This window comes from Bradyrhizobium arachidis (assembly GCF_024758505.1).
GTDB classification, from domain to species: Bacteria; Pseudomonadota; Alphaproteobacteria; order Rhizobiales; family Xanthobacteraceae; genus Bradyrhizobium; species Bradyrhizobium manausense_C.
Genome location: NZ_CP077970.1, coordinates 5,734,236 through 5,845,095 on the forward strand (window position 1 = coordinate 5,734,236; position 110,860 = coordinate 5,845,095).

Genomic DNA, 110,860 nt, shown 5'->3' on the forward strand with positions numbered 1-110,860 from the left:
GCGCTCTATGGCGCCTGGCTGTGCGGCGTCTGCCTCGGCACTGTCGGCATGGCCCTGCATCACAAGCTCTGCCACACGCTCGGCGGCACGTTCGATCTGCCGCATGCGGAGACCCACACCATCGTGCTGCCACACGCGCTCGCCTACAACGCAACAGCCGTGCCCGACGCGATGAAGCGGATCTCGCGCGCGATCGGTGGCGGCGATGCAGCGCAGGGTCTTTACGATCTGGCGCGGCGACTGAATGCAAAGCTGGCGCTGCGCGACATCGGCATGCCCGAGAGCGGTATCGACAAGGCGGCCGATCTTGCGGTGACCAATGCCTACTGGAATCCGCGCCCGCTCGAGCGCAACGCCATCCGCGACCTGATCGCGCGCGCCTGGGCCGGCGAGCCGCCGGTCGCGACGGGAGTTGCGGCGTGAACGGCATGCGGCGCACGCTGATCAGATTCGCAACGGTCCTGAGCATGGACGATCGCATCGGCGATCTCCGTGACGGCGATGTGCTGGTCGAAGGCGGCAAGATCGCCGACGTGCGCCCCAACATCGATCTCGGCAGCGGCGCGGCAGAGACCGAGATCGTCGACGGCCGTGGCCGCATCGTCATCCCCGGCCTGATCAACGCGCACATGCACACCTGGCAGACGGGCCTGCGCGGCTTTGCCGCGAACTGGACGCTGCTGGAATATTTTCGCCGCATGCATGCTGGGCTGGCAACCGTGTTCCGGCCCGAGGACATCCATATCGCCACCCTGGTCGGCGCGCTGAACCAGATCAATTGCGGCACCACGACGCTGGTCGACTGGTGCCACAACAATCCGACGCCTGCCCATACCGATGCCGGCGTGCGCGGTTTGATCGAGAGCGGCATCCGCGCCGCCTTCTTCCACGGCTCGCCAAAACCTGAGCCCAAGCCGGGCGAGCCGCATTTCTCGGAAGTGCCGCATCCGCGCCGCGAGGTCGAACGGCTGCTCAAGGGCCCCCTCGCCGACCGCAACGGCCTCGTCACGCTTGGGCTTGCCATTCTCGGCCCGCATTATTCGACGCTCGATGTCGCCATGCACGATTTCCGCCTGGCGCGGGAGTTGGGCCTGATCGCCTCGATGCACCAGGGCGGCGGTCCGGCGAAGACGCCCGGCGGCTGGGAGAAGCTGATCGAGGCCGGCCTGGTCGGGCCCAACGTCAATATCGTCCACGGCAACGATCTCTCCGACGACCTCCTGCAGCGCCTCGTCGATCTCGGCGTCTCGTTCTCGGTCACGCCGGAGAACGAGATGATCCAGGGCCATGGTTTTCCCATCACCGGCCGGCTCCTGAAGCGCGGCGTGCGACCGACGATCGGCGTCGACCTCGAATCCATTCTGCCCGGCGACGTCTTCTCCGCCGTACGTGTCGCGCTGTCGATGCAGCGAGCGCTAGACAATACGGAGTCGCGCAAGGTTCAAGGCACGATTCCGGAGACGACCACGATTCCTGTGCGCGAGGCGCTGCACTGGGTCACCACCGACGGCGCGCGCATGCTGGGGCGTGAGAGCGAGATCGGCTCGCTCACCCCGGGCAAGCTCGCCGACCTCGTCGTCATCAGCGCCGACGACCTCAACCTCTTTCCGGTGCACGACCCCGCCGCGACCGTGGTGATGCAGACGAGCCTTGCCAATATCGAGGCCGTGATGATCGGCGGTGTCTGGAAGAAGCGGAACGGTCGGCTGCTGATCGACGGTCTCGATCGGAAAAAGGAGTTGCTCGTGCAATCCGGCCGGCGGCTGGTGCAGGACATCGAAAAGCAGGGGCGCGCCGCCTGAGACGGCAAACGGACAAGAACAATGACAGACGCTTCCAAGAACATCGGGTGGATCGGCATCGGCAAGATGGGCTTGCCGATGTCGGCCCTCGTCGCCAAGGCCGGCTATGCCGTCACGGCGTTCGACCAGAGTGCGGCCCGGATCGCGGCCGCACAGGCACAGGGCATATCGATTGCTGGATCTGCCGCCGAAGCCGTCAGGAACCGCACGGCCGTTATCACCTCGCTGCCAGACGATGCGGCGCTGCATACGGTCATGCTCGGCGCCGGCGGCATCATTGGCGCGATGGCCCCGAACTCGGTTCTCATCGAGACCAGCACGGTGAGCGCAGAAGCCTCCGCCGAGGTCGACGCCGCCGCAAAAGCGCGCGGCATCGCCTATCTCCGTGCGCCGGTGTCCGGCAATGCTAGCATCGTGCATACGGGCGCGCTGACCTGCTTCGTCTCGGGGCCGAAGGAGGCGTTCGAGAGCGCAAAGCCCCTGTTCGCGAGTTTTACCCGCGCGCAGACCTATCTCGGCCCGGGCGAGGAAGCGCGTTACGCCAAGCTCGCGGTCAATTTGATGATCGCGGTGTCGGCGGCGATGATGGCGGAGAGCCTGGCGCTGGCGCGCAAGGGCGGCATCGGCTGGCAGGACATCTTGAAGGTGCTCGACGACAGTGCCGTCGCCTCCCCCATGGTCAAGTACAAGACCACGCCGCTCCGAGCTCGCGACTTCGAATCGACCTTCTCTTGCAAGCAGATGGCAAAGGATCTCGACCTCATCCTCGGCGCCGGCCACGCGGTCGGCGTGCCGCTCCAGCTAGCAGCGCAGGTGCGCGAGACCTATGGCGCGATCGTCGCGCAAGGCGACGGCGAGACCGACTTCATCGCCACCGTCCGCCATCTCGAAAAACTGTCCGGGCTTGGTGAGCCGAACCTTGGCGAACCCAACCTTGGCGAACCAAAGCTCTGATCAACGGAGGCACCCTTTGCGCAACTTCAACGAAAACACGATCACGGACGCCGTGCTGGAGCGGATCGAGGGCGCGACCGACCCGCGCATCAAGCAGGTGAGCGAAGCGCTGGTCCGGCACCTCCACGCCTTTGTCCGCGAGGTGCGCCCGACCCAGAAGGAGTGGGAGTTTGGCATCGACTTCCTGACCCGAACCGGCCACATGTGCGACGACAAGCGCCAGGAGTTCATCCTGCTGTCCGACACACTCGGCGTCTCCATGCTGGTCGACGCGATCAACCATCCCGTGCCGGAAGGCGCGACCGAAACGACGGTGCTCGGGCCCTTCTTCGTGCAGGCCGCGCCGGAGAAGAACAGCGGCGACGACATCTCCGGTAAGATGGAAGGCGACCCGATGCTGGTCACCGGCTCGGTCTCCACCGTCGACGGACGGCCGCTCGCGAACGCCGTGGTCGATGTCTGGCATTCCGATGATGACGGCTATTACGACGTGCAGCAGCTCGACAAGATCGGCGACCTCGCAATGCGTGCGCGGTTCCACGCCGATGCCGACGGCCGCTTCCATTTCTGGTCGATCAAGCCAGCGCCCTACCCGATTCCGCACGACGGACCGGTGGGCGACATGTTGGAGGCGCAGGGCCGGCATCCCTGGCGCCCCGCGCATGTGCATTTCATGATCTCGGCGCCCGGCTTCGAACAGCTCGTGACGCATGTGTTCGTCGCCGGCGACAAATATCTCGACTCCGACGTGGTGTTCGGCGTCAAGGACAGCCTGATCCGCGAATTCGTGCGCTGCCCGCCCGGCCGTGCGCCAGATGGTCGCACGATGGACGCAGAGTACTTCCATTTGAATTATGATTTCGGCCTGAAGCAGCTTGCGAGCAACGCGCAAGCCGCCTAGGCCGGACCAGCCGCAACGGACCAAAAGAGTCCGCCAGCATCGAGGGAGCAGACGGGGAGGAATGATGGGACCGCGGGTCAGCACAGCAGCATTGGCCGATCGCCTGACGGGGCTGATCGGTCCGCGCGCCAGCACCGCGCGCGGCGTGCTCGATCAGCACGGCCAAAGCGAGTCCTATTATCGCGCACTGCCGCCCGACATCGTCGTATTTCCTGAGACGACGGCGGAGGTCGCCGAGATCGTAAAACTGTGTGCCGGTGCAGGCACGCCCATCGTGCCGTTCGGCGCGGGCACCTCGCTCGAAGGCAATGCCGCCTCGGTCGCGGGCGGCGTTTGCTTCGATTTCGCGCGCATGAACAAGGTGCTCGCGGTACACGACAGCGACATGGACGTCGCGGTACAGCCCGGCATCACCCGCAAGCAGCTCAATGCGGAGCTGCGTAACACCGGCCTGTTCTTCCCGATTGATCCCGGCGCGGACGCCTCGATCGGCGGCATGACCTCGACCCGCGCCTCCGGAACCATGGCCGTGCGTTACGGCACCATGAAGGACAATGTCATGGCGCTGGAGGTCGTGCTGGCCGATGGCCGCGTGATCCGCACGTCCAAGCGCGCGCGCAAGTCGGCGGCGGGCTACGATCTGACCCGGCTGTTCGTCGGTGCTGAAGGCACGCTCGGAATCATCACCGAGATCACGCTCAAGCTGCATCCCGTGCCGCAGGCGATCTCGGCCGCGGTCTGCAGCTTCGACACGCTGCATAGTGCCGTCGACACCGCAATTGCGATCATCCAATCTGCCATTCCCGTCGCACGCATCGAGCTGCTCGATGACGTCATGATGCGCGGCATCAATGCCTATGCAAAGCTCGGCTACCGCGAGGCCCCCACCCTGTTCTTCGAATTCCACGGATCGGAGGGCGCCGTCGCCGAGCAGGCCGAGGCGGCGCAGGCGATTGCCGCCGACCATGACGGCCGCGGCTTTGAATGGGCCAAGGCGCAAGAGGACCGCAGCCGGCTTTGGCACGCCCGCGACAACACGCTCTATGCCGGCCTGGGCCTGCGGCCAGGCGCACGTGCCGTCATCACCGACGTCTGCGTGCCGATCTCGCGACTGGCAGAATGCCTGACCGAGACGAGGCGCGATGCGGACGAGAGCGGCTTCACCGCACCGATCGTCGGCCACGTTGGCGACGGCAATTTCCACATGCTGATCCTGGTCGATCCTGCAAATACCGACGAACTCGAAGGCGCAAAGGCACTCCAGGCCCGCATGGTCGCCCGCGCCATCGCCATGGATGGCACCTGCACTGGCGAGCACGGCATCGGCCTCGGCAAGATCGATTATCTCGCGGATGAGCTCGGAGACGCCGTCGACGTTATGCGGTCGATCAAGACGGCGCTCGATCCGAACGGCCTGATGAACCCAGGCAAGATCTTCGCCGGCGGAGCAAAAGCATGAGCGACGCACTCCCGATCGAGGTCACCTCGCCCGTGCCGCTGCTCGAGCTGCGCGGCATCAGCAAGGAGTTCCCCGGCGTCAAGGCGCTGGATGACGTGTCCTTCGCGGTCTATCCCGGCGAAGTCCACATGCTGCTCGGCGAGAACGGCGCCGGCAAGTCGAGCCTGATGAAGGTGCTATGCGGCGCCTACAGCGCCGACGCGGGCGAATTCTTCTACAAGGGCGAGAAGGTCGCCATCACATCGACCGCCGATGCTCAAAAGCTCGGCATCGCCGTGATCTTCCAGGAATTCTCCCTCGTCCCCCATCTCGACATCGCCCAAAACATCTTCCTCGGCCGCGAGCCCAAAGGCCGGATTCCCGGCACCATCGACCGCCGCAAGATTCTTACGGATGCCAAGCGCGTTCTCGACACGATCGGCTTCGAGATCGATCCCAGCGTCACCGTCGACAAGCTCGGCGTGGCGCAGCAACAGATGGTCGAGATTGCGAAAGCGATCAGCCAGAATGCTCGCATCCTGGTCATGGACGAACCCACGGCCGCCCTCTCCGACCGCGAGACCGAATTGCTGTTCGCGCTGATCGGCCGGCTGAAGGCCGACGGCGTCGCCATCGTCTACATTTCGCATCGCATGGCCGAGGTGTTTGCGCTCGGCGACCGCATCACCGTGCTGCGCGACGGCCGCCGCATCGACGGCGTGCGTCCCGCCGAAGTGACGCCCGACCAGCTCGTTCGCATGATGGTCGGCCGCAACGTCGACATGACCTATCCGCGCAATTTTGCCGACAAGCCCGGCGAGGTTTTGCTGCGGGTGAAGGGCCTCACCTCGCCCACCGGCATCTCCGACATCGAAATCGAGGTACGCCGCGGCGAGATCGTAGGCCTGTGCGGCCTGGTCGGCTCCGGCCGCAGCGAGGTCGCGCGCGCCATCTTTGGTGCCGATCCCGTCACGTCAGGCGAGATCATTTTCGACGGCAAGACGATTTCCGGCGAGCCTGACATTGCGGCCCGCCGCGGCATCGCGCTGATCCCCGAGAGCCGCAAGAGCGAGGGCCTCGCGCTGCTGCGCTCGGTCAGCGACAATCTGGTGGTCTCGGCGCTTCGAAAGCTGTTCCCGAGCGGATTGTTCGATCAACGCCGGGCTCTGCGGACCGCCGACGGCCTGATCCGGCAGCTTCGCATCGCCACCCCCGGCGCGCGCCAGACCGTCGGACTGCTCTCCGGCGGCAATCAGCAGAAGGTCGTGATCGGCAAGTGGCTGGCGGCCGGCGCAAAGCTCTTCATCTTCGACGAGCCGACACGCGGCATCGACATCGGCGCCAAGTCCGAGATTTTTGCCCTAATCGACCGTCTGGTCGCCGAAGGCGCCGCGGCGCTGATGATCTCGTCCGAGCAGGTCGAGATCTGCCATGTCTGCGACCGCGCCTATGTGATGCGCGAGGGACGCATCGCCGGGCATTTGTCACGCAGCGAATTGACCGAGGAGAACATCGTGCGACTGGGGATGCACCATGCGTGAGGCCGCCGTCATTTCGCAATCCAATCCGCTGCAGCGCATCCCCGGCGTCGCCATGGTGCTGGTACTGCTGATCGCGCTGTTCGGCGCCATCGCGCCGGGCTTCCTGTCCGTTGCCAACCTCTCTAATGTGCTGGTGCAGTCGACCATCCTGACCATGCTGGCGCTGCCAATGACGCTCATCATCATGACCGAGGGCCTCGACCTCTCGATGGGCGCGGTGCTGACGCTGACCTCGCTCTGCGTCGCCATCGTTTCGCTCGCGACCAAATCGATGCTGCTCGGCTTAGGTGCCGCCGTGCTCGTGGGTGCCGCCTTCGGAACCGTCAACGGCTGGCTGGTCGCAATCGTCGGCATTCCGCCGTTCGTGGCAACGCTGGGCACGCTCGGCATGGCGCAGGGACTGTCGCTGATTGTCAGCGACGGCCAGAGCGTGGTCGGCATCCCCCACTCCGTCCGCGACATCTATTCGGCGACATTGCTTGGCGTGCCCGTCCCGATCGTGATGGCGCTCGTCACCTATGCTGCGTTTCACGGCTTGCTCTACCACACCCGCTTTGGCACCTATATTTTTGCACTCGGCGGTAACCGCGAGGCGCTGAAATATGCTGGCCTCTCGCCCAACCGGCTGTTGATCGCGGTCTATGCGATTGGCGGTACCATGGCCGGCATCGCGGGCCTCTTGATGACCGCACGCATGAACTCGGGCCATCCGACCGCCGGCCTCGGCCTCGAATTTGATGCCATCGCGGCGGTCGCGGTCGGCGGCACCTCGTTCGAGCGCGGCAATGGCTGGTTGCTCGGTACCCTCCTCGGCGTGATCGCCGTCGGCGTGCTGCGCAACGGCCTCAACCTGATCTCGCTGCCATCCTCGGTGCAGGTCGCAAGCGTCGGCGTGCTCGTCATCGTCGCCCTGTTCCTCGATGGCCTCCGGAGCCGGTCATGACCGACATCACCAAAGAGGCGCTCTCGCCGCCCCGCTCCTTCCTGTCGCAGGACGCGATTCAGCTGTTCTACCGGCTGCTCGCGGCACTGCTGATCTGCGCCACGCTGTCATTCCTGACGGACTCGTTCCTCAGCCTCGGCAACATCCTCAACGTCCTGAGACAGGCGAGCCTGACCTTCTTCATCGCCTCGGGCCTGACGCTGGTGGTGCTGACCGCCGGCCTCGACCTCTCGGTCGGCGCCAACGTTGCGCTGTCGGCCTGCCTTGCTGGCACGGTGATCCACCATACCGGCTCGCCGATGCTCGGCATTTTGACGGGCCTCGCCTGTGGCGGCACCGTCGGTCTGCTCAACGGCATCATGGTCACCGCGCTGCGGATCCCCTCCTTCATCGCTACCTATGGCATGCTCTGGGTGCTGAACGGACTCAGCTATTGGTACATGGCGGGCGAAACCATTCACGGTTTCCCCGCGGGCTTCCGCCAGATCGGCAGCGGCTATCTGTTCGGCCTGCCGATCCCGGTCTACCTGCTGCTGATCTTCCTCGCGATCGGCACACTGTTCGCGCAGCGCACGATCTGGGGCCAGGAGATCTACGCGATCGGCGCCAACCCGGTGGCGGCGCGGCTGTCGGGCATTCCCGTCGTACGACGCCTGCTGCTGGTCTATGCCGTCTCCGGCACGATGGCGGGCCTCGCCTCGATCATCTTCCTGTCGCGGCTGAATTCCGCGGAAGCTGATATCGGCGAGAGCCTGACGCTGCCGGCGATTGCCGCCGTCCTGATCGGCGGCACCTCGCTGTTCGGCGGCGTCGGCACGGTGTTCGGCACTTTCATCGGCGCGCTGATCCTGACACTGGTGCTCAACGGCATGAACCTGCTGTCGGTCAGCGCCAACTGGCAGCCGCTCGTCACCGGCGTCATCGTCATTCTCGCCGTCTGGCTCGACATGAAGACCCGCCGCCGCGCGCAATGAGTTCGTCTGAAGCAATCCAACAAACCAAAATGAGGGATGGAGACCACATGAGACAGAGACTGGGCTATTTTGCATTGCCGCTCCTGATGGCGGCATTCACGACGCAGGCGTGCGCCGACGGCGAGACCATTGCCGTCTTCACCAAGAACCAGACCAACCCGTTCTTCCAGACGGTGCGCGTCGGTGCCGACAACATGGCCAAGACGCTGAACGCGAAGACGCTGCAGTATATCCCGACCAAGCCTGACTCCATCCCTGAGCAGCTCAGCCAGATCGAAGACGTCGTGGTGAAGAAGCCCAGCGCGATCGTCTTCACGCCGGTCGACTACAAGGCGATGGTGCCGGGGGTCGAGAAGATCAACGACGCCAAAATTCCCGTCATCAACATCACCGACCGGTCGGCCGGCGGCAAGTTCCTCTCGTTCATCGGCGCCGACGATTACAGCCTCGGTCTCGAGACCGGCCGCTTCCTGCTCAAGACGTTGGGCGGCAAGGGCAACATCGTGATCATCGAAGGCGTCAAGGGCTCCTTGACCAATGTCGACCGCGTCCGCGGCTTCAACGATGCGCTGAAGGAGACCCCCGGCGCAAAACTGCTGGCTTCGCAGCCCGGCAACTATCAGCGTCTCCAGGCGCTCCAGGTGATGGAGAACCTGATGCAGTCGAACTCGCAGATCGACGGCGTGCTCGCCGCCAACGACGCCATGGCGGTCGGTGCGATCGAGGCGCTCGACGGTGCTAACCGCAAGGCCCAGGTGATCGGCATCAACGGCACCAAGGAAGCCATCGACGCCATCAAGTCGGGCAAGCTGCTTGCGAGCGGCGACTATAATGGTTTTGCGCAGGGCTGCCTCGGCACCATGATGGCGATCCGCTCGCTGCGCAACGAGCCCGTGATCTCCGAGATCGTGCTGAAGCCGACCGTCATCACCAAGGACAATTACAAGCCGTTCGACGTGCCGCTGGAGCAGCGGACCTGCCCGACCTGGGACGAAGCCAGCAAGCTCGGCGGCAAGTAAGCCCACTCGATAAACGGGACGGCCGTGCGCGGCCGTCCCAAATTCAATGCGGAGACATCATGCTGTTTGCCATCCACGCCCTCGACAGATCAGGCGCTTTGCCGACCCGCCTCGCCCATTACGACGCGCACAAGGCGTTCCTGAGCGACACCTCGCGCTTCGGCGTCAAGATCGTGATGTCCGGTCCGCTGGTGTCCGACGACGGAGAGAAAATGATCGGCAGCCTGTTCCTGATCGAGGCGCCCGGACGGGCCGAGGTCGAAGCCTTCAACCGCGCCGATCCGTTTGCCGCGGCCGGCATCTGGGAGAAAGTCACGATATCAGGCTTCCTGCGCCGGCAGGGATGAGGTGTTCGTCTGGCGCCGGCTAGGCGTCGATGCCGCGCTGGACCAGAATGCGTTCGGCGCTGTCGTTCCAGACGTCCATCTTCACGATCTGCCCGCCCTTCACGACGAAGCGATCGACATATCGGTTGCCTTCGAAGGTCGTGCCATCCTTCCATTCGCCGTAGAGCGTCCCGATGCTGTAGACGACGGTCTCGTCCTGGCCCGGGCAAACGTCGAAGCGATCCATCTTCTTCTTGACCCAGCGGTACCGCTTGGCGTTGAAGCCGGTCGGCCCGCGGGGATGGTCGAACTCGCGCCCGCCCGTAAACGTGATCACGGTACCCGGCGCCATGTAGACCGCAGCGGCGTCGGGGTCAGGGATCATTGAGGCCGTAAGATAGGCTTCCACGATCTCGGCATCGGATTGCGGCTTGGCTTCGACTTTTGCGGTGGCTGACATGTGCGGGTTTCTCCGGGAACGGCCAAATTCTACAAAGCCGCCCTCTGGATTGCATGCATATTTTCGAACAATTTGATGGCACAAGTGCATACATTCTGGAGCTGCCTGGAAACACTCCTTCCGCTAACCTGCCTCACCTGAACCTGACACCATGATCGCCCGCACCGCCTTCGACCTGATCGTGCGCAACGCCATGTTGCGATCATCCGCCGTAACAGTCGATATCGGCGTGGCTGGCGGCCGGATTGCCGCGATCGAGCCACATCTTGCCTGCGAGGCGTTGGAGGTCGACGCCGGCGGCAGGCTCGCCCTGCCCGGCTTCGTCGACACCCACATCCATCTCGACAAGGCCTGCCTGCTCAGCCGCTGCGGCCATGATCATGGCAGTCTCGGTGACGCCATTCGCGCCGTCTCGGCTATGAAGCGGGAGTTTACCGTCGAGGACGTCTACGCGCGCGGCGCCAAGGTGATCGAGCGCGCGATCGTCCACGGCACAACGCGCATGCGGACCCATGTCGAGATCGACCCGCGCATCGGGCTACGCGGCTTCGAGGCGGTGAAGGCGCTGAAGCGCGACTACGCCTGGGCGCTCGACCTCTCACTCTGCGTCTTTCCGCAGGAAGGCCTGACCAACGATCCCGGCAGCGAGGAACTGCTGGTGCAGGCGCTGCGCGACGGCGGCGAGGTGATCGGCGGCTGTCCCTATACGGACACCGACCCCAACGCCCATCTCGAACGCATCTTCAATCTCGCGCAGGAATTCGACGTCGACGTCGATCTCCATCTCGACTTCGACCTCGATCCGTCCTGGTGGCACCTGGAAGAGGTCTGCCGGCAGACCGAGCGGCGCAACTATCAGAGGCGCGTCGCGATCGGTCATGCCACAAAGCTCTCGGCGCTGCCGCCCGCGCGCCTGAAGGCGGCCACGGGACGGCTGGCGAAATCCGGCGTCGCCGTCACCGTGCTGCCGGCGACGGATCTCTATCTGATGGGGCGCGACGCCACCCACAATGCGCCGCGCGGGCTGACGCTCGCCCACAAGCTCGTTGCAGACGGCGTCTTGTGCTCGGTTGCCACCAACAACGTGCTCAACCCCTTCACGCCCTTCGGCGATGCGTCCTTGCTGCGCATGGCGAATTTTTACGCCAATGTCGCTCACGTTGCCGTTGGCGATTTCGACACCTGCCTCGACCTCGTCACCGACCTGCCGGCGCGGCTGATGAATCTGAGGGATTACGGCATTGCCGTCGGCAACCCGGCCGATCTTGTCGTGCTCGATACCGCCGACAGCCGAAACGCGATCGCGGAGTTACCGGACGTTCTGATGGGCTTCAAGAATGGCCGGCAGGTGTTCGAGCGGCACCGACCGGTGCTGTTTTCACCGGCTTGAAGAAGCCGCGCGTCATCACCCCTCGCGCTTGATTTTTGTCAGGATCCGATCAGCTTCGGTGCGCCAATTCGCGCTGCGGGCAAATTCCTTGGTGCCTTTCGTGCCGAACAGCCCTTCGTCCGCGAGATCGGCCATCCAGGCCTGGCGTTCGGCGGTGCCTTGCGCCGACCATGGCGTGAGGCCGGCTTCGCGCACGGTCTCGGCGACTTCGCGTACCTCTTCGCTCCGGCGGCGGCCGTGCTCGATCACGCGCTGGAAGAAATAAGCGCCCTGCTTCTCCCAGTCGATGCCGGGGAACGTCTCCGCGAGCGAGGCCAGCACCGCATCCTCGACGCCATAGGCGCGCGCGGTGGTAAAGCTCTCGATGACCATGGCCTCCATGCCCTTGATCATGATGCTGCGGCACATCTTCACCGCCGAGGATACGCCGAGCTGATCGCTCGCGACCTTGGCCGCAAAGCCGATGGCGTTGAGCAGCGGCGCGAGCTCGCGCGCGCCGGGGCCGCCGAGCAACAGCGGCACCTTGATGCGATAAGGCGGTACCGAGGTCATCACGGCGCCTTCGACGTAACGCCCGCCGGCATCGTCGATCAGCGCCGCGGCGCGCTGCTTGGCGCCGGGCGATGCCGAGTTGAAGTCGAGAAACCACGTGCCCTGGTTGATCGCGGCCGCGCAGGCCTTTGCCACCGGCACAGCCTGGCTTGCAGTCACGGCTGAAACGACGAAGTCGGACTTTGCAGTGAGATCGGCATGCGAGGTGGCCAGCACCACGCCGAATTTTGCGGCGTGATCGCGCAGCGGTGCGGCCTGCTCGCCATCGAGCTTGATGTCGTAGGCGGCGACCTTGATGTCCTGCTGACGCAAATCCTCAGCGAGAATGCGGCCGACTTCGCCATAGCCGACGAGACCTATCTGCCATCGTTTGGGATCGGACATTCTTTGTCTTCTGGTTGTCAGGTTTTGATGCTTGCCGCGCGCTTCGGGGCCGGCTCGGCCTGGTCCACCGCCCGCGCCTGGAGTGAGGCGACGGTCGCCTGCACCAATTGCTCGATCGCGATCGCCGCATCGCCGCCGTCGGTCTCGCCCCGCGCCAGGCGCGTCACGCGCTCCGGCGTCACCAGCGAATAATAGAGCGCGCCGAGCAGGAAATGGCTGCGCCAGACGATATCGGTGCGCGGGATATGCGGCAGGCTGTCATGGATCGCATCGATGAAGGCGTGGCTGGTGTCGTCAAAGGTCTGCGCGATGATGCGACGCGCGACCTCGTTGCCTTCCGCCGACATCACGGCCCGCAGCCGCGAGAAGCGCGCGCCGCCGCCGGCGAGATCGCTGCCCGAGGTGAAGGCCGGCACCACGTAGGCGCGCACGATCGCCTCGAGCCGGTCCTGCAGATCGCGCACCCGCTTGGCAGCCTCTAACAGCTCGGAGCGGCGAAGATTCATCGGACCGCAGTGCCGGCGATAGATCTCCAGCAGCAGGCCGTCCTTGGTCTTGAAGTGGTAGGTCACGCTGCCGGGATTGGCGCCGGCGGCCTGCGCGATGTCACGAACGGAAACAGCATTGAAACCGTTGGTCGCAAACAGCTCCTCCGCCGCGGCGAGAATCGCCTCGCGCATATTGGGCTTGCGCGCCGGTTCTTTGCTGGTGGGCTTGCGGACCATGTGATTTGTACTATCGTACAAATGAACAAGTTTCGTCAACAAGAAGACGGCGCGCGGACGCCGATGGGAGTGCTGGAAATGCCGGGTTTGAAGACAGGAATCGGTCGGCTCGCGGTTGCGGCAGCCATGCTGCTGACCAGTGCCGCAGCGCAGGCCGAAAGCTTCCCGAGCAAGCCGGTCCACATCCTCGTTCCCTATGCGGCGGGCGGTGCGGTCGACGTGCTGGCCCGTACGCTCGGTGCCGCACTTGCCAAGAGCTGGGGCCAGCAGCCCGTGATCGACAACCGTCCCGGCGCCGGCGGCATCATCGCTTCGCAGGCGCTGACGCAGGCCGCGCCCGACGGCTACACGCTGATCCTGGTCGCGAGCGGCCATCCGCTCAACCAGTTCATCTATCCGAGCGTGCCCTACGACACGTTCAAGGATTTCACCGCAATCACCGAGGTAGCCTCGTCGCCGCTTGCGATCGTGGTGCAGAAGGACAGTCCGTACAAGACGCTGCAGGACCTGTTGGCCGCGGCGAAGAAGGATCCGGACAAGCTCTCCTATGGCATGTCCGGCAACGGCACGTCGGCACATCTGGCCGGCGAGCTCCTGAAACACATGGCCGGCGTCAAGATCGTCTCGATCCCCTACAAGGGCGGCGCACCGGCGCTGACTGCCGTGATCGCAGGCGAGATACCGCTGAGCATCAATCCGCTTGCGGAGGCGATCGGCCAGCTCGAAGGCGGCCCGGTGCGCGCGCTCGCGGTGACCTCGGCGCAGCGTGCAAAAGCGCTGCCGAACGTCCCAACCGTCGCGGAATCAGGCGTGCCCGGCTACGACGTCTCGGTCTGGTGGGGTTTTCTCGGACCGGCAAGGATGCCGCCGGAGATCGTGGCGAAGCTCGAGGCCGACCTGAAGACGGCGCTGACCGATCCGACCGTGATCTCGACGCTCGACAAGATCGGTGCCACGCCGCTCGGCTCGTCCTCGAAGGACTTTGACGCCTATATGCGTGCCGAAGCGACCAAATGGGAGCCGGTGCTGAAGGCCGCCAACATCCGCGCGCAATAGCGCCGCGATTGGAGCCATGACCATGCTCATCTCCACCCTCGCGCGGGTCATCGTCGCGCTCGCTTTGCTCAGTGCACCCGCGCTCGCCGATGGCGAAAAAAAGCAGGTGCTTGCGCCCAGCGGCTCCTTGCGCGTCGGCATCTATCCGGGCAGTCCGACCTCGATGGTGACAGATGCCGCCGGCAAGCCGCACGGCCTGAGCTACGATCTCGGCGGCGAGCTTGCAAAACAGCTCGGCGTGTCCGTGGACTATGTCCGGTTTCAGCGTGTCGCCGACATCGTCACCGCGATCAAGAACGGCGAGGTCGATTTCACCGTCACCAACGCGACGCCTGCCCGCGCCAACGACGTCAGCTTCAGCCAGCCCGTGCTGTCGATCGAGCTCGGCTTTCTGGTGCCGGCCAACTCGACCATCGCCAAGGCCGACGAGATCGACCGTGCCGGCGTGCGGATCGGCGTCACCAAGGGCTCGACCTCGGAGCGCACGCTGCCGCAGACGTACAAGAACGCGACCATCGTTCCTGCCGAGAGCGTGAAGGCGGTGATCGAGATGTTCTCGCGCGGCGAGATCGATCTCTACGCCACCAACAAGCCGACGCTGTTCGAGATGTCCGACCAGATGCCGGGCGCGCGAATCCTGGACGGCAATTGGGGTCTGGAGCACATGGCCGTCGCCATTCCCAAGGGGCGCGAGAACGCCCTGCCCTTCGTCAACCATTTCGTGCAGGAGGCGAAGGCCGGCGGCACGCTGGACACGATCCAGCAGCAGGCGGGCCTGCGGGGCGCCGTCAAGGCGACGGGCAACTAAAGCCCCAGGGAAATCAAGGGTGGGGCCCGGAATTTCCGTGACCGTCCAACAAAGCGTCGAAACAACCCCATGCACAGTAGCCGTTGACGGCCGGCGCGAAGACCTTCGGCTTTTACGAAATCATTTGACACGTCGGGCAAATCGGGGGTATATTACTATCCTCGCACAGCCCTCAAATTCAGCGTGTCGCTTCCTCCGCCGCCTGCCAGACGATCTCGGGCGGCGCGCGGAAAGCAAAGCGAACGAGATGGCGTGCGATGATGTCCTGAAGCTGCGCAAGGCGCTCGGCATCCTCGGCCTCGGCGCGCATCGTCAGGATGTTATTGGCGGCCTCCAGCCGGCAGGTTCCGACCGAGAACGGGATCACGCCTCGCTCCGGGGTGAACTCCACCGCCATCTTGTGCGCAAAATGCTTGCAGAGCTGTTGCAGGTAGATGCTGGCACGCTCGCTTTCGACCTGCGCCGTTGAATGTTTCATGGTTGTCCTCTTGGGGTCATCGAGCGAAGTGCGCCCGGTCAAATGGCGGTAACGCGCCGAAATAGACCCCGCTCATCTCTCCAGCAAGCTATCTGCCGCTAACGATGCCGTGAGGAGCGGAGGGCCTTGCCAAGGCGAACGCCTGACGCAACTGCTTCGCAAACTCATCGTGACGCTGGAGCCGGCGGGCGACTCCGGAAACATTCTTCCGGTTGCTCAGGATCAACGCGCAAATATGGACAAAGCGTCATTTGTGTTTCGCGCATCGCTTCCGCACACAGCACGAAGCGCTCGTTCGGAGACCCAAATGATCAAGCCGCTTCTGCTCAGACTTCACCGCTGGATCAGTCTGGTCTTCGCCCTGCCCTTGCTCGCGATCATCGCGACCGGCCTGATCCTATCGTTCGAGCCAATGGTGCAGGTCAGCGGCACGAATGGCCCGGCGATCGATGCAACCCGCGTCATCGCGGCGATCAAGCGCTACGATCCGGACAACAAGGCCCGCGGCATCGCCATCAACGCCAGCGCGCAGCGCCTGACATTGCAGGGCATCAACGCACCGGCCGTCGATCTCGCAACCGGCGAAGCCTTCGCAGCGGGTTCGACCCTATCCGATTTCTTCCTGTGGGCGCGCTTCAGCCATGAGCGGCTGCTCGGCCAGGCCTGGCTGGTCACGGCATCGACCATCGCGATGGTCGTCGTGATGCTGCTGGGAACGCTGATGGGCCTGCCGCGGCTGCGCAACACGCTGTCCGGCTGGCACAAGGCGACGGCATGGTTCGCGCTGCCCTTGATCCTGCTCAGCCCGCTGACCGGCCTATGCCTGGCGTTCGGCCTGACTTTTCAGACCGCATCTGCGCCGCCCAGCGGCCGCGTCGCATTGACCGAGGCCGTCCGCATGGTCGCAGCCGAGCACGATCTGTCGCACGTGATCTCCATCGGCGCCCGCGGCGGGAGGATGATGGCGCGCATCTACGAGGACAGCGAGCTGCGCGCGTACGGTATCGGTCCGGCAGGCGTCACGGCTTTGCCGCGCAACTGGCCGCGCCTGATCCACGAGGGCAACTGGTCGGCGATGGTCGCTTCCTCCCTGAACGTGATCGTTTCGCTTGCGCTGCTGACCCTGCTCTGCACGGGCGTGCTGATCTGGGCACGACGCAGGCTGCGCAAGGCCACGCCGCGATCGAACCAGCCACGCGGTGTCTCGTCGCTGAGCACGGCCGGCTAAAACCTCAATTGGGCGCCCTCGCCCGCTCCTCTTCCTGCGGGACGATTCTCCGCACGATCTCCGCATCGTCATCGGCAGAGGCCAGCAGGATGGCGCGTTCGCGCGGCAGCGCTTCGGGCAATTCGTCACGGATGAAGGCGACGAGCTTTTCACGGATTTCGCAGCGCAGGTCCCAGGATTGCGGCGCATTGCGCGCGCTGACCAGCGCTCGAAGCTGGATGGTGCGGGCATCCGCATCGATGACCTGGAGATTGACCACCGCGCCGTCCCACAGTTTCGACTCCTTGACGGCCTCCTCCAGCCTGCGGCGAATGCGCGGCACGTCGGCCCGGTAGTCGACGTGGAGCGCGATCGCGCCGATCAGCGAGGCCGCATCGCGCGTCCAGTTCTGAAACGGCTTTTCAATGAAGTAGGACAATGGCACCACCATGCGGCGCCAGTCCCACAGGCGAACCACGACATAGGTCGAGGCAATATCCTCGACCCAGCCCCACTCGTTCTCGATGATGACGGCGTCCTCGATGCGGATCGGCTGCGTGATCGCGATCTGCACGCCCGCGATCAGATTGCTGAGCAGCGGCCGCGCGGCGAGACCGACGATGATACCGGCGGCACCGGCGGAGGCGAACAGGCTGACGCCGTATTGCTTGACCGAGTCGAAGGTCATCAGGGCCGTCGACACCGTGATGATGACAATGATGGTATCGGTCACGCGCTTGAACACGCGCACCTGGGTGACGTGCTTGCGCGCGATGAAATTCTCGGTGACGTCGCGAAAGTTCTGCAAATACCGCGCCGCGCTCATGTCGACGACGCGAATCGAAATCCATCCGATCAAGGCGATGACGGCGACGACGAACAAACGCATCAGGGGGTTGCGGATCGTGTCGTCGAGCGGCGCAAGCGGCAACACCAGCGCGACCGCGGCAAGACACACGGCCAGGCGCGCCGGCCCTGCGGTGCGGTCGATGAATACGGCGAGCAGCGGGAGGCGGGTGCCGAAGGCCCGATCGAGCAGCCACACCGCGACACGATAGAGAGACAGCAGGATCAGGATGGCGCCGGCGATCAGGCTGAGACCGACGAACCACGAGGGGATCCAGCCGAACATCTCGTCGATGTCGGCGACAAGGGTTTGCAGATTCATGCTGTTCCCTGCACTTGCATTTCCACGTTCCGCGCCAACGCATTGATGGCGCCTTCGCTCCCGCCGCCAGCGCAATGTAGCATTCGTCGCGTGCAACCGTCGGCGAACTGCGCTATTTCTGGGCAGTCATGACTCGACGCACCGGCAGTGCCGACCTTCCTCTCCACAGCGGACGCGTTCCGCCGTGGCTTGCGAACCGCATGGCGTCGCTCGGCACCATCATCACGCAGGCGATCGTTCATCATTACGGCCGCGATGCGTTCCTGCAGCGCCTGTCGCACCCGTTCTGGTTCCAGTCGTTCGGCGCCGTGATGGGAATGGACTGGCACTCCTCGGGCATCACCACCTCCGTGATCGGCGCGCTGAAACGCGGATTGGCGCCGATGCAGGACGAGCTCGGCATCTATGTCTGCGGCGGCCGCGGCCAGCATTCGCGCAAGACGCCGGACGAGCTGATGCTGCTCGGCGACCGCGTCGGCCTCGACGGCGCATTGCTGACGCGGGCGAGCCGCCTGGTCGCAAAGGTCGACAGCGCCGCGGTGCAGGACGGGTTTGATCTCTATCTGCATGGCTTCTTCGTCACCGCGGATAGCAAATGGACTGTCGTGCAGCAGGGCATGAACGGCGACAAGCGCCAGGCGCGCCGCTATCACTGGCATTCCGAGACGCTGAAGAGTTTTGTCGACGCGCCGCACAGCGCGATCGACGGCCCCGAGCAGGGCCAGATCGTCAATCTCACCGACCACCGCGCCGACGTCTCGCGCAGCGCGCAGCTCGATCTGCTCACCGAGCTCGGCCCGGACCGGATCGTCTCCGAATTCGAACGGCTCAGCGGCACCGAGCCGGCGCAAGCGCTGTTGCCGCACCTCATCATGCCCGCGCATCATGACGTGCGGCCGAAGGATGTGTTCGCGCGCCGCCTGCACGGCACCCTCGCGGCCGCCGCCGAGTGCGGGCCGGTCGACTTTCCGGAGCTGCTGCTGACACCCGGCGTCGGCGCGCGCACCGTGCGCTCGCTCGCCATGGTCGCCGAGGTCGTGCACGGTGCGCCCTATCGTTTCAGGGATCCCGCGCGCTTCTCGCTCGCCCATGGCGGCAAGGACCGGCACCCCTATCCCGTGCCGATCAAGGTCTATGACGAGACCATCCGTGTGCTGAAGGACGCGGTCCAGCAAGCGAAGCTCGGACGCGAAGAGGAAATGCAGGCGATCAAGCGGCTGGACGATCAGGCGCGGCGGCTGGAGCGCACCGCGCAGGGGCCATCGGTCGATGCCTACATTGCCGGCGAACGCGCTGTTTCCCCCGAGCTCGACGGCCGTTCCGTGTTCGGCTGGGAACGGGATCTGGCAGCGACAAAAAAGCGGACCGGGTGAGCACCGGTCCGCGACGTCAGTTGGCACTCGTCGTCAGGTTTCGTCGGGTTCCTCGTCCGCGAGACGATTGGCCGAATGGTCCTGATACTGTTCCGTCTGGTGAACTTGCCGTCCATGCCGCGGATCTCGGTGTGCTGGGCCTTGGGCCTTGTCGCGGTTGGACAGGACCATATTGTCTCCGATCATGTCCTTCGGAATGTCGGAGAGCGCGCCGGTGCCGTCGCCCTTCCCCTGCATGCCCGATCTGAAATGCGTCTTGCTTCCGCGTCCGCCTGGCATCGATTTCTCCTTTGCGGCTGGACTCCTGGTTTCGACGACAACAGACACCTTGGCAGGCCGTTCCGAACCAAAGGCGCGCGCTTCGCATTTGTAAGGAAGGGAACGATCAGCCCGCCCGCAGCAGCGAACGATCTGCCTCAGTGCGTGCCGGTTCGGCCGGCTGTGTTCCAACCTGCACCGCGACGACGGGAAGCTTTTCGATGGCGCGGATACCGGGTCGTTTCCGCCAACGAATCTGCGACGGATCGATTGCGAGGCCGAGTTTTGGCCAGCGCGTCAACAGCGCCTGAAGCGCGCATGCCGCCTCGATCCGCGCGAGCTGGTGGCCGAGGCAGAAATGGATGCCGGTGCCGAAGGAGATGTGACGGTTCGGCTTGCGCGCGAGATCGAGCCGTTCAACCTCCTCGTGCTCGCCGGGATCCATGTTCGCCGCAGCGAGCATCACCATGACGCGGTCGCCCTTTTTCAGGCGCACGCCGGCGAGCTCGACGTCGCGCCGCACATAGCGCGGCTTTGAGAATTGCACCGGCGAGACGAAGCGCAAGAACTCCTCGACGGCGAGGCCGACGCGGCTCCAGTCCTCCTCCAGCCAATCGCGCAGGCGCGGAGATTTCAGCAGCTCATAGACCGAGCCGCTGATCAGATGCGTCGTGGTCTCGGAGCCCGCGGCCAGCAGCAAAAACACCATCGAGACCATTTCACTCGGCGTGATGCGGCCGCCTTCCCGCTCGACCTGGACCAGTTCGGCAATCAGGCCCTCACCGCCTTGCGCCCGCGCCACCCGCAACTGCTCCTCGAGATAACGCCGCATCCTGCTGAAGGCGAACAGCATGCGGAAGAAGCCGAAGACGTTGGTCAGCCCCGCCATCGAATTGGCCCAGGCGATGAACCGGGGACGGTCGGCCGCCGGAAGGCCAAGAAGCTCGCAAATCACGGACAGTGGCAAAATGCGCGCATAGCGCTGCACAAGATCGGCAGGGCTGCCACCGGCAAAGAGGTCTGCCGCCAGGTCGTCGGCGATGGCGCGGATGCGCGGCTCCATCGCCACGATGGCGCGGCGGCGAAAGGCTTCATCCACGATGCTGCGCAGCCTGGTGTGATCAGGCTCATCCATGGTCAGCATGTTGTTGGCGATGGTCGTGACGAGCTTCGGCATCCACCAGCGCAGGCCTGCGACCTCGCCGTCTTCCTTGCGCAGCGTGAAGGTGGTGCCGTCCTTCAGCACCTGCGCCGTCGTCTCATAGGTCGTGGTGACCCAGACATCGCCGACGAGCGGAAACCGGGTCGCGACCACAGGGGCAAAAGCCCTCAGCGTCGCGATGCCTTTCGACGGATCGCGAAAGAAGGCGTCGCTGGTGAAATCGATGCGCGGCGTCATGGATCACCGGCCCTGTTGATGGCGCCTCATCCAGATGGTGGGGGCGCTGGCCGATGCAAGGGTGGGAACTGTCCACGCGTCGCACGTGACTTTCGTGTGGACGGCTTCCACATCGTCATGGCCGGGCTTGTCCCGGCCATCCACGACCTTCCCGCGGCACGAAGAACGTGGATACCCGGGACAAGCCCGGGCATGACGAGTCTGCGGTTGGGTCGAAACCTAGCCTCGCCCCGGTGAGCGCGGGCCGGATTTGCGCTGGCTGGTGTAGGAGTCCCAATTGCTCCAGCTTCCATTGCTGAGGCTTTGCAGGTCGGTTGCGAGCGGCCGGCGCGTGCGCTTCTCGTAGTCGGCGATCGAACGTTCCGACTGCACGATCTTGCGCTTCAGCTCCGCGATCGCCTTCTCGGTCTCTCCGTTCCGCTTCGAGGACGCGATCTCGCCGATCGTGAAGCGCGCGGTCTCTAGCGCCTTCAACTCGGCGCGGTTCTTCTTCAACTGGACCCGGTGCCAGGCGATATTGCTGTCGCTGTCCGCAACCATGTGGAACTCCGCTGATTCGGCTTTCCCATAGTATCGTCTGCCGAATCGACCGGGCAACGGTGCCGCGGCGGCGAAAATGCGGCTTTGTTGCCCGGCAAATTCTGCCCTACCGCTCGGCAAAGGCCTTTTCGACCACGAACTGGGCCGGTTCGCCGTGGTTACCCTCGACAAAACCGCGCTCACCCAAGAGCACGCGGGTGTCGGCCACCAGCGCCGGGCTGCCGCAGATCATGACGCGGTCATGGGCAGCCTCGATCGGCGGCAGGCCGATGTCGGAAAACAGCTTGCCGGTGGTAATGAGGTCGGTGATGCGTCCGCGGTTGCGGAAGGGGTCGCGGGTCACGGTCGGGTAGTAGATGAGCTGATTGCGGATGTAGTCGCCGAGCAGTTCGTCCTGCGGCAGCGTCTCGGTGATCATCTCGCCATAGGCGAGCTCCTTGACGTGCCGGCAGCCGTGCAGCAGCACGACCTTCTCGAAACGCTCATAGGTTTCAGGGTCCTTGATCACGCTGAGGAACGGGGCGAGGCCCGTGCCGGTGCCGATCAGATAGAGATTGCGGCCCGCTTCGAGGTTGTCGATGACGAGCGTGCCGGTCGCCTTGCGGCTGACGATGATCTCGTCGCCCTGCTTCAGGTGCTGGAGGCGCGAGGTCAGCGGGCCGTCCGGCACCTTGATCGAGAAGAACTCGAGCGTGTCCTCGTAATTGGCGCTGGCGACGCTGTAAGCCCGCAGCAGCGGTTTTTCGCCGACCTTGAGCCCGATCATGGTGAATTCGCCGTTGCGGAAGCGGAAGGTGGGGCTGCGGGTGGTCTTGAAGGAGAACAGCGTGTCGGTCCAGTGGTGAACGCTGAGGACGCTTTCCTGGTTGAAATTGCTCATCTCACCCTGCCCTTGCTTCGGTCGGTCGTTGTCTAGACAATATCATTCGTGTACTATCGTTCGTATACAAACGAATAATCCGGCTTGATCGATTGGTCAAGGCGGGATCAGATCGCAAGCGTTGCAGGTAGGGATAAGGAACCATCTCCATGGCGCATGACGCACCCCAGGCCACCGGGCCTTCCAAGCTCGTGATCCGCAACATCGGCCTGATCCTGTCCGGCGCCCTGGAAAAACCGATCCTGGATGGCGACACCATCGTCGCTGAGAACGGAAAAATCACCGCGATCGGCCGCTTCAAGGACGTGGACATTGAAGGCGCCACCACGATCGTGGACGCCAACGGCACCACGGTGGCGCCGGGCCTGATCGACAGCCACGTCCACCCTGTCGCGGGCGACTGGACGCCGCGACAGAACCAGATCAACTGGATCGACAGCTACCTCCATGGCGGCGTCACCACCATGATCTCGGCCGGCGAGGTGCACATGCCGGGCCGGCCCCGCGACGTCGTCGGCCTGAAGGCAATGGCGATCTTCGCCCAACGCGCCTTCTGGACGCTGCGTCCCGGCGGCGTGAAGGTTCATGCCGGCGCGCCCGTCATCGAATGCGAGATGGTCGAGGAGGACTTCAAGGAAATGGCCGCCGCCGGCGTCAAGCTGCTCGGCGAAGTCGGCCTCGGCGGCGTCAAGGACGGCCCGACCGCGCGGAAGATGGTGGGCTGGGCGCGCAAATACGGCATCCAGAGCACGATCCACACCGGCGGGCCCTCGATCCCCGGCTCCGGCCTGATCGACAAGGACGTCGTGCTGGAAGCCGACACCGACGTCGTCGGCCACATCAATGGCGGTCACACCGCGCTGCCCGACGACCAGATCCGCTGCATCTGCGAGGGCTGCAAGCGCGGGCTCGAGCTGGTTCACAACGGCAATGAGCGCTCGGCGCTGTTCACGCTGCGCATCGCGCGCGAGATGGGCGACCTCCACCGCGTCATCCTCGGCACCGATGCGCCGGCCGGCTCCGGCGTGCAACCGCTCGGCATTTTGCGCATGGTCTCGATGCTGTCCTCGCTCGGCGAACTGCCGGCCGAGCTCGCCTTCTGTCTTGCGACCGGCAACACCGCGCGGATGCGCGAGCTCGATTGCGGCCTCATTGAAGTGGGCCGTTCCGCCGATTTCGTGCTGATGGACAAGGCGCAGCATTCGCCTGGAAAGAACATCCTCGAGAGCGTGCAGCTCGGCGACCTCCCCGGCATCGGCATGACCATCATCGACGGCATCGTGCGGACGCAACGCAGCCGCAATACGCCGCCGGCGGGCAAGGTGCCGGAGATCGTGGCGAAGTAACAGGGCCCGAGCGCCCGCCCCGTCATCCTGAGGCGCTCGCACACGGCGCAAATGCGCCGTGTGCGAGCCTCGAAGGATGAACGGCCGGGACGCAGCCGGGCCGTCGCCCTTCGAAGGCCGCTGAAGAAGCGGCCACCTCAGGGTGACGGAGAAAGAGCTGCCGTAGGGTGGGCAAAACGACTTGTCTGCCGTAGCTCGCAGAGCGAGGGCGGAAGCGTACCCCCTCTTCCATCGAATTCGCGGAGAGATGGTGGGCACGGCGCAAACGCGCCTTTGCCCACCCTACGGCACCGAATTCTGCGCGGCTTATTCAACAACGCATCGACGCCTGGCGCACATTCGCGTCGCGCGGAGCGAGGCCCTCGCCGCGTGACGGGCAAAGCCAATTGCGTCGGGCCGGTTTCTAGCTAAAGTTGCGCTCACGCCCGGAATCCCATCCGGACCTCCTGGGGAGCCCCTTTTGAGTGAACAGGTCATCGATCTCCCGCTTCCGGTTCAAAGCCAATGGACCGTGGTTCGCGGCTGCTTCTGGCGAGTGCTTGCAGCCCTGGCAAGCGGCGTCCCGGTCACCTTCGTCATCGCCTTCGTCGTGAGCTTCGTCGGAGCGGCAACCCGTTCTGCCTCCTTGCTCCGCGCGACCAAGGAGTTCTGGTACCTGGAATCGCTCACAATTCTGTCGATCTTCATGGTGAGCGCAACATATCTGTACTTCGCCCGCGACGGGTTGAAGGAGAGGCTCCGACAATTTCCTCCCGAACTGATCAACGGACTCCGCCGCCCGGTATCGCTCCTGATCCTGGTTTGCGTGCCGCTGGGCCTGCTCGGCACGGTTCAATGGGCCATGACGACAACCCAGCTGACGAAGAATTTCCTGCACGATATGCCGCCGATCTTTTGGCTGACCATTGCGGTCCTTCTCGTCATCGTAGCCCCCGTGGCGGAGGAGATATTTTACCGCGGATACGTATGGGACCGTCTGTCCAGTATCATGCCACCCTGGAAGGCAGCCACGATCTCCGCTGCTCTCTTCCTCGGCTCGCATCTCCCCAACGGCATTCTCACGCCCCTGCTCGTGCTGCCACTGACGATCGTTCTGACCGTCCTGCGACTACGGGGCGTTGGAGTGGGCGTGTGCGTACTCGCACATGGCGTCTACAACGGGACGATCATTCTCGGTAACGTCGTCCAGACCTACGTTGCACCGCTCCCCATCCCTTCATGAGGATCATGGAATCCACGACTGACACTCACCGCAGCTTGTTAAGCAGCGCCATCAGCGTCTCGCACTCCCTGGGCTCAAGTGGCGCGAGCGTTTCGCGGGTGATCGCGAGCGCGCTGGGCGCGACCTTTTCGGCGAGTTGCTGACCGGCGCGGGTCCCGAGCAATCCGGGACGTTCCTTGACTTCGGCCGGCCCGTGCCGGAGGTATCTTCACCGATCTCTGCTTCAATTTCCGGTCACTGCGTGTTCGACAAATTTGCAGACTGGTTGCGTCGGACGGTCCTGTTCTCGGCCGCTATCGACATTGCGCGCCAGACCTTGCCGACGCCGGTGCTGATCTGGCTGCGCACGCAGATGGTGCGCAATCTGCACGGCACGCCGGGCGACGTGTTCGGCGAAATCTATCGGCGCAACATCTGGGGTTACAAGGAAACCGCGTCCGGCGGCGGATCCACCCTGCACAACACCCAAAGGGTGCGAGAAGGCCTGCCCGGCCTGGTCGGTGACCTCGAGATCCACACTCTGCTCGACCTGCCCTGCGGCGATTTTCACTGGATGTCGAAGATCGAACTTCCGGTGTCGCACTACATCGGCGGTGACATCGTCCCGGAGTTGGTCGAGCGCACGGCAAACCAGTACGGCCGGCCCGACCGCACGTTCCGCAGGATCGACCTCTGCAACGATCCGCTTCCGGAAGCCGACCTGCTGCTCTGCCGCGACTGCTTCATCCATCTGTCCGAGGACATGATATTTCTCGCGATCGACAACATCCTCCGCTCCAACATCAGATATCTTCTGACCACGACCTATCCGGATGGCCGAAACCGCGCGATTCGCACCGGCGACTTCTTCACCATCGATCTGTGCGCGCCGCCCTATAACTTCCCGCCGCCGATCAAGGTGCTCGACGACTGGGTGCCGCCGTTCGACCGGCGGCAGCTCGCGCTGTGGGAAGTCGAAAGCCTGCGGAAGATTTTGCGCAAGGGCGCGTCGGGGCGAGAACCGGCCGTGTAACCAGCGTCACGAGACCTTCGCATCCAGCCGGCACTGCGCGTTCCCGACGCGCACAAGCGCCGCCATGAACGGATAGGTGCGGCGCCAGGGCTCGAACTTGTCTCCGCTTTGGCCCTTCAACGTCATGCGAAGGCCCTGCTGACCCTGATGAAGATCGGCCGACACGGAATAGGGTTGCGTTTCCGCCGCCAGTTCAAGGCGGCCAACCAAACGGCCGCCACGCGACGGACGCTCCTCAATGCGCAGGGCGGCACGGCCACAGGTGTTTTCGCCGGTCACTTCCACACCGCACCATCCGCCGGCACACTTCGATATGTCGAGCACCAGATTCCTGCTGTCGTCCTTCCAGCGCCCCTCGAAATCGGCTACGGAAGCGCCAGCACCGGCGGCGGGCGCCATATGGCTGACGATCGCGGCTGCGATCAAAACCTTGATCGGCACGAGGAGCGCTGATTTGGAGCGAGCCGAACCGCAAGCAATTGCGCAATTGTCCGGATTGCGGCCGCGCGCGGTCGGCCTTGCCAAGGTGGTCGCCTTCATCATCGTATCCTCTGTGATCCTTCCGGCGGGAATGATGGCGATCGCCCTCGGGTCCGGATCGATGCCGCTGCCTCATCCCTTGTATCTGGTCCTTCAGCGACTTCCCATCGTGTTTCCCCTGCACATGATCGCGTCGGGACTGGCCCTCATCCTCATTCCCTGTGCGCTGCTCCTGCGCCATCGCCCGCCTCTGCACCGTCTGATCGGCCGTTTCGCCTCCTGTTGCATCCTGGTCGGCGCGCTAAGCGCTCTTCCGGTCGCCCTGTGCAGCGAAGCCAGTGCCATGGCGCGGGCAGGCCTGTTCGTCCAAGGCATCACCTGGCTAGCATTCGCTGTGGCCGCGGTTCATGCCATCCGGTCCGGCGACGTCGCAAGCCATGCGCGGCGGATGCTTGCCGTGGCCGCGATCGCCTCGGCCGCCATCTGGTTGCGGCTGGTGACATCAGCGGCAACTGTCCTCATGTTGCCGTTCGACGAGGTCTACGCCGTCGCGGCCTGGATGTGCTGGATCGTGCCGCTGGCCATCGTGCAGGGGTGGGCGAAGCGGCCCACTGCCGCCTACAGGACCGAGTTCACCGCAGCTTGTTCAGCAGCGCCATCAGCGTCTCGCGCTCCCTAGGCTCGAGCGGCGCGAGCGTCTCGCGCGTGATCGCGAGTGCGCTGGGCGCGACCTTCTCGGCGAGCTGCTGACCGGCGCGGGTCAGGCTGACCTGCAAGCGCCGTCCGTCCTCGGGATCGGGGCTCGTCTCGGTCAACCCGCGCGCCGTCAGGCGGTCGATCACGCCCTTGATGGTCGCAACGTCCATCGCGGTGAGCCGGCCGAGCTGGTTCTGCGAGCACGGCCCGGTCTCGGCGAGTTTTGACAGCGCCGCCCATTGCGTCGGCGTGAGGTTGGTGCCGATGTCGCGGGCAAAGATCGCGCTGTGGCGCTGCCAGACCTGGCGCAGGATGAAGCCGACCTGCTCGTCGAGCACGTAGGGCGGCTTGGCCGGCTTGACACTCTTCTTGACTGCGACACTCCTCGCCATCAGCCCCTGCCCTTCCCTTAGCCCCTCACAACGAGAGATGCGCGTCGCGGATGTCCGGGCGCGCGTCGAGCTCGGCCATCGTACCACCGAAACAGATTCGGCCACGCTCGATGATATAGGCGCGATCGGAAATCAGCCGCGCGAAATGCAGATTCTGCTCGGAGACGACGATGCTGACGCCTTCCTTCTTCATGGTCAGGATCGCGTCGACCATCTGTTCGACGATCTTCGGCGACAGGCCCTCAGACGGCTCGTCGAGCAGCACCAGCGACGGATTGCCCATCAGCGTGCGGGCGATGGTCAGCATCTGCTGCTCGCCGCCGCTCATCCGCCCGCCGGGCCGGTTGCGCATCTCGCTCAGGTTCGGAAACAGCGCGAACAGCTTTTCGCGGGTCCAGTGCGGCGCGTTTGGCCGCTTCGGCTGGCGGCCGACCTCGAGATTTTCCTCGACGGTCAGATCGGTGAAGATGCGGCGTTCTTCCGGCACGTAACCGAGCCCGCCGCGCACGATCTCGTGGGTCGGGCGCGCCGAGACGTCCCTGCCCTCGAACTCGATGCGGCCGGTGCGCTGCGCGACGAGGCCGACGATGGAGCGGAACGTCGTCGATTTTCCGGCGCCGTTGCGCCCGAGTAGCGCGACGACCTCGCCCTCGCCCACCTCGAGCGCGATGTCGAACAGAATATGCGCGGGGCCGTAATAGCTGTTGAGGTCCTGAACTGCGAGCTTCATGCCGGCGATCCCTCGCGATGGCGGGCGTCGTAGACCAGGCCCTCGCCGAGATAGACCGCTTGCACCTGCGGATTGCCGCGCACGGCTTCGGGCGAGCCTTCCGCGATCAGCGTGCCGCGGTTGAGCACGATGATGCGGTCGGCGTGCTCGAACACGACGTCCATGTCGTGCTCGGTGAAGAGCACGCCGATCGACTTTTCGCGCGCGATGGTCGCGGTGAGCCGCATCAGATCGATGCGCTCGCGCGGCGCCATGCCGGCGGTCGGCTCGTCCATCAACAAAAGTTTTGGCTGGTTGGCGAGCGCGACCGCGAGCTCCAGCCGCTTGAGATCGCCATAGGCGAGCTCGCCGCAGGGACGGTCGGCATAGCCGCCCATGCCGACGAGCTCGAGGAGGCGACCGGCCTCCTCGCGCGCGACTTTTGCCGCCGAGCCCGCGAGATTGAACAGGCGCTGCTCATGCGAGATCAGCGCGACCTGCACGTTCTCGCGCACGGTCATGGTGGCGAACGTCGCCGTGATCTGGAAGGTGCGCCCCACACCCAGCCGCCAGATCTCGCGCGGCTTGCGGCCCGTGATCTCCTCGCCGAGCAGGCGGACATGGCCGGAATCGGGCCGGTTCTGGCCGTTGAGCATGTCGAAGCAGGTGCTCTTGCCCGCGCCGTTCGGGCCGATCAGCGCCAGGATTTCGCCGGCGCGAAGCTCGAACGACACGCCGCGCACGGCATGAATGCCGCCGTAGGATTTTGTCAGCCCTTCGACCGACAGCAATGTGGGTGCGACGCTCATTCGGCGGACTCGATCGGCTTGGCCAGCAAGGTTGAACCCGGTGGCGAGACGGAACGGCGCCGTTGCATCAGCATCTCCAGCGTGCCGACGATGCCCTTGGGGAAGACGACCACGATCAGCACGATGAAGCCGCCGAGCACGAGTTTTGACAGATCGGTCTGGCTGACCAGCCAGATGTTGAGCGCCTTGTAGACGATGGCGCCGATCACCGCGCCCGACACGGTTTCCACGCCGCCGAGCAGCACCATGACCAGCGCATCGACCGAGAGCGAGATGCCGAGATTATCGGGGAAGACGCTGCCCTTCAGATAGGCGAACAGCGCGCCGCCGATGCCGGCCGTCGTTCCCGCGATCACGAAGGCGGTCCACTGCATGCGCTTGGCATTGATGCCGATGGCCTCGCTGCGCAGCAGCGAGTCGCGCGTGGCGCGCAGCGCGTAGCCGAACGGCGAGAACACCGCGACGCGCAGTGCGATTGTCACCAGCGCGGCAACGCCGAGCGCCAGCCAGTAGAAGTGTGAGGGGCTCGCCGCCCACTTCTCGGGCCACAAGCCCAAGATGCCGTTGTCGCCGCCGGTGACGCTGACCCACTGGAACGCGATTGACCAGACAATCTGCGCAAAGGCCAAGGTCAGCATCGCAAAATAGACGCCGGAGAGCTGCACGGCGAAGAAACCGAACACGGCCGCGCCCGCAAGGCCCATGAGCGGCCCGAGCAACAGGCAGACGATCATCGGCAATCCCGCCATTTTGGCGAGGAACGCGATGCCGTAGGCGCCCAGGCCGAAGTAAGCGGCATGACCGAAGGATGCGAGCCCGCCGACCGACATGAGGAAGTGCAGGCTGACGGCGAAGATGACGAAGATCGCGATCTCCGAGCCGACGGTCAGCGCGTAGTTGCCGGCAAACAGCGGCAGCGCCGCCGCGACGACGAGCGCCGCGAGCGCGGCCAGGCGCTCGTTTTGCGTCAGCGGACGCCACGGGTTGACGGTGAGACCGGGTGTACGGCGTGCAGCCGCCTCGGGCTTGCCGAACAGGCCCCAGGGCCGCACGATCAGCACAACCGCCATCACCAGGAAGACCAGGATGATGGAGATTTTTGGGAAGATCAAAATGCCGAAGGCGTTGAGCTCCGACACCAGTACGGCCGCGACGAAGGCGCCGACGATGCTGCCGAGCCCGCCGATGACGACCACGACGAACACTTCGACGATGATGCGCAGGTCCATGGCGTGATGCACGGCGTCGCGCGGAATCTGCAACGCGCCGCCGAGCGCGGCAAGGAACACGCCGACCGCAAACACCGAGGTGAACAGCCATTTCTGGTTCACGCCGAGGGCTGCAACCATGTCGCGGTCCTGCGTCGCCGCGCGCACCAGCACGCCCCAGCGCGTGCGCTGGAACAGCAGCCAGAGGATTCCGAGCACGGCGGGCCCGAGCACGATCAGGAACAAATCGTAGCTCGGGATGGCCTGGCCGAAGAAATCGACCGCGCCCTTGAAACCCGGCGCACGGCGGCCGACGAGATCGTCGGGCCCCCAGATCAGGACGACGAGGTCCTGCACCATCAACGTAAGGCCGAACGTTGCGAGCAACTGGAACAGTTCGGGCACGTGATAGATGCGCCGGAGCAGCACCATCTCGACGAGGACACCGATCACGGCCACCGCGAGCGCCGCGACGACGATGCCGCCCCAGAAGCCGAACGCGCCGGAGAAGCGGTCGGTCAGCGTGAAGGCGATATAGGCGCCGATCATGTAGAAGGCGCCGTGCGCAAAGTTCACGATGCGCGTCACGCCGAAGATGATCGACAGGCCCGAGGCCACCAGGAACAGCGACGCTGCGCTGGCAAGTCCCGTGAGAAACTGTACGACGTAAAAGGCCATCTTCGGTCCGGGTTAGTGTTGCATCACCTCTCCCCGCCTGCGGGGAGAGGTCTTCGTAGGGCTTCGTAGGGTGGGTTAGCCTTGCGATTGCGCGAAGCGCAATTCGCTGGGCGTAACCCACCTCTTCTGGTTCCGCGGATGCGGACAGTGGTGGGTTACGCCTTCGGCTAACCCACCCTACGAAGAAGGAGATCAATCCTTCGGACGCATCTTCTCGACTTCGGCATCACCAGGCAGATAGTCCGACCCCTTCTTGTAAGAAGAATCCACCATCACGCCCTTGCCGTCCTTCAGCGCGGTCTTGCCGACGTAAGCACCGAGGGTCGACTGGTGGTCGATCTTGCGGAAGGTGATCTCGCCGAGCGGCGACGGCACCGAGAGGCCTTCGGCCGCGGCGATCAGCTTCTCCGGATCGGTCGAGTTGGCCTTGGCGAGGATCGCGGCGGCCGACTTGATGGTCTGGTAGCCGACGATCGAGCCGAGGCGCGGATAGTCATTGTACTTGGCCTGGTAGGCCTTGAGGAACGCATCATGCTCCGGCGTCTTGATCGAGTACCAGGGATAGCCGGTGACGATCCAGCCCTCCGGCGTCTCGTCCTTGAGCGGGTCGAGATATTCGGGCTCGCCGGTCAGGAAGGAGACGACCTCGCGTCCCTTGAACAGGCCGCGGGTGTTGCCTTCGCGCACGAGTTTGACGAGATCGGCGCCGAAGGTGACGTTGAGGATGGCCTCCGGATTGGCGGCGGCAACCGCCTGCACCACCGGACCCGCGTCGATCTTGCCCTGCGGCGGCCATTGCTCGTCGACCCACTGGATGTCCGGACGCTTCTCCGACATCAGCTTCTTGAACACGGCAACGGCGGACTGGCCGTATTCATAGTTCGGCGCGATCGTCGCCCAGCGTTTTGCCGGCAGCTTGCTGGCGGCTTCCACCAGCATCGCGGCCTGCATGTAGTTGGAGGGGCGCAGGCGGAAGGTGTATTTGTTGCCCTTCGACCAGGTGATGGCGTCCGTCAGCGGCTCGGCTGCGAGGAAGAACACTTTCTTCTGGTTGGCGAAGTCGCTGACGGCGAGGCCGATGTTGGAGAGGAACGTGCCCGCGAGCATGGCGACGCCTTCACTCGAGACCAGCTCATTCGCGGCGGTCTGTGCATCGGCCGGCTTGCCGCTGTCGTCCTTGGAGACGACGACGAGCTTCTTGCCGTTGATGCCGCCGGCAGCGTTGATCTCCTCGACCGCGAGTTGCCAGCCCTTGCGATAGGGTTCAGTGAAGGCCGGCAACAGCGAGTAGCTGTTGATCTCACCGATCTTGATCTCCTGCGCCATGGCCGACTGCGCCATGCCGCCGGCCAGAAGCGCGAACGCCGCGCCGACAAAATAGTTTCTTGCTCGCATCCCAACCTCCACTTTCAAATGATTATCGTAGACCGTCGTCGCCTTTGACTTCCGCAACCGTCAATCCGCCGACACGCGGCAGCGGACGGCCGCTGTCGGTAACGGCAACCGCGACCATGATCTCATTGGCCCGCGGCGCATCGTTGATCTGCACTTCCATTCCGTCAAAATGGCTGCGCACGAAGGCCGCGTCCTTGTGCCCCAAGGGAATGTCGAGCGTCGTGCCGGGTCCGCTGCGCTTTTTCGAGGACGGAATCAGCGCCGCACCCTTGCTCAAAACCTTGCGCACCGGCGCACCCATCTTGGGATGCAGGATTGCGGCTGCATGCTCCAGCTCGCCGTTCTCGCCGACGGCTGCGGCTTTGCCATAGCTCTGCACCTTTGCGCCATCGATGCCGAGCGCGGCCACCGCGCGCTTCGACAGGAGATCGCCGAGCTCCTCGCCGATCGCGATCAGCGGGGAAAGGTCTTCGACATATTTTCCGGCAAAGGGATTTTCGATTACGGCAATCGCAGCCGCGCGCCGCGTCGGCGGCGAAACCTGGCGGCCCATCTCCATCTGCGTCTCTTCGACGACGGTGACGATCTTGCGGATGATCGCGCTCATGGCTGCTGTCCCTGTTCAGGCATGGATCGCGTTCTCCGCGATGCGTCGATACGAGCGTTTCGGCTCAATATCCTTGGTTCCGATGACGAGCATATCACCACAAAGCTGCAGGACGGCACCCTCGATCAATCCGCGATCGAACAATTGTCGTGCACGTTCCGCGCCAGAATCCAGCGCGTCGCGAACCTCGTCCCGCGACAATGCGCCGACGTCGCGGGTGACGAGACGCGCGCCGAGATCGCTGTCGGGCTGGATGTCATTGGCGGGACACCGGCTGATGGCGGGATGTCCGGGCAGGTCGACGGTATTGGCGATGACGGTGGCCGCGGCATCCGCCTGCGACGCCGTTCGCGCCAGCACCGTCACGGCATCGGCAATGCCGAGCGAAAAGCTGCGGCCATGGCGGCCGCTCGTCGCAACCCCGCGCGCGGGATCGTCGGCATCGACGATCATTTTCCGCATCACCCCATCACGGTCCGGCCGGTCCATCAAGCCGACGGTGAACTGCTCGCCGGCTGAAAGGTGAATGGCGATATCGCCGCCATTGTTGACATAGGCCTGATCGAGCATCGCGGCATTCAGCATTGCGCCCAGGATTTCCTCGGCGACGCTGCCGGCAACGGCGGCCATCGGCGTGATGAAACAATCCGCGGCAAAAGGCGCGACCGCGGCGTGCATCCGCCGCGCCACGACGCCCGTCAGCCGGCAAATCCCCGACGTCGCCGGCTTGCGCAATTCGGTCAGTTCCGCACAGAGCGCGTCGAGCAGTCCGGCGAAGCGGCCGGCCGCGGCCTCATAGGCCGCGCGCACCTCGCCTCCGCGTCCCCTCGCCTCAACGATCAGATCGATCGGACCATCCTGCAAATGCAGCCGCCGGCCATCAGACAGCAACGCGATTTGCGGGAGCCGCTTCATGCGCGGCGCCCCGGAAGCGGCTGCTGCCACGGGACCTGGCGGACGTCGTCGCCGGCCTGCACCTCCGAGAGCGGCCGCACATAGTCCATGTGCCCGCCGAGCGCGGCGTAGTCGGACAGCGTCATCGTGAACTCGATCGGCGCGACCAGCGCCGGTGTCGGCACATAACCGAATGCGCCCGTCGGCATCTGCGTGACGTCGACCATGTAGGTAATGCCGCCGCCCGGCCAGACATAGACCGGCGCGCCGCCGCTGGTGACGCGCGTCAGCGCGTCCTTCACCGAACGCGTCAGCCGCACCGGATTGTCGGTGACGCCGGCACGCAGCGAACCGCCAGCGCCGGCCATGAACAGCACCGTGCAGAGTGCGGGCTCGCAATTCTCCTGGATACGCTCGACCGAGAATTTCAGATCGGCAGGCATCTCCGTCTCGACCGGCTTCAGGGCGTCGTCGAGCACGTAATAAGACGCATGCTCGCCAGTCGTGGAGACCATCAGCATGGTCAGCCCGGCCTTGGCTTCCTTGGCGTCGAACGGACCCAAAATCGCCAGCGGATCGGAAATGTTGGTGCCGCCCCATCCCGTGCCGGGATCGGCGACCTGGAAATAGCGGCCAGGCGTCGAACGCCGGCCCTTCATCTTGATGCCGGTATCGGCGATGTCCAGGAGCTTGCCGGCCTGGTGCTCGCTGAGCACGCCGGTGATGTGGTCATCGACCACGACGACCTCGTCGACCTTGCCATGCCACTGCTTGGCGAACATGCCGATCGTGGCCGAGCCGCAGCCGACCCGCATGCGCTCTTCCTTCACGCCGTTGACGATCGGCGACTGCCCCGCCTGCACCACCACGGTCGCGCCGCCGTCGATCGTGAGCTCGACCGCCTTGCAGTTGGAGAGGTCCATCAGCGTGTCGCAGGTGACGCGGCCCTCCTTCTTGGAGCCGCCGGTCAGATGATGCACGCCGCCAAGCGACAGCATCTGCGAGCCGTATTCGCTGGTGGTGACGTGGCCGACCGCCTCACCCTGCGCACGAACGGTCGCCGTCTCCGGGCCGAGATAGCGGTCGGTGTCGATTTTCACCTTGACGCCGCAATAGGAGAAGATGCCCTCGGTGACCACAGTGACCATGTCGACGCCATCGACCTCGGACGAGACGATGAACGGCGCAGGCTTATAGTCGGGATAGGTGGTGCCCGCGCCAATTGCAGTGACGAAGGTCGAGGGACCCTGGACGAGCTTGCCGTCCCAATCCTCGCTGCGGCTGAATGGCACCAGCTTGCCGCCCTGCGAGACCGTGCGTTCGAGAACGATGTGCGGATCGACGCGGACGAGCTTGCCGTCCTGATTGGCGTAGCGGTCGCAAGCTCCCGCCGCGCCCGGCTTGATGTAGCACATCACCGGACAGGCATCGCAGCGGATCTTGTCGGTGACGGCGCTCGTCGTCTCGCTCATGTGCAGGCGGCCCAGCAGATCACGGGGGCTTATCATTCGTATACGAACGATGTTGCGCGCGATGCCGGAGGCTGTCAAGCGGCGCTGCGGCCGAAAAACGCGCGCTGCCGAATAAAACCTCATTTGCCTCCCGTCCCTGTCCACAAAGCGGGCATCCACGTTGCAGTGCGGCATGCGCCGCTTGCACGTTTGTGTACAAACGGTATCGTCACCATCGCGAATTCAGAGCGCGTGACGCGCTTGCGGCTGGGAGCAAGGATGACGCAGACACCGATCCGCCTCACCGTGAACGGCAGGATCCACGACGTCTCGGCCGCTGCCGATACGCCGCTGCTTTACGTGCTGCGCAACGACCTCGCGCTCAACGGTCCGAAATATGGATGCGGCCTCGGCGAATGCGGCACCTGTACTGTCCTGATCGACGGCAGCGCAGCGCGCGCCTGCGTCATTCCGCTCAGTGGCTGCGCCGGGCGCGACATCGTGACGCTCGAAGGCCTCGGCACGCGCGAAAAACCCGATCCCGTGCAGCAGGCTTTTATCGACGAGCAGGCCGCGCAATGCGGCTACTGCCTCAACGGCATGATCATGACGACCAAGGCGCTACTCGCGATCAACGCGCGACCGACCGAGCGCGAGGCGCTTGAGGCGCTGCGCTACAATCTCTGCCGCTGCGGCACCCATGTCGAAATCTTGCGCGCGGTGATGCGCGCTTCGGGTCAGCTTGTCGAGGCCAGCGATTGATGGCCTCCGATCCGCAGCAGGACACCGGGCGGCGATCCGGCTCGCTCGTCGTCATCCGCACGCTGGATGACGGCACGTCGGAGACGTTCATCCGCATCACCGCCGACGGTTCGGTCAGCGCCTATAACGGCCATGTCGATCTCGGCACCGGCATCCGCACCGCGCTCGGCCAGATCGTCGCCGAAGAGTTGGATGTGTCCTTTGCACGCGTCGTGGTCGTGCTCGGAGATACCGCCGTGGTGCCGAACCAGGGCGCAACGATAGCAAGCGAAACCATCCAGATCACCGCCGTGCCGCTCCGCAAGGCGGCGGCGCAGGCGCGACATTTCCTGATCGGACACGCCGCCGCGCGGCTCGACCTGCCGCTCGAAGATCTCATCATCGAGGACGGGCTGGTTCGCGGCAACGACAATCGCAGCGTCAGCTACGGCGAGCTGATCGGCGACGACACCATCCGGCTCGAACTTGCCGACGACGTCAGGCTCAAGGCTGTCGGCGACTATGCGATCGTCGGCCAGTCAGTGCCACGCGTCGACCTGCCCGCCAAGGCAACCGGCGAACTCACCTTCGTCCACGACATCCGCGTGCCCGGCATGCTGCATGGCCGCGTGGTGCGCCCGCCCTATGCCGGCGTCGATGCCGGGCCGTTCGTCGGCACCAGCCTGATCGCGGTCGACGAATCCTCGGTGCGCGACATTCCGGGCCTCGTTGCGGTCGTGCGCATCGGCGACTTCGTCGGCGTCGTTGCCGAGCGCGAGGAAAACGCGGTCCAGGCGGCCGAGCAGCTCAAGGTGAGCTGGAAGCCGACACCCACCCTGCCCGATCTCGCCGATCTCCAGAAAGCGTTGCGCGCGCATCCATCGACGCCGCGAACGCTGATCGACAAAGGCGATGTCGAGGCCGCGATCGGCGGTGCGGCGAAGCCGATGCAGCGCACTTACGTGTGGCCCTACCAGATGCACGCCTCGATCGGGCCGTCCTGCTCGGTGGCCGACTTCGCGGACGGTCGCATCCGCGTCTGGTCCGGCACGCAAAACCCGCACGTCCTGCGCACTGATCTTGCGACGCTGATCGAGCGGCCGGAGAGCGAGATCGAGGTCATCAGGCTCGAAGCGGCCGGATGTTACGGGCGCAACTGCGCCGACGACGTGAGCGCGGACGCGCTGCTGCTGTCGCGCGCGGTCGGCCGTCCCGTGCGCGTGCAGCTGACACGCGAGCAGGAGCATCTTTGGGAACCGAAGGGCACCGCCCAGCTCATCGACGTCAATGGCGGCCTGAACGCGGACGGCAGCGTCGCCGGCTACGACCTTGCGACGCGTTATCCCTCGAACGCCGCGCCGACGCTGGCGCTGCTGCTGACGGGACGGATTTCACCCAATCCTGAAGTGCTCCAGATGGGCGACCGCACAGCGATCCCTCCTTACGACTACGATCACATGCGCGTCGTCGCGCATGACATGCCGCCGATCGTGCGCGCCTCCTGGTTTCGCGGCGTCTCGTCGCTGCCGAACACCTTTGCACATGAATCCTACATCGATGAGCTCGCCTCCGAGGCCGGTATCGATCCGATCGAATATCGCCTGCGCTATTTGAAGGACCAGCGCGCGATCGACCTCGTCAATGCCGTTGCCGAGCGCGCCGGCTGGACGCCGCGCCCGGAGCGGCAGGAGAAGGACGGCGACGTCGTGCAAGGCCGCGGCTTTGCCTATGCGCTCTATGTCCACAGCAAGTTTCCCGGCTACGGCGCGGCGTGGTCGGCCTGGATCGCCGACGTCGCGGTGAACAAGTCCACTGGCGATGTCAGCGTCACCCGCGTCGTCGCAGGGCAAGATTCCGGATTGATGATCAATCCCGATGGCGTGCGGCACCAGATCCAGGGCAACGTCATCCAGTCGACCAGCCGTGCCCTGATGGAAGAGGTGTCCTTTGAACGCGGCGCGGTGACGGCGCGCGAATGGGGCGCCTACCCGATCATCCCCTTCCCCGACGTGCCCAAAATCGACGTCCTGATGCTGCCGCGTCAGGATCAGCCGCCGCTCGGCGTCGGCGAGTCCGCCTCCGTGCCCAGCGCGGCAGCGATCGCGAACGCGATTTTTGACGCGACCGGCGTTCGCTTCCGCGAACCGCCGTTTACGCCCGAACGCATCTTGAAGGGATTGCGCGGGGACGTGCCGGCCCAACCGCAAGCCTTGGCGGCGCCGGCTGCCACGCGACCACCGCGCATCTGGCAAAATCCCTTCGCCAAGCGCACCAGCTTGTTCGCAACCATCGCCGCGCTTTGCACCGCCGCGATCGGGATCGGCGCCGCGATGCTGCCGGGACGTGCGATCGCGCCGATCGCGCGGCCGGATGCGTCGGTCTATTCCGCTGCGACGATCGCGCGCGGCGCGCAACTGGCCGCGCTCGGCAATTGCGCGGAATGTCATACCGGTCTCGGCGGCGCCGTGAATGCGGGCGGCCGTGCGCTGGAAACGCCGTTCGGCACGATCTACGCGACCAATATCACGCCCGATGTCGAGACCGGCATCGGCGCGTGGTCCTATCCCGCCTTCGAGCGCGCGATGCGCGAGGGGTTGCACCGTGATGGCCGGCAGCTCTATCCCGCCTTTCCCTACCCGCACTTCGCGAAAACGAGCGATGCCGACCTGCAATCGCTCTACGCCTATCTGATGGCGCAGCCCGCGGTGCGCGCGACAACGCCTGCGAACACGCTTCAATTCCCGTTCAATCTGCGTCCGCTGCTGGCGGGCTGGAATGCGCTGTTCCTCCGCACCGGCGAGCTCAAGCCTGATCCGACCAAATCGGAGCTGTGGAATCGCGGCGCCTATCTGGTCGAAGGCCTCGGCCATTGCAGCGCCTGTCACTCGCCGCGCAATGCGCTCGGCGCCGAGCAGCGCAACGCTTATCTCGCCGGCGGCTTTGCGGAAGGCTGGGAGGCGCCAGCACTGACCTCGCTGTCGCAGGCGCCGATCCCCTGGAGCGAGGACGAGCTTTTCGCTTACCTGCGCACCGGCCAATCGCGATACCACGGCGTGGCGGCAGGCCCCATGGCGCCGATCGTGCGCGATCTCGCGGCGCTGCCCGATCAGGACATCCGCGCCATGGCCGTGTATCTCGGCTCGTACAACGACACCGCGGTCGACGCCTCCGCAGCGAGCGCGCTCGCCACCAGGCTGGAGTCTGCAACGCAAGTCACCACCGCCTCCTTGCCCGGCGCGCGGCTCTATCAGGGCGCCTGCGCCGTCTGCCACGAGGTCGGCGGTCTGCCGCTGTTCGGCAGCCGTCCCTCGCTTGCGCTCAACAGCAATCTGCACAGCGCGACATCGGACAATCTGGTGCAGATCATCCTGCACGGCATCTCCGAGCCTGTTACGAGCGACCTCGGCTACATGCCCGCGTTCAAGAACAGCATGAGCGACGCGCAGCTCGAGGAACTCGTCACCTTCCTGCGCAAGCAGTTCGCGCCGGACAAGCCGGCGTGGACGGGTGTGAGGGAGACCATCGCGCGCATCCGGGGAGCACACGAGGCTGCTAGATCGACCCGCTGAAATGGGCTTCGGCCTCAAGCCTCAGCCGGTCCGGCGTGTCGATGTAGCGCGGTGAATAATGAAAGGTGGTGAGCCGCTTGACGCCCGCCTTGCGCGCGAGCCTGCCCGCTTGCGCAGCCGTGAGATGGCAGCGGCGCGCCGCGATCTCGGCGTCCGCCTCGGCGAATGCGGCTTCGATGTGCAGATGATCGGCCTCTCGAGCCAAGGTGAGGATGGCCTCGACATTGGCCGCCGTGAAGCGGACATCTGTGACATAGACAATTCGTTCGCCAGGCGCGACTTTCAGCGCGTGCTGCTTCAATTCGCCGAGCGGAACCGCGCGGTCTGCTCCGACCTCGATCGGCGTATCATCATCAGCCCCGCGTCGTACTGCCTGTTTGGCGGCATTAAGCCAAGGACCGACCGGCACACCGAGATGCTCGAGCCCGCTCGTCCAGACATTGACCCGTACCTGCTCCTGGAGCGCGAAGGCCAGACAGGGAATGCCGTGATCCAGGGTGCATGCCTCGATCGAAACATCGGCATCGGCGAATACTCTTCCGTGGAGCTGCGGCTGTCCATCGGCACGCGCGGACTGAAACCCGCGCTGCGCAGCGAAGCTGGTCCATTCGCCGAGCAGGCCGTCCCGGAATTCGGCGGCCAGGATCGTGAAATCGGCCGAGCTCTCATCGAGCAGGTTCCAGCTATAACCCGCGAGCTTTGCACCGATACCTTCGATCAGACCCGGCGGTCCGACGATCCGCAATGTGCCTGACTGGTGCAGCTTGAAGCGCAACAGCTGGTCGAAACCTGAAAAATGATCCATGTGGCGGTGACTGACGAAGACGTCCGTCACGCGCAACAACTCGCGCGTCGACAAACTGGAGAGATCGCCGAGGTCGAACAGCATTGCGCGGCGGCCGAACTGGAAATCGATGAACAGTCCGGGATCGCCAAAAGGTTCGTTGATCAGCCGAGGTTGGACAAGTCTAGTCACGGCCTCATGCTAGACCAATCTCGCTATTTCTTCACCTCCGTCAACGAGAGCCTATCTGGCATTGGCCGCCGCATGAACCGGCCACAGATCCGCCCGCCAATGCAGCGTGATCGCCAGCATCAGGACGAGGCCGCTCAGCGCATAGAGCGTTCCCGTCGTGGCGAAGCCGAACAGGTCGATCAGGCTGCCGGCCGCGAGCAGGCCCAGCGGCATGCCGTAGATCACCATCATGCGCACGCCCATGACGCGCCCGCGCAAATGCTCGCTGACCGAGCGCATCAGGATTACGGCGACCGAGATCATGGAGAGACTTTGCGAAAAACCCGCGAGGAACAGGCAGACCATCGCGATTGGAACGCTCTTGAGCTGCACGAAGACGAGCAGCGCCGCATACCAGGCGGCGGTCGCGCCGATCATCAGGCGCGCCACGCGCAGGCCCGTGACGAAGCTGAGCGCCATCGATCCCGCAAGCGAACCGGTCGCAAAGCTCGCCGAGAGATAGCCGAGCCCGGTCTGGTCCGTGGCGTAGATCTCCCGCGCGACATAGGCCAACAGGCCGCCGGTGAGCGGAAAGGCCGTCAGGTTGACCAGGAAGGCGACCAGCATCGCCGCACGCACTTGCGGCGTGGTCCAGACATGGGCGAGCCCTTCCTTCAGGTCAGCGAACGGCGAGCGCAGCGCAAACGCCTCACCCACCACCGCCGCGCGCACCTTCTTTGGAAGCTTGATGCACAGCGTCAGGAAAGTGCCGACGAGGTAGAGGCTCATGATCGCGACATAGACCGGGCCGATGCCGAGTGCGGCGAACAGCCCTGCTCCGCTCAGCGCACCGGCAATGCGCGCCGTATCCTGCGTGGTACGCGAGGTGCTGATCGCGCCGATCAGAAGCTCCGGCGGCATCACATCGGCAACCAGCGCACCGCGCACGCCGAGGTCCGAGGGGCGGATCATGCCCATGATCGACACGATGATCATGACATAGGCCGGCGTCAGGTGCCCCGTCAGGGCCAGCGTCATCAACGTCCCCGAGAGCACGGCGTAGGCCGCGCGCATCATCGCCAGCAGATCGCGATGACCGATGCGGTCACCGATCACACCGAACATCGGCGCAATCAGGGTGCCTACGAAGTTGAGCGACGCAAGCACGGTGAGCAGCAGCACCGAGCCGGTCTCGACCAGGATGTACCAGCCGAGAACGAGCGTCTCCATCTCGAACGCCCAGGAGGTGAGCAGATCGGCGGGCCACTGAAAACGGTAATTGCGGATGCGGAAGGGCCGCGCAAATCCACTCAATGCGCAACAACGCTCGTCATGGCGTCCATCCTTCCCCGGCTTCTTGTTAAGACTCGATTTACCGGTTTACGCCTGCCCTGACCAGCCCTTGAGAACATCCTTGCCATGCGCCGCCGACGGTCCCGGCATCTCCGATTGCTCGCCGCCGGCCGGACGCCGATTCGAGGCTCCGTTCAGGGCCTCCATCGAGATTTCCATGGACGCCGGCAGGCGCCGGATTCGACCTGTTCTTGGATTGGTAAACGAGAGCTTAACGAGGCCGCGGCGCGAGCATCTGCCGGCGCCGAAAGGCCGGCTTTCATGCATGTTTTTCCTGTGCATGCAGCCCGACGGCGTTCTGTCTCGTGAAATTGTCGCAGATTTAACGAACCGCCCACCCGGGTCGCTTAACCGTTTGTCCAGTGACCGCCGCGCATAGTCGGGGTCAAACCCTCGCTCGTGTCAGGTTCATTCATCGTGTCATCCTTTGGACGTGTGATTTCGGTACGCGGATCGCTCGCCCGGGTCGGGCTTCTGGCGGAAAGCCGGATGGCGGTCTCGGAAGTTCGGGCCACCGTCGGGCGCTTCGTCAGCATCCGCTCCGCAAGCTCGATCATCGTAGCCATGATCACCGAGGTCTCGTGCGAGAACCTCGCCACCTCCGACAACTTCATCGCCATCGCCTCCGTCGATCTGCTCGGCGAAATCCTCAACGCGAACGACAAGCCGAAATTCCAGCGTGGCGTCACCAACTACCCGACCATCGGCGACGCCGTCGACCTGATCACCAGCCAGGAGCTGCGTACCATCTACGCGCCGACCGGCTCCGACCAGATCAATGTCGGCTTCCTGCAGCAGGACCGTTCGGTCGTCGCCTATGTCGACATCGAGGAGATGCTCTCCAAGCATTTTGCGGTGCTGGGATCGACCGGCGTCGGCAAATCGACCGGCGTGTCGCTCCTCCTCAACGAGATCCTCAAGGCGCGGCCGAACCTGCGCATCTTCCTGCTCGACGTCCACAACGAATACGGCCGCTGCTTCGGTGACCGCGCGCTGGTGCTCAACCCGCGAAACCTGAAGCTGCCGTTCTGGCTGTTCAACTTCGAGGAAATCGTCGACGTGCTGTTCGGCGGCCGCGCCGGCGTGCCCGAAGAGCTCGACATCCTCGCCGAAGTGATCCCGCTTGCGAAGGGCGTCTACACCCAGTACCAGAACGCCGACCGCATCGGTTTGAAGCGCATCGATCCCAAGCAGATCGGCTACACCGTCGACACGCCGGTGCCGTATCGCCTGGTCGACCTGTTGTCGCTGATCGACGAGCGCATGGGCAAGCTGGAAAACCGCTCCTCGCGCATCATCTATCACAAGCTGATCTCGCGCATCGAGGCCGTGCGCAACGATCCGCGCTACGCCTTCATGTTCGACAACGCCAATGTCGGCGGCGACACCATGGCCGAGGTGATCAGCCATCTGTTCCGCCTGCCCGCCAACGGCAAGCCGATGACCGTGATGCAGCTCGCCGGCTTCCCGGCTGAAGTCATCGATTCCGTCGTCTCGGTCCTCTGCCGCATGGCCTTCGATTTCGGCCTGTGGAGCGACGGCGTCTCGCCGCTGCTGTTCGTCTGCGAGGAAGCGCACCGCTACGCCTCCGCCGACCGCAATATCGGCTTCGGCCCGACCCGCAAGGCGGTGTCGCGCATCGCCAAGGAAGGCCGCAAATACGGCGTCTACCTCGGGCTCATCACCCAGCGCCCGGCCGAGCTCGACGCCACCATCATCTCCCAGTGCAACACGCTGTTCACGATGCGTCTTGCCAACGACCGCGACCAGGCGCTGCTGCGCGCCGCGGTGTCGGATGCGGCCGCGAACCTGTTGTCCTTCGTGCCCTCGCTCGGCACCCGTGAGGTGTTGGCGTTCGGCGAAGGCGTCGCCCTTCCAACGCGGCTGCGCTTCAAGGAGGTGCCGCCGCACCAACTGCCGCGCGGCGAGGCCACCATCAGCAGCGTTCCCTCGATGACCGCCGGTCACGACATGCATTTCGTCAGTGCCGTGCTCGAGCGCTGGCGCGGCGCCACCTCGCAGCGCGACGTGCCGAACGACCCGGTCTTCTCGGCACCGCCCGCAAAGACGCTCTCGCCCGTCGAAGCGCCGATGCTGCAGCCCTCGATGGGGCTGGACCCCGACCGCTTCTCGCTCTTGAAGAAGCCGCTGCGGTAAGGCCTGCGACGACTCCAGGCGATGTCGCCATCGCGAAAGCGTTCGCAGAGGCTTTCGTGGGCTTGACTTCGCAACGAGCTGTTTGCTCACGCGTCCTGGGTTGCGACTTTGCCCTCTCCCGGCCCGGCACCGGTCGACGCCGCGGGGCTGTTACGGTGCGCCACCGCGAAGATCTCCAACGTCCCGTCATAACCCTTGATCCGTTGTTCTCCGAGCGACACGAGCGGGATACTGTCCGCTACGCTTTCGGCAACAATCGAATCAGCCAAAATCTGCGCGTCCTTGGCGAGGCTGCACAGCCGGGACGCCAAATTGACGACACTCCCCACGGCGGTGTAGTCGAGCCGACCCTCGTAGCCAACGGTTCCGACCGTCGCCGGCCCCATCGCAATGCCGATGCCGAAACCGAGGGCGTGGCCGGCGGCGCACCATCTGCCGGCGATGGACTGCACCGCCGCCTGGAGATCGATGGCGAGCTGAACGGCCTGGTTCGCAGGCTTCTGGCAGGCAACCGGTGCATTGACGAGAAGCATGAAGCCGTCTCCCGCAAACTTGGTCAGCGTCGCCTCATGGCGGGTCGTGACGGCCCCGACCGCCTCATAGTATTCGCGCAGCACGGCCATGATGACATCCGGTCCGGCCCGCGTGGAGAAAGCGGTAAAGCCGCGCAGATCACCAAAGACCGCGACGATTTCACGTCGCTGGCCTTCGAGCAATCCGTCGGAGTGCTCGACCAGCTCGGCGACTTGTGGCGCAAGGAATTGCTTCAATCTGTCGATCCTCGCAGATTTTTGCTGCGAGATCGTCAACTCGGATGCCATCTCATTGAAGCGGACGGCCAACTGCTCCAGTTCATCGCCGCTGGAGAGCTTGATCCGATGGTCGAATTGTCCGCTCCCAATTCGCTCAACGCCCTCCTCCAGTTGCGTGATGGGCCCGGACATCCGGTGCGCACGCCAGTAGGCGAGCGCGAGCGCGATCAGCACGCCGAGCACGATGAGGACCGCCGAACGCCATAGCGCCGCGCGAATTGATGCGAACGCTTCCGTGACCGGCTGCATTGCAATCACGGTCCAGCCGACGTCGGCGGCTTGCACCGAGAGGGCGACAATCGGACTGCCTCTGAATGTAGTCAGAACCGCACCCCCGCTCGTGCTGCCGAGCAAGTGCTTGATTCGACCGAAATCTGCGGAGCCGGCCCGCCCCCGCAGAACCATGCTGATGTCTGGATGAGCAATCAGGTGACCGGAATCGTCGACCACGATGGCATAGCCGGTCTTTCCGATTCTAATGGCGGCAATGACATCCCAGATCAGCTTGAGATTCACCTCGGCCACGGCAAATCCGGCAGCGGGAAGGTTTCCAGCAACAGCGATCCTCATGTAAGGCTCGGAATCGTGCTGATATTCGAGAGGGCCGTACCAGACCTTGTTGGCACGCGCGCCTATGACGGCCGGATCAGCGGACATATCGATGCCGCGGCTCATCCTGTTGAGACGCAACCTCGAGACGAAGACCCGTTCCGAACCGGTCTCGTCAAGCAACGAAACAGAAGCGATCGCGGGCACCTGCTGGAGCAGACGCTGCGCGTCCATCTTGTGACGGCCATCATCGTCTTGCCCCCATGGAAACTGGACCGTCCATCCGAGCTGATCGCGAAGTCCATCGGTGAACGCCTCTATCCTGTCCGCCGCCGAACGGGCCTCGACCCGAAGGACCTCGCTGATCTGCCGGCGCTGGTCTCGATAGCCGAACGACGCCTCCACGACCGCGCCGAGCAAGAGAGGCACGACCGCCGCAACGAACAGGGTCGCGAAGTACTTGCAAAACAGCGACCGGCGCGGGCGCGTCTCCCTACCTCCAGCCGGCAGAAAAGATTGTGGTTTGACCTCCGACATCTCGAACTCAGGCGATCACCTTGTTGGCACGGAACAGGATGGAGGACGTATCCAGTTGAACGCCGAGGCGCCTCGCTGTCTTCAGATTGATTGCCAGCTCGAATTTTTCGGGCCGCATCACCGGTAGAGTGGCAGGATCTTCCCCACGCAGGATCCGGTCGGCATAGCTGGCAAGCCAATAATAGGTCGCTCGCTGGTTGGCGCCGTAGCTCAAGAGGCCGCCGGCTTCACAATATTCGCACCAACCAAACATCGAAGGCAGCCGATGCGCGAGCGCAAGCGCGGCAATGCTCGCCCGATGCACCATCGTCACGGCATCAGGAAACACAAGCATCGCGTCAGCAACCACACCGGCCGCTGTCCGAAGCGCGCTGTCCAGCTCGCGTGCGCCGAAGAAGGGAATATAGACCGGATCAATCCCCAGCCCATTGCACGCCTGCATTGTCGCACGCCACTCCGATGGCTCCCCAGGGTGATCAGTGTTAGAGAGGACTGCGAGCTTGCGAACCTTCGGGTAAATGTCCTTCAGCAGTTCGACGCGCTTGCCCGCCAGTTCCAGCGAGAGAAATGTAGCACCGGTGAAGTTGGTGCCGGGTTGCGCGAGGCTCTTGACCACGCCCAGCGCGACCGGGTCGCCGCTCAAGGCAAACAGAACGGGAACCTCAGTGACCGCAGTCATCGCGCGCGTCGCAGGCCCACTGGACACGACGAGGTCTGCGTCGCCGCGCCTCAATTCTGAAATGAATTCGCGCAAGGCTTGCGGATTTCCGGGTGAACAGCACGTCTCGAAGATGACGTTCTTGCCTTCGACATATCCGGTCGCGCGCAACCCTTCCCGGAAGCCATCCAGGAATGGGTCCGGTTCTGTCGCCGTGGAGACCCACAAGATGCGAAAGACCTTCCGCGCCTCCTGCGCTTGCGCTACGAGTGGCCACGCCACCGCTCCGCCGGCCAGGCGGATGAAATCCCGTCGTCTCATGTGTGCACCACTTGATGTACGGGCGGCCCGCTGAACGGTTAATTGTCGGCCGCTTTGAATGTCCCATGCCCGTCAGACATTGCCGACAGCGGAACAAACCTTTGATCCCGGCGCTCTCGCTCAACTGGCTCCGCCGCAATCGCCCGGTCCATTATTGGTCAACGGGAGCGGCCTTCAGGACGTCATGGGCGAGCAGATTTTGCCTTGAGAACAGCTTGATTTTTTCTTGAGATAAACAGCAATCGCGATGGGTACGTCAGGAACGATGACCCACCATTGGCTTACGCCGTGCGGGCTGCATGTTGGCTGACAGCCAGACAGCCAACCGCCCGCGTGAGATTAGTCCTCTCGGGACAAGATTGGTTCAGTGACGGAGATGTCTAAGCCGGCAGGAGCGGACTGCTCATTCGGGTCTGGCGCATAGCACCACTTTACATCTCATTCAAGCGGTTGAATTAATCCGCCTTTAGACCCCAGGACTTCACCCTGTAGCCGTGAGCCGAGGAACACGGCTATCCGGGAGGCGCGTTTCGCGATGGATGACAAGGTCAGGATCCGCTGTCCCAACTGCACCCGCCTGTTCAGGGACCGCGCGCAACGCATCAGGGACGGTTACCAGGTCAATTGCGAGCACTGCGCGCGTCTCATCACCTTCACCCGCGACACCGAAGACCCGTTCATGCGGCGGACGATGAAGCTCGCGCGGGAGACGCGGCTGGCGCTCGAGGCCAAGGTGACCGCCGAGCGCGCGGCGTCGGCTGCGGCGGCACGAAGCCAGCGCGAATATTGAACGAGGACACGGGCCGGCGGCGTTCGCCCATCTGCCGGACAGGCGATACCTCGGCCGCGGAAGAGCCGTCGGTGAGACATCCTTAACCGAGATTCCCCGGAAGCCGCGACAACGCGCCGTCGGTCGCCGTCTATTGGTCAGTTTCTTAGGGCTCGACGTGTTGGCTCGTCGAATCCGGCTTCGGCATTTGCCTGGTGTCGCCACCGATCGCTTTCGAAGCTGCCTATTGCGAAGTCAACGCCATGGACGACCAGGTTCAAGTCCGCTGCAAACGCTGCAAGAACGTCTTTCGCGAGCGTGCCCGGCGCATGCAGAACGGCTATTCGCGGCAATGTCCGAGCTGCGAGGTCGTGCTGTTCTTCGAGGAGGACTCCCCCGACCAGGACATCAAGCGCGCCATGAAGTCGGCGCGGAAGATGCGCAAGGATTTGAGAGAAGCCGAAGCGGTCCAGATGACGACCACATCGTCGGCGCGGCGCCGCGCGCGCAGCTATGGCGGCCGACAGGAGGCTGCCGAGGAAGAAGACAGCTAACAAGGCTTCCGCGCAACGCTTTGCGCGGGCTTGCGCGTTCGATTATGGTTCCGGGATCGTTTTACGCCTGATCCGGAACTTTCAGCATGTCCCAGCCATCGTCAAAACGTTTTCCCGCGCCCGCCCTCAATGCGTTGCCGGAGGATATCCGCACGCGGCTCGTCGCCGTGCAGGAGAAGAGCGGTTTTGTGCCGAACGTGTTCCTGTCGCTGGCCTATCGCCCGGACGAGTTCCGCGCCTTCTTCGCCTATCACGACACGCTGATGGAGAAGGACTCCGGGCTCAGCAAGGCCGAGCGCGAGATGATCGTGGTGGCGACCTCGGCCGCCAACCAGTGCCAGTATTGCGTGATCGCGCATGGCGCGATCCTGCGCATCCGCGCCAAGAACCCGCTGATCGCGGACCAGGTCGCCGTCAACTACCGCAAGGCCGACATCACGCCGCGGCAGAAGGCGATGCTCGACTTTGCCATGAAGGTCTCGGCCGACGCGCAACGCATATCCGAGGAGGATTTTGCGGCACTCGCCCCGCACGGGTTCAGCGACGACGACATCTGGGACATCGCCGCAATCTCGGCCTTCTTCGCGCTGTCGAACCGGATGGCGAATTTTACGGGCATGCGGCCGAACGACGAATTCTATCTGATGGGGCGCCTGCCGAAGCAGTGAGCCGTTCGCGGCAACGACAATGCAGCGCCCCCATGAGCAAGTCTGTTCCTGAACGCTATCAGCACCTCCGCACTTTCGCATTCGGCGACAGCCCGGCGCTGGCCGACGAACTGCTCGAGCTCGTGATCAAGGGCATGAAGACGGCGACGTGCAGCACGGAAGACGAGCCGAACACATCGTCCCCCGGCGAGCAGTGGGTCGTGCTCGATGGTCGCGGCGAACCCCGCTGCGTGATCGAGACCCTTGAGGTGACGTATCGGCGCTACAACGAGGTCGATGCCGGCTTCGCATACGATGAGGGCGAAGGCGACCGCAGCCTTGTCCATTGGCGCGCGGCGCACCAAAGATATTTCGGCCGTCTCGGGCGCTTCAGCGAGGACATGATGCTGATGTGCGAACGCTTTCGCCTGGTCGAGGTTTTTGGCGATCTCCCGACCCCGCAACGCTGATGCTCACCATGCTGACAGGGTGCTGGCAGCAGGCCCCGCCTACAGTTCAGCATTCGCGCCGGCGAGACGACACTGCAGCGAAACAGGGGAAGTGTGGCCATGACGAACCGAAGCGGCGGATGCGCCTGTGGCGCGATCCGATTCACGATCAACGCCCCACTGATGAACGTCGGCGTCTGCCACTGCACCGATTGCCAAAAGGCGTCGGGCGGCGGACCGAACTATGTCGCGCTTGCGCCGAAGACGTCCCTCTCGGTCACCAAAGGCGAGGCCAAGACCTATTTCAGCAAGGGCGACAGCGGCGAAGATGTGGGGCGCGCCTTCTGTCCGGACTGCGGGACTCCGTTATGGAGCCTGCCTCCCCATGCGCCGTTCCTGACCGTCAAGCTGGGTGCGCTCGATCATAATGCCGACCTGACGCCGGCGCTGCATCTCTACACGGCCTCCGCGCCGCCGTGGCATCTCATGCACGAGGGGCGGCCGACCTTCCCCAAGATGCCGCCGTTTCCACCTCCCGGCGCATGAGCGACTGCCGCTGAGGCCTGTTCCGGACGTACCGCTGCTGCGCTGCTTGCGGCGGCGGTCGACTGCGTTAGTGCTTCTCCATCAACGGGAGCACCGGGGCAAAACGTTCGGAGAACGTCGCTGCCTTGGCGTCGCGAGCTGCGGCAAGCGAGGCCGAAATGAAAGTGTGAAACCCTAGTGCGGCGACCGCGAGCAAGGCGGCGGCGAAGACCAGATGGCGCATTCCTCCCTCCTTCTGAGGCTCGACTACCGCAAAGGATGGAACGGCTTTGTTTCAGGACCTTTTCGTGCGGCCGGAAAATGATTTCGCTCAAGAGACTGTGATGAGGTCCGGTTCGTGCAGCCGCGTGCGGCAACGAGGTCGGCATACCTCCGTATAGCCCGCTCATCACTTGTTATGCCCTGCGCATAGGCTCGTACAATTGAGCGGCGGCGAGAGGCTCTTATGCTCGAAGACTAGTCCAAAGTGACGCATGAACGGCGCGAACGCCACTCTCGAACAGCGCGACCAACAATGCAGGGTCTCTAAGGAACACTCAAATGAACGTCGTCATTCAGAAGCACAATGGCCTCTGGCACCTCATGGTCGGGTCATGTCAGATCCGCACGCCTTTCCTGGAAACACAGGATCGCGAGCTGGTCGTGAATTACGCCCGGCGCGCCTACCCCGGCGCCAGGATCTTCCAGCGCGACTGATGTGAGCGCTGCGCCTAATCTTCAGCCGGGCCGCACCAACCGGGCAGATAGATCGCATCCTTACTCTTGGCAGCAGAAAGCCCCCTTTCAACCGCCTTGTCGAAATCGGCGTCGACCGCCTTGCGCGACAGCTTGCGGCGCAGGAAGTCGGCCCACAGGAATTCGGAGAACGGCGTGGTATCCTTGGCGAAGCCACCCATGCGGCGCAGTTCGCCGGCGAGGCTGCGGAACGGATCGTCCTTGAGATCGGCGACCGATTTCGGCAGGTCCTTGAAATGCCGCCGCTCGCCCTTGGCGTCGTAAGGATAGACCCAGCGCTTGTTGTCCATCACGCCCCAGAAGGCGTCGCGTTCGACCATGGTGAGATCGCCGACCAGCGTCACCAGCACGTCCTTGACGCCTTCGTCGTGCAGCGCGCGGGCGAGATGATGATGATCGATCACGTAGTAGCGTTCGTCGGGGCCGCGCACGACGGGAATCATGTGCTTGCCGAGCAGATCGGCCTGCTTCTTCCTGTCGTGCTCGCGCCAGCGCTTGCGCTTCTCCTTCACCTCGCGCATGCCGACCGTCATCTGCGTCGGACGCAGCGACAGGATCGACACCGGATGAACTCTTGGCTCGCGCATGTTGGTCATGGTCGGATGGCCCCTCGCCTGGTTGCATTGGTCGCTGTCGCGTCGTTTCGATTATGCCATGGCTGAAACGGTTGAGACGAGCCTGGACGGCGTTTTTGCGCCGCAACTCTCCGGCATTTTCGCCCGCCGTCACACGCCAATGTTGCGCAGAATTTTCTGCAACGCGCGGGCGCCGTGTGCTATCTAAAATTTGCTGCTTCGGAGCTGATCTTCGCGCATGAAAACCGAGCGCCCCACAATTCCGGATAGCGAGCACCGGGTGCTCCAGTTCAGGCCCCGCACCTCGCCCCAGCCGCGGGCCCTGCGGGGTATCGGGACGGTGCAGCCGATGCGCGCCGAGGTCCAGGCGGAACCGCTCGACCTGTCGCGTTACGAGCAGCCGCGCGAACAGCCCGACGACTTCCGCCACCGCATGCTTGCCAATATCGCGGCACTCGCCTTCACGATCGCGCTGACCGCGATCGGGATTTGGCTCGCGGTCAGCATCGCCGACCTGCGCCGGACCCAGGATTGCGTCCTGATGGGCCGCCGCGACTGCGTGAAGATCACGACGCCGCATCTTTAGGCGTTCTGGCGGCCCCGGGCGGCCGCCCAATACCCCCGGCCGGAGGCCGATTCTTGTTTTGACGCGTTTTCTTCACGCGAACCGGGGGTCCACTTCGCTGGAAAACGCTTTGGCCCTAGCCTTCCCCAGCCCTGTCCGGCTCCATTGAACTCAGGGCGGCGCTCCGATATACGGGCACACGACCCGGCCAGAGGGACTCTCAGGGCATCACTCGGGGCGCGATGCCCGCCCACCGTACCACTCTGGAAAATCTGAAAAATACCCGCAATATATCAAAGGCTTAGTGATGTCCTCTACATTCGATCAGGTCGCCACGATCATCGCTGAAACCTGCGACATCCCGCGCGACACGATCACGCCGGATAGCCACGCCATCGACGATCTCGGCATCGACAGCCTGGATTTCCTGGACATCGCATTTGCGATCGACAAGCAGTTCGGAATCAAGCTGCCGCTGGAGAAGTGGACCCAGGAGGTCAACGACGGCAAGGCGACCACCGAGCAGTATTTCGTGCTGAAGAACCTGTGCGCGCGCATCGACGAATTGGTTGCGGCCAAGGGCGCGAGCGCCTAATCGCGCAGCCATGCAACTCGAATACTTCCATCTGATCGACCGCATCGTCGACCTCAAGGTCGACGAGAAGAAGGTCGTCGTCGAAGCCCAGGTTCCGCAAGAGAGCACCATCTTCGAGGGGCACTTCCCGGGCTATCCCCTGATGCCCGGCGTGCTGCTGATCGAATCGATGGCGCAGGCCTCGGGCTGGCTGCTGCTGGGCGTGCTGAAGTTCGAGCGGATGCCGATTCTCGCCGCCGTGAAGGAAGCCAAGGTGCGCGGCTCGGTCTTCCCGGGCGACCTCATGAGCATCGAGGCCACGGTCGCCCATGAGGGCTCGGGCTACGCGATGACCGAGGCCAAGATCCGGGTCAACGGCAAGCTGCGTGCGAACTCGACGCTCACCTTCACGCTGATCCCCTTCCCCAATGCGGATATGCGCGCCTTCATGGACACGGTCGCCAAGCGCGTCGGATTTCCGCAACAGGCGGTATCGCCATGACTGAATCGACATGACTGACACCGCCTCGAAGCCCGGCCAGACCGAAGTCTGGATCACCGGCATTGGACTTGCGACCTCGCTCGGCGAAGGGCTCGATGCGAATTGGGCCGCGCTCGGCGAGCGCCGCGTCAATGTCGACGACAAGGGCTTTGCGCCCTACATCGTCCACCCCCTGATGCCGGTGACCCTGGACGCCCAGATCCCGAAGAAGGGCGACCAGCGGCAGATGGAAGCCTGGCAGCGCATCGGCACCTATGCCGCGGGCCTGGCGCTGGATTCCGCGGGTATCAAGGGCAATAAAGACATCCTCTCCAAGATCGACATGGTGGTTGCCGCCGGTGGCGGCGAGCGCGACCTGTCGGTCGATACCGGCGTGCTCAATGCCGAGGCCAAAGGCAACAACGCCCCCGGCTTCCTCAACGAGCGGCTGATGAGCGATTTGCGCCCGACGCTGTTCCTGGCGCAGCTCTCCAACCTGCTCGCCGGCAACATCGCCATCGTGCACGGCGTCTGCGGCACCTCGCGCACCTTCATGGGCGAAGAGGTCGCGGGTGCCGACGCAATGCGGATCGCGCTGGCGCGGATCATGTCCGGCGAAAGCGATATCGCGCTGGTCGGCGGCTCGCATAATGGCGAGCGCAAGGACCTGCTGGTGCTCTACGAATTCGGCGACTTCAACCTGAAGGACAAGTTCGCCCCCGTCTGGGCGCGCAAGGACCATGCAGGTTTTGCGCTCGGCTCGGCCGGCGCGTTCCTGGTGCTGGAATCCAGGGCGCATGCGGAAGCGCGCGGTGCAAAGCCGTTCGCAAGGCTCACCAACGTCGTTGCCGATCTCGCCCGGCGCAAGCAGCCCGGCGATATGGCAGCGACCCTGGAGAAGCTCTGGGCGAAGCTGCCGACCCGCGCGGGCAAGGGCGCAATCATTACCGGCGCGACCGGTGCCGAGCCCGCGACGTCGGAAGAACGGAGCTTCCTCGGCAAGCATGCCGACTTCCCGGTGCGGGCCACCGGCACGATGTTCGGCCATACGATGGAGACGCAGTTCCCGCTCGGGATCGCGCTGGCTGCGCTGGCGCTGTCGCGGGGGGCGTTGTTTCCGCCCAACGATTCGACCGGGCTCGAGATTGAAATGACCGACAAACCGACCCAGATTGTGGTGGTGGGGGCCGGTCACTGGCGCGGCGAAGGCATGGCGCTGGTGGAAGCCGTCTAGGGCGAGAAATCGCTTTTGCTCTTTGTTCGAGCATGATCTTTCCGGACGCTTTTCCGGATCATGCTCGAGGGACAAGTGGGGAAAACATGACTGCACCACGCGACAAGCTCGGACGTCCGATCGTCGTCGTCACCGGCATGGGCATCATGACGTCGCTCGGCGCCGGCAAGGCCGACAACTGGGCCAAGCTCGTGGCCGGCGAATCCGGCATCCGCACCATCACGCGCTTTCCGATCGACGGCCTGAAGACTACGATGGCCGGCACGGTCGATTTCGTCACCGTCGATCCGTTCTCCTCCACCGGACTTTCCGAGCGGATGGCCGAGATCGTCACGCAGGAAGCGCTCGAGCAGGCCGGCATCGGCGCCAAGGGCGACTTCCCGGGCCCCCTCTTCCTGGCGGTCGCGCCGGTCGAGGTCGAATGGCCGCAGCGCCGCGAGCTCGGCCGCGCCGTCGGCAAGCAGGATTTTGACTACAACGATCTCCTGCGCATTTCCGGCGGCGGCAAATACGCCGACTTCCATCACCGCTTCATGTTCGGCTCGGTTGCAGCCCACCTCGCCGAGTCCTTCGGCACCAAGGGTTCGCCGATCTCGCTGTCGACGGCCTGTGCGTCCGGCGCGACCTCGATCCAGCTCGGCGTCGAGGCGATCCGCCGCGGCGAGACCGACGCTGCGCTGTGCGTTGCAACCGACGGCACGGTCAATCCGGAAGCGCTGGTGCGCTTCTCGCTGCTCTCTGCGCTCTCGACCCAGAACGATCCGCCGCAGGCCGCCTCAAAGCCGTTCTCCAAGAACCGCGACGGCTTTGTCATGGCTGAAGGCGCCGGCGCCCTCGTGCTCGAAAGCTACGAGGCAGCGGTGGCGCGCGGCGCAAAGATCCTCGGCGTGGTCGCCGGCTGCGGCGAGCTCACCGATTCCTTCCATCGCACCCGCTCCTCGCCCGATGGCAAGCCGGCGATCGGCTGCGTGCTGAAGACGCTGGCGGATGCCGGCATGGCGCCCGAGCAGATCGATCACATCAACGCCCACGGCACCTCGACGCCCGAAAACGACAAGATGGAATATCTGGCGACCAACGCGGTGTTCGGTGAGCACACCTCGAAGATCCCGGTGACGTCGAACAAGTCGGCGGTCGGCCACACCATCTCTGCGGCCGGTGCCGTCGAGGCCATCTTCTCGCTGCTGACGCTGGAGCATCAGCGCATCCCGCCGACCCTCAACTATGAGAACCCGGATCCGGCGATCCTGTTCGACGTCGTCGGCAACAAGGCGCGCGATGCTCGCGTCACCGCCGTGATGTCGAACTCGTTCGGCTTCGGCGGCCAGAACGCCTCGCTGATCCTGACGCGCGAGCCGGCGTAAGCCGGCCGCTCTCTCGTCCATGAACCGCCTGCTCCTTCGTACCAAGGCGCGCCTGCGCGACGCCCTCAAGCCGCTGGGCGACGCCGCAGTCGGCGGGCTGACGATCGCGCTGTTGCGCACGACGCGCTATTTCGACCCGGACAAGACCGCCGATTTCTTCGGCCGCGCCGCGCATTTCATCGGCCGTCGCCTGCGCGAGGATCGCATCGGCCGCGAGAATTTGACGGCGGCGTTCCCTGAGAAATCGCCGGAAGAGATCGAAAAAATTCTCACCGGCGTCTGGCACAATCTCGGCCGCATCGGCGCCGAGTTCGCCCATCTCGATCACATCTGGGACTACGACGTCGATCATCCGGACAAGCCGAGCCGCATCGAGTTCGGCGCGCGCACGAAACAGCTGTTCGACGGCCTGCGCGACGACGGCAAGCCGGCGATCTTCTTTGCCAGCCATACCGGCAACTGGGAAATTCCGGCGCTCGGCGCAGTCGCCCACGGGCTCGACTGCGCGATCCTGTTCCGCAGGCCGAACAGCGAGGCCGCCGACCGTGCCATCGAGAAGACGCGCGCGGTGAAGATGGGCACGCTGGTCGCAGCCGGGCGCGATGCGCCGCTCAAGCTCGGCCAGGCGCTTCAGAACGGCCAGCACGTCGCCATGCTGGTCGACCAATGGTTCGGCAATGGCGTCGAGGTCACCTTCTTCGGCCGCAAGACCAAGGCCAATCCGACGCTGGCGCGCCTCGTCCGCCAGGTCGAATGCCCGATCCACGGCGTGCGCATCATCCGCCTGCCCAACCACCGCTTTCGCGCCGAGCTCACCGAAGAGGTCAAGCCGGTGCGCGATGCCGACGGCAATATCGACATCCAGGGCACGATGCAGGCGGTGACGTCGGTGATCGAAGGCTGGGTGCGCGAATATCCGGACCAGTGGCTGTGGCTGCACCGGAGATGGCGGTAGTTCGTCATTGCGAGGAGCCCTTGCGACGAAGCAATCCAGAGTGTCACCGCGGATGCATTCTGGATTGCTTCGCTGCGCTCGCAATGACGGGCGTGGCGCCTACCGCCCCGTCTTCACCTTGGTCCACAGCCGATTGATAACGCGCTGGGTCGCCGGCTCACGCGCCGTGATGACGAACAGCTTTGCGAGCGTCGCTTCGTCCGGATAGATGTTCTTGTCGTTCAAAATCTTCGGATCGACCAGCTTCTGGCTCGCCAGATTGCCGTTGGCGTAGGACAGGAAGTCCGAGTTCTTGGCAGCGACGTCCGGGCGGTAGAGATAGTTGATCAGCTCGTAGGCTTCCTTGACGTTCTTGGCATCCGCGGGGATCGCGAGATTGTCGAAGAACATCTGCGCGCCCTCCTTGGGGATCGCGTAGCCGATCTCGATGTCGCTCTTGGCTTCAGCCGCGCGGGCGCGCGCCTGCATGATGTCGCCGGACCAGCCGACCACGAAGCAGATCTCGCCGGTCGCAAGCGCGCTCAGATACTCCGACGAGTGAAATTTTCGCACCGACGGGCGCACCTTGGCGACGGCGTCGGCGGCCTTCTCCAGGTCGGCCTGCTTGGTCGAGTTCGGATCGAGCCCAAGCCAGCTCAGTGCCGCCGGAAAGATGTCGTCGGCGGAGTCGAGCATGTGGACGCCGCAATCCCTGAACTTTGCGAGGTTCTCCGGCTTGAAGACGATGTCCCAGCTATCGATCTTCGCGTCAGGCCCGAGGATCTCCCTCACCTTCTTGACGTTGTAGCCGATGCCCGTCGTGCCCCACATGTAGTTGGCGGCGTAGACGTTGCCGGGATCGTAGATCGCAAGGCGCTGCGTTACGACCGGCCAGGCATTGGCCAAGTTCGGCAGCTTCGACTTGTCGAGCTTCTGGAAGATGTTGGCCTTGATCTGGCGCTGCAGGAAATAGGCCGTGGGCACCACGACATCATAGCCGGACTTGCCGGCCATCAGGCGCGTCTCCAGCGTCTCGTTGGCATCAAAAGTGTCGTAGACGACCTTGATGCCGGTCTCCTTGGTGAAGGTCTCCAGGACCTCCGGCGCCATGTAGTTCGACCAGTTGTAGAAGTTGACGACGCGTTCCTCCGCATCAGCGGCTCGCGGTAGCAACGCCAGGGCTGCCGCGATCGCGATCGCAAAACGGAACCTGCTGACGTCAGTCGTCATCACCTACCTCTTGCGTCTGTGCACCGCGTCCGACAGCCGCTCCAATGCGGTGTCGAGCGTCTCGTCCTTCTTGGCAAAGCAGAAGCGCACCACCGACGTCACCGGGTCCTTCTCGTAGAACGCCGACACCGGGATCGCCGCGACCTTGTAGTCTTTCACGATGCGCCAGCAGAAATCGGTATCGCTCTCGTTGAGACCGAGCGGCGACAGATCGACGGTGAGAAAGTAGGTGCCCTGCGATTTCAGGACGGGGAAGCCGAGGCTCTCCAGCCCGCGTGTGAGCCGATCCCGGCTCCGCGCCAGATCCTTGCGCATGGTCGTGAAGTAGTCGTCCGGCTTGCCGAGCCCATAGGCCACCGCGGCCTGGAGATTGGGCGCGGTGGTGAAGGTCAGGAACTGGTGCACCTTGGCGGCCACCCGCAGCAGGGGCGGCGCGGCGCAGACGAAGCCGACCTTCCAGCCCGTCAGCGAAAAGATCTTTCCGGCCGAGCCGACCTTGATGGTGCGGTCGCGCATGCCGGGGATGGTGATGAGCGGGATGTGCTTGTGCTCGTCGAAGGTGACGTGCTCCCAGACCTCGTCGCAGATCGCGATGACGTCGAACTCCTGACAGTAGCGCGCCAACAATTCGAGGTCTTCGCGGGGATAGACGACGGCGGACGGATTCAAGGGATTGTTGAACAGCACCGCCTTGGTCTTTGAATTGAAGACGCTTTTCAGCATGTCCTCGTTGAGCCGCCAATGCGGCGGCTCGAGCCGCACCAGGCGCGGAATGCCACCGGCCTGGCGGATGATCGGCAGGTAGGAATCATAGACCGGCTGGAAGCAGACGACCTCGTCGCCGGGCTGGACCACGGCGAGGATCGCCGAGGTCAAAGCCTCGGTGCCGCCAGAGGTCACCATCACCTCGCTCATCGGATCGAGCTTCAGACCGTGCCAGTGTCCGTAGTGGGTCGCGATGGCCTGCCGCAACTCCGGAATGCCCATCATCGACGGGTACTGGTTGTACCCGTTCACCGAGGCGTCGGCGGCGGCGCGGCGGATGTCTTCGGGACCGGGATCGTCGGGAAAGCCCTGGCCGAGATTGATCGCGGCATTGTCGCGCGCGGCCTGCGACATCGCCTCGAAGATGGTGACCGGCAGGTTCGCGAAGACCGGGTTCAGGGACGAGATCTTGGAGCTCATCGGCGATCAGCCGCCCACCTTGGTCGGCAGCCCCGCGGCCTTCCAGCCCAAAATGCCGCCCGCGAGATGCTTGTCGTAAGGCAGGCCGGCAGCTTGCGCGGCGAGCGACGCCGTCACCGAGCGCTTGCCGGAGCGGCAGGCGAACACGACCTGCTTGCCTTGCGGATCGGGGATCGCCTTCGGGTCGAAGGTCGAAAGCGGAACCACGACGCCAGAGGGATAGGCTTCCGCGGCGACCTCGTTCGGCTCGCGAACGTCGACCAGCAGAAAACGTCCTTCGTCAATGCCCTTGGAGACCTCGTCCGGGGTCAGATCCTGCACCTGGTTTGCCATTTCATCCTCCCACGATCGGGCTTTGCGCCGAGCCGTCCCGGCCGGCCGCAACCTCGCCTCTCGGCCCGCGAAAATCAAGCGCTACAAAGGCTTGAGAGGCAAGGCGCAACTTAAACCTAAATCGTAAGCGGGCCTAATCGCCGCGTTCAGATCGTCACCTGCGTGCCGACCTCGACGACGCGCCCGCTCGGGATCTGGAAATAGTCGGTGGCGTCGTTGGCCGAGCGGCTCAGCGAGATGAAGAGCCGGTCCTGCCAGCGCGGCATGCCGGAATGGGCGGCGGGCTTCAACGCCCTCCGCGACAGGAAGAACGAGGTCGACATGATGTCGAACTGCCAGCCGAGCTTTCGCGCGATCGCCAGCGCCTTGGGTACATTGGGCGACTCCATGAAGCCGAACTTCAGCGTCACTTTGGAGAAGGTCGGGCTGACCTGTTCGAGCTTCACCCGCTCGGCCGGATCGATGCGCGGGGTCTGCGCGGTCTCGATGGTGAGAATGACATTCTTCTCATGCAGCACTTTATAGTGCTTCAGACTATGCATGAGCGCGGTCGGGGCGCTGAGCGGATCGCTGGTCAGGAACACGGCCGTGCCGGGCACCCGCTGCGGCGGTCGCTTCTCCAGCATGGCCACGAGGTCGGCGAGCGGGAATTCGAGCTTGCGCGACTTCTCGAACAGGAGCCGGCTGCCGCGGCGCCACGTGTACATCAGCATGATCATAAGCGAGCCGAGCGCCAGCGGCACCCAGCCGCCCTCGAACACCTTGAGCAGGTTGGCGGCGAGGAAGGTCAGGTCCAGGAACAGGAACGGCGCGATCAGCACAGCGGCCGCAAGCGGCGACCAGCGCCAGACCTTCCAGATCACGACAAAGCCCATCATGGCCGTGACCACCATGGTGCCGGTCACGGAGATGCCGTAGGCCGAGGCCAGCGCGCTCGAAGAGCGGAACAGCAGCACCATCATGATCACCGCAACCAGCAGCAACTGGTTGATACGCGGGATGAAGATCTGGCCGGAATGCGCTTCAGAGGTATGGCGAATTTCAAATCGCGGCAGCAGACCGAGCTGGATCGCCTGGCGCGTCAGCGAATAGGCGCCGGTGATGACGGCCTGGCTCGCGATGACGGTGGCGATGGTGGCAAGCACGACCATTCCGCCACGGAACCAGCCTTGCGGGAAGAGCTGGAAGAACGGGCTCTCGATCGCCTTGGGGTCGGCCAGCACAAGCGCACCCTGCCCCAGATAATTCAGCGCCAGCGACGGCAGCACGATGAACAGCCAGGCGGTCTGGATCGGCCGCTTGCCGAAATGGCCGAGGTCGGCATAGAGCGCCTCCGCACCGGTCACGGCCAGGAACACCGCGCCTAACGTGACGAAACCGATGATGCCGTGGTGGAGCATGAAGGACACCGCGTAGAGCGGGTTCAGCGCCAGCAGCACCTGGGGCTGATGCATGATCGGGCCGATCGCCGCGAGCGCGATCACGGCAAACCAGACGCACATGATCGGGCCGAAGAAGGCGGCAACGCTGGCCGTGCCGCGTGATTGCACGGCGAAAAGGCCGAGCAGGATCACCACAGTCAGCGGAACAATGTAAGGCTCGAACGTCAGCGTGACGTCCTTCATGCCTTCGAGGGCCGACAGCACCGAGACTGCCGGCGTGATCACCGCGTCGCCATAGAACAGTGCGCCGGAAATGATGCCGAGCAGGACGATGACCGGCCCGCGTGTACCGAGGGCGCGCTGGGCGAGCGCCATCAGGGCGAGCGTGCCGCCCTCGCCGTTGTTGTCGGCGCGCAGCAGGATCACGACGTATTTCAGCGTCACCACGACGACGAGCGCCCAGAGGATCATCGAGATCACCCCGAGCACGGCGGCCTGCGTGGGAGCCCCTTCCATGCCCGATGCCGCCGTCACCGCCTCGCGGAACGCGTAGAGCGGGCTGGTGCCGATATCGCCATAGACGACCCCGATGCTGCCGAGCGTCAGGGCGCCAAAACCGGCCGTGGTGTGGGCTTCGCCATGCCCATTGGCCGCCACCGTTTCCGGGACGGGAATCGCGATGTCACTTGTCATGGGAGAGACTGATGGCCTCAAAAAATGCTTCACTGCACAATGGCAGAAGCGCGCGCGGGCTTATAGTCCTGCGCTACCGGCATAGCCTAGCGCGATTCTGGGTCTTTGCCATGCAAAATTCGCATAAGTCCGCCGTTTCGGTCAGATAGTGACCTGCGTTCCGACTTCAACCACCCGTCCGGTCGGGATCTGGAAATAATCGGTGGCGTCATTGGCGGACCGGCTCAGCGCGATGAACAGGTGATCCTGCCAGAGCGGCATGCCTGATTGCGCAGAGGCCTTCAGCGACCGGCGCGACACGAAGAACGACGTCGACATGATGTCGAACTGCCAGCCCTGCTTGCGCGCGATCGCCAGCGCCTTCGGCACGTTGGGCTGCTCCATGAAGCCGAACCGCAAACGCACCTTGGAGAACTTTTCGCTGATCTTCTCCATGCGGAACCGTTCCGACAGATCGACCCGCGGTGTCTGCGCGGTCTCGATGGTCAGGACCACGTTGTGCTCGTGCAGCACCTTGTTGTGCTTGAGATTGTGCAGCAACGCCGTCGGCACGAAGGACGGATCGCTGGTGAGGAACACGGCCGTGCCCTTCACGATATGCGGCGGCCGCTTCTCGAGGCTCTTGATGAGATCGTCGAGCGGGACCTCGATCTTGCGCGTCTTCTGCACCAGGATTCCGGAGCCGCGCCGCCAGGTCCATATCGTCCCCACCATGACCGCACCGAACAGCAGCGGCACCCAGGCGCCTTCCAGAAGCTTGAGCAGGTTGGCGCTGAAGAAGGTCATGTCGACCACGACGAGCGGCAGGATCACGGCGGCCGCAGTCGCGGCACGCCAATTCCACAACTTCCAGATCACGATGAAGCCCATGACGCCGTCAGCCACCATGGTGGTGGACACCGCGATGCCATAGGCCGAAGCGAGATTGCTCGGGGTGTGGAACAACAGCACCAGCAGCATTACGCCGATCAGGAGCAGCCGGTTGACCCGCGGCAGATAGATCTGACCGGCATGGGATTCGGAGGTGTAGCGCACCTCGAAGCGCGGCAAGAGGCCAAGCTGCACCGCTTGATAGACCAGCGAATAGGCGCCGGTGATCACCGCCTGGCTTGCGATCACGGTGGCCGCGGTCGCCAGCCCCACCAGCGGCAGCACGAGCTTCTCGGGCACCATGCGATAGAAGGAATTGTCGAGCGTGCTGGGATCGGACAGCACCAGCGCGCCCTGCCCAAAGTAGTTGATCAGCAGAGCGGGCAGCACGAAGAACATCCAGGCCGACTGGATCGGCTTGCGGCCGAAATGGCCGAGATCGGCATAGAGCGCCTCGCCGCCGGTCACCGCCAGGAACACCGCACCGAGCGTCACGAGCCCGATGGTGCCGTGCGACAACAGGAATTGAAGCCCATAATAGGGATTGATCGCCGCCAGCACGGACGGATCGTCGGCGATGTGAACGGCGCCCATCGCCGCAATCACGGTGAACCAGACAATCATCACCGGTCCGAAGGCGGACGCCACCAGCGCCGTGCCCTTGCTCTGGACCGCGAACAGCAGCGCCAGGATGAGGACCGTGAGCGGCACGACGTAGTGTTCGAGCGCGGGAGCCGCGAGTTTCAAGCCGTCGACCGCCGACAGCACCGAAATCGCCGGCGTGATCATGGAATCGCCGATGAACATGGAGGCGCCAACCACGCCGAGCGCGAGCAGGAACCAGGGACGCCGTCCCAGCGCGCGCTGGCCCAGCGCCATCAGAGAGAGCGTGCCGCCTTCCCCGTTATTGTCGGCGCGCAGCAGCAGCAGGACGTATTTGGTGGTGACGACGATCAGCAGCGCCCACAGGATCAGCGAGAGCACGCCGAGCACGATGACGCGCGACACCCCTTCGCCATGGGCCGCACCCTTGACAGCCTCGTGAAACGCGTAGAGCGGCGAAGTGCCGATGTCGCCGAAGACAACGCCGATGCTCCCGAGGGTGAGGCCCCAGAAACTCGAGGTGACCGTCCCCTCCTGGCCGTCGGTCGTGGTGATGCTGGCCGTCATCGTTGGTGGAAAACGCTGCTTCCCTGATTTTGATCCGCGCGCGTTTGGACGGTTCTCGGCCGCAGGTCAAGGGACCACCATAGCAGGCGCGTTCCGGCGCGCTGTGACGCAGAGGCCACGTTCGGCTAGGGGCGACGAAATGTCCTCAGGTAAAATGGTAGTGGAAAAAATCGAGGAGATTCAGGGCTTCAGATTAGGCGGCAGCGGCGGGTCCTCGCGCATCAGCGTGATGGTCACGCGCCGGTTGGCGGCCAGCGACGGATCGTCGGGAAACAGCGGCTGGGTGTCCGCCTTGCCCGATACCGAGAAGACGTGCGAGGGCGGCAGCCCTTCCCGCTCGAGGATCTGGCGCACGGCGTTGGCGCGATCGGACGACAGGTCGAAGGCGCCGTAGTCGCTGCGGTTCGGCACGTAGCCGGCCGCGGTATGACCGGCGATCGACACGCGCAATGGCGTCGCCTTGAGTGGGACCGCGAGCTTCTCGATCAGGCGGCGCGTGCGATCGTAAGGCACCTTGGAGCCGTCGGGAAACATCGAACGACCGTCCTGGTCCACGATCTCGAGGTTGAGCCCCTGCTTGGTCTCCTCGAACATGATGTGCTTGGACATCTCGGTGAGTTCCGGCATGTCCTGCAAGGCTTGGCGTAGCGAGGCTGCGGCGAGCGCGAATTCGCGGTCGACCTTGATCTTGGCGCCCGACTTGCGGTCGCGGTCCTGCTGGTCAGGCGTCGGCGTGTTGGAGGCGTCCTCGGGCTGGATGTGATCGACGTTCTTCAGCTTGGGACGCGTCGGCAGGCCGTCGGACTCGATGATGCCGGCGTAGCGCGCCTCGCTCTGCACGCCGAAAGCGTCGCGCATCGAGCCTGCGACGATCTTGAGCTTGTTGGCGTCCTGCGTCGAGAACGCGACGAGCATCACGAAGAAGCTCATCATCAGGCCCATCAGGTCGGCGAAGGTCACGAACCAGCCGTGACCGCCTCCGTGCGCATCGCCGCGTTTCTTCTTGGCCATGATTCAAACCCCCGGTGCGCGGCGTCAGGCCGGGACCGGTTCACCCTCGCCGTGGCGATGCTTCTCGGGCAGGTAGGCGAGCAGCATTTCGCGCACCAGGGTCGGGCTCTTGGAGTCGCGGATCATCAAAATGCCGTCGATGATGAGCGTGCGGTTGGTTTCCTCGTCCAGCAGCTTGCCGTGCAGCTTGTCGGCGATCGGCAGACAGAACAGGTTCGCGACCAGCGCGCCGTAGAGCGTCGCGAGCAGCGCGGTCGCCATGAACGGGCCGAGCTTGGAGGGGTCGGTCATGTTGGCGAACATCTGCACCATGCCGATCAGCGTGCCGATCATGCCGAAGGCCGGGGCGCAGTCGCCGATGGCGCGGTAGATCTTGCTGCCCTCGTCCAGATGCATGAGGAAGTTGTCGCGGTCGCGCTCGAGATTGTCGCGGATGAAGTCGAGGTCATAGCCGTCGGCGACGTAGCGGATGCCCTTGGCGAGGAACGGCTCGTCGGTCTCGACCTTTTCCAGACCAACCGGGCCCTGCTTGCGCGCGATCTCGGCGATGCGGGCGAGTTCGTCGACGAGCTCGTGGGCCGACAGGCGGCTCATGGTGAAGGCGAACTTTGCGCCGAGCGGCAGGCCGTGCAGCAGCGAGGAGAGCGGAAAGCGGATCATGGTGGCGGAGATCGAGCCGCCGAAGATGATGATCATGGCATGTTCAGAGATGAACATGTGGAGGTCGCCGCCCATGAAGATCATCGCGGTGATGACGATGATGCCTGCGATCAGGCCAACGCTCGTCATGATATCCATGGGAAACTCCAACGCTTACCCGAACGACCATCCGTCCTGGATGGTGATGCAGCCCACCGGCGCACCGCCCCGGAGGAACCCTAAATGGCTGCCATTAAAGACGCGTAAAGGTTAAACGCGGCCTGCCCCGCTCCGGCCACATCGCAGCGCTCGCCGCGCAGGCGAATTGCCGGCAAGGGACGGCGATCTCAACACTCTGCTAACCATTTACGGGGCCGGACCCGTAGAGCACCGTGTCCCTGCGGCAACGCGTGCTTGTGTGTTTGGGGAACGTAGCTGCCGCGCTCGTTGTTTCCTCACAGAGGCACACGATGTCTGTCTTCAGTCCCCATCGGATCCGTCAAAACGCTCCCTCGTGGGAGCCCTTTGGAATGTTGCTGCTGTTCTGCCTTCTCACCGCGGTCCCCGCAATTCTGATGCTGCATACGCTCGAACCGGAGCTCGTGCTCCCCGCGCTCAGCGGCCTGCTCTTCGGGGAAGCCTTGATCGCCGCGATCGTGGCGCGTCTGATCCACGCGCCCGGAAGCACGGCTGACGTAACCTGGTGGGATTTTGCCGGCGCATTCACTTTGATCGGTTGCGCCGCTGCGGTCTTCGGCGAGCCGGACCAGGCTGCCCTGTTCCTGGAGGCCGAGCAGCGCCCGGCCCCGCGACCCAGTTAGATGACGGCCAGCCGGCGCCGTCAGTGAATCTCCGCCGAACGCTTCAGCGCGGCCTTCAGCTTCTCCAGCGAGAAGTCGGGGCTGCGCGCGATCTCCAGGATCGGCGTCTCGCGGCGGCCGCAGAGCTCGGCAGCCTCCGGGAGCTTCGCGGCGACGTCGAGCGGAATGACGATCGCGCCGTGCTGGTCGGCGTGGATCAAATCGTCGGACTTCACGGTCATGCCGGCAACGCGCACCTCGCCGCCGAAGCTTTCCGCATGCACCCAGGCATGCGACGGGCCGATCGAGCCGGCGAGCGCCTGGAAGCCCGGGGCCCATTGCGGGATGTCGCGGATCGAGCCGTCGGTGATGACGCCGAGACAGCCGAGCGCCTTGTGCACGTTGCTCTGCACCTCGCCCCAGAACGCGCCGTAGCCGACGTCATGGCCGTCGATGTCCTGGATCACCGAGATGCGCGGACCGTGGCCGGTGCCGACATACTCGTAATATTCTATGCGGCGCCTGGACTGCTCTTCCGCCGGGAGCGAGGATTTCAGCACCGAGCGGATCGCGACCGTGCGCGCATAGCCGACGATCGGCGGCAGATCGGGAAACGGACAGACGAGCTGCTTGGTGGTGTAGCCGATCAGACGGCGCTCCGGCGCGACGATCTCCATGGCATTGCAGATCGTCGGCGTGTCGTAGCGGCCCAAAGCCTCGAGGACGGAAGCTGGCAGCGGCCCGGATGCGGTATCAGTCACGGCGTTCTCTCCCCTATTGGCCGCGGCTGTTCGCAAGCGCCGCAGACCCAAGGCGATATAGCCGAGATCGGGCGTCAGCCCAACGCGCGCGTCTTCATGGCAGATATCCGCGAGAGCTGCTCATAGCAGCCCTAAGGGGCGCGCTGGCGCAAAGTGGCGGATCAGTCCGTCCGCGCCGGCGAGCCAGTCGCTCGCCCCCAGTCCGGCAACTTGGCCTGCGTCAATAGCGCCATCGACGGAAGGCTGAACAGTGCGGACATCGCCTGCTTGTCCTTGAGGTAAAGCACCAGGGCCTTGTCGTCCGCGACCTGCTTGACGGAATAGACCTTCTCAATCCCCTCAATCAGCTTCCTGGAGTTGGTTCCGTCGGCCGCGACCGCCACAAGAGCAACGTTCGTATCCCTGTCGCCAACGATATGGAACGCGCCCACGGCCGTTCGCGCCTCCGCCACTCTGTCGAACATCCAATGGCTGCCGAGGATTTGCTGACCCGTGCCCTCGAACAGCCACCGGCTCTCGTTCGTCAAGATGTTCACGAACAGCACGTTGACATCGGAGCCATCACCATAGGATTGCCCGCGGTGCAACAAAGCTTCCACATAGGGTGTCCCCGTAATCACGCGCGGCGGCAGCAGGAGAAACCTGTTTGCTACGGCATCCCGCTCACCAACGTTGGTGACCCGGCGAGCGCGCATGTGGTCGTAGACGATTGTCGCAGCGGCAAAAAAGACGGACAGGACGAGAAGGACTGCAACCGTCGCAATTGCGATTGCATTGAACCGCCAGACCCGTCGGAAGAAGCGATCGCTCCGCCCCACAATGACTTCCTTTATGGCAGCTATCGGTGAGCGCCGACTAATGCAGCCGTTCAGGCCGATCGTCGTGCGGGGCTTCCGGCACGTTGGGCGCCATGGCCTGCGATGTTGTCGCAGCCGATGCCGCTTCGGACGGCGCAGGCGCTCCAACTGCCGCTGCGCGCGCCTGCTTCTGATACGACCTCCAGCCGAGCGGCAGGCTCAGCAGATACAGCACCGTGCCGGCCGAGAGGATGTGCCAGGGATAGCTGATCAGGAGCGCGATGAAAAAGATCACCGCCACGAACACCGGCAGCACCAGCTCCGGCGGCACCCGCATCCGCATGCTCTTGCCGGAGAACACCGGCAGGCGCGACACCATGAGGAAGGCAATCAGCAGCGTGTAGCCGGCCGTCAGGGCCGCGGGCCAGCGTCCGAGATCGAGGAACGCCGCGTAGATCGGCAACATCACGGTGATCGCGCCGGCCGGCGCCGGCATCCCCGTGAAGTAGTTGGCGGCAAAGGCCGGCTTGTTGGGATCGTCGATGCTCGCGTTGAAGCGTGCGAGCCGGAGACACATGGCGATCGCGAACACCATGGCCGCGATCCAGCCCGCATTGCGCAGCTCATGCAGCTGCCAGAAATACAGCATCAGGCCCGGCGCTACGCCGAAATTGACGAAGTCGGCGAGGCTGTCGAGCTCGGCGCCGAATTTGGACTGCCCCTTGATCATCCGCGCGATGCGGCCATCGATGCCGTCGAGCGCCGCCGCGAACACGATCGCGTAGACGGCGAGCGTCATCCGCCCCTCGATCGACAGCCGGATCGCCGTCAGGCCGGCGCAGATCGCCAGCAGCGTGATGACATTGGGCACCAGCATCCGCACCGGGATCGGGCGGAAGCGCCGGCGGCGCTCGGGATTCCTGAAATCGTAGGGCGTCATGGCTTTGGCCTCACTCCCCACGAGATATAGCAAGCCGCGGGCGGCTCCGCCAATGTGGCGGAACCCATCCTTTGGGCGATGTCAGGGATGGACCGAATGGTTAATTGACGCGATAGGTCCGCGCCAGGTCGTCCGAGGCCAGGTCGGCCAGCACCGTTTCGCCGGCAATCGCGGTCTGCCCTTCCGAGACCAGAGCCCTGGAGCCGACCGGCAAATAGACGTCGAGCCGCGAGCCGAATCGGATCAGGCCAAAACGCTCGCCGGCGCCGAGCGACTGTCCCTCCTTGACGAAGCAGACGATGCGCTTGGCCACGAGGCCGGCGATCTGGACCACGCCGATCCGACCTTGGGGCGTCGAGATGACGAGCGAATTGCGCTCATTGTCCTCGCTCGCCTTGTCGAGCTCGGCGTTGATGAACAGGCCGGGCCGGTAGGCGATGCGATCCACCCTGCCCGCCATCGGGCTGCGGTTCACATGGCAGTTGAAGACGCTCATGAAGACGGAGATGCGCGGCAGCGGCTTGTCGCCCAGCCCCAATTCCGCGGGCGGCAGCGCCATCGTGATCATCGACACCCGGCCGTCAGCCGGCGAGACGACCAGTCCGTCGCGGATCGGCGTGACGCGCGCGGGGTCGCGGAAGAACAGCGCACACCACACGGTGAGGATGGTGCCGATCCACCCGAGCGGCGACCAGAGCCAGAACAGGGCGAGGCTCGCCAGCGCAAAGCCGCCGATGAAGGGATAGCCTTCCTTGTGGATCGGCGGAATCTGCCGTTGGATCGAATCGAGAATGGACATCGCTATCTGCCGCCAGGGTTGATGGCGCGTGGACAGCCCCCGCGCGCCGGGAGAGCTTTAGGCCAGACCGGGGGCCGCCGACAAGGTCACTTCCGCGGCCGCAGGGGTCGTCAGGGCGTCGTCGACCGGCGGGGGCTCGCGGTTCGGCGCCTCGTTGGCGTCGTCCATCCTGGCGAGCTTTTCGCGTGCGGCTTCCGCTTCGCGCTGCCGGTTCCACATGCTGGCGTAAAGGCCGCCCATGGCGAGCAGTTGCGCATGCGTGCCGCGCTCGGCGATGCGGCCCTGCTCGAGCACGATGATCTCGTCCGCGCCGACGATGGTCGAGAGGCGGTGCGCGATCACGAGCGAGGTGCGGTTCTTCGAGACACGATCGAGCGCGCCCTGGATCTCGTGCTCGGTGTGGCTGTCGAGCGCCGAGGTCGCCTCGTCGAGCACCAGGATCGGCGGCGCCTTCAGCACGGTGCGCGCAATCGCCACGCGCTGCTTCTCGCCGCCCGACAGTTTCAGGCCGCGCTCGCCGACCTGCGTCTCATAACCCTTGGGCGCCATGCGGATGAAATGGTCGATCTGGGCGAGTCGCGCCGCCTCCTCCACCACGGCATCGCTTGCACCCCAGCGGCCGTAGCGGATGTTGTAGCGGATGGTGTCGTTGAACAGTACGGTGTCCTGGGGCACCATGCCGATCGCGGCGCGGAGCGAACCTTGCGTGACGTCGCGGATGTCCTGGCCGTCGATCAGGATTTTTCCGCCGGAGATGTCGTAGAGCCGGAATAGCAGTCGCGAGATCGTCGATTTGCCGGCACCGGAGGGACCGACAATCGCGACCGTCTTGCCGGCCGGCACCTCGAAACTGATCCCCTTGAGGATTGGCCGCGTCGTCTCATAGGCAAAGCGGACGTCCTCGAACCGCACGGTGCCTGCCGAGACCGTCAGCGGCCTTGCGTTTGGACTGTCCTTGATCTCGGGATCGCGCCCGAGCACGCCAAACATCTTCTCGATGTCGATGATCGCCTGCTTGATCTCGCGATAGACCATGCCCATGAAATTGAGGGGCTGGTAGAGCTGGATCATCATGGCGTTGATCAGCACGAAATCGCCGACGGTGTTGTGCCCGTTGCGCACGCCGATGGCGCACATCAGCATGGTCGCGGTCAGCCCCATCGTGAAGATCACCGCCTGCCCGGTGTTGAGCACCGCGAGCGAGGTGTAGGTCTTCACGCTCGCCTCTTCGTAGCGCTCCACCGAGCGGTCGTAGCGCTGGGCCTCGCGTGTCTCGGCGCCGAAATATTTCACGGTCTCGTAGTTGAGGAGCGAGTCGATCGCCTTGGTGTTCGCCTCGGTGTCGGAATCGTTCATCTTGCGGCGGATGCCGATCCGCCACTCCGTCGCGATGTAGGTGTAGTACATGTAGACGACGACGGTGATCAGCGTCGCCACCACGTAGCGCCAGTCGAACTGCCAGAACAAGACGCCCATCAGCAGCGAGACCTCGACGATGGTCGGGATCAACTGCAGGATCACCATGCGCACGATGACCTCAATGCCCTCGCGTCCGCGCTCGAGCACACGCGTCAACCCGCCGGTCTTGCGCTCCAGATGGAAGCGCAGCGACAATTCGTGCATGTGCACGAAGGTGCGGTAGGCGAGCTTGCGCACCGCATGCATGGCGACGCGGGCAAAAATGCCATCGCGCCATTGCGTGAGCACGGCCATCAGGATACGCGTTGCGCCATAGCTCGCGGTGAGCAGCAGAGGCGAGGCGATCACCCAGAAGTGCCAGTTGTCCGCCGCCACCGGCGCGGTGTTGGCGCCTGTCAGCGCGTCGGTCGCCCATTTGAAGGTGAACGGCACCACCAGCGTCGCGAGCTTGGCGACGAGCAGCAGCACCATCGACCAGACCACGCGCATCTTCAGGTCAGCGCGATCGCTCGGCCAGATATAGGGCCACAGATGCGCGAGCGTCCCGAACAGCGTTGCCTTCTCCAGCGACGTACCGGCGGGATCCGGCGCGTCGCCGCCGCCGTGAGACGAGTGAGGGTGAGCCATACGAAGCCTTGGGGCCAAAACCTTGGCGACCCGCCGGATGCGGGCTGCGTTGCGATTAGCGATTTTCGCCCGTCATATAGAGACTTCTGGTCGCGAGCGCACCCCGCCAGGTGTCTATTCCCTCATTGTTTGTCGTCGTTTACCGGTAGATTCCCGGTTACCGGCGAATCACCGATTGGACTTGACGCCCTTTCGCTGCAATGCATCATGGCACCAATGAGCACTCTCAAAACCGTCTGCGTCTATTGCGGCTCCGGCCCCGGAACCAATCCCCTCTTCATCGAAGCCGCGAAGGCGTTCGGCAAAGCGCTTGCCGACAACGGCGTCCGCCTGGTCTATGGCGGCGGCGCGGTCGGCCTGATGGGCGCAGTCGCCGACGCCGTGCTCGACCATGGCGGCCTGGTCACCGGCATCATCCCGGACTTCCTGCGCAAGCGCGAGCACGCCTTGAGCCGCGTGCAGGAGATGATCGTCACGCCCGACATGCACGAGCGCAAGCGGCTGATGTTCGAGCGCTCCGATGCGTTCGTCGCGCTGCCCGGCGGCGTCGGCACGCTGGAAGAGCTGGTCGAGCAACTGACCTGGAAACAACTCGGACGCCACGCCAAGCCGGTACTGCTCGCCAATATCGACGGCTTCTGGGAGCCCTTGTTCTCGCTGCTGTCGCATATGCGCCAGACCCAGTTCATCCGCGCCGGCTTCACGGTCGACATCCTCAAGGCCGATCGCGTCGAGGAGATCCTGCCCAAGCTGAAGACGGCTGCGGCGCAGGTCGCCGAGGCGGAGAAAAAGCTCGCGCCGGAAGTTGCGCACAAGCTGTAGAGATCAGTCAGCCGGAAACGTAACGGCCTCGATCCGGTTGCCGTCGGGATCGACGATGAAGGCCGCATAGTAACGCACGCGATCATGCGGGCGGATGCCCGGCGCACCGTCGGACGCACCGCCCGCAGCAAGCGCCGCCGCGTGAAACGCATCGACGTCAGCCGTGGTCTTCGCGCGCAGGCAGATGTGCACTCCGCTCTCGGGCGGAACGCGCGGCATGCCGGCGCGCAGGTTGATCCAGAATTCAGGATAGGCCTTGCCGAAGCCGACCGTCGCCGGCCGCGTCACGAGGCGGATGAGGCCGAGGGTCGCAAGCGTCGCCTCGTAGAAGCGCGCGGAGCGTTCGAGCTCGCTGACCCCGACGGAGATGTGGTCGATCATTTGCTCCCCTGTCTCCCCCGTCATTGCGAGCGCAGCGAAGCAATCCAGGGCCGTCTCCGCGGAAAGATTCTGGATTGCTTCGCTGCGCTCGCAATGACAGCGTTTGTGGCTGCGTCCTGCCCTACGCCGGCGCGCCCGACTTCACGAGCTTGTAGATCACCGAATCCATCAGCGCCTGGAACGAGGCGTCGATGATGTTCGGCGAGACCCCGACCGTCGTCCAGTTGTCGCCGTTCTCGTCCTCGCTCTCGATCAACACGCGCGTGACCGCGCCGGTGCCGCCATTGAGGATACGCACGCGGTAGTCGATCAGCTTCAGGCCCTCGATGTACTTCTGGTATTTTCCGAGGTCCTTGCGCAGGGCCACGTCGAGCGCGTTGACGGGGCCGTTGCCTTCCGCCGCCGAGATCAGCCGCTCGCCGGCGACGTCGACCTTGACCACCGCAAGCGCGACAGTGACGCGCTCGCCGAGCGCGTTGTAGCGCTGCTCGACATTGACGTCGAACTGCTCGACCTTGAAATATTCCGGCACTTTTCCGAGCGTGCGGCGCGCCAGGAGATCGAACGAGGCGTTGGCGGATTCATAGGCAAAGCCTGCGGCTTCGCGCTCTTTCAATTCCTCGACCAGCCGCGTCAGTTTTGGATCGCTCTTCTCGTAAGCGATGCCGGCGCGGTCGAGCTCGGCGATCACGTTGGAGCGGCCTGCCTGGTCTGACACCAGCACCTTGCGATGATTGCCGACGAGCTCCGGCAAGACGTGCTCATAGGTCTGGGGATCCTTGAGCACGGCGGAAGCGTGAATGCCGGTCTTGGTGACGAAGGCGCTTTCGCCGACATAGGCCGCGTGGCGGTTCGGCGCGCGGTTCAGCATGTCATCGAGCGTGCGCGAGACCTTGACGAGGCCTGCGAGCTTCTCCGCGGTGACGCCGATCTCGAAGGCGTCGGAAAACTCTTTCTTCAGCTTGAGCGTCGGGATCAGCGAGCAGAGATTGGCGTTGCCGCAGCGCTCGCCGAGGCCGTTGAGCGTGCCCTGGATCTGCCGCACGCCGGCACGCACCGCGGCGAGCGAATTCGCCACCGCCTGCTCGGTGTCGTTATGGGCGTGGATACCGACGTGATCGCCCGGGATCTGCTTGAGCACGTCGGTGACGATGGTCTCGACCTCGTGCGGCATGGTGCCGCCATTGGTGTCGCACAGCACCACCCAGCGCGCACCGGCATCATAGGCAGCCTTCGCACAGGCCAGCGCGAAGGAAGGATCTTCCTTGTAGCCGTCGAAAAAATGCTCGCAGTCGAGCATCACCTCGCGCCCCGCGGCCTTCGCCGCCGCGACGCTGTCGCGGATCGAGGCGAGGTTTTCCTCTTTCGTCGTCTCGAGGGCGACGCGCACCTGATAGGCGGAGGATTTTGCCACGAAGCAGATCGCATCGGCCTTGGCTTCCAAGAGCGCGGCGACGCCGGGATCGTTCGACACCGAGCGTCCCGCCCGTCGCGTCATGCCGAAGGCGGTGAAGCGCGCGTGATCGAGCTTTGGCTTGCTTGCGAAGAATTCGCTGTCGAGCGGATTGGCGCCGGGATAGCCGCCCTCGACATAGTCGATGCCGAGGTCGTCGAGCATCGAGGCGATCACCTGCTTGTCTGTCAGCGTGAAGTCGACGCCATTGGTCTGCGCGCCGTCGCGCAGCGTGGTGTCGAACAGATAGAGGCGCTCCTTGCTCATTGCGACGCTCCCGACGCGGGCGAGGCACCGAGCGTCTTCTTCATGGTGGTATTGGCGAGCCATTCGTCGTTGACGGTGACGCTGTTGCGCTGTTGGGCGACGTAGCCGCGCTTGGCGAAAAAACCCTGGGCGGTGTCGCTGGCATCGACCGTGAGGCTGGTCGCGCCGCGGCCGCCGGCGAGCTTCTCCAGCGCATCGACCAGCATCGTGGCGACGCCCTGCCCGGCCACGCTCGGGTGCACATAGAGCATGCGGATGTGGTCCTTGCCGCGCAGCGAGGCAAAGCCCACCGGCGAATTCTGCACCGTTGCGATCAGCGTCAGGTCGGCGGCGAGCCGTTTGCCGAATTCAGCCTCGTCCTCGGCCACCGCAATCCAGGCTTCCTGCTGCGCCTCGCTATAGTCGTCGCCGGTCAGCTCCTCGATCGCCGCGGCGAAAATTGCAGTGAGCATCGGCACGTCGCTCGGCAGGAACGGTCGCATCGCGGGTTTTGGCAAACTCTGTCCCATCATCGTCACCACATGCCGTACAGCTTCAGCGCCAGCGCAAGCGCGCCGGCGAGCAGCAGGATCTTGAGCGCGATGTAATAGAGCCAGTGCCTGGGAAACGGCGTGTCGGGTCGCTTCATCGCGAAAACTCCCAGGTCGTGCCGGCCTTGGAGTCCTTGATCGCGACGCCCATGGCGGCGAGCTGATCGCGGATGCGATCGGACTCCCCGAAGTCCCTGCGCGCGCGGGCCGCCGTGCGCTCGGCGATCAGGCGTTCGACCTCGCCCGCATCGACACCGCTCGCCTGCCGCTTTCGCCCTTCCCATTCGGCAACGCTCTCGGAGAGGAAGCCGAGCAGCCGTAGCGAGCCCGAGAATCCGCCGCCCGAGCCGGAGTCGTTGCGCAAGCCATGCAGCGCCGCGATCATCTGCGGCGTGTTGAGATCGTCGAGCAGCGGCTCGATCACGGACGCAGCCGGCTTACCGGCCGGCACCTCGGCTGCGACGCGATACCAGTCGTCGAGCGTCTTCGAGCTCTCCTCGAGCGATTTCAGCGTCCAGTCGATCGGCGAGCGGTAATGCGTCTTCAGCATGTTCAGGCGGAGCACCTCGCCCGGCCAATCCGCCAGCAGGTCGCGAATGGTGACGAAGTTGCCGAGGCTCTTCGACATCTTCTCGCTCTCGACCTGGAGGAAGCCGTTGTGCATCCAGTAGTTGGCCATGCGCGGCTGATGGAACGCGCAGCAGCTCTGCGCGACCTCGTTCTCATGATGCGGAAACACGAGATCGATGCCGCCGCCGTGGATGTCAAAATGTTCGCCGAGATGCTTCCAGGCCATGGCCGAGCACTCGATGTGCCAGCCCGGGCGCCCTTGCGCGGTGATGCCGGCCGGCGACGGCCACGACGGCTCGCCCGGCTTTGACGGCTTCCACAGCACGAAATCGGTGTTGTCGCGCTTGTAGGGCGCAACGTCGACGCGGGCACCGGCAATCATCTCGTCCAGCGAGCGGTTGGAGAGCGCGCCATAACGCGGCAGCACGGAGTTGGCTGCATTCATCGCCTGCGGCGAGAACAGCACGTGGTCCTCGGCGACATAGGCAAAGCCGCCGGCGACGAGCTTTTCGATGATCTCACGCATCTCGGCGATATGCTCGGTCGCGCGCGGTTCGACGTTCGGCCGCAACGCGCGCAGCGCATCGACGTCGGCGTGAAACTGCCGGCCCGTTTCCTCCGTGACCTTGCGGATCGCCTCGTTCAGCGGCAGGCCGGGATAGTCCCGCGCGGCGCGATCGTTGATCTTGTCGTCGACGTCGGTGACGTTGCGGACATATTTGACGTGCGCCTCGCCATAGAGATGGCGGAGCAGCCGAAACAGCACGTCGAACACGATCACCGGCCGCGCATTGCCGATATGGGCGAAGTCATAGACCGTCGGTCCGCAGACATACATGCGGACGTCCTTCGGATCGAGCGGCACAAAGGGCCGCTTTTCCCTCGTCAGCGTATCGTAAAGGCGCAATTCCATATGGATACCCATCGGCTGTTGGCCGGGCGTCCAGGGCTCTCAATGTGTTTTGAGAAAAGACGGCTCCAGCCAGCGAATCGCTAGCTCGTAATCTCGCGGCAAATGCCACAAATGGCGAGGAGACCGTTCATGCGGAACATATGGGCCAGAGAGGGGCTCGCCGTCAAGTCAGCCGCGAAAAAGCCGCTTTCTCTGCCCAAACGCGCCCCGCCCGCCTTCAGGGTTAATCATCCTTAACCTTTTGAGTTTATTCGTCTGCGGGCGGTTCCTCTCATTCTCGGTGCACCATGCGATCCCTTCTCGCGCCCGTTCTCTGCACCTTCATCGTCGCGGCTTCGGCCGCGTCGGCCGAGACCCGCGTCTTCATCATTGCCAACCAGGCCGACGGCTACGGCGTCGACCAGTGCCTGGCCAAGGGTGACAAGTGCGGCGCGCATGCCGCCCGTGCCTATTGCCAGTCACGCGATTTTGCCCAGGCCTCGGCCTATCGCCGGATCGATCCCGACGAAATTACCGGGTCCGTCCCCAAATCCGGCGCAAACTGCTCCCATGGCCATTGCGAGGACTACGTCGCAATCACCTGCCAGCGCTGAATTCTCTCGGAACTGGTAGGCTTTAAGGCCACACCTGCGCCCCGAAACGACGTGACGATGTCAGAAGAAGCGGGTATTGGAGGGCGCGCACGGACCACGCGGCCGTGACATCGCTAGAATGGCGGATATGCCGGAATTTTTGTCTCTCTCTCGTACTCGTCCCATGCTTGCTTGCGCCGTGCTGCTCAGCACGCTCGCGCTCGGCACGTCCGCCTTCGCGCAGGCCGGTCCTCCCGGAACGCCGCCGCCGGGCGCCGCCGCCCCGGCCGGCAATCCGATGTGCGCACGGCTCGAGGGCCAGCTCGCCGCGCTCGATCGCGGCGGCAGCAGCGATCCCGCCAAGGACGAGCAGATCCGCCGCTACCAGGATTCGGCGACCCGGCAGCAGGCTGAGCTCGACCGCGTCACCGTGCAGGCCAAGCGCATGGGCTGCGAAAGCTCAGGCTTCTTCTCGCTGTTCAGCGGCCAGTCGGCGCAATGCGGTCCGGTCAACACCCAGATCCAGCAGATGCGCGCCAATCTCGACCAGATCACCACCAATCTCGAGCGGCTGCGCTCCGGCGGCCCCGGCGGGTTCAGCCCCGAACGCGACAACCAGCGCCGCTCGGTGCTGCTGGCGCTCGCACAGAACAATTGCGGCCCGCAATATGCCAATGCCGCGCAGTCGCAAGGCCCCGGCAACTTCCTGACCAATCTGTTCGGCGGCGGCAACAACAACGCCAATCCCGCCGGTGCACCGCTCGGCGATCTCGGCCCGCCATCCGGCACCTATCGCACGGTGTGCGTGCGCACCTGCGACGGCGCCTATTTCCCGGTCTCATTCGCGACCGTGGCGGCCCGCTTCCCCGATGACGAGAAGGCCTGCAAGGCGCTGTGCCCGGCAACGGAAGCCGCCCTCTATGCCTATCGCAACCCCGGCGAGGACATGAACGCGGCGGTCTCGGTCAGCGGTCAGCCCTACACGGCGCTGCCCAACGCGTTCAAATTCCGCAGCGCGTTCGACCCGTCCTGCTCGTGCAAGGCGGCGGGCCAGAGCTGGGCGGACGCGCTCAAGTCGGCCGACGACAAGGCCGCCGTCGAGCAGCAGGGCGACATCATCGTCACCGAGGAGAGCGCGAAGAAGATGCAGCAGCGGCAGCTCACCAAGGGTGCGCCTGCCAACGCCAAGAAGGGTGCAACGGTGCCGCCGACCGCGACCAACGCACCGGCGACGCCTCCTCCGGCCGACACCGCGGCGACGCCGTCGGAAAACAAGCCGATCCGCTCGGTCGGCCCGACCTTCATTCCGCAGCAGCAGAAGTAGGCCGTTACTCGCGGCCGCTAGGTGCGGCCGTTTCACTTGTTACTGCTCGCCCTCGCGGCTCCAGGGGAAAAGATTGGCCGGAAAGTCCGCTGCGTAGCGCCTTCCCTTCGGCGGCGGTGGCAGCTCGTCCGGTGGATTCGGATTCGGCTCGACCACCCGCCGATAGAGGTGCCAGGTGGCATGGCCGAGCACCGGCAGAACGACAGCGAGACCGACAAAAAGTGGTAGCGAGCCGATCACGAGCAGCGCTGCCACGATGAGGCCCCAGCCGGCCATCGCAACCGGATTCGCCGCCACCACTCGGAGCGACGTGCGGATCGCATCGATCGCAGTCGCATGCCGGTCGAGCATCAACGGAAATGCCACGACGCTGATGCACAAGGCCACAACCGCAAACAGGAAGCCGACACCACAACCGACGATGATGAGCGACCAGCCTTCCGGTGTCGTCAGCACGCGCGTTGCGAAGTCGGGAATGGTTGCGGCCGCCGCGTGACCGAAGATCGTGACGTAGATTGCGTTCGCGACACCGATCCAGGCCCCGAACAGGACGAGCAGGAGCAGCCCGAGCTCAAGCATGGCGCCGAACGACGGTGCACGCAGGACCTTGATCGCGTCCCATGCATCGACCTCCTCGCCGCGCTCGCGGCGACGGCTGAGTTCGTAGAGACCGATCGCGGCAAAAGGGCCGATCAAGGCAAACCCGGCGGCCAGCGGAAACAATAGCGGCAGAACCGAATAGCCGAGAACCATCCTGAACAGGACGAGACCGAGAACGGGATAAATCACGCACACGACGAGCGCGTGACTCGGCATCGCCTGGAAATCCTCCCAACCCAGGCGCAGCGCCTCGGTCAGGTCGGACAAGCGGATCTTGCGAACGGGATAGGAGGCCGATTCGCCGAATACGTGCCGTCTGATGATGTCGTGGGAGTACAGAGTGGCCATGAACGGACCCTCCCGTGCTGAAAATCGCGGTTCGATAACACGCGCTTTCCAGCCACGCGTGTCCGCCTGACGAGCGGGAAACGCGAGGGGTCGAGTACGGCAACCCAGGTTCAGCGAAACGAGCCTGGCCGGACGGAACCCGTCGCGACCTGCCTCGCAAGCTTAACGCGCACGGGGCACGGGTGCACTCACGGTTCGGTGAATGGTGCATCTGCACGGATACGTGCATTGCATCACCGAAGACGCCGCCACCCAATATGCGCATCTGATGCTTTGCCGATTTGCCGGGCGATGGCAACGCCCACGCCAGGTCAGCACGCCTACATGCTCTATTGACGGCGGATTAGGCTGGTACCATTTTAGACGCAGACGCCCTTAAGTCCGATGAGATTGTGGTCGCGAGCGTTCTCTTGATTTCGCGACCAGTGGAATGGGCGAGGCAAAGGCCGGCGATGGCATAGATCCCAGCCGAGAAAGGCCAGCCATCGCGACAGACATGAGCTCCGCCCTGGATTCGTATCCGTAGCCTTCAATGGCAAGGATGGATCAGGATGGCTGTCGCACTGATACTGCTTCTGGTCGCGATCGGCTCGGTGCTGTTCCACCTCTACAGCCCGTGGTGGTGGACGCCGATCGCCACGAACTGGAGCTACATTGATCACACGATCAACATCACCTTCTGGATCACCGGGTTCGTCTTCGTCGCGGTGATCGCGTTCATGGCCTATTGCGTCTTTCGCTTTCACCACAAGGAAGGACGACAGGCCGACTACAATCCCGAAAACAAGCGACTTGAATGGTGGCTCAGCGTCGGGACCGGGATCGGCGTCGCCGCCATGTTGGCGCCCGGCCTGATCGTCTGGCACCAGTTCGTGACGGTGCCGGCAGACGCGACCGAAATCGAGGTCATGGGCCAGCAATGGCAGTGGAGCTTCCGTTTGCCGGGGAAGGACGGCCGACTGGGCACGTCCGACGTGCGCAACATCAGTCCTGAAAATCCGTTGGGGCTCAATCGCGAGGATCCGCATGGCCAGGACGACGTCGTGATCGAGAACGGCGACCTGCATCTTCCGATCGGAAAGCCGGTCAAGGTCTTGCTCCGCTCGGTCGATGTCCTGCACGATTTCTATGTACCCGAGTTCCGGGCGAAGATGGATATGGTTCCGGGCATGGTCACTTATTTCTGGATCAGGCCGATCCGAACCGGGACCTTCGACGTTCTCTGCGCGGAGCTTTGTGGCGCAGCTCACTACCAGATGCGGGCCAAGGTGATCGTCGACGAGGAGAGCGACTATCACGCCTGGCTGGAGCAGCAGAAGACGTTTGCAGAATTGTCGGGCCGAAGCGCCGTTGTAAGGGCGACCTACAAATCCGGCGGCAAATAGGAAAGGCCGCTGCGAAGATAGATCGGGCGCCGTGAAAGCTAGTCGCTGCCCCGAGGGAGACGACCGAGGAGGTACTCTATGGTCGATATTCCATATGACAGGACGATTCCGCCTGCCGAAGTGCCTGATGTCGAGCTCTATCATCCGAAGAGCTGGCTGACGCACTATGTATTTTCGCAGGACGCAAAAATCATCGCCATCCAGTACTCGCTGACGGCGTCGGCCATCGGGCTGGTGGCCCTTGTGCTGTCCTGGCTGATGCGGCTGCAACTGGGATTCCCCGGCACATTCTCCTTCATCGACGCCAATCAGTACCTGCAGTTCATCACCATGCACGGCATGATCATGGTGATCTACCTGCTCACCGCTTTGTTCCTCGGAGGCTTCGGCAACTACCTGATCCCGCTGATGGTCGGTGCGCGGGACATGGTCTTCCCCTACGTCAACATGCTGAGCTACTGGGTCTACCTGCTCGCAGTCCTGGTGCTGGCCTCGACATTCTTCGTGCCCGGCGGCCCCACCGGCGCCGGCTGGACGCTGTATCCGCCGCAGGCAATTCTCTCCGGCACGCCCGGACAGGATTGGGGCATCGTTCTGATGCTGGCCTCGCTGATCCTGTTCATCATCGGCTTCACCATGGGCGGGCTGAACTATGTGGTGACCGTGCTCCAGGCGCGCACCCGCGGCATGACGTTGATGCGCCTGCCTTTGACGGTGTGGGGCATCTTCACCGCCACCATCATGGCGCTGCTGGCCTTCCCTGCGCTGTTCGTCGGCTCGGTGATGTTGTTGCTTGACCGTCTGCTGGGTACCAGCTTCTTCATGCCCGCCCTCGTCGAGATGGGCCAGCAGAGCAAATATGGCGGTGGCAGCCCGCTCCTGTTCCAGCATCTGTTCTGGTTCTTCGGCCACCCCGAAGTCTATATCGTCGCCCTGCCTGCCTTCGGCATCGTCTCTGACCTCATCAGCACGCATGCGCGAAAGAACATTTTTGGCTATCGCATGATGGTCTGGGCCATCGTGGCGATCGGCGCGCTGAGCTTCGTCGTGTGGGCGCACCACATGTATGTGAGCGGCATGTATCCCTATTTCGGGTATTTCTTCGCCACCACGACGCTGATCATCGCCATCCCGACCGCCATCAAGGTCTACAACTGGGTGCTGACCCTGTGGCGTGGCGACATCCATCTCACGGTGCCGATGCTGTTCGCCCTCGGCTTCATCATCACCTTCGTGAACGGCGGTCTCACCGGCCTGTTCCTCGGCAACGTCGTCGTCGACGTGCCCCTGTCGGATACCATGTTCGTCGTCGCGCATTTCCACATGGTGATGGGCGTCGCGCCAATCATGGTCGTGCTGGGGGCGATCTATCATTGGTACCCGAAGGTCACTGGGCGAATGTTGAACGACGTGCTCGGGAAGTTTCACTTCTGGGTCACGTTCCTCGGCGCCTACCTGATCTTCTTCCCCATGCATTATCTCGGATTGCTCGGCGTTCCGCGCCGCTACTTCGAGCTCGGCGACACGGCGTTCATCCCGTCGTCGGCCCACTCGCTGAATGCCTTCATCACCGTGGTGGCCTTGACGGTGGGCTTTGCCCAGATGGTGTTCCTGTTCAATCTGGTCTGGAGCCTGTTCGAGGGCAAGCCCTCAGGTGGCAATCCGTGGCGGGCGACGTCGCTGGAGTGGCAGACGCCGGAGACGCCGCCAGGGCACGGCAATTGGGGCAAGGAGCTCCCGATCGTCTATCGCTGGGCCTATGACTACAGCGTGCCGGGTGCTGCGCAGGACTTCATTCCGCAGAACCAGCCGCCCACGACGCGGACCGTTCAGGGAGCTGCTTCGTGAGCGCTATTATCCTTTTCCTGGCGGTGATCGCGGTCATTGTCGGATGGTGGCTTTCGCAGCAACGACTGACGGCCAAGCCCTGGCTGGAGGAAGGTCCGATCGGTGACTTCGACGGCACGGGCGCAATGACCTGGCCGGCAGCGAAGGTCGGGCTTGGCGTGTTTCTCGCCGTCGCCGGTTCGCTGTTCACGCTCTTCATCAGCGCCTATTCAATGCGCATGAACGTGGTGGACTGGCGGGCCCTGCCGGTACCGAAGGTGCTGTGGTTCAACACGGGCGTGCTGGTCTTGAGCAGCGTCGCGCTGCAATGGGCGTACGTCGCCGCGCGTCGGAACGACATCGACGGCGTCATCGTTGGCCTGCTCGCCGGCGGAGCGTCGGCAATCACGTTCCTCGCGGGCCAGCTCCTGGCATGGCAACAGCTGGGCGCCGCGGGCTATTTCGTGGCGTCCAATCCGGCCAATTCGTTCTTCTACATGATCACTGCGGTGCACGGGCTGCATCTGACCGGCGGCCTCGTGGCGCTCGGCAGAACCACGGCCCGGGCGTGGCGAAATAATGCTGCGACGGCCGAGCTGCGTCTGGGCGTCGAGCTTTGCGCCATCTACTGGCATTTCCTGCTGCTGGTCTGGCTGGTCCTGCTCGGCCTGCTGACGGGCTGGACGGACGATTTCGTCGACATCTGTCGCCAGTTGCTGCGCTAGGGAGGACGAAACCAGATGGCCGAAACTGCACTGACGAATACAGGACAAGGCGCTGGGCGGCTTCCGGGCTGGCCAGGCATAGCCGCCGACTGGGCGTCCGATCAGCGCGCCTTCAAGAACGTGTCCTGGGGCAAGGCCATGATGTGGATCTTCCTCCTCAGCGACACCTTCATCTTCAGTTGCTTCCTGCTCTCCTACATGACGGCGCGGATGTCGACGACCGTGCCGTGGCCCAATCCCAGCGAAGTCTTCGCCCTCAACATCGCCGGCCAGCACATTCCGCTGATCTTGATCGCCATCATGACCTTTGTCCTGATCAGCAGCAGCGGCACGATGGCGATGGCCGTCAATTTCGGCTACCGGCGCGATCGTGTCAGAACCGCAGCCTTGATGGTGGTCACGGCAGCCTTCGGCGCGACCTTCGTCGGAATGCAGGCCTTCGAATGGACCAAGCTGATCATGGAGGGCGTCCGGCCCTGGGGCAATCCGTGGGGTGCGCCGCAGTTTGGTGCGAGCTTCTTCATGATCACCGGCTTCCACGGCACCCACGTGACGATCGGTGTGATCTTCCTGATCGCCATTGCGCGGAAGGTCTTGCGCGGCGACTTCGACGTCGAGAGGCGCGGCTTCTTCACGAGCCGCAAGGGGTATTACGAGATCGTCGAGATCATGGGCCTGTACTGGCACTTCGTCGATCTCGTGTGGGTATTCATCTTTGCATTCTTCTATCTTTGGTGAGGTCAGCGCATGACAAATGCTGCGGTACACATGGAAGGACAGCTCCACGCTCCGGCGCATGGCGCAGTCGCAACGGGAGCCGTTCACGCCAAGGGCCAACAGCACCCGATCAAGCTCTACCTCGTGGTCTGGGGCTGGTTGTTCGTCCTCAGCACGTGCTCCTACCTCGTCGACTATTTTGGCCTGCACGGCTATCTCAGGTGGTCGCTGATCCTGCTGTTCATGATCTTGAAGGCCGGCCTGATCGTCGCGGTCTTCATGCACATGGCGTGGGAGCGGCTGGCCCTGGCCTATGCCATTCTGCTGCCGCCGATCGCGGTGATGGTATTCGTCGCGATCATGGTGCTGGAATCCGAATACACGCACTTCCTGCGGGTGCTGTTCTTCGCAACCCCGTCGTAAAGCGCGATGGCTTTACGTTGAATCGTCATCGCGCTTTAGCTTCTTGTTTGAGCATGATCTTTTCGGAAAACCGCTGCGCACTTTTCCGGATCATGCTTTAGGGCCCTTCGCGCAAGAGGCCGCGGGTCAGCCCTCGAACGCGTCGGTCGAGGCGCGGCCGCCGCGCGAGACCAGTGTCTCGTCGGGCGCGGGCAAGGGCCCGCCTGTGTCGCGGAAGCGATTAGTGATGGGATAGCGGCGGTCGCGGCCAAAATTCTTCCGCGTCACCTTCACGCCGGGCGCAGCCTGCCGGCGCTTGTATTCGGCGATGTTGAGGAGATGGTCGATGCGCGCGACTATCTCGCGCTCGAAGCCGGCAGCGACGATCGCCTCCAGCGGCTCCTCGCGCTCGACCAGGCGTTCGAGCACCGCATCGAGCACGTCATAGGGCGGCAGCGAATCCTGATCGGTCTGGTTCTCGCGCAGCTCCGCCGTCGGCGGACGCGTGATGATGTCGGGCGGAATGATCTCGCCTGACGGCCCGAGCGCGTCGTCCGGCTTCCATTCATTGCGCAACGCTGCGAGCCGAAAAACCTGCGTCTTGTAGATGTCCTTGATCGGATTGAAGCCGCCGTTCATGTCGCCATAGAGCGTGGCGTAGCCGACCGACATTTCGGACTTGTTGCCCGTCGTGACCACCATCAGCCCGGTCTTGTTGGAGATCGCCATCAACAGCGTGCCGCGGGTGCGGGCCTGGAGATTCTCCTCGGTGATATCGGGCGGCAGGTTCTTGAAGATGTCGGAGAGGATGGTCTCAAAACCGTTCACGGCGTCGGTGATCGGCAGCACCTCGTAGCGCAGCCCGAGATGGCCCGCGAGCTCGCCGGCATCGGCGATCGAACTATGCGCGGTGTAGCGATAGGGCAGCATCACGCCATGGACCTGATCGGCGCCGAGCGCGTCGACGGCGATGGCCGCACACAGCGCGGAGTCGATGCCGCCGGAGATGCCGAGCAGCACGCCGGGAAAGCCGTTCTTGCCGACATAGTCGCGCAGGCCGAGCACGCAAGCCGCATAGTCCGCCTTGTCGCCCTCGGGCAATTGCGCGACCGGACCGGTGCAGCGCCAGTCGTCGCCGTGCTTGGTGAAGTGCAGCGTGGTTACGGTCTCCGCGAACGCGGGCAGTTGCGCGGCGAGCGAGAGATCGCCGTTGAGCGCGAACGAAGCACCGTCGAACACGAGTTCGTCCTGGCCGCAGATTTGGTTGAGATAGACCAGCGGCAGGCCGCTCTCGGTCACGCGTGCGACTGCGACCGACAGGCGCACATCGCCCTTGTCGCGTGCATAGGGTGAGGCGTTGGGCACCAAAATGATCTCAGCGCCGGTCTCGGCCAGCGTCTCGACGACGTTCTCGTAGTCCTCGGATTCTTCCAGCCAGATGTCCTCGCAGATCGGCACGCCGATCCGAACGCCGCAAACGGTCACCGGGCCCGCCGCAGGGCCGCGCGCGAACAGGCGCTTCTCGTCGAACACGCCGTAGTTCGGCAGATTGCATTTGAAGCGCAGCGAGGCGATGCGGCCGCCGTCGAGCAGCGCGCAGGCATTGTAGAGTTTTTCGTCCTCGACCCAGGGCGTGCCGATCAACATGGCCGGACCGCCATCGGCGGTCTCGCGCGCAAGCTCCTCGATCGCGGCGCGGCAGGCCGCCTGGAAGGCGGGCTTGAGCACGAGATCTTCCGGCGGATAGCCGGAGATGAACAATTCCGGAAACAGCACGAGATCAGCGCCGTCGGCTACTGCCTGCGCGCGCGCCTCGCGCGCCTTGGCGACATTGCCTGCGATGTCGCCCACCGTCGGATTGAGTTGAGCGAGTGCGACCGAGAAGTTTGAGGCGCGTTCGCTCATGGCTCTAAATCAGTCCCAGCCGTTCGACGATGGCAAAGATCCAGAACGCGCCGGCCATCAGGAGCGCGACGCCGACGGCGGCCGAGCCCATGTCCTTGACCTGCCCGATCTGCTTGTCGTGCTCCATGGTGAGGCGATCGGCGAGCTTTTCCACCGACGTGTTGAGCAGCTCCACCACCAGCACGAACGCAACCGCACAGACCAACTCCACCGCACGCATCGTGGTCGCGCCGATGAACCACGCCAATGGCACAGAGAGGAGGAGCGCAAAAATCTCCTCGCGGATGGCCTGCTCCGAGCGCAGCGCAAAGGCCAGACCGTTCCGCGAATTGATCGTGGCCTTCCAGAGCCGCAGCAAGGTCTTAAAGGCCCGCTGCGGCCGGCATCGGCTTGGCCTTGCCCGCGCGCTCCTGCTTCAACAGCTCGGCGATCAGGAAGGCCATGTCGATCGATTGCTCGGCATTGAGGCGGGGATCGCAGACCGTGTGGTAGCGGTCGTTGAGATCCTCGTCCGTGATGGCGCGCGCGCCGCCGAGACACTCGGTCACATCCTGGCCCGTCATCTCCAGATGCACGCCGCCGGCATGCGTGCCTTCGGCGGCATGGATCGCGAAGAACGATTTGACCTCGGACAGGATGCGGTCGAACGGCCGCGTCTTGTAGCCGGTCGTGGAGGTGATGGTGTTGCCGTGCATGGGATCGCAGGACCAGATCACTGCCCTGCCCTCGCGCTGCACGGCGCGGATCATGCCGGGCAGATGCTCGCCGACCTTGTCGGCGCCGAAGCGGCCGATCAGCGTCAGCCGGCCCGGCTCGTTGTCCGGATTGAGCACGTCGATCAGCTTCAACAGCTCGTCGGCCTTCAGCGAAGGGCCGCACTTCAACCCGATGGGGTTCTTGATGCCGCGGAAATATTCGATATGGCCGTGATCGAGCTGGCGGGTGCGGTCGCCGATCCAGATCATGTGGCCCGAGGTCGCGTACCAGTCGCCGGTCGTGGAATCGACGCGGGTCATGGCCTGCTCGTAGCCGAGCAGCAGCGCCTCGTGGCTGGTGTAGAAGTCGGTCGCGCGGAGCTCAGGATGGGCCTCGAGATCGAGGCCGCAGGCGCGCATGAAGTTGAGCGCATCGGAGATGCGGTCGGCCAATTCCTTGTAACGGCGGGACTGCGGGGAGTCCTTGAGGAAGCCGAGCATCCACTGATGCACGCTGCCGAGATTGGCGTAGCCGCCGGTTGCAAACGCGCGCAGCAGGTTCAGCGTCGCGGCCGACTGCCGATAGGCCATCAACTGGCGCTGCGGATCGGGCACGCGCGCTTCCTTGGTGAAGGCGATATCGTTGACGATGTCGCCGCGATAGCTCGGCAGCTCGATACCGTTCAGCTTCTCCGTCGGCGACGATCGTGGCTTTGCGAACTGGCCGGCGATGCGGCCGACCTTCACCACGGGGACCGCGCCGGCATAGGTCAGCACGACCGCCATCTGGAGCAGGACGCGGAAGAAATCGCGGATGTTGTTGGCGCCGTGCTCGGCAAAGCTCTCGGCACAGTCGCCGCCCTGGAGCAGGAAGGCCTCCCCGGCCGCAACGCGCGCCAGTGCCTTTTTCAGGTTGCGCGCCTCGCCCGCGAACACCAGCGGCGGGAAGGTCGCAAGCTGCGCCTCGACGTCGGCCAACGCCTTGGCGTCGGGATAGTCCGGTACTTGCAGCACCGGCTTGCTGCGCCAGCTTTCGGGCGTCCACCGCTCGGACATCGCATCCTCTCCGTAGGCAAAAACCGCAACTCAATCTATAGGTTGCGGAGGGCCGCCTTATACACAGGCCGTGAACCGACCGCCAGTTGTAAATCCGTTTGCCAGCTCAAGCCCTTGCGGCGAAAGCCAAATTCGCATTTGCTAGAGCGCTCGGCATTTCTCTGGGATATCCGCTGCCCATGGACGCGGCACTCGACGACGTTTTTGTTGACGATATTACCTTCCCCGCGACGGACGGCTATGCGCTGGCCGGCAGCCTGTTCCTGCCGCGCGCCACCAAGCGCCATGCCGTCCTGATCAGTTCGGCGACCGCGGTGCCCCGCAAGATCTATCGCGGTTTTGCCTCCTACCTCGCCCATCGCGGCTGCGCGGTGCTCACCTACGATTATCGCGGCATCGGCGACTCCCGGCAGCAGGCGATGGTCGGCTACAACCAGCCGAAATCGCTGGTCGGCTTCAAGGCCTCGATGTCGGACTGGGCGGCGCTCGACGCCGCCGCCGCCGTGCGCTGGATGCGCGAGCGCTATCATGGACTGCCGCTCGCCTATATCGGCCACTCCTTCGGCGGCCAGGCGCTCGGGCTGATCGAGAACAACAGCGAGATCGCGCGTGCGGCGTTCGTGGCCTCCCAGGCCGGGACCTGGAAATTGATGACGCCGCCGGAGAATTATCGCGTCTTCGCGCTGATGAACCTTGTCGGCGTGCCGATCAGCCGCTTGCTCGGCTATGCGCCGGGTTGGCTCGGGATCGGCGAAGATCTGCCGCAAGGCGTCTTCCTGCAATGGGCCGAATGGGTGAGCAGCCCGCGCTACCTCTTCGATTCCAAGCTGCCGGCGTTGCAGAATTTCGCGAAGTACAAGGGCGAGCTGCGGGCGCTGTCGTTCACCGACGATCCCTGGGCGACGCGCTCGGCGGTCGAGCTGCTCTGCTCCGGCTTCACCGCAATCAAGCCCGAGGTGCTGTCGGTGCGGCCCGCCGATGTCGGGATTGCGAAGATCGGCCATTTCGGCTTCTTCCGCCCCGAGCACCGCGACACGCTCTGGCGCGGCGTCGCGGAGTGGATCCAGGGGGAGTGAGGGTCGCTACGCTCCCTAGCGGATGATGGTCGTCAGCGACGAATAGCGTTTGGTGCGCTTGGCTTCGCTCGGGAAGAACTGCGCGAACATATCGTCGACGCGGGCCGCCGGCGTGATGTCGCTCGCAAAGCGAAATTCCTTTGCACGCGGCGCATAGAAGGCGCTGTCGTAGTACGCGTTGTCGAAACGTGAATCGCCCGCGCCGAAGAATGCATCGGACACGAACAGCAGCCCCAGCATCGCCACCACAGCAATGGTGGCTTCCCTATAGTCAGGCATTGAATGCCCCCCAGCTTTTCGGGAAGCATGCACGCACCTCGCCAAGGCCAGGTTTAAGGCTGCGCGTCATTTGTCCGGAAAGTTGTTCGCCGGTCAGCGAATTGTCTAAAACTTTAGCGAATGCGGCGTGTGGCTGAAACCCGGCCGGCTCAGCGCCGATCAGCGCACGATCGTCGTCAGAGATGAATAGCGCCGGGCGGGCTTTGAGGTTTGAGGCGGGAATTGCGCGAAGGCGTCGCGGACGCGTATCGCCGGCGGTGTGTAACTGGCAATGCGAACCTCAGTCGATCGCGGCGCGTAGAACGAGCGGTCGAAATAGACCTCGTCAAAACGGCCGGGGATGAACAATGCGTCGCAGACGAACAGGAGCGCGTACACGCCCGTCACCGCAACGACGATCTCCTTGAGAACTGACATGCCGACGCCCCACCCTTTTCGGGAAGGATGCACGGCGGCCGCAAAGGCCTGGTTTAAGGTTGCGGGCGATTTGTCCGGAGGGTTGGCCGGGCGTCGGTGAATTGCAGACAATTTTAGCGATCAACTTTCGACCGCTCAGCGCTGTTCGCCAGAGAATGCGCCCCGCAACCCTGACAGGCGGTCGAGTGCGGCCTGCGGCAATGGCCCCTTTTCGACCGCGGCCAGCGCGTCATCGAACTGTTGTGACGTCGCCATGCCGACGAGGATCGTGCCCATGGCGGGGTGCGAGAGCGCAAACCGCGTGGCGGCTTCGGTGAGGGTCGCGGCGTACCCCTCCTCCACGAGCGGCATCAGACGGCGTGCGCGATCGACATCGGCTTCGTAGCTCATGGCCGAACCGATCGGCTCCGGTGCCGGACCGGCAACCGGGTGACGTTCGGCCGAACCCGACAGTGCACCGCCGGCAAGCACGCGAATTCCCACGACGCCAACGCCGGCCGCATCGGTGTGATCGAACAATTTTCCGTAGTCGTGCGCCGGATAGTTCGCCGGCAATGCGTTCGCGGCGGATGGATTGAGCATGTTGTAGACGATTTGTGCGCTATCGAAGGCGCCAGTATCGATTACCTGATGCAGCGCCGCCGTGTCGCCCAAAGCCGTAATCCCGAGGTAACGGATTTTCCCCTGCTGACGCAGACGCTGAAAGGCCGGGATCACGTCGTCCAAAACCTGACCGACGTTCAGCGCCGATCCGCCTCCTGTCCCGGTGATGGGATTGTGCAGGTGGAAGATGTCGACCCGGTCGAGGCCCAGTCGCGACAGGCTCCCTTCCAGCGACTTCGCGACGGCATCGGCAGTGCCGCCGAGTTCACCGGGCAGCAGTCGGACTTTTGTGCCGACGACCACATCCGCCGGCCTCAACTTTCGCAAGATACGGCCGAGGTTTTTCTCCGACTCGCCATCACCGTACAGCACCGCGGTGTCAAAGTAGTTCACGCCGGCAGCGATCGCCCGCGCGACCGTGCGCTCCTGATCGGTGGGATCGCCGCGAACCATCAGTCCGCCCACCGCGCCGCAGCCGAAGCCCAGCACCGAGACCTCCATGCCCGTGCGTCCAAAGACCCTCGTCTGCATCGCGTCACTCCCGCAACGTCCGCTCTGGATATTACCCCGCCTCTGCTTGTTCGCCATGGGCAAGAGTGGCAGTCTCGCTGGCAGGAATCCCAAGAGACCCGCCATGCCGCGCGCAAGCGCCAAACCGCTTCCCCAATTGAGCGTCCGGATCGACCTCGACGCAGAGGACCGGATCGGGCCGGGAAAGATCCAGCTCCTGGAGCAGATTCGCGAGCACGGCTCGATCTCGGCCGCCGGGCGCGCCATGGACATGTCCTACAAGCGCGCCTGGGATCTGGTGGACGAGATCAACCGCATCTGCGGGCATCCCGTGGTCGAGCCGCAGGCCGGTGGCAAGAATGGCGGTGGCGCGATGCTGACCCCGTTCGGCGCGGGGCTCATCGCGCGCTACCGCAAGATCGAGCGCGACGCCGCACGCGCGGTACGCAAGGAATTGATGGCGCTCAGAAGCGATATCGGACGGTCGCGCAAGGCCTGATGCCGCCGGTCGACGCTAGTTCGGCCGCCCCCTCGCCTCAGCTACCGGCTGGACCAGCGCCTCGGCGAGCAGGTTCTGCTCCGCTGCCGGAATCGAGAACCGGACCTTGAAACCGTCTTCCGTCTCCAGCGTCATGATGCGCTGGGCGTTGTCGGTCGACTGCTCCAGCACCCATGAGGCCAGCGGATAGGCGTAACGCAGGCTCTGGTCGCCATAGCGCGCCTTCAGCGCTCTCTCCAGAAGACCCGGCAACGTCATGATCAGCGCGCCGACCTGGTTGAGCGAAACCTGCACGGCGGCAGGATTGCCGGTGGTGTCCTCGAAACCCAGCGAGATCGCGCCGCCGTCGGGAGCCACCTCGCAGGTGGTGAGCGCCTTGACAGTGATTTCCATTCCAACGTTCCCTTCGCTATATCTTCGTAGATATAGCGAAGTCAGACTATTCGAGGTCGAAAGCAAGGTCCAGTCGTCTTCGTTTGGAAGCCCTCAAATCCAACCCGACGCGCCGTCTCATGACGGAATCGTGACCAATCGGCTCAGCGCGTCATCGACGGCAGAGGCTACACTCCCCTCCCGAATATCCGACATGGTGGCGGCAAATGAGATTGATCCTTCTCGCGATTGTCCTCCTGGTACCCGGTTTCAGCCGGGCCGAAACGCCGTACGCGGGCATGCAGACCCGGCAGGTCAAAGCCCTGTCGGATCAGCAGATCGCCGACCTCCGCGCGGGGCGCGGAATGGGGTTGGCGCTGGCAGCAGAGCTCAACGGCTATCCGGGGCCTTCGCACGTGCTGGAGCTGGCGGATCAATTGGCGCTCAGGCCCGATCAACACGCCAAGGTGCAGGACATGTTCGCTGCGATGAAATCCGAGACCACGCCGATCGGACGCAAGCTCGTCGACGAGGAGAGCGAGCTCGATGAGCAGTTCGCCGGGAAGACGATCAATCCGGATAGTCTCAGATCAGCGACCACTGCGATCGCGAAGACGCAAGGCGAGCTTCGCGAGGCGCATCTGAAGTATCATCTGCTGACGTACGCTGTGCTCGACGAGACGCAGCTCGCGAAATACGCCGAGCTGCGCGGCTACGCGGGCGCTGCCCCGACGCGGCACCATCACCATCAGAAATAGACCCTGCATCGCGCCGCGACTGCACGACGCCTTACAGGCTCGCGATAACAGGCGCGAGCTCGAGCGAGCCGCGATAGATCATGTCGAAGGCGACATAGAGGATGATGGCGAGGCCGACATAGGCGATCCAGCGCTGCTTCTGGAGCAGCCGGCCGAGGAAGTCGGCGGCGACGCCCATCAGCGCGACCGACAGCAACAGGCCAAACGCGAGGATGAAGGGATGCTCGCGCGCAGCCCCCGCAACCGCCAGCACGTTGTCGAGCGACATCGAGACGTCGGCGGCAATGATCTGCATCGCAGCCTGGCGGAACGTCTTGCGCGGCGCGGGAGCCGAGCACGATCCGCCCCCGGCATGGCTGAAGGCCAACTCATGGCCGGACGCCGCCTGCTCGCGCAGCTCACGCCACATCTTCCAGCACACCCAGAGCAACAGCACGCCGCCGGCAAGCAGCAGGCCGAGCACCTGGAGCAGTTGGGTTGCGACGCCGGCAAAGGCGATGCGCAGCACCGTCGCGGCAGCGATGCCGACGATGATGGCGCGCCGGCGCTGGTCGGCCGGAAGGCCCGCGGCGGCAAGGCCGATGACGACGGCATTATCGCCGGCGAGTACGAGATCGATCAGAATAACCTGAAGCAGCGCGGTGAGCGCATCGGCGGTGAAGAATTCGATCATGACTTGTCATTGGGCGGCGGCGAAGGCGCGAGCCATTCCGGCTTGCGACGCTCGATCCAGTCGAGCGCCTTCGAGCGCGATGCGCGCAGCGCCGGCACGTCTTCGGCCAGCAGCGCGAGGCCAAGGGGAAGCATCCAGATGCCCAGCACGGGCAGGAACGACAGCACGCCGCCAGCAATCAGCAGCGCGCCCGAGGGAATCCTGACCCAGCGGTTGGATGGCTTGAGCAGATATTTCACGGTGCCGCTGACACGCGGCGGCAGCCGTCCGACGAGCGCATCAAGGCGCTGATCGCCGCCGGCGGGTTCGCCGGCATCGCTCGCGCGCGATTGCGTACGGTCGTCGGAAACTGTGGTCATGTCGTATCTCCGGAGACAGGCTGCTGGTCGGAAACGCGGCGCGCCGTCACAGGTTTCGCGCGCGGCAGCACCAGTGTGAGCAGGCGCAAAAGCTTGATTGCCTGCACTTCGTGCGGATGCACGTCGTCATCGGCGGCTGCGACGCGTTCCGACAGATCGACCAGGTGCGAGGCGATGGCGAGATCGGAGACCGGACGCAGCGTGTCGATCACGACATTGGCAAAATCCGGCCGGTCGAGCCGGTCGGCCAACTCGTCGAACATCGCTTCGAGCCGCTGCTCGTCGATATGCGGCGCCAGCGCGCGATCCCTGATGAAGCGGATCACCTCGTCGCGCTCGACGGATGCGACGCGGCGATCGGCCACGGCCACCAGCGCGCCGGCAATCACCAGCGCCGCGGCGGCTTGTTCATGAAGGCTGGAAGGGTCGGTGATCTCGCCCAGGATCGGGCTGAGGTCTCGGTCGGGCATCGTGTTGCTCCTCAACTTGCGACTTACCGCGCTTGGGAGCCTTGGGATGGACGGCCGGACGGCATTGCAAAGACACGTTGCAGGAGCCCTTCGAACAGCCAATCCCACGCAACCTTGCGCGGAACAGGTCATCCGACATCGCGAGGGTGGCCGAACAGGGTTCGACGTCCTCGCCAGAGGGGCCCGGATTCTGTCGTTGTGAGAGATAAAGTGCAGGCAGACGGAATCAAGACGGCGGGGCTGCGACCAGCAGCCGCGGGAACTCGTTCCACACTAACATGCAGGAAACCAGGCTGATCAACGCAGCTTCGTTGCGTCCCCTGCCCGTGCATCCCGCTTCGACTCTTTCTCCAGCATCAGCCGCATGGCATCGGTCCACGCGGAAATCAGGCGCTCGCGGCGTGCAGCCGAGCTTCGCAAATTCTCGGAGACCGCCAATCCGCGCACGAAGTGCTGGGTCAGCGCGACCATGTCGTCATAGGAGTGCGATACGGCCCATGGCTTGAACAGATCCGCCGACACGCGATCGCTCTCTCCCCGCGCCGCACGCTCGGCCGAGATCAAGGCTTGCTTCAGGGGCCGGTCCGTCCGCGAAACGGTCCACAGCTCCAATTCGGCGAGATGCGCGGGCTGCCGGCCAGCGTAGGCCAGCGCGCTCACCGCCGCGCGAAGCGGATCGTCAAGTTCCGAGCCAACGGCTCGCGAGGATGCGACGGCGCGTTCATTGCGCTTGACGAGTTCGGCGACACTCGCCGCAAGCAGCGCGGCATGGGTGGGAAAGTGATGCAGCAGCGCACCGCGGCTCACGCCCGTGCGACGCTGGACCGCCAGCGTCGTCGTTCCGGCGACGCCGAGCTCGATCAGGCATTCGACGGCCGCGTCGAGCAGCCGCTGGCGCATCGCGGGGCCGTCCCGGTCGGCCCGGGCCTGTCGTTTCGGTCTCATCGGCGCTCTCCAACAGTCAGCGTTGACTGTAGCAGGCGGGATGTTACCGTCAACTCTGACTGTAACGAACCGAGGACCGAGCCATGCCCGATTTTTCGACCCTGACGATCGCGCCCGATGCCAAAGCTCCGCGCGTGGCGCGGCTGCTCCTCAACCGGCCGGAAAGGTTGAACGCCATCAACAACCAGACGCCGCGCGAAATCCGCGCCGCGATCGAATGGGTCCAGGACAATGACGATATCCACGTGATCGTCATCGAAGGCGCCGGCAAGGGATTTTGCGGCGGCTACGACCTCGTCGCCTCAGCGGAAAGCATGACCGACCATCCATGCCAGCAGGAGCGCTTTCCCTGGGACCCGCTCGTCGACTATGCGGCGATGAAGCGCAACACCGAGGACTTCATGAGCCTGTGGCGTTGCTCCAAGCCGACAATCGCCAAGATTCACGGCCACGCGGTGGCCGGAGGCAGCGACATCGCGCTGTGCTGCGACCTCATCGTGATGGCCGACGATGCCAAGATCGGCTACATGCCGACGCGGGTGTGGGGATGTCCGACAACGGCAATGTGGACGTTCCGGCTGGGACCAACCCGCGCCAAGCAGTTGATGTTCACCGGCGACGTTATCGACGGCCGCACAGCCGCGGAATGGGGGCTCGCCAATCAGGCGGTCCCTCTCGCCGAGCTCGAGGCTGCCGCCATGAAGCTCGCACAACGCATCGCCGGCGTGCCGCGAAGCCACCTCGCCATGCACAAGATGGTGGTCAACCAGGTGATGCTCAACATGGGGCTGGAGCAGACGCAGATGCTGGCCACCGTGTTTGACGGCATCTCACGCCACAATCCGGAAGGATTGTGGTTCCGCCGCTATGCGCAGGCAAATGGTTTCAAGGCCGCGGTCGAATGGCGTGACAGCGGACGGCCCATTCCCGAGGGCGACGAGGCACGCGAGGAAATCCGCAGGCTGGGCGGGGCAACGTAAGAGCTGCGCTGTCCTACTCCGCCGCCTGACGCACGTGACGCGCGGTCGGGGTGCGCATGGTGACGAGCTCTTCGGCTGCGGTCGGATGCAGCGCGACGGTGGCGTCGAAATCGGCCTTGGTCGCCTTCATCTTCACAGCGATCGCGACCGCCTGGACGATCTCGGCGGCGGCATCGCCGACGATGTGACAGCCGAGCACGCGGTCAGAGGCGCCGTCGACGACGAGCTTCATCAGCACCCGCGTGTCGCGGCCGGACATCGTCGCCTTGATGGGGCGGAACGTCGCCTTGTAGATGTCGACGCGATCGTATTTCGCGCGCGCCTCGGTCTCGGTCAGGCCGACGGTGCCAATCTCGGGCTGCGAGAACACGGCGGTCGGGATATCGGCATGGTCCACCCTCACCTCGCGCTTGCCGAACACGGTGTCGGCGAAGGCATGGCCCTCACGGATCGCGACCGGTGTGAGATTGTGACGGTGGGTGACGTCGCCGATGGCATAGATGCTGTCGACCGAGCTCTTCGAGAAGCCGTCGACGGCGACACCGCCGTTCTTCGGATTGATGGCGACGCCGGCCTTCTCCAGGCCGAGATTGGCCACCGCCGGGTGGCGCCCGATCGCGAACATCACCTGGTCGGAGGCAATGCTCGATCCATTCGAAAGATGCGTGGTGAAGTCCTCGCCGTGCTTCTCGACATGGCTCACCGTGCAGCCCGTGAGGATGGTGATGCCGTTCTTCTCCATCTCACCGCGGACATGGGCGCGGACGTCATCGTCGAAACCGCGCAAAATGTTGTCGCCGCGATAGATCACGGTCACGTCGGAGCCGTAGCCTGCGAAGATGCCGGCGAACTCCAGCGCGATGTAGCCGCCGCCCTGGATCACGATGCGCTTCGGCAGCTTCTTCAGATGAAAGGCTTCGTTGGAGGAGATGACGTGCTCGATGCCCGGGATCGCGGCGCCGTGGTTCGGCGCGCCGCCCGTGGCGATCAGGATGTATTTGGCCGTGATCTTCTTGTCGTTATCGAGGAGGCGGACGGTGTGGGCATCCTCCAGCACCGCGCGGCTCTTGACGATGCGCGCGCCGGATTTTTCGACGTTGGTCGTATAGGCCGCCTCCAGCCGCGCGATCTCCTTGTCTTTGTTGGCGATCAGCGTCGACCAGTCGAAGGTGGCGGGCGGAATGGTCCAGCCGAAGCCCGCGGCGTCCTCGATCTCGTGACGGACATGCGAGCCGATCACGAACAGTTTTTTCGGCACGCATCCGCGGATCACGCAGGTGCCGCCCATGCGATATTCTTCCGCGAGCATGACACGGGCGCCATAGCCGGCGGCGATGCGCGCGGCGCGGACGCCGCCCGAGCCACCGCCGATGACGAAGAGGTCGACGTCGAATTCAGCCATTCTATCCCTCGACCTCTCTCGCTCGACCGGCCGTCGCTGGCCGGTCCAATCAGACTCTCGTTAGATTTCCTTGCCGCGCTTCTTCATCTCGGCGCGGAACGCGCTCGCGACGATCTCGGAGAAGTTCTGCGCCCATGAGTTCGTGAAGGCCATGCCCTGTTCGATCGCGCGCGGCTCTGCGGCGATCAGCTTCTGCCCCAGCGGAGACTTGTAGAACGCCACGAGATCCTTGAGCTCCTGGTCGGTGAACTGGCCGGCATAGGCCTGCGCCATGCCGTCGCCGATCTCCTTCTCGCGGCCGGCGAGTTGCTGCGCCACCACCGGTGCCAGCTCGTTGAGGTCCTTCTGGTAGTTGAGGTTCTGCGCGATCAGCCTGTTCTTGACCTGCTCTACCGTGCCCGGAACGGCGTTCGCATACATCTTGTCGGCGCTCTTCATGGTCAGGATTTCCTTGGCGGCCGCGATCGCCGCGGGCGAGGCCTTGGGCGCCGCCGCCTGCTGTGCCGTTGCCGGGACGGCGCCAAAAACCAGTCCCAGGGCAATTCCGGCCACGGGCAGCATCTTCAAAACGCTCTTCATTCCTAGTCTCCTTTCGGCGGCTCAGCGCCGTTCAATCACGCGTATTCCGCCCCCGCCCGCCAGAACAACCGAGCTGGCCAGGCCGATGAACAGTCCATGCTCCACCACGCCGGGGATCGCGCTCAATGCCTTGGCGAGCCGCGGGGGGTCTTCAATCCGACCAAGATGGGCATCCAGGATCCAGTGGCCACCATCGGTGACGAAAACGTGGCCGTCCTTGGCCTTGCGGACCGCCATTTGCCCGGAAACGCCGCAATCTGCAAATGCCTTCTCGATCGCCCGCCGCGTCGCGCCGAGCCCGAACGGGATCACTTCCACCGGCAGGGGAAAGCGGCCGAGGGTTGCGACCCATTTGGTGTCGTCGGCAATCACGATCATGCGATCCGAGGCCGCTGCTACGATCTTCTCCCGCAGGAGCGCCCCGCCGCCGCCCTTGATCAGGTTGAACGCGGGGTCGATCTCGTCGGCGCCGTCGACGGTCAGGTCGAGATGATCGATGTCGTCGAGTGTCGTCAGCGGCACGCCGCAGCGCTCCGCGTCCATGCGGGTTGCTTCCGACGTCGGCACGCCGATGACCTTGAGGCCCGCGCGCACGCGCTCGCCGAGCAGTTCGACAAAATGTTTTGCGGTCGAACCGGTGCCGAGGCCGAGTTGCATGCCGTCGCGCACCTCTTCCAGGGCACGTGCCGCCGCCTGCCGCTTCAGTTGATCCATGTTCACGTTACGCTTGCCCTTTTTGGGATCCCGCCGAAACAAGTCCTTTTCGGCGGCCTGTCTAGCCTCGTTTTGCGCCCGGGAACAGAGCTATAAGCGGATCTTATGGCGGCTCCGCTTGCGCCGGCGGCGCCGGACCGGTAGCGCATGCACATGACCTCCCCCCGTACCACCACCTTTCCCCACACCATCGTCTTCGATCTCGACGGCACGCTCGTCGATACGGCGCCCGACCTGATCGCCGCGCTCAATCACGTGCTCGACCGCGAAGGACTGCCGCCGGTGCCGATGCAGTCGGCCCGCAACATGATCGGGGCGGGCGCGCGCAAGCTGATCGAACGTGGGCTCGAGGCCGAGGGCCGGACGGTGACCGTCGAGGATATGAACCGCATGACGGCGGATTTCATCGCCTATTATGCCGACCACATCGCCGTGGAATCGCGCCCGTTCGAGGGGCTGGAGGCGGCGCTCGACGATCTCTCGGCCCGCGGTCACCGCCTCGCGGTCTGCACCAACAAGCTGGAATGGCTGTCGAAGCGGCTTCTCGACCAGTTGGGCCTGACCCCGCGTTTCGCCGCAATCTGCGGCGCCGACACATTTGGGGTCCAGAAGCCCGACCCGACCATTTTCCGCGAGACCGTGGCCCGGGCCGGCGGCCAAGTGGCGGCCAGCATCATGGTCGGGGACGCCGGAACCGACGTCGGCGTCGCCCGGCGGGCCGGGGTTCCCGTCATTGGCGTGAGCTTCGGCTACACGGATGTGCCGATCGCGGAACTCAAGCCGGACCGGCTGATCCATCACATGCGCGACCTGCCGGAGGCCGCAAGCAGCCTGATGCCGCCGAGGCCACCTCAGTAAATATCTGATAATACATATAAATTATCGCCGCCCCCGACGTTAACCATCGATTAACCATACGGGCACGGCGCGTTGCGCGGCTGAACCGAGCCTCCTATGGTCAGGCCCGGGGATTGTGGCGGTTCGTCGCAGGTGAGTGGATGGTCATGCGTCGTGTGATCGCGAGCGCCATTGCAGCAGTCAGCCTCGCCGGCTGTTCCTCGGTATCGTGGGACATGTTCAAGTCGACTCCCCCACCCGTCCAGGTCCAGCTCGAATCGAGCCCGCCAGGCGCCGACGCCGTCACCTCGCTCGGCCCGGGCTGCAAAACACCTTGCTCGGTGACGATACCCGCGCCGGATGCCCCTTTCACGGTGAGCTACGCCTTGAACAAGCACCAGCCGGCCAGCGTGCCTGTGAACGTCATCAAAAATCCCGGCGACTTCTCGACGCCCGCGACCGTCACCACCGACCCGAATCCGGTTTTTGCGCAACTGGCGCCCGCCGCCCCGCCGAAACCGGTCAAGAAACCGCACCGGCCGAAGCCGAAGAAGCCGAAGCCGACGGCTGCCGCGCCAGCCGCCTCGCCTTTCCCCGATCCGAACGCGGCACCTCCGCCGCCCACGGCTGCTCCTCAACGCTAACTGCGTGCAGCGCAAGATTGTCCTTGCAATCGGCGATGCTTAGATTGCCTTTAAAGTATTCCAGCTGCACAAGCGGCACGTGACAAGGCGTTGTCGAATGAACGGACCAGCCGTGAGTCCCCTCTCCTCGCTGACAGGACCGATGACCGACCCGTTCGGCCGGACCATCACCTATTTGCGAGTGTCCGTCACCGATCGCTGCGATCTGCGCTGCTTCTATTGCATGTCCGAAGACATGACGTTCCTGCCCAAGGCGGATCTGCTGACGCTTGAAGAACTCGACCGGCTCTGCTCCGCCTTCATCGCCAAGGGCGTGAAGAAGCTGCGATTGACCGGCGGCGAGCCGCTGGTCCGCCGCAACGTAATGTCGCTGGTGCGGTCGCTGTCGCGCCACCTCGAAAGCGGCGCGCTGCGCGAACTGACGCTGACGACCAACGGCACGCAGCTTGCGAAACATGCCAAGGAGCTCGCCGAATGCGGCGTCCGCCGCATCAACGTCTCGCTCGATACCCTCGATCCCCAGAAGTTCCGCGCCATCACCCGCTGGGGCGAGATCGACAAGGTGCTGGAGGGCATCGAAGCAGCCCGTTCCGCCGGTCTTGCCGTGAAGATCAACGCGGTGGCGCTGAAGAACCTCAACGAGGAGGAGATTCCAGCGCTGATGCAATGGGCTCACGGCAAGGGCATGGGCCTGACGCTGATCGAGGTGATGCCGATGGGCGAGATCGGCACCGGCCGGATCGACCAATATCTGCCGCTGTCGCTGGTCCGCGCACGCCTCGCCCAGCAGTTCACGCTGACAGACTTAGAGGAGAGCACCGGCGGCCCGGCACGTTACGTCAGCGTCAGCGAGACTGGCGGCAAGCTCGGCTTCATCACGCCTATGACCCATAATTTCTGCGAGTCCTGCAATCGGGTGCGCATTACATGCACCGGCACGCTGCACACCTGCCTCGGGCACGAGGATGCCTCCGACTTGCGCAAACCGCTGCGCGCATCGAGCGAGGATGCACTACTTTCGGCTGCGATCGACCGCGCGATCGGCCTGAAGCCGAAGGGCCACGACTTCATCATCGACCGCCGCCACAACCGCCCGAGCGTCAGCCGGCACATGAGCGTCACCGGCGGCTAAGAATCGCACACGCCGTCCGCGCTAACCTAAGCCGCTGACCGCGCGTCAATTTGTCCATTTTCCGATTGACGGCGCCGCAACCCGCTGAAATGGTGCAGGCGCCTTTGCATGCCCGGCAGCAATAAGCCGGCGCGCCCGTTTATGGGCGTGGACAAGACGGCTGGGCACGAGGGGAGGACTGTCGCTGCAATCGCTCCGGACGACTGTTCGTCAATGCCGCGTGCATCTCGCACGGCGGTCGAGCGATGCGCGCAAATGCGCCCCATGAAGTCAGGCCGCGGCGGAGACAAGTAAGATGCGTCCATTGTTGGCGGTGAGTAACGCCATCGACGTTCTCAACGAGAAGATAGGGTACGTCTGTAACCTGCTCGTGCTCCTGTCGTGCCTGGTCAGCGCGGCTAATGCGATGATCCGCTACGCGTTCAGCTACTCATCCAATGGCTGGCTGGAGCTGCAATGGTACATGTTCGCGGTCCTCGTGATGTTCGGGGCGTCGTACACCTTCAAGCGCAACGAGCACGTGCGCGTCGAAATCCTCTATCTGATGCTGTCCGAGCGCGGCCAACTGTGGCTCGACCTGATCGGCACCCTCTTCTTCCTGATTCCCTCCTGCCTCCTGCTCGCCTATCTGTCCTGGCCGTTCTTCATGCAGGCCTATCATGTCAGCGAAATGTCCGGAAATGCGGGCGGCCTGGTCCGTTGGCCCATCAAGTTCGTGATCCCCGCCGGCTTCGTCATGCTGGCGCTGCAGGGGGTCTCTGAAGTCATCAAGCGTGTTGCTGCTCTCAGGGGCGAAACGACCATCGACGCCAAGTATGAGAGGCCGACGCAATGACCATTACGCTGGAAATGATGCCGCCGTTAATGTTCGGCGGTCTCGTCGTAAGCATGCTGATCGGCTATCCCGTCGCCTTCACGCTGGCGGCACTCGGGCTCTCGTTCGGCTTCCTGGCCATCCACCTCGGCTTCTTCGATCTGAACTTCCTCCAGGCCATTCCAGGCCGCATGTTCGGCAGCGTGCTCGCCAACGAGCTGCTGCTTGCGATCCCCTTCTTCACCTTCATGGGATCGGTGCTCGAGCGATGCGGCCTTGCCGAGGACATGCTGGACTCCATGGGCCAGTTGTTCGGTCCGATCCGCGGCGGTCTCGGCTACTCCGTCATCATCGTCGGCTTCATCCTCGGCGCCATCACCGGCACCGTGGCGGCCCAGGTCATCGCCATGGCGCTGATCTCGATGCCGGTAATGATCCGTTACGGCTACAACATCCGCTACATAACCGGCGTGCTCGCAGCCTCCGGGACGATCACGCAGTTGGTCCCGCCCTCGCTGGTGCTGATCGTGCTCGCCGACCAGCTCGGCAAGTCTGTCGGCGATATGTATCTCGGCGCCTGGGGGCCGTCGGTCCTCCAGATCATCCTATTTGCCGGCTATACGTTCCTCCTGGGCATCTTCAAACCGAGTCATGTGCCGGCGGTCCCGAAGGAGGCACGCACCCTGACCGGCTGGGCGCTCTGGAAAAAGTGCTTGCTGGGCATTATTCCGTCCGCGGTTCTGATCTTCGTGGTGCTCGGCACCATGATGCTCGGCCTTGCCACTCCGACCGAAGCCGGCGCGATGGGCGCGGTCGGCGCTATCGTGCTCGCGGCTATCCACCACAAGGACTTCAGCTCGACCAGCCAGAAAATCTTGATCGCCGGCATCGTTGCCACCGGCGTCGGCATCATCGTCGCCATCCTCTACAGCGAGAATATCGTCTTCAAGATTGCCTTTGCGATCGCCTATCTCGCAGTGGTCTGGGTCTGCCTCCAGGCGGTGCGCATTCCGGACCTGCGCGACCTGATCAAGCAGGGCTATGAGTCGACCATGCGCATCACCTGCATGGTGATCTTCATCCTGATCGGATCGACCTGCTTCTCGATCGTGTTCCTCGGCTGCAATGGCGGCGTCTGGCTTGAGCACCTGCTCACTTCGCTGCCCGGTGGCGTCTGGGGCTTCCTGATCTTCATCAACGTCTTCATCTTCTTCGTTGCGTTCTTCCTCGACTTCTTCGAGATCGCCTTCATCATCCTGCCGATGATTGCGCCGATCGCACAGAAGGTGCTGGCGCCAGTTGTCGGTCCCGATGCCGCGCTGATCTGGTTCGGCGTCATGCTCTGCGTCAACATGCAGACATCGTTCCTGCATCCGCCGTTCGGCTTCGCGTTGTTCTATCTCCGCGGCGTGGCTCCGCGCTCGGTGAAGAGCTCCGATATTTATTGGGGGGCCATCCCCTGGATCGGGTTGCAGCTCATCATGGTGGCCTTGGTGATCGCCTTCCCGTCGGTGGTCACGGGCCTGCTCGACAAGCCGATCAACGTCGATCTCGACAAGGTCAAGATCGAGGTTCCGCAGATCGAGCTGCCGCCGCTGGATCTCGGACCACCGCAGAAGTAGCGACCACGCCCCTCCCCGTCATGTTCCGCCTAGGCGGAACACGCCGCGTGCGCGGACGCGGGTGACAAGCGCCGGAAACACAGGCATACCGGAGCATCCTCCAACCTGTGGACCGCTGCGCATGCCCCGATCGCACCCTGCTCCATCGTTTCTTCGCCCGTTGATCGCATCGCTCTGGCTGACATGTGCGGCAACCGTGGCGCATGCCGAGCCGGTGGCCGATGTCCATGCGCTGGCGCAGAAGGAGCAGCAGCCACTGCTCGACACGCTGCGCGATCTCGTCAGCATCGAATCCGGCAGCCAGGACATCGAAGGCCTGAACCAGATCGCCGAGCGCGTCGCCGGCCAGCTCAAGCAACTCGGCGGCGCCGTAGAGATCCTGCAACCCACCGACATCTATCGCCTCGACGACACGCCCGAGAAGATCGGCCCGGCCGTCCACGCCGTCTTCAAGGGCACCGGCAACAAGAAGATCATGCTGATCGCCCACATGGACACGGTGTACCTGAAGGGCATGCTGAAGGACCAACCGTTTCGCATCGACGGCGACAAGGCCTATGGCCTTGGCATTGCCGACGACAAGCAGGGCGTCGCGCTCATTCTCCATACCGTGGCGTTGCTGCAGAAGCTGAACTTCAGGGATTACGGCACACTCACGGTGCTCACCAATGGCGACGAGGAAATCAGCTCGCCCGGCTGGCGCAACACCATCACCCGCCTCGCCTCGGATCAGGACGTGGTGTTCTCGTTTGAAGGCGGCGGCACCGACGGCACGCTGCGCCTCGCCACCAGCGGCATCGGCTCGGCCTATCTCACAGTGCAGGGCAAGTCGTCACATGCAGGCGCAAGGCCCGAGGGCGGTATCAATGCGCTCTACGAGCTCTCGCACCAGGTGCTGCAGATGAAGGACCTGTCCAAACCCGAGCAGGGCCTGAAGCTGAACTGGACGGTCTCCAAGTCCGGCACCAACCGCAATGTGATCCCCGCCGACGCCACCGCGCAGGCCGACGCGCGCGCCCTCAAAGTGTCTGACTTCGACGAGCTGGAGAAGACGCTGCAGGACAAGATCAAAAATCGCCTACTGCCCGACTCCAAGGTCGCTCTGAAATTCGAGGTGCGGCGACCACCGCTCGAAGCCAACGAGACCTCACACCGCGTGGCCGCCTACGGCAAGTCGATCTATCAGGAGCTCGGAATGTCCCTCAAGGTCGACGAGAAGGCGACCGGCGGCGGCACCGACGCCGCGTTTGCCGCACTCAAGACGAAGGGAGCCGTGGTGGAAGGCATGGGCCTCTCCGGCTTCGGCGCGCACTCCAACGATGCTGAATATGTGCAGCTCAACAGCATCGTGCCGCGTCTTTATCTAGCCACACGCATGATCATGGACTTGTCCACCGGCAAGCTGAAATAGCCGGACCCTCGCTGCCTTTGCTCGGCGATCAGCTTTGACCAGGGGAAGGTGAACCGACCGCTCCTTCCGCCAACCTGAACCGCAGCGTGAACTGGGCGCCGCCGTCCGGGAGATTCTCGACCGCCACCGTCGCAGCGTGGTCATCGGCAACGCCGCGCACGATCGAGAGCCCGAGCCCGGCGCCGTCCGACCGCTGACGGTCGGCACGCCAGAAGCGCTGGAAGATCAATTCGTGCTCGGCTTCCGCAATGCCGGGACCGCAGTCGCGCACGCGCACCGAACCGTCGTCGCACACCTCGACGTCGACGGCGGTGCCACGCGCCGTGAACTTGATGGCGTTCTCCGCGAGATTGAAGATCGCCCGCTGCAGCATCTCGGAATTGCCGCGGATGTTGACGGCAGCGTCCGTGCCCCTGAGCGCGATGTCCTTGTGCTGGGCGAGCGCAAGCGGCGCGATCGATCCGATCACCTCGGCGCAGACCGCACGCAAATCGGCGGTCTCGCCGGGATCGAGTACCAGCATGTCGAGCTCGGCGATCTCCAGGAGCTGAGCGACGATCCGGCTCATGCCTTCGATGTCGGTGAGCAGCGCCGTTCTCGCCGCGCCGTCACCTAGCGTCTCGACCCTGGAGCGAAGGATCGCCAGCGGCGTGCGCAGTTGATGGGCGGCGTCGGCCGTGAACTGGCGCTGCACGCGAAAGCCGTCCTCGAGCCGGTCGAGCGCCTGGTTGACGGCCGTGACCAACGGCATGATCTCGCGCGGAATCTGCTCGGTCGGCAGGCGGATGTGGGTACGCGCCGGGCCGATATTGCTCGCCTCCTCCGAGGCTTTCACGAGCGGGGCGATCGCGCGGCGGAAGATGATGATGTCGGTGGCGAGCAGGACGAGCAGGATCGGAATCGTAATCCAGCCGACGCGGCGGAAGAAGTTGGCGACGATGTCGTCGATGATGACGTCGCGGTGGGAGAGGTCCTCGGCGACGCGGATCCGTAGCGTCCTGCCGTCGATCGTGCGGCTGACGCTGGCGCCGGAGATCGCTTCCGACCGCGTGACCGGCGTGCCGGACTTGCGATGCGAGGAGAACAGCACGCGGCCATCGGCATCGCGAATGTCGTATTGGTAGCGGCCATAAGCTTCCGAATAGAGGTCCTTGAGGCTCTCCGGCAGGTTCAGCGTCATGGTGCCGTCCGCCTGAACCGCGATCCGCTCGGCCAGGGCCTCTGCCTGCGCGCCCATGGCGTCGCGGTGCAGCTGTGCGATCTCCGAGTTGAGCAGCCAGAACAGGACGAGCGGCAGGAAGATCGCGACGACCGCCACCGCGACGATGTGAAGGAACACGATCCGCGAGATCAGCGATTTGAAGGTCGGCGACCGCGGATTGGACACGCTATTTCTCCTCGGCCATGAGATAGCCGACACCGCGGATGGTATGGATCACGACCTTTGCGCCACACTCCGCAAGCTGCTTGCGCAGGCGCGAGATGTAGACCTCGACCGCGTTGGAGGCGACCTCGCCTTCCAGCCCGAAGATGTGGTCCTCGACGTTCTTCTTCGGCACCACCCTGCCCTGCCGGCGCAGCAAGATCTCCAGCACGGAGGTCTCGCGCGACGAGATGATCCGCGGTTCGTCGTCGACGAAGATCTGCCGGCTCTCGGTGTCGTAGACGAGGTTGGCCAGGCGCAGCGAGCGGCCGAGCAACTGGCCGGGACGGCGCAGGATGGCTTCCAGCCGCGCCACCAATTCCTCCAGCGCGAACGGTTTTGCCAGATAGTCGTCGGCGCCGCTGCGCAGACCGTTGACGCGGTCCTGCAGGCCGCCGCGCGCCGTGAGCACCAGAACCGGCAGCGGATCGGCGTGCCGGCGCAGCTCGCGCAGCACCGACAGGCCGTCGCCGTCCGGCAGGCCGAGATCGAGGACCATGGCAGCATAGCTGACATTGCGCGCGGCATCGCGCGCCTCCGCCGCACTGCTCACAACGTCGCTCTCATAACCCGCCGCCATCAGGCCGTTCGCGACGAGCTGCGACAGCTCGATATTGTCCTCAACGATCAGAAGGCGCATGTCACTTCAAGTCCGGATGATTCCGATAGAGCGGGAAATCGTGACCCGCGGATCGGACGGGTTCAAGGCAAAAGCCCCGGAGTTTTCGCTCCGGGGCTTTCCGTCTCGTGGCTTGCGGCGGTCAGGTCTGCGGATTGCGCGCCATGAAGCTGTCGTAGCCAAGCTCGGCGACCTGGAACCACTGGTATCCGTTGGCCGTGAAGCCGTTCAGGGAATCCAGCACCTTCTTGAAGCCTGGATTGGTCGCCGCCGTCTCGCTGTACAGTTCCCTCGTTGCCTTGAGCGATGCCTGCATGATCGGCGCCGAGAAGGCATGGAGCTTAGTGCCGCTGACGAGCAGCTTGCGCATCGCTTGCGGATTGGCCTGATCATATTTCGCCATCATCCAGCTATTGGCCTGCGCGCCGGCGAGCTCGATCACGTTCTGATAGTATTTTGGCAGCGCATTCCACTTGTCGAGATTGATGAAGGCCAGCAGCATCGGGCCGCCCTCCCACCAGCCGGGATAGTAGTAGTGCGGCGCGACCTTGTAGAAGCCGAGCTTCTCGTCGTCGTAAGGGCCGACCCATTCGGCGGCATCGATCGTACCCTTCTCGAGTGCCGGATAGATGTCGCCGCCGGCCAGTTGCTGCGGCACGACGCCGAGCTTCTGCATGACGCGGCCGGCGAAACCGCCGATACGCATCTTCAGACCCTTGAGATCGTCGACGGTGTTGATCTCCTTGCGGAACCAGCCGCCCATCTGGCAGCCGGTATTTCCTGCCAGCACCGAGACGACGTTGTAGCCCTTGTAGAACTCGTTCAGGGCCTCCTTGCCGCCGCCGAGCATGTACCATGCCTGGTTGAGGCGCTGGTTCGGTCCGAACGGCACGGCGGTGCCGAACGCAAACGTCGGGTCCTTGCCGAAATAGTAGTAGGACGCGGTATGCCCCATCTCGACGGTGGCGTTCTGGACGGCATCGAGCACCTGCAGACCGGGGACGATCTCGCCCGCGGCGAAGATCTGGATCTGGAATTTGTTGTCGGTGGCCTCGCCGACAGCCTTGGCCATCAGTTCCGCCGCGCCATACAGTGTGTCTAGCGATTTCGGCCAGCTCACCGTCATGCGCCATTTGATCTCGGGCATCGACTGTGCGATGGCGGGAGCTGCGATCGTCGTCGCGCCGGCAGCCCCGAGCCCGGCGACCTTGATGAAGTCTCTTCTCTTCATGATTCCTACCCTGTGGTTGTGACTGCGTTCGCCTTCTTGGTGAGGCTTCGACCGGGAGAATGGAACATCCGGTTCCCGATTGCCATACGCAAAAACCCGGCCTCGCTGACGAGGCCGGGTTTTCCGGTCTTACGACTTAGGTAGACAGCCTAGATTTTGATCAGCCGCGGGTGCGCGAGCGGATCATGAAGCTGTCGTAGGTATATTCGGCGACCTGCCACCACAGATATTCGTCGGAGCGGTAGGCCTGCATGGCGTCGATCGACTTCTTGAAGTCAGGATTCTTGGCCGAGATCTCCGCCCACAGCTCGTTGGTCGCCTTGAGGCAGGCTTCGAGCACTTCGTTGGTGAAGGGGCGAAGCTGGGTACCGCCGGCCACCAGACGCTTCAACGCGGTCGGGTTGAGCATGTCGTAGCGCGCCGCCATCCAAGTATTGGCGTTGACGGTCGCGTTGGCCAGGATCGCCTGATAGTTCTTCGGCAGCGCGTTCCACTTGTCCAGGTTGACCATGGCGTGCACGGTCGGACCGCCTTCCCAGAAGCCCGGATAATAGTAGTACTTGGCGACCTTCGCGAAACCGAGCTTCTCGTCGTCATACGGGCCGACCCACTCGGCGGCGTCGATGGTGCCCTTCTCCAACGCGGGATAGATGTCGCCGCCGGCGAGCTGCTGCGGCACGACACCGACTTTCTGGAGGACCTGGCCGGCGATACCGCCGATGCGGAATTTCAGGCCGGAGAGGTCGGCAACGGTCTTGATCTCCTTGCGGAACCAGCCGCCCATCTGGGTGCCGGTGTTGCCGCAGGGGAAGCCGATCACGTTCGACTTCTTGAAGAACTCGTTGGCGAGCTCGTTGCCGCCGCCCTGGAAGAGCCAGGAGTTCTGCTGGCGCGCATTGAGCCCGAACGGCACCGCGGAGTAGATCGCGAAGGTCGGGTCCTTGCCGACATAGTAGTAAGAGACGGTGTGGCACATCTCGACCGTGCCGTTCGATGTCGCGTCGAGCGCCTGCAGGCCCGGAGCGACTTCACCGGCGGCGAAGACCTGGATCTGGAATTTGCCGTCGGTCATTTCGGAGACGTATTTGGCCACCTGCTCGGCGCCGCCATAGATGGTATCGAGCGATTTCGGGAAGCTCGAAGTCAGACGCCACTTCACCTCGGGCATCGATTGGGCAATCGCCGGCGAGGCCACCGCGGCGGTCGCCGCCGCGCCTGCTGCCGACACTTTCAGGAAATCACGACGCTTCATCTTCAGGTCTCTCCTTGTTGGGGCGTTTCCCCGACTTCTCTTTTTGCTGCCGCTCCGGCGATGCGCTGGCAAAGCCGCATCGAACCGAAGGCGCTTGACTGCCGGGGGCGTTTAACACGGATGCCCCCGGTTACGAAACGCGACAATGGCATGACTGGACCGTACGAAAGTCGCATGCCCCGCCGGGCCGGTTCAGGCCACCGAGATCGCGCCTTTGAGCTGGTCGCGGACCCCTCCGGCAATGGCGCGGTAGATGGCCGCATGGGGGCCATCGGGCTCGCTGTCGACCACCGGATTCCCGGCGTCCGAGGTCGAGCGAATCGCCATGTGCAGCGGGATTTCGCCCAGGAAGGGCACGCCGAGCTTATCGGCCTCGTGCCGCGCTCCGCCATGGCCGAAAATGTCCGACTTTGTGCCGCAATGGGGGCACTGGAAATAGCTCATGTTCTCGACGATGCCGAGCACGGGCACGTTGACCTTCTTGAACATGGCAAGGCCCCGCCGCGCATCGATCAGGGACAGGTCCTGCGGGGTGGAAACGATCACCGCGCCCTTGAGGGGGACGTTCTGGGCGAGCGTGAGCTGGGCGTCGCCCGTGCCGGGCGGCATGTCGACGACGAGCACGTCGAGCTTGCCCCAGTCGACGTCGCGGAGCATCTGCGTCACCGCCGACATCACCATCGGGCCGCGCCAGATCATCGCGGTCTCTTCCTCGACGAGGAAGCCGATCGACATGATGGCGAGACCGAAACGCCGGAGCGGAATCATCTTGCGCTCGGCGTTCAGCTCCGGCTTGTCGCGCAGGCCGGTCAGGCGCGGGACCGAGGGGCCGTAAATGTCGGCATCGAGCAACCCGACCTTCAGGCCGAGGTCGCGCAGGCCCAACGCCAGATTGAGCGCGGTCGTGGACTTGCCGACCCCGCCTTTGCCGGAGGCAACCGCGATGACGGCGGCAACGCCGGTGATCTCCGCCTGGCGCGACATCGGCGAGGCTGCACCCGGCGGATGAGGGTGCTTATGGGCGGCGGCCGGTTGGACACCCTGTGTGCGGCCTGCGGCCGGTGGTGGTGCAGCCCCCGGCTTGCGCTCGGCGGTGAGCGCCACCATGGCGGTGGTTACCCCGGGCATGGCGCGGACGGCGGCTTCGGCCTCGGCGCGCACGGACTCCCAGGCCCGTGCCTCGGCGGCGTCGACATTGATCGAGAAGAAGACCTTGCCGTCGGAGGCGCTGATCACGCTCAGCACATCGGCATTTGTGAGCGCGACCCCGCGCGGCGATTTGATCCGGCCGAGGACGTCGAGAACCTGCTGCTGCGTCACGCTCAAGGGCGCATCTCCTGACAGTCTTGATGCGCCCCATTAGGACGGAAACGCCGAAAAGGCTACTGCCTCCCGATATCCCCGGCATTCTCCGTAGGCGCAGCTCCCTGCTCCTTGGCCGCCTCGTAGTTCAGCTCGATCATCACCCCGTTGGGGTCGTGCACGAAGATCTGCCAGAGGTCACCGCCGGGCACCTGCCGGGAGTCGAAAGCCATGC

General features: G+C 64.2%; 114 protein-coding genes and 1 pseudogene (2 of these 115 only partly in view). 53 read left to right on the forward strand and 62 right to left on the reverse strand.

Annotation, left to right across the window (positions count from 1 at the left end; all coding sequences use genetic code 11):
• The 10 genes from KUF59_RS26630 to KUF59_RS26675 all read left to right on the forward strand — a co-directional run.
• Positions 1–423: the final stretch of a maleylacetate reductase gene (locus KUF59_RS26630; RefSeq protein WP_212459065.1), read on the forward strand. The gene continues 657 nt to the left of window position 1, outside the view; only the last 423 of its 1,080 coding nucleotides appear in the window; its start codon lies off the left edge, out of view; its stop codon occupies positions 421–423.
• Positions 424–428: 5 nt separating this feature from the next.
• A complete protein-coding gene (locus tag KUF59_RS26635; RefSeq protein WP_212459299.1) occupies positions 429–1,802 on the forward strand; it encodes an amidohydrolase family protein in 1,374 nt (457 codons plus the stop codon).
• A gap of 21 nt (positions 1,803–1,823) precedes the next feature.
• Positions 1,824–2,756, forward strand: a complete 933-nt coding sequence (locus KUF59_RS26640) for an NAD(P)-dependent oxidoreductase (protein ID WP_212459066.1) — start codon at positions 1,824–1,826, stop codon at positions 2,754–2,756.
• 16 nt (positions 2,757–2,772) lie between these two features.
• Complete coding sequence (locus tag KUF59_RS26645) at positions 2,773–3,657, forward strand: intradiol ring-cleavage dioxygenase (protein ID WP_212459067.1); 885 nt, start codon at positions 2,773–2,775, stop codon at positions 3,655–3,657.
• 64 nt (positions 3,658–3,721) lie between these two features.
• On the forward strand, positions 3,722–5,116 hold the full coding sequence (locus KUF59_RS26650; protein WP_212459300.1) for an FAD-linked oxidase C-terminal domain-containing protein: 1,395 nt from the start codon (positions 3,722–3,724) through the stop codon (positions 5,114–5,116).
• The gene (locus KUF59_RS26655) at positions 5,113–6,636 is read left to right on the forward strand and encodes a sugar ABC transporter ATP-binding protein (protein ID WP_258767230.1); all 1,524 of its coding nucleotides are present in this window, start codon (positions 5,113–5,115) and stop codon (positions 6,634–6,636) included. The genes KUF59_RS26650 and KUF59_RS26655 overlap by 4 nt, the downstream gene beginning before the upstream one ends.
• Complete coding sequence (locus KUF59_RS26660) at positions 6,629–7,579, forward strand: ABC transporter permease (RefSeq protein ID WP_212459069.1); 951 nt, start codon at positions 6,629–6,631, stop codon at positions 7,577–7,579. The genes KUF59_RS26655 and KUF59_RS26660 overlap by 8 nt, the downstream gene beginning before the upstream one ends.
• A complete protein-coding gene (locus tag KUF59_RS26665) occupies positions 7,576–8,553 on the forward strand; it encodes an ABC transporter permease (protein WP_212459070.1) in 978 nt (325 codons plus the stop codon). Before KUF59_RS26660 ends, KUF59_RS26665 begins: the two co-directional genes overlap by 4 nt.
• 47 nt (positions 8,554–8,600) lie before the next feature.
• Entirely contained in the window at positions 8,601–9,572 is a 972-nt protein-coding gene (locus KUF59_RS26670; protein ID WP_212459071.1) for a sugar ABC transporter substrate-binding protein, read from the forward strand.
• 59 nt (positions 9,573–9,631) lie between these two features.
• Positions 9,632–9,919 carry a YciI family protein gene (locus tag KUF59_RS26675; protein ID WP_212459072.1) on the forward strand — a complete coding sequence of 96 codons (288 nt, stop codon included), beginning with the start codon at positions 9,632–9,634 and terminating at the stop codon, positions 9,917–9,919.
• Positions 9,920–9,938: 19 nt separating this feature from the next.
• Here the strand turns inward: KUF59_RS26675 and KUF59_RS26680 are convergent, their stop codons facing one another.
• Complete coding sequence (locus KUF59_RS26680; RefSeq protein ID WP_212459073.1) at positions 9,939–10,358, reverse strand: nuclear transport factor 2-like protein; 420 nt, start codon at positions 10,356–10,358, stop codon at positions 9,939–9,941.
• A gap of 151 nt (positions 10,359–10,509) precedes the next feature.
• On the opposite strand from KUF59_RS26680, the gene KUF59_RS26685 reads away from it, so the two are divergent.
• The gene (locus KUF59_RS26685; RefSeq protein WP_212459074.1) at positions 10,510–11,748 is read left to right on the forward strand and encodes an amidohydrolase family protein; all 1,239 of its coding nucleotides are present in this window, start codon (positions 10,510–10,512) and stop codon (positions 11,746–11,748) included.
• 15 nt (positions 11,749–11,763) lie between these two features.
• On the opposite strand, the gene KUF59_RS26690 is transcribed toward KUF59_RS26685, so the two are convergent.
• Positions 11,764–12,684: a DUF1932 domain-containing protein gene (locus tag KUF59_RS26690; protein WP_212459075.1), complete on the reverse strand. Its 921-nt coding sequence runs from the start codon at positions 12,682–12,684 to the stop codon at positions 11,764–11,766.
• 17 nt (positions 12,685–12,701) lie between these two features.
• Positions 12,702–13,409, reverse strand: coding sequence for a TetR/AcrR family transcriptional regulator (locus tag KUF59_RS26695; protein ID WP_212459076.1), 708 nt, complete (start codon positions 13,407–13,409; stop codon positions 12,702–12,704).
• Positions 13,410–13,487: 78 nt separating this feature from the next.
• Between KUF59_RS26695 and KUF59_RS26700 the strand changes: the two genes are divergently transcribed.
• Together KUF59_RS26700 and KUF59_RS26705 are read left to right on the forward strand one after the other, a co-directional pair.
• On the forward strand, positions 13,488–14,465 hold the full coding sequence (locus KUF59_RS26700) for a Bug family tripartite tricarboxylate transporter substrate binding protein (protein ID WP_212459077.1): 978 nt from the start codon (positions 13,488–13,490) through the stop codon (positions 14,463–14,465).
• A gap of 22 nt (positions 14,466–14,487) precedes the next feature.
• Complete coding sequence (locus KUF59_RS26705) at positions 14,488–15,273, forward strand: ABC transporter substrate-binding protein (RefSeq protein WP_249140400.1); 786 nt, start codon at positions 14,488–14,490, stop codon at positions 15,271–15,273.
• Between the two features lie 178 nt (positions 15,274–15,451).
• Here the strand turns inward: KUF59_RS26705 and KUF59_RS26710 are convergent, their stop codons facing one another.
• The gene (locus KUF59_RS26710; protein WP_212459079.1) at positions 15,452–15,751 is read right to left on the reverse strand and encodes a DUF2218 domain-containing protein; all 300 of its coding nucleotides are present in this window, start codon (positions 15,749–15,751) and stop codon (positions 15,452–15,454) included.
• A gap of 307 nt (positions 15,752–16,058) precedes the next feature.
• Here KUF59_RS26710 and KUF59_RS26715 point away from each other — a divergent pair, with 307 nt between their 5' ends.
• Positions 16,059–16,979, forward strand: a complete 921-nt coding sequence (locus KUF59_RS26715) for a PepSY-associated TM helix domain-containing protein (protein WP_212459080.1) — start codon at positions 16,059–16,061, stop codon at positions 16,977–16,979.
• Positions 16,980–16,983: 4 nt separating this feature from the next.
• Here the strand turns inward: KUF59_RS26715 and KUF59_RS26720 are convergent, their stop codons facing one another.
• Positions 16,984–18,126 carry a mechanosensitive ion channel family protein gene (locus tag KUF59_RS26720; protein ID WP_212459081.1) on the reverse strand — a complete coding sequence of 381 codons (1,143 nt, stop codon included), beginning with the start codon at positions 18,124–18,126 and terminating at the stop codon, positions 16,984–16,986.
• A gap of 128 nt (positions 18,127–18,254) precedes the next feature.
• On the opposite strand from KUF59_RS26720, the gene KUF59_RS26725 reads away from it, so the two are divergent.
• Entirely contained in the window at positions 18,255–19,499 is a 1,245-nt protein-coding gene (locus KUF59_RS26725) for a DUF763 domain-containing protein (protein ID WP_212459082.1), read from the forward strand.
• A 33-nt stretch (positions 19,500–19,532) separates the two neighbouring features.
• On the opposite strand, the gene KUF59_RS26730 is transcribed toward KUF59_RS26725, so the two are convergent.
• From KUF59_RS26730 to KUF59_RS26745, 4 genes are all read right to left on the reverse strand, one after another.
• Positions 19,533–19,778, reverse strand: coding sequence for a hypothetical protein (locus KUF59_RS26730; RefSeq protein WP_212459083.1), 246 nt, complete (start codon positions 19,776–19,778; stop codon positions 19,533–19,535).
• A gap of 106 nt (positions 19,779–19,884) precedes the next feature.
• Positions 19,885–21,156, reverse strand: coding sequence for a cytochrome P450 (locus tag KUF59_RS26735; RefSeq protein ID WP_212459084.1), 1,272 nt, complete (start codon positions 21,154–21,156; stop codon positions 19,885–19,887).
• A gap of 219 nt (positions 21,157–21,375) precedes the next feature.
• Positions 21,376–21,696 (reverse strand): hypothetical protein, encoded by a 321-nt coding sequence (locus KUF59_RS26740; RefSeq protein WP_212459085.1) that lies wholly within the window; start codon positions 21,694–21,696, stop codon positions 21,376–21,378.
• A gap of 106 nt (positions 21,697–21,802) precedes the next feature.
• Positions 21,803–22,576 (reverse strand): ferredoxin--NADP reductase, encoded by a 774-nt coding sequence (locus KUF59_RS26745; RefSeq protein WP_212459086.1) that lies wholly within the window; start codon positions 22,574–22,576, stop codon positions 21,803–21,805.
• A gap of 149 nt (positions 22,577–22,725) precedes the next feature.
• Here KUF59_RS26745 and KUF59_RS26750 point away from each other — a divergent pair, with 149 nt between their 5' ends.
• Positions 22,726–23,922: an amidohydrolase family protein gene (locus KUF59_RS26750; RefSeq protein WP_212459087.1), complete on the forward strand. Its 1,197-nt coding sequence runs from the start codon at positions 22,726–22,728 to the stop codon at positions 23,920–23,922.
• 460 nt (positions 23,923–24,382) lie between these two features.
• Positions 24,383–25,144: a CPBP family intramembrane glutamic endopeptidase gene (locus KUF59_RS26755; protein ID WP_212459088.1), complete on the forward strand. Its 762-nt coding sequence runs from the start codon at positions 24,383–24,385 to the stop codon at positions 25,142–25,144.
• Positions 25,145–25,169: 25 nt separating this feature from the next.
• Here KUF59_RS26755 and KUF59_RS26760 read toward each other — a convergent pair.
• Positions 25,170–25,298, reverse strand: a pseudogene (locus KUF59_RS26760) (MarR family transcriptional regulator); the annotation flags it as partial.
• A 111-nt stretch (positions 25,299–25,409) separates the two neighbouring features.
• On the opposite strand from KUF59_RS26760, the gene KUF59_RS26765 reads away from it, so the two are divergent.
• Positions 25,410–26,156, forward strand: a complete 747-nt coding sequence (locus KUF59_RS26765; protein ID WP_212459089.1) for a class I SAM-dependent methyltransferase — start codon at positions 25,410–25,412, stop codon at positions 26,154–26,156.
• 6 nt (positions 26,157–26,162) lie between these two features.
• On the opposite strand, the gene KUF59_RS26770 is transcribed toward KUF59_RS26765, so the two are convergent.
• Complete coding sequence (locus KUF59_RS26770; protein ID WP_212459090.1) at positions 26,163–26,597, reverse strand: hypothetical protein; 435 nt, start codon at positions 26,595–26,597, stop codon at positions 26,163–26,165.
• A 13-nt stretch (positions 26,598–26,610) separates the two neighbouring features.
• Here KUF59_RS26770 and KUF59_RS26775 point away from each other — a divergent pair, with 13 nt between their 5' ends.
• Positions 26,611–27,315, forward strand: a complete 705-nt coding sequence (locus KUF59_RS26775) for a DUF2306 domain-containing protein (RefSeq protein ID WP_212459091.1) — start codon at positions 26,611–26,613, stop codon at positions 27,313–27,315.
• On the opposite strand, the gene KUF59_RS26780 is transcribed toward KUF59_RS26775, so the two are convergent.
• The 8 genes from KUF59_RS26780 to KUF59_RS26815 form a co-directional block, all read right to left on the reverse strand.
• A complete protein-coding gene (locus KUF59_RS26780) occupies positions 27,269–27,724 on the reverse strand; it encodes a MarR family winged helix-turn-helix transcriptional regulator (RefSeq protein ID WP_212459092.1) in 456 nt (151 codons plus the stop codon). The two genes, KUF59_RS26775 and KUF59_RS26780, sit on opposite strands and share 47 nt — an antisense overlap.
• A 25-nt stretch (positions 27,725–27,749) precedes the next feature.
• Positions 27,750–28,454: an ABC transporter ATP-binding protein gene (locus tag KUF59_RS26785; protein WP_212401076.1), complete on the reverse strand. Its 705-nt coding sequence runs from the start codon at positions 28,452–28,454 to the stop codon at positions 27,750–27,752.
• On the reverse strand, positions 28,451–29,242 hold the full coding sequence (locus tag KUF59_RS26790) for an ABC transporter ATP-binding protein (RefSeq protein WP_212459093.1): 792 nt from the start codon (positions 29,240–29,242) through the stop codon (positions 28,451–28,453). The genes KUF59_RS26785 and KUF59_RS26790 overlap by 4 nt, the downstream gene beginning before the upstream one ends.
• A complete protein-coding gene (locus KUF59_RS26795; RefSeq protein ID WP_212459094.1) occupies positions 29,239–31,128 on the reverse strand; it encodes an ABC transporter permease in 1,890 nt (629 codons plus the stop codon). Before KUF59_RS26795 ends, KUF59_RS26790 begins: the two co-directional genes overlap by 4 nt.
• Positions 31,129–31,320: 192 nt before the next feature.
• Entirely contained in the window at positions 31,321–32,523 is a 1,203-nt protein-coding gene (locus KUF59_RS26800; protein WP_212459095.1) for an ABC transporter substrate-binding protein, read from the reverse strand.
• A 22-nt stretch (positions 32,524–32,545) separates the two neighbouring features.
• Positions 32,546–33,130, reverse strand: coding sequence for an amino acid synthesis family protein (locus tag KUF59_RS26805; protein ID WP_212459096.1), 585 nt, complete (start codon positions 33,128–33,130; stop codon positions 32,546–32,548).
• 15 nt (positions 33,131–33,145) lie between these two features.
• On the reverse strand, positions 33,146–34,045 hold the full coding sequence (locus KUF59_RS26810) for a UPF0280 family protein (protein WP_212459097.1): 900 nt from the start codon (positions 34,043–34,045) through the stop codon (positions 33,146–33,148).
• On the reverse strand, positions 34,042–35,496 hold the full coding sequence (locus tag KUF59_RS26815; RefSeq protein ID WP_212459098.1) for a 6-hydroxynicotinate reductase: 1,455 nt from the start codon (positions 35,494–35,496) through the stop codon (positions 34,042–34,044). The genes KUF59_RS26810 and KUF59_RS26815 overlap by 4 nt, the downstream gene beginning before the upstream one ends.
• Before the next feature lie 258 nt (positions 35,497–35,754).
• Between KUF59_RS26815 and KUF59_RS26820 the strand changes: the two genes are divergently transcribed.
• The gene (locus KUF59_RS26820) at positions 35,755–36,237 is read left to right on the forward strand and encodes a (2Fe-2S)-binding protein (protein ID WP_212459099.1); all 483 of its coding nucleotides are present in this window, start codon (positions 35,755–35,757) and stop codon (positions 36,235–36,237) included.
• Positions 36,237–39,785 (forward strand): molybdopterin cofactor-binding domain-containing protein, encoded by a 3,549-nt coding sequence (locus KUF59_RS26825; protein WP_212459100.1) that lies wholly within the window; start codon positions 36,237–36,239, stop codon positions 39,783–39,785. The genes KUF59_RS26820 and KUF59_RS26825 overlap by 1 nt, the downstream gene beginning before the upstream one ends.
• Here KUF59_RS26825 and KUF59_RS26830 read toward each other — a convergent pair.
• Both KUF59_RS26830 and KUF59_RS26835 read right to left on the reverse strand, forming a co-directional pair.
• A complete protein-coding gene (locus KUF59_RS26830) occupies positions 39,769–40,761 on the reverse strand; it encodes a ribonuclease Z (RefSeq protein ID WP_212459101.1) in 993 nt (330 codons plus the stop codon). The two genes, KUF59_RS26825 and KUF59_RS26830, sit on opposite strands and share 17 nt — an antisense overlap.
• A gap of 51 nt (positions 40,762–40,812) precedes the next feature.
• Positions 40,813–42,054: an MFS transporter gene (locus KUF59_RS26835; protein ID WP_212459102.1), complete on the reverse strand. Its 1,242-nt coding sequence runs from the start codon at positions 42,052–42,054 to the stop codon at positions 40,813–40,815.
• A gap of 456 nt (positions 42,055–42,510) precedes the next feature.
• Here KUF59_RS26835 and KUF59_RS26840 point away from each other — a divergent pair, with 456 nt between their 5' ends.
• Positions 42,511–44,250 carry an ATP-binding protein gene (locus KUF59_RS26840; protein ID WP_212459103.1) on the forward strand — a complete coding sequence of 580 codons (1,740 nt, stop codon included), beginning with the start codon at positions 42,511–42,513 and terminating at the stop codon, positions 44,248–44,250.
• 86 nt (positions 44,251–44,336) lie between these two features.
• Here KUF59_RS26840 and KUF59_RS26845 read toward each other — a convergent pair whose 3' ends face one another.
• Positions 44,337–46,148 (reverse strand): adenylate/guanylate cyclase domain-containing protein, encoded by a 1,812-nt coding sequence (locus KUF59_RS26845; RefSeq protein WP_212459104.1) that lies wholly within the window; start codon positions 46,146–46,148, stop codon positions 44,337–44,339.
• A 7-nt stretch (positions 46,149–46,155) separates the two neighbouring features.
• The gene (locus tag KUF59_RS26850) at positions 46,156–47,127 is read right to left on the reverse strand and encodes an ABC transporter substrate-binding protein (RefSeq protein WP_258767232.1); all 972 of its coding nucleotides are present in this window, start codon (positions 47,125–47,127) and stop codon (positions 46,156–46,158) included.
• A gap of 535 nt (positions 47,128–47,662) precedes the next feature.
• On the opposite strand from KUF59_RS26850, the gene KUF59_RS26855 reads away from it, so the two are divergent.
• The 5 genes from KUF59_RS26855 to KUF59_RS26875 all read left to right on the forward strand — a co-directional run bounded on the left by KUF59_RS26855 (position 47,663) and on the right by KUF59_RS26875 (position 50,092).
• Positions 47,663–47,917 carry a hypothetical protein gene (locus tag KUF59_RS26855; RefSeq protein ID WP_212459106.1) on the forward strand — a complete coding sequence of 85 codons (255 nt, stop codon included), beginning with the start codon at positions 47,663–47,665 and terminating at the stop codon, positions 47,915–47,917.
• 194 nt (positions 47,918–48,111) lie between these two features.
• Positions 48,112–48,450: a hypothetical protein gene (locus KUF59_RS26860; protein ID WP_258767233.1), complete on the forward strand. Its 339-nt coding sequence runs from the start codon at positions 48,112–48,114 to the stop codon at positions 48,448–48,450.
• Positions 48,451–48,536: 86 nt separating this feature from the next.
• Positions 48,537–49,118: a peroxidase-related enzyme gene (locus KUF59_RS26865; RefSeq protein WP_212459107.1), complete on the forward strand. Its 582-nt coding sequence runs from the start codon at positions 48,537–48,539 to the stop codon at positions 49,116–49,118.
• 32 nt (positions 49,119–49,150) lie between these two features.
• Complete coding sequence (locus tag KUF59_RS26870) at positions 49,151–49,567, forward strand: ASCH domain-containing protein (protein WP_212459108.1); 417 nt, start codon at positions 49,151–49,153, stop codon at positions 49,565–49,567.
• A gap of 99 nt (positions 49,568–49,666) precedes the next feature.
• The gene (locus KUF59_RS26875) at positions 49,667–50,092 is read left to right on the forward strand and encodes a GFA family protein (RefSeq protein WP_212459109.1); all 426 of its coding nucleotides are present in this window, start codon (positions 49,667–49,669) and stop codon (positions 50,090–50,092) included.
• 67 nt (positions 50,093–50,159) lie between these two features.
• Here KUF59_RS26875 and KUF59_RS26880 read toward each other — a convergent pair whose 3' ends face one another.
• Positions 50,160–50,315, reverse strand: coding sequence for a hypothetical protein (locus tag KUF59_RS26880; protein ID WP_212459110.1), 156 nt, complete (start codon positions 50,313–50,315; stop codon positions 50,160–50,162).
• Between the two features lie 317 nt (positions 50,316–50,632).
• On the opposite strand from KUF59_RS26880, the gene KUF59_RS26885 reads away from it, so the two are divergent.
• The gene (locus KUF59_RS26885) at positions 50,633–50,788 is read left to right on the forward strand and encodes a hypothetical protein (protein WP_212459111.1); all 156 of its coding nucleotides are present in this window, start codon (positions 50,633–50,635) and stop codon (positions 50,786–50,788) included.
• A gap of 14 nt (positions 50,789–50,802) precedes the next feature.
• On the opposite strand, the gene KUF59_RS26890 is transcribed toward KUF59_RS26885, so the two are convergent.
• Positions 50,803–51,423, reverse strand: coding sequence for a ParB-like protein (locus tag KUF59_RS26890; protein WP_212459112.1), 621 nt, complete (start codon positions 51,421–51,423; stop codon positions 50,803–50,805).
• Between the two features lie 217 nt (positions 51,424–51,640).
• Here KUF59_RS26890 and KUF59_RS26895 point away from each other — a divergent pair, with 217 nt between their 5' ends.
• The 6 genes from KUF59_RS26895 (at position 51,641) to KUF59_RS26920 (ending at position 56,575) form a co-directional block, all read left to right on the forward strand.
• Positions 51,641–51,988 carry a hypothetical protein gene (locus KUF59_RS26895; RefSeq protein ID WP_212459113.1) on the forward strand — a complete coding sequence of 116 codons (348 nt, stop codon included), beginning with the start codon at positions 51,641–51,643 and terminating at the stop codon, positions 51,986–51,988.
• 286 nt (positions 51,989–52,274) lie between these two features.
• Positions 52,275–52,562: an acyl carrier protein gene (locus tag KUF59_RS26900; protein WP_007592476.1), complete on the forward strand. Its 288-nt coding sequence runs from the start codon at positions 52,275–52,277 to the stop codon at positions 52,560–52,562.
• A 10-nt stretch (positions 52,563–52,572) separates the two neighbouring features.
• Positions 52,573–53,043: a 3-hydroxyacyl-ACP dehydratase FabZ family protein gene (locus KUF59_RS26905; RefSeq protein ID WP_212459114.1), complete on the forward strand. Its 471-nt coding sequence runs from the start codon at positions 52,573–52,575 to the stop codon at positions 53,041–53,043.
• Positions 53,044–53,053: 10 nt separating this feature from the next.
• Positions 53,054–54,256: a beta-ketoacyl-ACP synthase gene (locus KUF59_RS26910; RefSeq protein ID WP_212459115.1), complete on the forward strand. Its 1,203-nt coding sequence runs from the start codon at positions 53,054–53,056 to the stop codon at positions 54,254–54,256.
• Positions 54,257–54,342: 86 nt separating this feature from the next.
• Positions 54,343–55,620 (forward strand): beta-ketoacyl-ACP synthase, encoded by a 1,278-nt coding sequence (locus KUF59_RS26915; RefSeq protein WP_212459116.1) that lies wholly within the window; start codon positions 54,343–54,345, stop codon positions 55,618–55,620.
• A gap of 19 nt (positions 55,621–55,639) precedes the next feature.
• On the forward strand, positions 55,640–56,575 hold the full coding sequence (locus tag KUF59_RS26920) for a lipid A biosynthesis lauroyl acyltransferase (RefSeq protein ID WP_212459117.1): 936 nt from the start codon (positions 55,640–55,642) through the stop codon (positions 56,573–56,575).
• A gap of 99 nt (positions 56,576–56,674) precedes the next feature.
• Here KUF59_RS26920 and KUF59_RS26925 read toward each other — a convergent pair whose 3' ends face one another.
• The 7 genes from KUF59_RS26925 to KUF59_RS26955 form a co-directional block, all read right to left on the reverse strand.
• Complete coding sequence (locus tag KUF59_RS26925; protein ID WP_212459118.1) at positions 56,675–57,784, reverse strand: polyamine ABC transporter substrate-binding protein; 1,110 nt, start codon at positions 57,782–57,784, stop codon at positions 56,675–56,677.
• Between the two features lie 3 nt (positions 57,785–57,787).
• A complete protein-coding gene (locus KUF59_RS26930; RefSeq protein ID WP_212459119.1) occupies positions 57,788–58,969 on the reverse strand; it encodes an aminotransferase in 1,182 nt (393 codons plus the stop codon).
• A gap of 6 nt (positions 58,970–58,975) precedes the next feature.
• Positions 58,976–59,302: a rhodanese-like domain-containing protein gene (locus tag KUF59_RS26935; protein WP_212459120.1), complete on the reverse strand. Its 327-nt coding sequence runs from the start codon at positions 59,300–59,302 to the stop codon at positions 58,976–58,978.
• Positions 59,303–59,448: 146 nt separating this feature from the next.
• Complete coding sequence (locus tag KUF59_RS26940) at positions 59,449–61,377, reverse strand: potassium transporter Kup (RefSeq protein ID WP_212459121.1); 1,929 nt, start codon at positions 61,375–61,377, stop codon at positions 59,449–59,451.
• A 141-nt stretch (positions 61,378–61,518) separates the two neighbouring features.
• Positions 61,519–63,417 carry a potassium transporter Kup gene (locus KUF59_RS26945; protein ID WP_212459122.1) on the reverse strand — a complete coding sequence of 633 codons (1,899 nt, stop codon included), beginning with the start codon at positions 63,415–63,417 and terminating at the stop codon, positions 61,519–61,521.
• 180 nt (positions 63,418–63,597) lie between these two features.
• Entirely contained in the window at positions 63,598–64,428 is an 831-nt protein-coding gene (locus KUF59_RS26950) for an OmpA/MotB family protein (protein ID WP_212459123.1), read from the reverse strand.
• Positions 64,429–64,452: 24 nt separating this feature from the next.
• The gene (locus tag KUF59_RS26955) at positions 64,453–65,226 is read right to left on the reverse strand and encodes a motility protein A (protein WP_212401036.1); all 774 of its coding nucleotides are present in this window, start codon (positions 65,224–65,226) and stop codon (positions 64,453–64,455) included.
• 371 nt (positions 65,227–65,597) lie between these two features.
• Here KUF59_RS26955 and KUF59_RS26960 point away from each other — a divergent pair, with 371 nt between their 5' ends.
• Entirely contained in the window at positions 65,598–65,888 is a 291-nt protein-coding gene (locus KUF59_RS26960) for a hypothetical protein (RefSeq protein WP_212459124.1), read from the forward strand.
• 20 nt (positions 65,889–65,908) lie between these two features.
• On the opposite strand, the gene KUF59_RS26965 is transcribed toward KUF59_RS26960, so the two are convergent.
• The 5 genes from KUF59_RS26965 to KUF59_RS26985 all read right to left on the reverse strand — a co-directional run bounded on the left by KUF59_RS26965 (position 65,909) and on the right by KUF59_RS26985 (position 71,210).
• Complete coding sequence (locus KUF59_RS26965) at positions 65,909–66,628, reverse strand: RraA family protein (protein WP_212459125.1); 720 nt, start codon at positions 66,626–66,628, stop codon at positions 65,909–65,911.
• 161 nt (positions 66,629–66,789) lie between these two features.
• Positions 66,790–67,446 carry a hypothetical protein gene (locus KUF59_RS26970; RefSeq protein WP_212459126.1) on the reverse strand — a complete coding sequence of 219 codons (657 nt, stop codon included), beginning with the start codon at positions 67,444–67,446 and terminating at the stop codon, positions 66,790–66,792.
• A 37-nt stretch (positions 67,447–67,483) separates the two neighbouring features.
• Positions 67,484–68,365: a CDP-alcohol phosphatidyltransferase family protein gene (locus KUF59_RS26975; RefSeq protein ID WP_212459127.1), complete on the reverse strand. Its 882-nt coding sequence runs from the start codon at positions 68,363–68,365 to the stop codon at positions 67,484–67,486.
• 100 nt (positions 68,366–68,465) lie between these two features.
• Positions 68,466–69,164: a phosphatidylserine decarboxylase gene (locus KUF59_RS26980; protein WP_212459128.1), complete on the reverse strand. Its 699-nt coding sequence runs from the start codon at positions 69,162–69,164 to the stop codon at positions 68,466–68,468.
• 57 nt (positions 69,165–69,221) lie between these two features.
• Positions 69,222–71,210 (reverse strand): ABCB family ABC transporter ATP-binding protein/permease, encoded by a 1,989-nt coding sequence (locus tag KUF59_RS26985; RefSeq protein ID WP_258767234.1) that lies wholly within the window; start codon positions 71,208–71,210, stop codon positions 69,222–69,224.
• A gap of 216 nt (positions 71,211–71,426) precedes the next feature.
• Here KUF59_RS26985 and KUF59_RS26990 point away from each other — a divergent pair, with 216 nt between their 5' ends.
• Positions 71,427–72,032, forward strand: coding sequence for an LOG family protein (locus tag KUF59_RS26990; protein ID WP_212459130.1), 606 nt, complete (start codon positions 71,427–71,429; stop codon positions 72,030–72,032).
• A gap of 3 nt (positions 72,033–72,035) precedes the next feature.
• Here KUF59_RS26990 and KUF59_RS26995 read toward each other — a convergent pair whose 3' ends face one another.
• The 4 genes from KUF59_RS26995 to cysS all read right to left on the reverse strand — a co-directional run bounded on the left by KUF59_RS26995 (position 72,036) and on the right by cysS (position 76,146).
• Complete coding sequence (locus tag KUF59_RS26995; RefSeq protein ID WP_212459131.1) at positions 72,036–72,413, reverse strand: VOC family protein; 378 nt, start codon at positions 72,411–72,413, stop codon at positions 72,036–72,038.
• Positions 72,414–72,534: 121 nt separating this feature from the next.
• Entirely contained in the window at positions 72,535–74,133 is a 1,599-nt protein-coding gene (gene cimA, locus KUF59_RS27000; RefSeq protein ID WP_212459132.1) for a citramalate synthase, read from the reverse strand.
• The gene (locus KUF59_RS27005) at positions 74,130–74,642 is read right to left on the reverse strand and encodes a GNAT family N-acetyltransferase (RefSeq protein ID WP_212459302.1); all 513 of its coding nucleotides are present in this window, start codon (positions 74,640–74,642) and stop codon (positions 74,130–74,132) included. The genes cimA and KUF59_RS27005 overlap by 4 nt, the downstream gene beginning before the upstream one ends.
• A gap of 115 nt (positions 74,643–74,757) precedes the next feature.
• On the reverse strand, positions 74,758–76,146 hold the full coding sequence (gene cysS, locus KUF59_RS27010) for a cysteine--tRNA ligase (RefSeq protein WP_212459133.1): 1,389 nt from the start codon (positions 76,144–76,146) through the stop codon (positions 74,758–74,760).
• A gap of 287 nt (positions 76,147–76,433) precedes the next feature.
• Here cysS and KUF59_RS27015 point away from each other — a divergent pair, with 287 nt between their 5' ends.
• Positions 76,434–76,739: a hypothetical protein gene (locus KUF59_RS27015; RefSeq protein ID WP_212459134.1), complete on the forward strand. Its 306-nt coding sequence runs from the start codon at positions 76,434–76,436 to the stop codon at positions 76,737–76,739.
• Positions 76,740–76,857: 118 nt separating this feature from the next.
• Entirely contained in the window at positions 76,858–78,042 is a 1,185-nt protein-coding gene (locus tag KUF59_RS27020) for a DUF2865 domain-containing protein (RefSeq protein ID WP_258767235.1), read from the forward strand.
• Positions 78,043–78,081: 39 nt separating this feature from the next.
• On the opposite strand, the gene KUF59_RS27025 is transcribed toward KUF59_RS27020, so the two are convergent.
• Positions 78,082–78,990, reverse strand: a complete 909-nt coding sequence (locus tag KUF59_RS27025; RefSeq protein WP_212459136.1) for a DUF2189 domain-containing protein — start codon at positions 78,988–78,990, stop codon at positions 78,082–78,084.
• A gap of 551 nt (positions 78,991–79,541) precedes the next feature.
• Between KUF59_RS27025 and KUF59_RS27030 the strand changes: the two genes are divergently transcribed.
• From KUF59_RS27030 to KUF59_RS27050, 5 genes are all read left to right on the forward strand, one after another.
• Entirely contained in the window at positions 79,542–80,375 is an 834-nt protein-coding gene (locus KUF59_RS27030) for a cytochrome c oxidase subunit II (RefSeq protein WP_212459137.1), read from the forward strand.
• Positions 80,376–80,453: 78 nt separating this feature from the next.
• The gene (locus tag KUF59_RS27035; RefSeq protein WP_212459138.1) at positions 80,454–82,223 is read left to right on the forward strand and encodes a cbb3-type cytochrome c oxidase subunit I; all 1,770 of its coding nucleotides are present in this window, start codon (positions 80,454–80,456) and stop codon (positions 82,221–82,223) included.
• Positions 82,220–82,927, forward strand: coding sequence for a cytochrome c oxidase subunit 3 (locus KUF59_RS27040; protein WP_212459139.1), 708 nt, complete (start codon positions 82,220–82,222; stop codon positions 82,925–82,927). Before KUF59_RS27035 ends, KUF59_RS27040 begins: the two co-directional genes overlap by 4 nt.
• Before the next feature lie 15 nt (positions 82,928–82,942).
• A complete protein-coding gene (locus KUF59_RS27045; protein ID WP_212459140.1) occupies positions 82,943–83,665 on the forward strand; it encodes a heme-copper oxidase subunit III family protein in 723 nt (240 codons plus the stop codon).
• Between the two features lie 9 nt (positions 83,666–83,674).
• On the forward strand, positions 83,675–84,067 hold the full coding sequence (locus KUF59_RS27050) for a cytochrome C oxidase subunit IV family protein (RefSeq protein WP_212459141.1): 393 nt from the start codon (positions 83,675–83,677) through the stop codon (positions 84,065–84,067).
• A 126-nt stretch (positions 84,068–84,193) separates the two neighbouring features.
• Here KUF59_RS27050 and KUF59_RS27055 read toward each other — a convergent pair whose 3' ends face one another.
• The 3 genes from KUF59_RS27055 to KUF59_RS27065 are packed head-to-tail and all read right to left on the reverse strand — an operon-like array spanning position 84,194 to position 87,702.
• Entirely contained in the window at positions 84,194–85,951 is a 1,758-nt protein-coding gene (locus tag KUF59_RS27055; protein WP_212459142.1) for an NAD+ synthase, read from the reverse strand.
• 4 nt (positions 85,952–85,955) lie between these two features.
• Positions 85,956–86,309 carry a diacylglycerol kinase gene (locus KUF59_RS27060; RefSeq protein ID WP_212459143.1) on the reverse strand — a complete coding sequence of 118 codons (354 nt, stop codon included), beginning with the start codon at positions 86,307–86,309 and terminating at the stop codon, positions 85,956–85,958.
• A 4-nt stretch (positions 86,310–86,313) separates the two neighbouring features.
• Positions 86,314–87,702: a class II 3-deoxy-7-phosphoheptulonate synthase gene (locus KUF59_RS27065; protein WP_212459144.1), complete on the reverse strand. Its 1,389-nt coding sequence runs from the start codon at positions 87,700–87,702 to the stop codon at positions 86,314–86,316.
• A 179-nt stretch (positions 87,703–87,881) separates the two neighbouring features.
• On the opposite strand from KUF59_RS27065, the gene KUF59_RS27070 reads away from it, so the two are divergent.
• Positions 87,882–88,778, forward strand: coding sequence for an alpha/beta hydrolase family protein (locus KUF59_RS27070; RefSeq protein WP_212459145.1), 897 nt, complete (start codon positions 87,882–87,884; stop codon positions 88,776–88,778).
• Positions 88,779–88,793: 15 nt separating this feature from the next.
• Here the strand turns inward: KUF59_RS27070 and KUF59_RS27075 are convergent, their stop codons facing one another.
• The 3 genes from KUF59_RS27075 to KUF59_RS27085 all read right to left on the reverse strand — a co-directional run bounded on the left by KUF59_RS27075 (position 88,794) and on the right by KUF59_RS27085 (position 90,578).
• On the reverse strand, positions 88,794–89,057 hold the full coding sequence (locus tag KUF59_RS27075; protein WP_212459146.1) for a hypothetical protein: 264 nt from the start codon (positions 89,055–89,057) through the stop codon (positions 88,794–88,796).
• A 159-nt stretch (positions 89,058–89,216) separates the two neighbouring features.
• Positions 89,217–89,474 carry a hypothetical protein gene (locus KUF59_RS27080; protein ID WP_212459147.1) on the reverse strand — a complete coding sequence of 86 codons (258 nt, stop codon included), beginning with the start codon at positions 89,472–89,474 and terminating at the stop codon, positions 89,217–89,219.
• Positions 89,475–89,609: 135 nt separating this feature from the next.
• Entirely contained in the window at positions 89,610–90,578 is a 969-nt protein-coding gene (locus tag KUF59_RS27085) for an aldo/keto reductase (protein ID WP_258767236.1), read from the reverse strand.
• A 133-nt stretch (positions 90,579–90,711) separates the two neighbouring features.
• Here KUF59_RS27085 and KUF59_RS27090 point away from each other — a divergent pair, with 133 nt between their 5' ends.
• The gene (locus KUF59_RS27090) at positions 90,712–91,086 is read left to right on the forward strand and encodes a winged helix-turn-helix domain-containing protein (RefSeq protein ID WP_212459149.1); all 375 of its coding nucleotides are present in this window, start codon (positions 90,712–90,714) and stop codon (positions 91,084–91,086) included.
• Between the two features lie 15 nt (positions 91,087–91,101).
• Here KUF59_RS27090 and KUF59_RS27095 read toward each other — a convergent pair whose 3' ends face one another.
• Positions 91,102–91,479, reverse strand: coding sequence for a hypothetical protein (locus KUF59_RS27095; RefSeq protein ID WP_212459150.1), 378 nt, complete (start codon positions 91,477–91,479; stop codon positions 91,102–91,104).
• 206 nt (positions 91,480–91,685) lie between these two features.
• Between KUF59_RS27095 and KUF59_RS27100 the strand changes: the two genes are divergently transcribed.
• The gene (locus KUF59_RS27100) at positions 91,686–92,216 is read left to right on the forward strand and encodes a hypothetical protein (protein ID WP_212459151.1); all 531 of its coding nucleotides are present in this window, start codon (positions 91,686–91,688) and stop codon (positions 92,214–92,216) included.
• Positions 92,217–92,247: 31 nt separating this feature from the next.
• Here KUF59_RS27100 and KUF59_RS27105 read toward each other — a convergent pair whose 3' ends face one another.
• The 4 genes from KUF59_RS27105 to KUF59_RS27120 all read right to left on the reverse strand — a co-directional run bounded on the left by KUF59_RS27105 (position 92,248) and on the right by KUF59_RS27120 (position 94,618).
• Entirely contained in the window at positions 92,248–92,889 is a 642-nt protein-coding gene (locus KUF59_RS27105) for a TerC family protein (RefSeq protein WP_212459152.1), read from the reverse strand.
• Positions 92,886–93,248, reverse strand: coding sequence for a hypothetical protein (locus KUF59_RS27110; RefSeq protein ID WP_212459153.1), 363 nt, complete (start codon positions 93,246–93,248; stop codon positions 92,886–92,888). The genes KUF59_RS27105 and KUF59_RS27110 overlap by 4 nt, the downstream gene beginning before the upstream one ends.
• Complete coding sequence (locus KUF59_RS27115) at positions 93,245–93,718, reverse strand: TerB family tellurite resistance protein (protein ID WP_212459154.1); 474 nt, start codon at positions 93,716–93,718, stop codon at positions 93,245–93,247. The genes KUF59_RS27110 and KUF59_RS27115 overlap by 4 nt, the downstream gene beginning before the upstream one ends.
• 297 nt (positions 93,719–94,015) lie before the next feature.
• Positions 94,016–94,618, reverse strand: coding sequence for a TetR/AcrR family transcriptional regulator (locus KUF59_RS27120; protein ID WP_249140402.1), 603 nt, complete (start codon positions 94,616–94,618; stop codon positions 94,016–94,018).
• A gap of 128 nt (positions 94,619–94,746) precedes the next feature.
• On the opposite strand from KUF59_RS27120, the gene KUF59_RS27125 reads away from it, so the two are divergent.
• Complete coding sequence (locus KUF59_RS27125) at positions 94,747–95,643, forward strand: crotonase/enoyl-CoA hydratase family protein (protein ID WP_212459156.1); 897 nt, start codon at positions 94,747–94,749, stop codon at positions 95,641–95,643.
• Positions 95,644–95,656: 13 nt separating this feature from the next.
• Here the strand turns inward: KUF59_RS27125 and gor are convergent, their stop codons facing one another.
• From gor to rpiA, 3 genes are read right to left on the reverse strand one after another with little or no spacing between them, the layout of a single operon-like run.
• The gene (gene gor / locus KUF59_RS27130) at positions 95,657–97,045 is read right to left on the reverse strand and encodes a glutathione-disulfide reductase (protein WP_212459157.1); all 1,389 of its coding nucleotides are present in this window, start codon (positions 97,043–97,045) and stop codon (positions 95,657–95,659) included.
• Positions 97,046–97,105: 60 nt separating this feature from the next.
• Positions 97,106–97,624 carry a DUF2059 domain-containing protein gene (locus tag KUF59_RS27135; RefSeq protein WP_212459158.1) on the reverse strand — a complete coding sequence of 173 codons (519 nt, stop codon included), beginning with the start codon at positions 97,622–97,624 and terminating at the stop codon, positions 97,106–97,108.
• Positions 97,625–97,645: 21 nt separating this feature from the next.
• Positions 97,646–98,344, reverse strand: a complete 699-nt coding sequence (rpiA, locus tag KUF59_RS27140) for a ribose-5-phosphate isomerase RpiA (RefSeq protein ID WP_212459159.1) — start codon at positions 98,342–98,344, stop codon at positions 97,646–97,648.
• Between the two features lie 147 nt (positions 98,345–98,491).
• Here rpiA and gph point away from each other — a divergent pair, with 147 nt between their 5' ends.
• The 6 genes from gph (at position 98,492) to KUF59_RS27170 (ending at position 104,798) form a co-directional block, all read left to right on the forward strand.
• Positions 98,492–99,196 (forward strand): phosphoglycolate phosphatase, encoded by a 705-nt coding sequence (gene gph, locus KUF59_RS27145; RefSeq protein WP_212459303.1) that lies wholly within the window; start codon positions 98,492–98,494, stop codon positions 99,194–99,196.
• Between the two features lie 146 nt (positions 99,197–99,342).
• On the forward strand, positions 99,343–99,819 hold the full coding sequence (locus tag KUF59_RS27150; protein ID WP_212459304.1) for a hypothetical protein: 477 nt from the start codon (positions 99,343–99,345) through the stop codon (positions 99,817–99,819).
• A 97-nt stretch (positions 99,820–99,916) separates the two neighbouring features.
• Positions 99,917–100,951 (forward strand): GTP 3',8-cyclase MoaA, encoded by a 1,035-nt coding sequence (gene moaA / locus KUF59_RS27155; protein WP_212459160.1) that lies wholly within the window; start codon positions 99,917–99,919, stop codon positions 100,949–100,951.
• 295 nt (positions 100,952–101,246) lie between these two features.
• Positions 101,247–101,786, forward strand: coding sequence for a TRAP transporter small permease subunit (locus KUF59_RS27160; protein WP_212459161.1), 540 nt, complete (start codon positions 101,247–101,249; stop codon positions 101,784–101,786).
• Entirely contained in the window at positions 101,783–103,387 is a 1,605-nt protein-coding gene (locus KUF59_RS27165) for a TRAP transporter large permease (RefSeq protein WP_212459162.1), read from the forward strand. The genes KUF59_RS27160 and KUF59_RS27165 overlap by 4 nt, the downstream gene beginning before the upstream one ends.
• 121 nt (positions 103,388–103,508) lie before the next feature.
• Positions 103,509–104,798 (forward strand): M20/M25/M40 family metallo-hydrolase, encoded by a 1,290-nt coding sequence (locus tag KUF59_RS27170; RefSeq protein WP_212459163.1) that lies wholly within the window; start codon positions 103,509–103,511, stop codon positions 104,796–104,798.
• Between the two features lie 28 nt (positions 104,799–104,826).
• On the opposite strand, the gene KUF59_RS27175 is transcribed toward KUF59_RS27170, so the two are convergent.
• From KUF59_RS27175 to KUF59_RS27200, 6 genes are all read right to left on the reverse strand, one after another.
• Positions 104,827–106,185: a sensor histidine kinase gene (locus tag KUF59_RS27175; RefSeq protein ID WP_212459164.1), complete on the reverse strand. Its 1,359-nt coding sequence runs from the start codon at positions 106,183–106,185 to the stop codon at positions 104,827–104,829.
• Position 106,186: 1 nt separating this feature from the next.
• The gene (locus tag KUF59_RS27180) at positions 106,187–106,861 is read right to left on the reverse strand and encodes a response regulator transcription factor (RefSeq protein WP_212459165.1); all 675 of its coding nucleotides are present in this window, start codon (positions 106,859–106,861) and stop codon (positions 106,187–106,189) included.
• Between the two features lie 121 nt (positions 106,862–106,982).
• Positions 106,983–108,071, reverse strand: a complete 1,089-nt coding sequence (locus KUF59_RS27185) for a TRAP transporter substrate-binding protein (RefSeq protein ID WP_212459166.1) — start codon at positions 108,069–108,071, stop codon at positions 106,983–106,985.
• A 160-nt stretch (positions 108,072–108,231) separates the two neighbouring features.
• Entirely contained in the window at positions 108,232–109,323 is a 1,092-nt protein-coding gene (locus KUF59_RS27190; protein ID WP_212459167.1) for a TRAP transporter substrate-binding protein, read from the reverse strand.
• A 192-nt stretch (positions 109,324–109,515) separates the two neighbouring features.
• Positions 109,516–110,649: an Mrp/NBP35 family ATP-binding protein gene (locus KUF59_RS27195; protein WP_258767237.1), complete on the reverse strand. Its 1,134-nt coding sequence runs from the start codon at positions 110,647–110,649 to the stop codon at positions 109,516–109,518.
• Positions 110,650–110,705: 56 nt separating this feature from the next.
• Positions 110,706–110,860, reverse strand: the final stretch of a protein-coding gene (locus KUF59_RS27200) for a VOC family protein (protein WP_212459169.1). The gene runs 280 nt beyond the window's last position; 155 of the gene's 435 nt are visible here — the last part of the coding sequence; the start codon falls outside the window, past its right edge; it ends in the stop codon at positions 110,706–110,708.

What these genes read in the sequence shown, in the direction of transcription:
- KUF59_RS26635 (WP_212459299.1), top strand. Translation starts at nt 429, where the DNA reads ATGCGGCGCACGCTGATCAGATTCGCAACGGTCCTGAGCATGGACGAT.
- KUF59_RS26640 (WP_212459066.1), top strand. Translation starts at nt 1,824, where the DNA reads ATGACAGACGCTTCCAAGAACATCGGGTGGATCGGCATCGGCAAGATG.
- KUF59_RS26650 (WP_212459300.1), top strand. Translation starts at nt 3,722, where the DNA reads ATGGGACCGCGGGTCAGCACAGCAGCATTGGCCGATCGCCTGACGGGG.
- KUF59_RS26655 (WP_258767230.1), top strand. Translation starts at nt 5,113, where the DNA reads ATGAGCGACGCACTCCCGATCGAGGTCACCTCGCCCGTGCCGCTGCTC.
- KUF59_RS26660 (WP_212459069.1), top strand. Translation starts at nt 6,629, where the DNA reads ATGCGTGAGGCCGCCGTCATTTCGCAATCCAATCCGCTGCAGCGCATC.
- KUF59_RS26665 (WP_212459070.1), top strand. Translation starts at nt 7,576, where the DNA reads ATGACCGACATCACCAAAGAGGCGCTCTCGCCGCCCCGCTCCTTCCTG.
- KUF59_RS26670 (WP_212459071.1), top strand. Translation starts at nt 8,601, where the DNA reads ATGAGACAGAGACTGGGCTATTTTGCATTGCCGCTCCTGATGGCGGCA.
- KUF59_RS26675 (WP_212459072.1), top strand. Translation starts at nt 9,632, where the DNA reads ATGCTGTTTGCCATCCACGCCCTCGACAGATCAGGCGCTTTGCCGACC.
- KUF59_RS26680 (WP_212459073.1), bottom strand. Translation starts at nt 10,358, where the DNA reads ATGTCAGCCACCGCAAAAGTCGAAGCCAAGCCGCAATCCGATGCCGAG.
- KUF59_RS26685 (WP_212459074.1), top strand. Translation starts at nt 10,510, where the DNA reads ATGATCGCCCGCACCGCCTTCGACCTGATCGTGCGCAACGCCATGTTG.
- KUF59_RS26690 (WP_212459075.1), bottom strand. Translation starts at nt 12,684, where the DNA reads ATGTCCGATCCCAAACGATGGCAGATAGGTCTCGTCGGCTATGGCGAA.
- KUF59_RS26695 (WP_212459076.1), bottom strand. Translation starts at nt 13,409, where the DNA reads ATGGTCCGCAAGCCCACCAGCAAAGAACCGGCGCGCAAGCCCAATATG.
- KUF59_RS26700 (WP_212459077.1), top strand. Translation starts at nt 13,488, where the DNA reads ATGCCGGGTTTGAAGACAGGAATCGGTCGGCTCGCGGTTGCGGCAGCC.
- KUF59_RS26705 (WP_249140400.1), top strand. Translation starts at nt 14,488, where the DNA reads ATGCTCATCTCCACCCTCGCGCGGGTCATCGTCGCGCTCGCTTTGCTC.
- KUF59_RS26710 (WP_212459079.1), bottom strand. Translation starts at nt 15,751, where the DNA reads ATGAAACATTCAACGGCGCAGGTCGAAAGCGAGCGTGCCAGCATCTAC.
- KUF59_RS26715 (WP_212459080.1), top strand. Translation starts at nt 16,059, where the DNA reads ATGATCAAGCCGCTTCTGCTCAGACTTCACCGCTGGATCAGTCTGGTC.
- KUF59_RS26720 (WP_212459081.1), bottom strand. Translation starts at nt 18,126, where the DNA reads ATGAATCTGCAAACCCTTGTCGCCGACATCGACGAGATGTTCGGCTGG.
- KUF59_RS26725 (WP_212459082.1), top strand. Translation starts at nt 18,255, where the DNA reads ATGACTCGACGCACCGGCAGTGCCGACCTTCCTCTCCACAGCGGACGC.
- KUF59_RS26730 (WP_212459083.1), bottom strand. Translation starts at nt 19,778, where the DNA reads ATGCCAGGCGGACGCGGAAGCAAGACGCATTTCAGATCGGGCATGCAG.
- KUF59_RS26735 (WP_212459084.1), bottom strand. Translation starts at nt 21,156, where the DNA reads ATGACGCCGCGCATCGATTTCACCAGCGACGCCTTCTTTCGCGATCCG.
- KUF59_RS26740 (WP_212459085.1), bottom strand. Translation starts at nt 21,696, where the DNA reads ATGGTTGCGGACAGCGACAGCAATATCGCCTGGCACCGGGTCCAGTTG.
- KUF59_RS26745 (WP_212459086.1), bottom strand. Translation starts at nt 22,576, where the DNA reads ATGAGCAATTTCAACCAGGAAAGCGTCCTCAGCGTTCACCACTGGACC.
- KUF59_RS26750 (WP_212459087.1), top strand. Translation starts at nt 22,726, where the DNA reads ATGGCGCATGACGCACCCCAGGCCACCGGGCCTTCCAAGCTCGTGATC.
- KUF59_RS26780 (WP_212459092.1), bottom strand. Translation starts at nt 27,724, where the DNA reads ATGGCGAGGAGTGTCGCAGTCAAGAAGAGTGTCAAGCCGGCCAAGCCG.
- KUF59_RS26785 (WP_212401076.1), bottom strand. Translation starts at nt 28,454, where the DNA reads ATGAAGCTCGCAGTTCAGGACCTCAACAGCTATTACGGCCCCGCGCAT.
- KUF59_RS26790 (WP_212459093.1), bottom strand. Translation starts at nt 29,242, where the DNA reads ATGAGCGTCGCACCCACATTGCTGTCGGTCGAAGGGCTGACAAAATCC.
- KUF59_RS26795 (WP_212459094.1), bottom strand. Translation starts at nt 31,128, where the DNA reads ATGGCCTTTTACGTCGTACAGTTTCTCACGGGACTTGCCAGCGCAGCG.
- KUF59_RS26800 (WP_212459095.1), bottom strand. Translation starts at nt 32,523, where the DNA reads ATGCGAGCAAGAAACTATTTTGTCGGCGCGGCGTTCGCGCTTCTGGCC.
- KUF59_RS26805 (WP_212459096.1), bottom strand. Translation starts at nt 33,130, where the DNA reads ATGAGCGCGATCATCCGCAAGATCGTCACCGTCGTCGAAGAGACGCAG.
- KUF59_RS26810 (WP_212459097.1), bottom strand. Translation starts at nt 34,045, where the DNA reads ATGAAGCGGCTCCCGCAAATCGCGTTGCTGTCTGATGGCCGGCGGCTG.
- KUF59_RS26815 (WP_212459098.1), bottom strand. Translation starts at nt 35,496, where the DNA reads ATGAGCGAGACGACGAGCGCCGTCACCGACAAGATCCGCTGCGATGCC.
- KUF59_RS26820 (WP_212459099.1), top strand. Translation starts at nt 35,755, where the DNA reads ATGACGCAGACACCGATCCGCCTCACCGTGAACGGCAGGATCCACGAC.
- KUF59_RS26825 (WP_212459100.1), top strand. Translation starts at nt 36,237, where the DNA reads ATGGCCTCCGATCCGCAGCAGGACACCGGGCGGCGATCCGGCTCGCTC.
- KUF59_RS26845 (WP_212459104.1), bottom strand. Translation starts at nt 46,148, where the DNA reads ATGTCGGAGGTCAAACCACAATCTTTTCTGCCGGCTGGAGGTAGGGAG.
- KUF59_RS26850 (WP_258767232.1), bottom strand. Translation starts at nt 47,127, where the DNA reads ATGAGACGACGGGATTTCATCCGCCTGGCCGGCGGAGCGGTGGCGTGG.
- KUF59_RS26855 (WP_212459106.1), top strand. Translation starts at nt 47,663, where the DNA reads ATGGATGACAAGGTCAGGATCCGCTGTCCCAACTGCACCCGCCTGTTC.
- KUF59_RS26865 (WP_212459107.1), top strand. Translation starts at nt 48,537, where the DNA reads ATGTCCCAGCCATCGTCAAAACGTTTTCCCGCGCCCGCCCTCAATGCG.
- KUF59_RS26870 (WP_212459108.1), top strand. Translation starts at nt 49,151, where the DNA reads ATGAGCAAGTCTGTTCCTGAACGCTATCAGCACCTCCGCACTTTCGCA.
- KUF59_RS26875 (WP_212459109.1), top strand. Translation starts at nt 49,667, where the DNA reads ATGACGAACCGAAGCGGCGGATGCGCCTGTGGCGCGATCCGATTCACG.
- KUF59_RS26880 (WP_212459110.1), bottom strand. Translation starts at nt 50,315, where the DNA reads ATGCGCCATCTGGTCTTCGCCGCCGCCTTGCTCGCGGTCGCCGCACTA.
- KUF59_RS26885 (WP_212459111.1), top strand. Translation starts at nt 50,633, where the DNA reads ATGAACGTCGTCATTCAGAAGCACAATGGCCTCTGGCACCTCATGGTC.
- KUF59_RS26890 (WP_212459112.1), bottom strand. Translation starts at nt 51,423, where the DNA reads ATGACCAACATGCGCGAGCCAAGAGTTCATCCGGTGTCGATCCTGTCG.
- KUF59_RS26895 (WP_212459113.1), top strand. Translation starts at nt 51,641, where the DNA reads ATGAAAACCGAGCGCCCCACAATTCCGGATAGCGAGCACCGGGTGCTC.
- KUF59_RS26900 (WP_007592476.1), top strand. Translation starts at nt 52,275, where the DNA reads ATGTCCTCTACATTCGATCAGGTCGCCACGATCATCGCTGAAACCTGC.
- KUF59_RS26905 (WP_212459114.1), top strand. Translation starts at nt 52,573, where the DNA reads ATGCAACTCGAATACTTCCATCTGATCGACCGCATCGTCGACCTCAAG.
- KUF59_RS26910 (WP_212459115.1), top strand. Translation starts at nt 53,054, where the DNA reads ATGACTGACACCGCCTCGAAGCCCGGCCAGACCGAAGTCTGGATCACC.
- KUF59_RS26915 (WP_212459116.1), top strand. Translation starts at nt 54,343, where the DNA reads ATGACTGCACCACGCGACAAGCTCGGACGTCCGATCGTCGTCGTCACC.
- KUF59_RS26920 (WP_212459117.1), top strand. Translation starts at nt 55,640, where the DNA reads ATGAACCGCCTGCTCCTTCGTACCAAGGCGCGCCTGCGCGACGCCCTC.
- KUF59_RS26925 (WP_212459118.1), bottom strand. Translation starts at nt 57,784, where the DNA reads ATGACGACTGACGTCAGCAGGTTCCGTTTTGCGATCGCGATCGCGGCA.
- KUF59_RS26930 (WP_212459119.1), bottom strand. Translation starts at nt 58,969, where the DNA reads ATGAGCTCCAAGATCTCGTCCCTGAACCCGGTCTTCGCGAACCTGCCG.
- KUF59_RS26935 (WP_212459120.1), bottom strand. Translation starts at nt 59,302, where the DNA reads ATGGCAAACCAGGTGCAGGATCTGACCCCGGACGAGGTCTCCAAGGGC.
- KUF59_RS26940 (WP_212459121.1), bottom strand. Translation starts at nt 61,377, where the DNA reads ATGACAAGTGACATCGCGATTCCCGTCCCGGAAACGGTGGCGGCCAAT.
- KUF59_RS26945 (WP_212459122.1), bottom strand. Translation starts at nt 63,417, where the DNA reads ATGACGGCCAGCATCACCACGACCGACGGCCAGGAGGGGACGGTCACC.
- KUF59_RS26950 (WP_212459123.1), bottom strand. Translation starts at nt 64,428, where the DNA reads ATGGCCAAGAAGAAACGCGGCGATGCGCACGGAGGCGGTCACGGCTGG.
- KUF59_RS26955 (WP_212401036.1), bottom strand. Translation starts at nt 65,226, where the DNA reads ATGGATATCATGACGAGCGTTGGCCTGATCGCAGGCATCATCGTCATC.
- KUF59_RS26960 (WP_212459124.1), top strand. Translation starts at nt 65,598, where the DNA reads ATGTTGCTGCTGTTCTGCCTTCTCACCGCGGTCCCCGCAATTCTGATG.
- KUF59_RS26975 (WP_212459127.1), bottom strand. Translation starts at nt 68,365, where the DNA reads ATGACGCCCTACGATTTCAGGAATCCCGAGCGCCGCCGGCGCTTCCGC.
- KUF59_RS26980 (WP_212459128.1), bottom strand. Translation starts at nt 69,164, where the DNA reads ATGTCCATTCTCGATTCGATCCAACGGCAGATTCCGCCGATCCACAAG.
- KUF59_RS26985 (WP_258767234.1), bottom strand. Translation starts at nt 71,210, where the DNA reads ATGGCTCACCCTCACTCGTCTCACGGCGGCGGCGACGCGCCGGATCCC.
- KUF59_RS26990 (WP_212459130.1), top strand. Translation starts at nt 71,427, where the DNA reads ATGAGCACTCTCAAAACCGTCTGCGTCTATTGCGGCTCCGGCCCCGGA.
- KUF59_RS26995 (WP_212459131.1), bottom strand. Translation starts at nt 72,413, where the DNA reads ATGATCGACCACATCTCCGTCGGGGTCAGCGAGCTCGAACGCTCCGCG.
- cimA (WP_212459132.1), bottom strand. Translation starts at nt 74,133, where the DNA reads ATGAGCAAGGAGCGCCTCTATCTGTTCGACACCACGCTGCGCGACGGC.
- KUF59_RS27005 (WP_212459302.1), bottom strand. Translation starts at nt 74,642, where the DNA reads ATGGGACAGAGTTTGCCAAAACCCGCGATGCGACCGTTCCTGCCGAGC.
- cysS (WP_212459133.1), bottom strand. Translation starts at nt 76,146, where the DNA reads ATGGAATTGCGCCTTTACGATACGCTGACGAGGGAAAAGCGGCCCTTT.
- KUF59_RS27015 (WP_212459134.1), top strand. Translation starts at nt 76,434, where the DNA reads ATGCGATCCCTTCTCGCGCCCGTTCTCTGCACCTTCATCGTCGCGGCT.
- KUF59_RS27020 (WP_258767235.1), top strand. Translation starts at nt 76,858, where the DNA reads ATGGCGGATATGCCGGAATTTTTGTCTCTCTCTCGTACTCGTCCCATG.
- KUF59_RS27025 (WP_212459136.1), bottom strand. Translation starts at nt 78,990, where the DNA reads ATGGCCACTCTGTACTCCCACGACATCATCAGACGGCACGTATTCGGC.
- KUF59_RS27030 (WP_212459137.1), top strand. Translation starts at nt 79,542, where the DNA reads ATGGCTGTCGCACTGATACTGCTTCTGGTCGCGATCGGCTCGGTGCTG.
- KUF59_RS27035 (WP_212459138.1), top strand. Translation starts at nt 80,454, where the DNA reads ATGGTCGATATTCCATATGACAGGACGATTCCGCCTGCCGAAGTGCCT.
- KUF59_RS27045 (WP_212459140.1), top strand. Translation starts at nt 82,943, where the DNA reads ATGGCCGAAACTGCACTGACGAATACAGGACAAGGCGCTGGGCGGCTT.
- KUF59_RS27050 (WP_212459141.1), top strand. Translation starts at nt 83,675, where the DNA reads ATGACAAATGCTGCGGTACACATGGAAGGACAGCTCCACGCTCCGGCG.
- KUF59_RS27055 (WP_212459142.1), bottom strand. Translation starts at nt 85,951, where the DNA reads ATGAGCGAACGCGCCTCAAACTTCTCGGTCGCACTCGCTCAACTCAAT.
- KUF59_RS27065 (WP_212459144.1), bottom strand. Translation starts at nt 87,702, where the DNA reads ATGTCCGAGCGGTGGACGCCCGAAAGCTGGCGCAGCAAGCCGGTGCTG.
- KUF59_RS27070 (WP_212459145.1), top strand. Translation starts at nt 87,882, where the DNA reads ATGGACGCGGCACTCGACGACGTTTTTGTTGACGATATTACCTTCCCC.
- KUF59_RS27075 (WP_212459146.1), bottom strand. Translation starts at nt 89,057, where the DNA reads ATGCCTGACTATAGGGAAGCCACCATTGCTGTGGTGGCGATGCTGGGG.
- KUF59_RS27080 (WP_212459147.1), bottom strand. Translation starts at nt 89,474, where the DNA reads ATGTCAGTTCTCAAGGAGATCGTCGTTGCGGTGACGGGCGTGTACGCG.
- KUF59_RS27085 (WP_258767236.1), bottom strand. Translation starts at nt 90,578, where the DNA reads ATGGAGGTCTCGGTGCTGGGCTTCGGCTGCGGCGCGGTGGGCGGACTG.
- KUF59_RS27090 (WP_212459149.1), top strand. Translation starts at nt 90,712, where the DNA reads ATGCCGCGCGCAAGCGCCAAACCGCTTCCCCAATTGAGCGTCCGGATC.
- KUF59_RS27095 (WP_212459150.1), bottom strand. Translation starts at nt 91,479, where the DNA reads ATGGAAATCACTGTCAAGGCGCTCACCACCTGCGAGGTGGCTCCCGAC.
- KUF59_RS27100 (WP_212459151.1), top strand. Translation starts at nt 91,686, where the DNA reads ATGAGATTGATCCTTCTCGCGATTGTCCTCCTGGTACCCGGTTTCAGC.
- KUF59_RS27105 (WP_212459152.1), bottom strand. Translation starts at nt 92,889, where the DNA reads ATGATCGAATTCTTCACCGCCGATGCGCTCACCGCGCTGCTTCAGGTT.
- KUF59_RS27110 (WP_212459153.1), bottom strand. Translation starts at nt 93,248, where the DNA reads ATGACCACAGTTTCCGACGACCGTACGCAATCGCGCGCGAGCGATGCC.
- KUF59_RS27115 (WP_212459154.1), bottom strand. Translation starts at nt 93,718, where the DNA reads ATGCCCGACCGAGACCTCAGCCCGATCCTGGGCGAGATCACCGACCCT.
- KUF59_RS27120 (WP_249140402.1), bottom strand. Translation starts at nt 94,618, where the DNA reads ATGCGCCAGCGGCTGCTCGACGCGGCCGTCGAATGCCTGATCGAGCTC.
- KUF59_RS27125 (WP_212459156.1), top strand. Translation starts at nt 94,747, where the DNA reads ATGCCCGATTTTTCGACCCTGACGATCGCGCCCGATGCCAAAGCTCCG.
- gor (WP_212459157.1), bottom strand. Translation starts at nt 97,045, where the DNA reads ATGGCTGAATTCGACGTCGACCTCTTCGTCATCGGCGGTGGCTCGGGC.
- KUF59_RS27135 (WP_212459158.1), bottom strand. Translation starts at nt 97,624, where the DNA reads ATGAAGAGCGTTTTGAAGATGCTGCCCGTGGCCGGAATTGCCCTGGGA.
- gph (WP_212459303.1), top strand. Translation starts at nt 98,492, where the DNA reads ATGACCTCCCCCCGTACCACCACCTTTCCCCACACCATCGTCTTCGAT.
- KUF59_RS27150 (WP_212459304.1), top strand. Translation starts at nt 99,343, where the DNA reads ATGCGTCGTGTGATCGCGAGCGCCATTGCAGCAGTCAGCCTCGCCGGC.
- moaA (WP_212459160.1), top strand. Translation starts at nt 99,917, where the DNA reads ATGAACGGACCAGCCGTGAGTCCCCTCTCCTCGCTGACAGGACCGATG.
- KUF59_RS27160 (WP_212459161.1), top strand. Translation starts at nt 101,247, where the DNA reads ATGCGTCCATTGTTGGCGGTGAGTAACGCCATCGACGTTCTCAACGAG.
- KUF59_RS27165 (WP_212459162.1), top strand. Translation starts at nt 101,783, where the DNA reads ATGACCATTACGCTGGAAATGATGCCGCCGTTAATGTTCGGCGGTCTC.
- KUF59_RS27170 (WP_212459163.1), top strand. Translation starts at nt 103,509, where the DNA reads ATGCCCCGATCGCACCCTGCTCCATCGTTTCTTCGCCCGTTGATCGCA.
- KUF59_RS27180 (WP_212459165.1), bottom strand. Translation starts at nt 106,861, where the DNA reads ATGCGCCTTCTGATCGTTGAGGACAATATCGAGCTGTCGCAGCTCGTC.
- KUF59_RS27185 (WP_212459166.1), bottom strand. Translation starts at nt 108,071, where the DNA reads ATGAAGAGAAGAGACTTCATCAAGGTCGCCGGGCTCGGGGCTGCCGGC.
- KUF59_RS27190 (WP_212459167.1), bottom strand. Translation starts at nt 109,323, where the DNA reads ATGAAGCGTCGTGATTTCCTGAAAGTGTCGGCAGCAGGCGCGGCGGCG.